This is a genomic window from Bradyrhizobium betae, from assembly GCF_004123905.1.
GTDB classification, from domain to species: Bacteria; Pseudomonadota; Alphaproteobacteria; order Rhizobiales; family Xanthobacteraceae; genus Bradyrhizobium; species Bradyrhizobium betae_A.
Window position 1 is genome coordinate 55,374 of sequence record NZ_MZXW01000005.1, and the last position, 110,032, is coordinate 165,405.

114 protein-coding genes and 1 tRNA gene (2 of these 115 only partly in view) are annotated in these 110,032 nt (G+C 63.6%); 66 read left to right on the plus strand and 49 right to left on the minus strand.

Going from position 1 to position 110,032, the window contains the following annotated elements; all coding sequences use genetic code 11:
* The 4 genes in view from pgeF to B5V03_RS02705 are tightly spaced (at most 21 nt apart) and all read right to left on the minus strand, a layout consistent with a single transcriptional unit that may run on beyond the window.
* A protein-coding gene (pgeF, locus tag B5V03_RS02690) for a peptidoglycan editing factor PgeF (RefSeq protein WP_129267740.1) crosses the window boundary here: on the minus strand, positions 1–638 show its 5' portion. The gene continues 130 nt to the left of window position 1, outside the view; the window shows 638 of its 768 coding nt (coding positions 1–638); it begins with the start codon at positions 636–638; its stop codon lies beyond the left edge, outside the window.
* On the minus strand, positions 635–1,753 hold the full coding sequence (locus B5V03_RS02695) for a class I SAM-dependent methyltransferase (RefSeq protein ID WP_129267741.1): 1,119 nt from the start codon (positions 1,751–1,753) through the stop codon (positions 635–637). The genes pgeF and B5V03_RS02695 overlap by 4 nt, the downstream gene beginning before the upstream one ends.
* Before the next feature lie 21 nt (positions 1,754–1,774).
* Positions 1,775–2,620, minus strand: coding sequence for a prolipoprotein diacylglyceryl transferase (gene lgt / locus B5V03_RS02700; protein WP_164987743.1), 846 nt, complete (start codon positions 2,618–2,620; stop codon positions 1,775–1,777).
* 14 nt (positions 2,621–2,634) lie between these two features.
* Entirely contained in the window at positions 2,635–3,366 is a 732-nt protein-coding gene (locus B5V03_RS02705; RefSeq protein WP_129267742.1) for a dienelactone hydrolase family protein, read from the minus strand.
* Positions 3,367–3,557: 191 nt separating this feature from the next.
* Here B5V03_RS02705 and B5V03_RS02710 point away from each other — a divergent pair, with 191 nt between their 5' ends.
* The 4 genes from B5V03_RS02710 (at position 3,558) to ychF (ending at position 6,481) form a co-directional block, all read left to right on the plus strand.
* Positions 3,558–3,809: an accessory factor UbiK family protein gene (locus tag B5V03_RS02710; protein WP_129267743.1), complete on the plus strand. Its 252-nt coding sequence runs from the start codon at positions 3,558–3,560 to the stop codon at positions 3,807–3,809.
* 173 nt (positions 3,810–3,982) lie between these two features.
* Entirely contained in the window at positions 3,983–4,714 is a 732-nt protein-coding gene (locus tag B5V03_RS02715) for a 50S ribosomal protein L25/general stress protein Ctc (protein ID WP_129267744.1), read from the plus strand.
* Positions 4,715–4,772: 58 nt separating this feature from the next.
* Positions 4,773–5,378 (plus strand): aminoacyl-tRNA hydrolase, encoded by a 606-nt coding sequence (gene pth, locus B5V03_RS02720; RefSeq protein WP_129267745.1) that lies wholly within the window; start codon positions 4,773–4,775, stop codon positions 5,376–5,378.
* A gap of 5 nt (positions 5,379–5,383) precedes the next feature.
* On the plus strand, positions 5,384–6,481 hold the full coding sequence (gene ychF, locus B5V03_RS02725; RefSeq protein WP_129267746.1) for a redox-regulated ATPase YchF: 1,098 nt from the start codon (positions 5,384–5,386) through the stop codon (positions 6,479–6,481).
* Between the two features lie 145 nt (positions 6,482–6,626).
* Here ychF and B5V03_RS02730 read toward each other — a convergent pair whose 3' ends face one another.
* Positions 6,627–6,923, minus strand: coding sequence for a DUF4282 domain-containing protein (locus tag B5V03_RS02730; protein ID WP_018648333.1), 297 nt, complete (start codon positions 6,921–6,923; stop codon positions 6,627–6,629).
* A 154-nt stretch (positions 6,924–7,077) separates the two neighbouring features.
* Between B5V03_RS02730 and B5V03_RS02735 the strand changes: the two genes are divergently transcribed.
* From B5V03_RS02735 to B5V03_RS41280, 3 genes are all read left to right on the plus strand, one after another.
* Complete coding sequence (locus B5V03_RS02735) at positions 7,078–7,530, plus strand: MaoC family dehydratase (protein ID WP_129267747.1); 453 nt, start codon at positions 7,078–7,080, stop codon at positions 7,528–7,530.
* On the plus strand, positions 7,530–8,009 hold the full coding sequence (locus tag B5V03_RS02740; protein WP_129267748.1) for a MaoC family dehydratase: 480 nt from the start codon (positions 7,530–7,532) through the stop codon (positions 8,007–8,009). The genes B5V03_RS02735 and B5V03_RS02740 overlap by 1 nt, the downstream gene beginning before the upstream one ends.
* A gap of 198 nt (positions 8,010–8,207) precedes the next feature.
* Positions 8,208–8,354, plus strand: a complete 147-nt coding sequence (locus tag B5V03_RS41280; protein WP_007596790.1) for a hypothetical protein — start codon at positions 8,208–8,210, stop codon at positions 8,352–8,354.
* 38 nt (positions 8,355–8,392) lie between these two features.
* Here the strand turns inward: B5V03_RS41280 and B5V03_RS41285 are convergent, their stop codons facing one another.
* The 5 genes from B5V03_RS41285 to B5V03_RS02765 form a co-directional block, all read right to left on the minus strand.
* Positions 8,393–8,530, minus strand: coding sequence for a hypothetical protein (locus B5V03_RS41285; protein WP_164987744.1), 138 nt, complete (start codon positions 8,528–8,530; stop codon positions 8,393–8,395).
* Between the two features lie 291 nt (positions 8,531–8,821).
* Positions 8,822–9,241, minus strand: a complete 420-nt coding sequence (locus B5V03_RS02750) for a hypothetical protein (protein WP_129267749.1) — start codon at positions 9,239–9,241, stop codon at positions 8,822–8,824.
* 229 nt (positions 9,242–9,470) lie between these two features.
* Positions 9,471–10,394, minus strand: a complete 924-nt coding sequence (locus tag B5V03_RS02755) for a hypothetical protein (protein ID WP_129267750.1) — start codon at positions 10,392–10,394, stop codon at positions 9,471–9,473.
* A gap of 211 nt (positions 10,395–10,605) precedes the next feature.
* Positions 10,606–11,046: a nuclear transport factor 2 family protein gene (locus tag B5V03_RS02760; RefSeq protein WP_129267751.1), complete on the minus strand. Its 441-nt coding sequence runs from the start codon at positions 11,044–11,046 to the stop codon at positions 10,606–10,608.
* Between the two features lie 215 nt (positions 11,047–11,261).
* Positions 11,262–11,717, minus strand: coding sequence for a nuclear transport factor 2 family protein (locus B5V03_RS02765; protein WP_164987745.1), 456 nt, complete (start codon positions 11,715–11,717; stop codon positions 11,262–11,264).
* Between the two features lie 300 nt (positions 11,718–12,017).
* Between B5V03_RS02765 and B5V03_RS02770 the strand changes: the two genes are divergently transcribed.
* The 3 genes from B5V03_RS02770 (at position 12,018) to B5V03_RS02780 (ending at position 13,156) form a co-directional block, all read left to right on the plus strand.
* Positions 12,018–12,251 carry a hypothetical protein gene (locus B5V03_RS02770; protein WP_129267753.1) on the plus strand — a complete coding sequence of 78 codons (234 nt, stop codon included), beginning with the start codon at positions 12,018–12,020 and terminating at the stop codon, positions 12,249–12,251.
* A gap of 147 nt (positions 12,252–12,398) precedes the next feature.
* Positions 12,399–12,785 carry a hypothetical protein gene (locus tag B5V03_RS02775; protein WP_129267754.1) on the plus strand — a complete coding sequence of 129 codons (387 nt, stop codon included), beginning with the start codon at positions 12,399–12,401 and terminating at the stop codon, positions 12,783–12,785.
* 5 nt (positions 12,786–12,790) lie between these two features.
* Positions 12,791–13,156, plus strand: a complete 366-nt coding sequence (locus B5V03_RS02780; protein WP_129267755.1) for a hypothetical protein — start codon at positions 12,791–12,793, stop codon at positions 13,154–13,156.
* A 91-nt stretch (positions 13,157–13,247) separates the two neighbouring features.
* Here B5V03_RS02780 and uvrB read toward each other — a convergent pair whose 3' ends face one another.
* The 4 genes from uvrB to B5V03_RS02805 form a co-directional block, all read right to left on the minus strand.
* Positions 13,248–16,205, minus strand: coding sequence for an excinuclease ABC subunit UvrB (uvrB, locus tag B5V03_RS02785; RefSeq protein WP_129267756.1), 2,958 nt, complete (start codon positions 16,203–16,205; stop codon positions 13,248–13,250).
* Between the two features lie 91 nt (positions 16,206–16,296).
* Positions 16,297–16,530, minus strand: a complete 234-nt coding sequence (locus B5V03_RS02790; protein ID WP_129267757.1) for a hypothetical protein — start codon at positions 16,528–16,530, stop codon at positions 16,297–16,299.
* A gap of 31 nt (positions 16,531–16,561) precedes the next feature.
* Positions 16,562–16,789, minus strand: coding sequence for a hypothetical protein (locus B5V03_RS02795; protein WP_129267758.1), 228 nt, complete (start codon positions 16,787–16,789; stop codon positions 16,562–16,564).
* 343 nt (positions 16,790–17,132) lie between these two features.
* Positions 17,133–18,050, minus strand: a complete 918-nt coding sequence (locus B5V03_RS02805; RefSeq protein ID WP_129267875.1) for a LysR substrate-binding domain-containing protein — start codon at positions 18,048–18,050, stop codon at positions 17,133–17,135.
* A gap of 263 nt (positions 18,051–18,313) precedes the next feature.
* On the opposite strand from B5V03_RS02805, the gene B5V03_RS02810 reads away from it, so the two are divergent.
* Positions 18,314–19,093, plus strand: a complete 780-nt coding sequence (locus B5V03_RS02810; RefSeq protein ID WP_129267760.1) for a sulfite exporter TauE/SafE family protein — start codon at positions 18,314–18,316, stop codon at positions 19,091–19,093.
* Positions 19,090–19,320: a hypothetical protein gene (locus B5V03_RS02815; RefSeq protein ID WP_129267761.1), complete on the plus strand. Its 231-nt coding sequence runs from the start codon at positions 19,090–19,092 to the stop codon at positions 19,318–19,320. Before B5V03_RS02810 ends, B5V03_RS02815 begins: the two co-directional genes overlap by 4 nt.
* 25 nt (positions 19,321–19,345) lie before the next feature.
* Here the strand turns inward: B5V03_RS02815 and B5V03_RS02820 are convergent, their stop codons facing one another.
* Both B5V03_RS02820 and B5V03_RS02825 read right to left on the minus strand, forming a co-directional pair.
* The gene (locus B5V03_RS02820) at positions 19,346–19,954 is read right to left on the minus strand and encodes an SCO family protein (RefSeq protein WP_129267762.1); all 609 of its coding nucleotides are present in this window, start codon (positions 19,952–19,954) and stop codon (positions 19,346–19,348) included.
* On the minus strand, positions 19,954–21,069 hold the full coding sequence (locus tag B5V03_RS02825) for an MBL fold metallo-hydrolase (protein WP_129267763.1): 1,116 nt from the start codon (positions 21,067–21,069) through the stop codon (positions 19,954–19,956). Before B5V03_RS02825 ends, B5V03_RS02820 begins: the two co-directional genes overlap by 1 nt.
* A gap of 240 nt (positions 21,070–21,309) precedes the next feature.
* Here B5V03_RS02825 and B5V03_RS02830 point away from each other — a divergent pair, with 240 nt between their 5' ends.
* Complete coding sequence (locus B5V03_RS02830; protein ID WP_129267764.1) at positions 21,310–22,008, plus strand: glutathione S-transferase family protein; 699 nt, start codon at positions 21,310–21,312, stop codon at positions 22,006–22,008.
* Positions 22,009–22,171: 163 nt separating this feature from the next.
* Here the strand turns inward: B5V03_RS02830 and B5V03_RS02835 are convergent, their stop codons facing one another.
* On the minus strand, positions 22,172–22,369 hold the full coding sequence (locus B5V03_RS02835) for a cysteine-rich CWC family protein (RefSeq protein WP_129267765.1): 198 nt from the start codon (positions 22,367–22,369) through the stop codon (positions 22,172–22,174).
* Between the two features lie 114 nt (positions 22,370–22,483).
* Between B5V03_RS02835 and B5V03_RS02840 the strand changes: the two genes are divergently transcribed.
* The 4 genes from B5V03_RS02840 to B5V03_RS02855 all read left to right on the plus strand — a co-directional run bounded on the left by B5V03_RS02840 (position 22,484) and on the right by B5V03_RS02855 (position 26,433).
* Entirely contained in the window at positions 22,484–24,046 is a 1,563-nt protein-coding gene (locus B5V03_RS02840; protein WP_164987746.1) for a DUF1800 domain-containing protein, read from the plus strand.
* A gap of 2 nt (positions 24,047–24,048) precedes the next feature.
* Complete coding sequence (locus tag B5V03_RS02845) at positions 24,049–25,266, plus strand: DUF1501 domain-containing protein (RefSeq protein WP_164987747.1); 1,218 nt, start codon at positions 24,049–24,051, stop codon at positions 25,264–25,266.
* Positions 25,267–25,511: 245 nt separating this feature from the next.
* The gene (locus tag B5V03_RS02850) at positions 25,512–25,868 is read left to right on the plus strand and encodes an endonuclease domain-containing protein (protein WP_129267768.1); all 357 of its coding nucleotides are present in this window, start codon (positions 25,512–25,514) and stop codon (positions 25,866–25,868) included.
* Positions 25,869–26,109: 241 nt separating this feature from the next.
* Positions 26,110–26,433, plus strand: coding sequence for an antibiotic biosynthesis monooxygenase family protein (locus tag B5V03_RS02855; protein ID WP_129267769.1), 324 nt, complete (start codon positions 26,110–26,112; stop codon positions 26,431–26,433).
* Positions 26,434–26,449: 16 nt separating this feature from the next.
* Here B5V03_RS02855 and B5V03_RS02860 read toward each other — a convergent pair whose 3' ends face one another.
* From B5V03_RS02860 to B5V03_RS02880, 6 genes are all read right to left on the minus strand, one after another.
* Entirely contained in the window at positions 26,450–27,391 is a 942-nt protein-coding gene (locus B5V03_RS02860; RefSeq protein ID WP_129267770.1) for an aldo/keto reductase, read from the minus strand.
* 260 nt (positions 27,392–27,651) lie between these two features.
* Positions 27,652–28,107: a GNAT family N-acetyltransferase gene (locus B5V03_RS02865; protein WP_129267771.1), complete on the minus strand. Its 456-nt coding sequence runs from the start codon at positions 28,105–28,107 to the stop codon at positions 27,652–27,654.
* A gap of 65 nt (positions 28,108–28,172) precedes the next feature.
* Positions 28,173–28,982, minus strand: coding sequence for a PAS-domain containing protein (locus B5V03_RS02870; RefSeq protein ID WP_129267772.1), 810 nt, complete (start codon positions 28,980–28,982; stop codon positions 28,173–28,175).
* 129 nt (positions 28,983–29,111) lie between these two features.
* A complete protein-coding gene (locus B5V03_RS02875; RefSeq protein ID WP_164987748.1) occupies positions 29,112–29,270 on the minus strand; it encodes a hypothetical protein in 159 nt (52 codons plus the stop codon).
* Positions 29,271–29,343: 73 nt separating this feature from the next.
* Positions 29,344–29,520, minus strand: a complete 177-nt coding sequence (locus B5V03_RS41290) for a hypothetical protein (RefSeq protein ID WP_008135782.1) — start codon at positions 29,518–29,520, stop codon at positions 29,344–29,346.
* Between the two features lie 154 nt (positions 29,521–29,674).
* On the minus strand, positions 29,675–30,325 hold the full coding sequence (locus B5V03_RS02880) for a glutathione S-transferase family protein (protein ID WP_129267774.1): 651 nt from the start codon (positions 30,323–30,325) through the stop codon (positions 29,675–29,677).
* 643 nt (positions 30,326–30,968) lie between these two features.
* Between B5V03_RS02880 and B5V03_RS02885 the strand changes: the two genes are divergently transcribed.
* The 8 genes from B5V03_RS02885 (at position 30,969) to B5V03_RS02920 (ending at position 40,024) form a co-directional block, all read left to right on the plus strand.
* The gene (locus B5V03_RS02885; RefSeq protein WP_129267775.1) at positions 30,969–32,171 is read left to right on the plus strand and encodes a pyridoxal phosphate-dependent aminotransferase; all 1,203 of its coding nucleotides are present in this window, start codon (positions 30,969–30,971) and stop codon (positions 32,169–32,171) included.
* A 166-nt stretch (positions 32,172–32,337) separates the two neighbouring features.
* Complete coding sequence (locus B5V03_RS02890; protein ID WP_129267776.1) at positions 32,338–32,820, plus strand: DUF992 domain-containing protein; 483 nt, start codon at positions 32,338–32,340, stop codon at positions 32,818–32,820.
* Positions 32,821–32,990: 170 nt separating this feature from the next.
* Positions 32,991–35,039 carry an elongation factor G gene (locus B5V03_RS02895; RefSeq protein WP_129267777.1) on the plus strand — a complete coding sequence of 683 codons (2,049 nt, stop codon included), beginning with the start codon at positions 32,991–32,993 and terminating at the stop codon, positions 35,037–35,039.
* 501 nt (positions 35,040–35,540) lie between these two features.
* On the plus strand, positions 35,541–35,813 hold the full coding sequence (locus B5V03_RS02900) for a helix-turn-helix domain-containing protein (protein ID WP_015688482.1): 273 nt from the start codon (positions 35,541–35,543) through the stop codon (positions 35,811–35,813).
* Between the two features lie 108 nt (positions 35,814–35,921).
* On the plus strand, positions 35,922–37,679 hold the full coding sequence (locus tag B5V03_RS02905) for a SulP family inorganic anion transporter (protein WP_129267778.1): 1,758 nt from the start codon (positions 35,922–35,924) through the stop codon (positions 37,677–37,679).
* A 112-nt stretch (positions 37,680–37,791) separates the two neighbouring features.
* Positions 37,792–38,631 carry a shikimate dehydrogenase gene (locus B5V03_RS02910; RefSeq protein ID WP_129267779.1) on the plus strand — a complete coding sequence of 280 codons (840 nt, stop codon included), beginning with the start codon at positions 37,792–37,794 and terminating at the stop codon, positions 38,629–38,631.
* Between the two features lie 66 nt (positions 38,632–38,697).
* Positions 38,698–39,324, plus strand: a complete 627-nt coding sequence (locus B5V03_RS02915) for a hypothetical protein (protein WP_129267780.1) — start codon at positions 38,698–38,700, stop codon at positions 39,322–39,324.
* A 76-nt stretch (positions 39,325–39,400) separates the two neighbouring features.
* The gene (locus B5V03_RS02920) at positions 39,401–40,024 is read left to right on the plus strand and encodes a hypothetical protein (protein ID WP_164987749.1); all 624 of its coding nucleotides are present in this window, start codon (positions 39,401–39,403) and stop codon (positions 40,022–40,024) included.
* A gap of 257 nt (positions 40,025–40,281) precedes the next feature.
* On the opposite strand, the gene B5V03_RS02925 is transcribed toward B5V03_RS02920, so the two are convergent.
* Positions 40,282–41,418: an alpha-hydroxy acid oxidase gene (locus tag B5V03_RS02925; RefSeq protein WP_129267781.1), complete on the minus strand. Its 1,137-nt coding sequence runs from the start codon at positions 41,416–41,418 to the stop codon at positions 40,282–40,284.
* A 93-nt stretch (positions 41,419–41,511) separates the two neighbouring features.
* Here B5V03_RS02925 and B5V03_RS41295 point away from each other — a divergent pair, with 93 nt between their 5' ends.
* From B5V03_RS41295 to B5V03_RS02985, 13 genes are all read left to right on the plus strand, one after another.
* On the plus strand, positions 41,512–41,679 hold the full coding sequence (locus tag B5V03_RS41295; protein ID WP_164987750.1) for a hypothetical protein: 168 nt from the start codon (positions 41,512–41,514) through the stop codon (positions 41,677–41,679).
* 218 nt (positions 41,680–41,897) lie between these two features.
* On the plus strand, positions 41,898–43,241 hold the full coding sequence (gene glmM, locus B5V03_RS02930; protein ID WP_129267782.1) for a phosphoglucosamine mutase: 1,344 nt from the start codon (positions 41,898–41,900) through the stop codon (positions 43,239–43,241).
* A gap of 140 nt (positions 43,242–43,381) precedes the next feature.
* Positions 43,382–44,644, plus strand: coding sequence for an MFS transporter (locus B5V03_RS02935; RefSeq protein ID WP_129267783.1), 1,263 nt, complete (start codon positions 43,382–43,384; stop codon positions 44,642–44,644).
* Between the two features lie 227 nt (positions 44,645–44,871).
* Complete coding sequence (locus B5V03_RS02940) at positions 44,872–45,717, plus strand: outer membrane protein (protein WP_164987751.1); 846 nt, start codon at positions 44,872–44,874, stop codon at positions 45,715–45,717.
* A gap of 168 nt (positions 45,718–45,885) precedes the next feature.
* Entirely contained in the window at positions 45,886–46,803 is a 918-nt protein-coding gene (locus tag B5V03_RS02945; protein WP_129267784.1) for an outer membrane protein, read from the plus strand.
* Positions 46,804–46,878: 75 nt separating this feature from the next.
* The gene (locus tag B5V03_RS02950) at positions 46,879–47,469 is read left to right on the plus strand and encodes a glutathione S-transferase family protein (RefSeq protein ID WP_129267785.1); all 591 of its coding nucleotides are present in this window, start codon (positions 46,879–46,881) and stop codon (positions 47,467–47,469) included.
* 15 nt (positions 47,470–47,484) lie between these two features.
* Positions 47,485–47,949, plus strand: coding sequence for a GNAT family N-acetyltransferase (locus tag B5V03_RS02955; protein ID WP_129267786.1), 465 nt, complete (start codon positions 47,485–47,487; stop codon positions 47,947–47,949).
* Between the two features lie 173 nt (positions 47,950–48,122).
* A complete protein-coding gene (locus tag B5V03_RS02960; protein WP_244547669.1) occupies positions 48,123–48,314 on the plus strand; it encodes a hypothetical protein in 192 nt (63 codons plus the stop codon).
* Between the two features lie 79 nt (positions 48,315–48,393).
* Positions 48,394–49,566: a phosphoserine transaminase gene (locus B5V03_RS02965; RefSeq protein ID WP_129267787.1), complete on the plus strand. Its 1,173-nt coding sequence runs from the start codon at positions 48,394–48,396 to the stop codon at positions 49,564–49,566.
* 273 nt (positions 49,567–49,839) lie between these two features.
* A complete protein-coding gene (serA, locus tag B5V03_RS02970) occupies positions 49,840–51,429 on the plus strand; it encodes a phosphoglycerate dehydrogenase (RefSeq protein ID WP_129267788.1) in 1,590 nt (529 codons plus the stop codon).
* A gap of 209 nt (positions 51,430–51,638) precedes the next feature.
* Positions 51,639–52,811 carry a thiolase family protein gene (locus B5V03_RS02975; protein ID WP_129267789.1) on the plus strand — a complete coding sequence of 391 codons (1,173 nt, stop codon included), beginning with the start codon at positions 51,639–51,641 and terminating at the stop codon, positions 52,809–52,811.
* 320 nt (positions 52,812–53,131) lie between these two features.
* On the plus strand, positions 53,132–53,353 hold the full coding sequence (locus B5V03_RS42185) for a hypothetical protein (protein ID WP_433995326.1): 222 nt from the start codon (positions 53,132–53,134) through the stop codon (positions 53,351–53,353).
* A gap of 307 nt (positions 53,354–53,660) precedes the next feature.
* Positions 53,661–55,205: an FAD-dependent monooxygenase gene (locus B5V03_RS02985; RefSeq protein ID WP_129267791.1), complete on the plus strand. Its 1,545-nt coding sequence runs from the start codon at positions 53,661–53,663 to the stop codon at positions 55,203–55,205.
* 13 nt (positions 55,206–55,218) lie between these two features.
* Here B5V03_RS02985 and B5V03_RS02990 read toward each other — a convergent pair whose 3' ends face one another.
* Positions 55,219–58,602, minus strand: coding sequence for a PAS domain S-box protein (locus B5V03_RS02990; RefSeq protein ID WP_129267792.1), 3,384 nt, complete (start codon positions 58,600–58,602; stop codon positions 55,219–55,221).
* Between the two features lie 650 nt (positions 58,603–59,252).
* Between B5V03_RS02990 and B5V03_RS02995 the strand changes: the two genes are divergently transcribed.
* From B5V03_RS02995 to tenA, 4 genes are all read left to right on the plus strand, one after another.
* Positions 59,253–59,687, plus strand: a complete 435-nt coding sequence (locus B5V03_RS02995) for a phasin (protein WP_129267793.1) — start codon at positions 59,253–59,255, stop codon at positions 59,685–59,687.
* A gap of 312 nt (positions 59,688–59,999) precedes the next feature.
* Positions 60,000–60,076 (plus strand) — tRNA-His (locus B5V03_RS03000).
* 212 nt (positions 60,077–60,288) lie between these two features.
* The gene (locus B5V03_RS03005; RefSeq protein ID WP_129267794.1) at positions 60,289–63,294 is read left to right on the plus strand and encodes an NACHT domain-containing protein; all 3,006 of its coding nucleotides are present in this window, start codon (positions 60,289–60,291) and stop codon (positions 63,292–63,294) included.
* A gap of 283 nt (positions 63,295–63,577) precedes the next feature.
* Complete coding sequence (gene tenA, locus B5V03_RS03010) at positions 63,578–64,252, plus strand: thiaminase II (RefSeq protein WP_129267795.1); 675 nt, start codon at positions 63,578–63,580, stop codon at positions 64,250–64,252.
* Between the two features lie 473 nt (positions 64,253–64,725).
* On the opposite strand, the gene B5V03_RS03015 is transcribed toward tenA, so the two are convergent.
* A complete protein-coding gene (locus B5V03_RS03015) occupies positions 64,726–65,664 on the minus strand; it encodes an SHOCT domain-containing protein (RefSeq protein WP_129267796.1) in 939 nt (312 codons plus the stop codon).
* A gap of 131 nt (positions 65,665–65,795) precedes the next feature.
* A complete protein-coding gene (locus B5V03_RS03020; protein ID WP_129267797.1) occupies positions 65,796–66,740 on the minus strand; it encodes an AEC family transporter in 945 nt (314 codons plus the stop codon).
* A 475-nt stretch (positions 66,741–67,215) separates the two neighbouring features.
* Between B5V03_RS03020 and B5V03_RS03025 the strand changes: the two genes are divergently transcribed.
* Both B5V03_RS03025 and B5V03_RS03030 read left to right on the plus strand, forming a co-directional pair.
* On the plus strand, positions 67,216–67,566 hold the full coding sequence (locus B5V03_RS03025; protein WP_129267798.1) for a hypothetical protein: 351 nt from the start codon (positions 67,216–67,218) through the stop codon (positions 67,564–67,566).
* Positions 67,567–67,986: 420 nt separating this feature from the next.
* Positions 67,987–68,664 carry a ParA family protein gene (locus B5V03_RS03030; protein WP_027551806.1) on the plus strand — a complete coding sequence of 226 codons (678 nt, stop codon included), beginning with the start codon at positions 67,987–67,989 and terminating at the stop codon, positions 68,662–68,664.
* 72 nt (positions 68,665–68,736) lie between these two features.
* Here B5V03_RS03030 and B5V03_RS03035 read toward each other — a convergent pair whose 3' ends face one another.
* From B5V03_RS03035 to trxB, 5 genes are all read right to left on the minus strand, one after another.
* Entirely contained in the window at positions 68,737–68,931 is a 195-nt protein-coding gene (locus B5V03_RS03035; RefSeq protein WP_129267799.1) for a hypothetical protein, read from the minus strand.
* Positions 68,932–69,030: 99 nt separating this feature from the next.
* Entirely contained in the window at positions 69,031–69,177 is a 147-nt protein-coding gene (locus tag B5V03_RS41300) for a hypothetical protein (RefSeq protein WP_164987752.1), read from the minus strand.
* A gap of 169 nt (positions 69,178–69,346) precedes the next feature.
* Positions 69,347–70,255 (minus strand): 4-hydroxy-tetrahydrodipicolinate synthase, encoded by a 909-nt coding sequence (dapA, locus tag B5V03_RS03040; protein ID WP_129267800.1) that lies wholly within the window; start codon positions 70,253–70,255, stop codon positions 69,347–69,349.
* A gap of 451 nt (positions 70,256–70,706) precedes the next feature.
* On the minus strand, positions 70,707–71,630 hold the full coding sequence (locus B5V03_RS03045; RefSeq protein ID WP_074117119.1) for a LysR family transcriptional regulator: 924 nt from the start codon (positions 71,628–71,630) through the stop codon (positions 70,707–70,709).
* A gap of 5 nt (positions 71,631–71,635) precedes the next feature.
* The gene (gene trxB / locus B5V03_RS03050) at positions 71,636–72,601 is read right to left on the minus strand and encodes a thioredoxin-disulfide reductase (RefSeq protein WP_129267801.1); all 966 of its coding nucleotides are present in this window, start codon (positions 72,599–72,601) and stop codon (positions 71,636–71,638) included.
* Positions 72,602–72,868: 267 nt separating this feature from the next.
* On the opposite strand from trxB, the gene B5V03_RS03055 reads away from it, so the two are divergent.
* Positions 72,869–73,348: an Lrp/AsnC family transcriptional regulator gene (locus tag B5V03_RS03055; protein WP_027547667.1), complete on the plus strand. Its 480-nt coding sequence runs from the start codon at positions 72,869–72,871 to the stop codon at positions 73,346–73,348.
* Positions 73,349–73,630: 282 nt separating this feature from the next.
* Here B5V03_RS03055 and greA read toward each other — a convergent pair whose 3' ends face one another.
* The 3 genes from greA to B5V03_RS03070 form a co-directional block, all read right to left on the minus strand.
* Positions 73,631–74,104 (minus strand): transcription elongation factor GreA, encoded by a 474-nt coding sequence (greA, locus tag B5V03_RS03060; protein WP_007596674.1) that lies wholly within the window; start codon positions 74,102–74,104, stop codon positions 73,631–73,633.
* A gap of 209 nt (positions 74,105–74,313) precedes the next feature.
* Complete coding sequence (gene carB, locus B5V03_RS03065) at positions 74,314–77,778, minus strand: carbamoyl-phosphate synthase large subunit (RefSeq protein ID WP_129267803.1); 3,465 nt, start codon at positions 77,776–77,778, stop codon at positions 74,314–74,316.
* A 144-nt stretch (positions 77,779–77,922) separates the two neighbouring features.
* The gene (locus tag B5V03_RS03070; protein WP_129267804.1) at positions 77,923–79,092 is read right to left on the minus strand and encodes an MFS transporter; all 1,170 of its coding nucleotides are present in this window, start codon (positions 79,090–79,092) and stop codon (positions 77,923–77,925) included.
* A gap of 113 nt (positions 79,093–79,205) precedes the next feature.
* On the opposite strand from B5V03_RS03070, the gene B5V03_RS03075 reads away from it, so the two are divergent.
* Complete coding sequence (locus B5V03_RS03075) at positions 79,206–79,577, plus strand: ArsR/SmtB family transcription factor (RefSeq protein ID WP_129267805.1); 372 nt, start codon at positions 79,206–79,208, stop codon at positions 79,575–79,577.
* Positions 79,578–79,839: 262 nt separating this feature from the next.
* Here B5V03_RS03075 and B5V03_RS03080 read toward each other — a convergent pair whose 3' ends face one another.
* Positions 79,840–80,541, minus strand: a complete 702-nt coding sequence (locus B5V03_RS03080; RefSeq protein WP_129267806.1) for a class I SAM-dependent methyltransferase — start codon at positions 80,539–80,541, stop codon at positions 79,840–79,842.
* Between the two features lie 104 nt (positions 80,542–80,645).
* Here B5V03_RS03080 and B5V03_RS03085 point away from each other — a divergent pair, with 104 nt between their 5' ends.
* The gene (locus B5V03_RS03085; protein WP_129267807.1) at positions 80,646–81,170 is read left to right on the plus strand and encodes a Dps family protein; all 525 of its coding nucleotides are present in this window, start codon (positions 80,646–80,648) and stop codon (positions 81,168–81,170) included.
* A gap of 124 nt (positions 81,171–81,294) precedes the next feature.
* On the opposite strand, the gene B5V03_RS03090 is transcribed toward B5V03_RS03085, so the two are convergent.
* Both B5V03_RS03090 and carA read right to left on the minus strand, forming a co-directional pair.
* Positions 81,295–81,816 (minus strand): hypothetical protein, encoded by a 522-nt coding sequence (locus B5V03_RS03090; protein WP_129267808.1) that lies wholly within the window; start codon positions 81,814–81,816, stop codon positions 81,295–81,297.
* A gap of 207 nt (positions 81,817–82,023) precedes the next feature.
* Entirely contained in the window at positions 82,024–83,214 is a 1,191-nt protein-coding gene (carA, locus tag B5V03_RS03095) for a glutamine-hydrolyzing carbamoyl-phosphate synthase small subunit (protein WP_129267809.1), read from the minus strand.
* Positions 83,215–83,360: 146 nt separating this feature from the next.
* Here carA and B5V03_RS03100 point away from each other — a divergent pair, with 146 nt between their 5' ends.
* Positions 83,361–84,062, plus strand: a complete 702-nt coding sequence (locus tag B5V03_RS03100) for an alpha/beta fold hydrolase (protein WP_129267810.1) — start codon at positions 83,361–83,363, stop codon at positions 84,060–84,062.
* A 9-nt stretch (positions 84,063–84,071) separates the two neighbouring features.
* Here B5V03_RS03100 and B5V03_RS03105 read toward each other — a convergent pair whose 3' ends face one another.
* Positions 84,072–84,437, minus strand: coding sequence for a hypothetical protein (locus tag B5V03_RS03105; RefSeq protein WP_129267811.1), 366 nt, complete (start codon positions 84,435–84,437; stop codon positions 84,072–84,074).
* A gap of 86 nt (positions 84,438–84,523) precedes the next feature.
* Between B5V03_RS03105 and B5V03_RS03110 the strand changes: the two genes are divergently transcribed.
* From B5V03_RS03110 to B5V03_RS03135, 6 genes are all read left to right on the plus strand, one after another.
* Positions 84,524–84,979: a GatB/YqeY domain-containing protein gene (locus B5V03_RS03110; RefSeq protein ID WP_129267812.1), complete on the plus strand. Its 456-nt coding sequence runs from the start codon at positions 84,524–84,526 to the stop codon at positions 84,977–84,979.
* A 195-nt stretch (positions 84,980–85,174) separates the two neighbouring features.
* Positions 85,175–86,311 carry an epoxide hydrolase family protein gene (locus tag B5V03_RS03115; RefSeq protein WP_129267813.1) on the plus strand — a complete coding sequence of 379 codons (1,137 nt, stop codon included), beginning with the start codon at positions 85,175–85,177 and terminating at the stop codon, positions 86,309–86,311.
* Positions 86,312–86,444: 133 nt separating this feature from the next.
* Entirely contained in the window at positions 86,445–88,055 is a 1,611-nt protein-coding gene (locus B5V03_RS03120; protein WP_129267814.1) for an acyl-CoA synthetase, read from the plus strand.
* A 9-nt stretch (positions 88,056–88,064) separates the two neighbouring features.
* Positions 88,065–88,532: a MarR family winged helix-turn-helix transcriptional regulator gene (locus B5V03_RS03125; protein WP_129267815.1), complete on the plus strand. Its 468-nt coding sequence runs from the start codon at positions 88,065–88,067 to the stop codon at positions 88,530–88,532.
* Between the two features lie 97 nt (positions 88,533–88,629).
* Complete coding sequence (locus B5V03_RS03130) at positions 88,630–88,998, plus strand: hypothetical protein (protein WP_245502150.1); 369 nt, start codon at positions 88,630–88,632, stop codon at positions 88,996–88,998.
* Positions 88,999–89,000: 2 nt separating this feature from the next.
* Positions 89,001–89,444, plus strand: a complete 444-nt coding sequence (locus tag B5V03_RS03135) for a hypothetical protein (RefSeq protein WP_129267816.1) — start codon at positions 89,001–89,003, stop codon at positions 89,442–89,444.
* A 2-nt stretch (positions 89,445–89,446) separates the two neighbouring features.
* Here the strand turns inward: B5V03_RS03135 and B5V03_RS03140 are convergent, their stop codons facing one another.
* The 3 genes from B5V03_RS03140 to B5V03_RS03150 all read right to left on the minus strand — a co-directional run bounded on the left by B5V03_RS03140 (position 89,447) and on the right by B5V03_RS03150 (position 92,834).
* Complete coding sequence (locus tag B5V03_RS03140) at positions 89,447–91,678, minus strand: ATP-binding protein (RefSeq protein WP_129267817.1); 2,232 nt, start codon at positions 91,676–91,678, stop codon at positions 89,447–89,449.
* A 158-nt stretch (positions 91,679–91,836) separates the two neighbouring features.
* Positions 91,837–92,028: a hypothetical protein gene (locus tag B5V03_RS03145; protein ID WP_129267818.1), complete on the minus strand. Its 192-nt coding sequence runs from the start codon at positions 92,026–92,028 to the stop codon at positions 91,837–91,839.
* Positions 92,028–92,834, minus strand: coding sequence for a transglutaminase-like domain-containing protein (locus B5V03_RS03150; RefSeq protein ID WP_129267819.1), 807 nt, complete (start codon positions 92,832–92,834; stop codon positions 92,028–92,030). The genes B5V03_RS03145 and B5V03_RS03150 overlap by 1 nt, the downstream gene beginning before the upstream one ends.
* A gap of 398 nt (positions 92,835–93,232) precedes the next feature.
* Here B5V03_RS03150 and B5V03_RS03155 point away from each other — a divergent pair, with 398 nt between their 5' ends.
* A complete protein-coding gene (locus B5V03_RS03155; RefSeq protein ID WP_129267880.1) occupies positions 93,233–93,412 on the plus strand; it encodes a hypothetical protein in 180 nt (59 codons plus the stop codon).
* 18 nt (positions 93,413–93,430) lie between these two features.
* Here B5V03_RS03155 and B5V03_RS03160 read toward each other — a convergent pair whose 3' ends face one another.
* From B5V03_RS03160 to B5V03_RS03170, 3 genes are read right to left on the minus strand one after another with little or no spacing between them, the layout of a single operon-like run.
* The gene (locus tag B5V03_RS03160) at positions 93,431–93,943 is read right to left on the minus strand and encodes an SRPBCC family protein (RefSeq protein WP_129267820.1); all 513 of its coding nucleotides are present in this window, start codon (positions 93,941–93,943) and stop codon (positions 93,431–93,433) included.
* Positions 93,940–94,410, minus strand: a complete 471-nt coding sequence (locus tag B5V03_RS03165) for an SRPBCC family protein (RefSeq protein WP_129267821.1) — start codon at positions 94,408–94,410, stop codon at positions 93,940–93,942. The genes B5V03_RS03160 and B5V03_RS03165 overlap by 4 nt, the downstream gene beginning before the upstream one ends.
* Positions 94,403–94,717, minus strand: coding sequence for an ArsR/SmtB family transcription factor (locus tag B5V03_RS03170; protein ID WP_129267822.1), 315 nt, complete (start codon positions 94,715–94,717; stop codon positions 94,403–94,405). The genes B5V03_RS03165 and B5V03_RS03170 overlap by 8 nt, the downstream gene beginning before the upstream one ends.
* 115 nt (positions 94,718–94,832) lie before the next feature.
* On the opposite strand from B5V03_RS03170, the gene B5V03_RS03175 reads away from it, so the two are divergent.
* From B5V03_RS03175 to B5V03_RS03190, 4 genes are all read left to right on the plus strand, one after another.
* Positions 94,833–96,278, plus strand: a complete 1,446-nt coding sequence (locus B5V03_RS03175) for an LVIVD repeat-containing protein (RefSeq protein ID WP_129267823.1) — start codon at positions 94,833–94,835, stop codon at positions 96,276–96,278.
* 2 nt (positions 96,279–96,280) lie between these two features.
* A complete protein-coding gene (locus B5V03_RS03180; protein ID WP_129267824.1) occupies positions 96,281–96,823 on the plus strand; it encodes a hypothetical protein in 543 nt (180 codons plus the stop codon).
* 49 nt (positions 96,824–96,872) lie between these two features.
* Complete coding sequence (locus tag B5V03_RS03185) at positions 96,873–97,490, plus strand: LysE family translocator (protein ID WP_129267881.1); 618 nt, start codon at positions 96,873–96,875, stop codon at positions 97,488–97,490.
* Between the two features lie 89 nt (positions 97,491–97,579).
* Positions 97,580–98,560 carry a DUF3592 domain-containing protein gene (locus B5V03_RS03190; RefSeq protein ID WP_129267825.1) on the plus strand — a complete coding sequence of 327 codons (981 nt, stop codon included), beginning with the start codon at positions 97,580–97,582 and terminating at the stop codon, positions 98,558–98,560.
* Here the strand turns inward: B5V03_RS03190 and B5V03_RS03195 are convergent.
* Positions 98,557–99,363 carry an N-formylglutamate amidohydrolase gene (locus tag B5V03_RS03195; protein WP_129267826.1) on the minus strand — a complete coding sequence of 269 codons (807 nt, stop codon included), beginning with the start codon at positions 99,361–99,363 and terminating at the stop codon, positions 98,557–98,559. The two genes, B5V03_RS03190 and B5V03_RS03195, sit on opposite strands and share 4 nt — an antisense overlap.
* A gap of 90 nt (positions 99,364–99,453) precedes the next feature.
* Between B5V03_RS03195 and B5V03_RS03200 the strand changes: the two genes are divergently transcribed.
* The 3 genes from B5V03_RS03200 to B5V03_RS03210 all read left to right on the plus strand — a co-directional run bounded on the left by B5V03_RS03200 (position 99,454) and on the right by B5V03_RS03210 (position 101,704).
* Positions 99,454–100,365, plus strand: coding sequence for a transglutaminase family protein (locus B5V03_RS03200; RefSeq protein ID WP_129267827.1), 912 nt, complete (start codon positions 99,454–99,456; stop codon positions 100,363–100,365).
* Positions 100,366–101,181 (plus strand): transglutaminase-like domain-containing protein, encoded by an 816-nt coding sequence (locus B5V03_RS03205; protein ID WP_129267828.1) that lies wholly within the window; start codon positions 100,366–100,368, stop codon positions 101,179–101,181.
* Positions 101,182–101,305: 124 nt separating this feature from the next.
* Positions 101,306–101,704, plus strand: a complete 399-nt coding sequence (locus B5V03_RS03210) for a gamma-glutamylcyclotransferase family protein (RefSeq protein ID WP_129267829.1) — start codon at positions 101,306–101,308, stop codon at positions 101,702–101,704.
* A 57-nt stretch (positions 101,705–101,761) separates the two neighbouring features.
* Here the strand turns inward: B5V03_RS03210 and B5V03_RS03215 are convergent, their stop codons facing one another.
* Positions 101,762–102,325 (minus strand): chlorite dismutase family protein, encoded by a 564-nt coding sequence (locus B5V03_RS03215; RefSeq protein WP_129267830.1) that lies wholly within the window; start codon positions 102,323–102,325, stop codon positions 101,762–101,764.
* A 328-nt stretch (positions 102,326–102,653) separates the two neighbouring features.
* On the opposite strand from B5V03_RS03215, the gene dnaG reads away from it, so the two are divergent.
* From dnaG to B5V03_RS03230, 3 genes are all read left to right on the plus strand, one after another.
* Positions 102,654–104,669, plus strand: a complete 2,016-nt coding sequence (dnaG, locus tag B5V03_RS03220; protein ID WP_129267831.1) for a DNA primase — start codon at positions 102,654–102,656, stop codon at positions 104,667–104,669.
* Between the two features lie 375 nt (positions 104,670–105,044).
* Positions 105,045–107,204, plus strand: coding sequence for an RNA polymerase sigma factor RpoD (gene rpoD / locus B5V03_RS03225; protein ID WP_129267832.1), 2,160 nt, complete (start codon positions 105,045–105,047; stop codon positions 107,202–107,204).
* Positions 107,205–107,347: 143 nt separating this feature from the next.
* A complete protein-coding gene (locus B5V03_RS03230; protein ID WP_245502151.1) occupies positions 107,348–107,614 on the plus strand; it encodes a hypothetical protein in 267 nt (88 codons plus the stop codon).
* 17 nt (positions 107,615–107,631) lie between these two features.
* Here B5V03_RS03230 and tcmP read toward each other — a convergent pair whose 3' ends face one another.
* Positions 107,632–108,780, minus strand: a complete 1,149-nt coding sequence (gene tcmP / locus B5V03_RS03235) for a three-Cys-motif partner protein TcmP (RefSeq protein WP_129267834.1) — start codon at positions 108,778–108,780, stop codon at positions 107,632–107,634.
* Between the two features lie 12 nt (positions 108,781–108,792).
* Entirely contained in the window at positions 108,793–109,548 is a 756-nt protein-coding gene (locus B5V03_RS03240) for a DUF5131 family protein (RefSeq protein WP_129267835.1), read from the minus strand.
* A gap of 155 nt (positions 109,549–109,703) precedes the next feature.
* Between B5V03_RS03240 and B5V03_RS03245 the strand changes: the two genes are divergently transcribed.
* Positions 109,704–110,032, plus strand: partial view of a thiol-disulfide oxidoreductase DCC family protein gene (locus B5V03_RS03245; RefSeq protein WP_129267836.1) — the 5' portion only. The gene runs 52 nt beyond the window's last position; the window shows 329 of its 381 coding nt (coding positions 1–329); the start codon lies at positions 109,704–109,706; its stop codon lies beyond the right edge, outside the window.

The window sequence follows — 110,032 nt, forward strand, 5'->3', positions numbered from 1 at the left end:
CCGGCGGCTTCCAGCCGCTTGCGGATGAAGCCTGCGAGATCGAACATCGCGTGGCCCTCGCGCACCGACGGGATGAAGAACATGGCGTTCTCCGCATCTGCCTCCATGAAGCGGGCCACGAACTCGTTGCCGACCTCGTAGCTGTCCTGCCGGATCAGGGGGCCGATCGCTGCGATGATGCCGCTGCGCGTGGCGCCGAGCTTTTCCATCGCCAGAATCGTGGACTCCAGCACGCCCGTGAGTGCGCCTTTCCAGCCGGCATGCGCACCGCCAATCACGCCCGCATTGGGATCGACGAACAGCACCGGCCCGCAATCGGCGGCGGAGACCCCGAGCGCAATGCCGGGCGTCTTCGTGACCAGCGCATCGCCCTTCGGCCGCGGTCCGCTCGGCCATGCGCGATCTGCAACGAGCACGTCGGGCGAATGGATCTGGTGCAGGCTGAGAAAGCGCTCTGGTGCCACGCCGACATGCTCGGCCATGCGGCGGCGGTTTTCCGCGACGAGGGCCTGATCGTCATTCGAGCCGAGCCCGCCGTTCAGCGCGGAATAGATGCCGCCGGAGACGCCGCCCTCACGGGTGAAGAAAGAATGGCGCAGGCCGGGTACCGCCGACAGTAGCGACGAAACAAGCGTCATGAGGCATCTCCGGACCGTTCGAGATCGCTCAAGCCTGCAAGGCCCGTCAGCCGCGGTTCGGAGATGCCGAGCACCTTGAACATCGAGCCCATGCCGCTGCGTCCGGTATCGGTCAGGCGCTTGAGCGCGATCGAAATGTCGGTGGCGACCTCAGGCGTCGCCTTCTGCATCAAGGCATTGGCACGGGTGTCGATGCCGACGCGCTTGAGGAAATCGCCCTGCGTCACCGGTCCGTGCACGCGGGCGCCGACATCCTCCGCCGCACGCGCGAGTGCCTGGAAGTCGACATGAGCGGTGACGTCGGCCTGGCCCGGTGCCTTCAGGGGATCGGTGAAGGTGTGGCGCGCGATCGCCTGAAAGGTGTCGCCGGCATCGCTTCGCAGATGGCCGTAATCGATGATGAGCGCGGCGCCGTCCTGGTCGCGCACGCGCGTCGCGAGCTTCATGATCTCGCCGTCCGGCCGCCATTCGAACACGGCCCCGACGGGCGCGGCGCGCACCAAGGGCGGCAGCAGTACGTCGAAGCGCGGCGTCGGCTCGGCGGCCGCGCCGAATTGAAGCTTGCCGTTGGGGTCGATCTCGATCACGCGCTCGTGCCAGCCGTTCTCACGCTTCACCATCTGGTGGATCGGCAGGACGTCGAAATATTCGTTGGCGAGGATGATGCTGGGACCATCAGGCACGTCGTCGATGCTGTCGTGCCAGGCGATGTTGCGCACGCCCGACAGCGTCGCATTCTGCCGCTCGCGCAGGATCGGATTGACCTCGACCAAATGGATCTGAAGCGCCTGGTAGAGCGGCGGCAGCACGCGCAACGCGCGCAGCGCATCGGCCATCATGGTGCCGCGGCCGGGGCCGAGCTCGATCAGCCGCAGGAATTGCGGCGAGCCCATCTGCTTCCACACCGAGGCGGTCCACAGTCCCAGCAGCTCGCCGAACATCTGGCTGACCTCGGGCGAGGTGGTGAAGTCGCCTTCACGCCCCAAGGGATCGCGCGAGATGTAATAGCCATAGCGCGGATGCATCAGGCACAGTTCCATATACCGCCAGACCGGCATGGGGCCTGAGGATTTGATCAGCGCCTTGATCTCGTTGAGTAGCGGCTGTTCGGTCACGGTCCAGTTTCTCGAAAGGAATTAACGAATAGCCCCTGCTGGCTTCGGCGCACCGCGCCTCACTGCCAATACAATAAGTATGAGGCCGACAATAAGCATCGGGATCGACAACAGCATGCCCATGGTTAATCCGCCCCAGAGGAAGCCGAGCTGCGCGTCCGGCTCGCGGAAATGCTCGCCGGCGATCCGGCTCAAACCATAGATCAGAATGAACGCTCCGAGGATCATGCCGGGGCGCTTCAGTGCACCGAAGCGGACCATGATCGCGAGCACGATGAACAGCAGGATGCCCTCCATGCCGGCCTCGTAGAGCTGGCTGGGATGGCGCGGCAACTGCGTGGGGTCCTTGGGGAAGATGATCGCCCAGGGCAATTCCGGATCGGTGGCGCGGCCCCACAATTCGCCATTGACGAAATTGGCAATCCTCCCGAGCAGCAGCCCGACCGGCGCGACTGCGGTGGTGATGTCGCCAAGCGACAGGATCGAGATGCCGTTGCGATAGGCGAACCACATCACCGCGACGACGCAGCCGAGGAAGCCGCCATGGAAGGACATGCCGCCTTCCCACAATTTGAAGATCGCGGCGGGGTACTCGATGAAGAACGGCAGATTGTAGAACAGCACGTAGCCGGTGCGGCCGCCCAGGATAATGCCGAGCGTGACCCACAGGATGAAGTCGTCGATCTGCACCAGCGAGATCGGTGCCGGCCCGCCCCACAGGCGCTCGTTCTTCAGCAGCGAGCGCGCATAGAGCCAGCCGAACACGATGCCGCTGATATAGGCCAGCGCATACCAGCGGATCGCGAACGGACCGATCTCGAGTGCGATCGGCTTGAAGGCGGGAAAGTCGATCAGAAGAAGCTGCATCAGGCTTTCTATGTCTAAACGAGATTGCGGCGATAGAGCGCCAGCAGACGCTCCCAATGCCGCTCGGCGGCGTCGCGGTCATAGACCGGGCGCTTGGGGAAGGCGAAGCCGTGATGCGTGCCGGGATAGATCTCGACCTCGGCTTTCGCGCCGCTCATGCCCTTCTTGACCTTTTCGACGATCTCGGTCGGCGCATAGATGTCGGTCTCGGCGCAGGCGAAATAGAGCTCGGCCTTGGTCTTGGCGGCCGCAAGATGCGGGCTGTCGTCCTGATCGGTTGCGAGCTGCGTGCCGTAGACCGAGGCGGCGGCCTTGACGCGATCAGGGAAATGCGTGGCGGCGTTGACGGCGTAACGGCCGCTCATGCAATAGCCGACGGTGCCGACGATTTTGGTGTTCGCGGCCGACTGGCCTTCGGCATAGGTCAGCAGCGCTCTTGTGTCGTCCATGATCATGGGAATCGTGAGCGAGCCCATCAGCGCGAACATGCGCTTGCGCTCGGGCGCATTCGGATCGGCCGGCAGCGCGCCCAGCTCCATCACGCCGGAGCGGTAATACAGGTTCGGCAGCATCACGTAATAGCCAGAGGTTGCGAGCCGGCGCGCCATGTCGCGCAGCTCTTCGCGGATCGCCGGCGCATCCATGTAGAACAGGACGACCGGAAACGGCCCGCCGCGTTCGGGGTGGGTGATGAACGTTGCGGTGTGGCCGTCCTTGGTCGGGATCGCGATCTGCTGGTCGATCATCTGTTCGATCCTTTCTTGCGCCTTCTGATTCTTGTTATGCAGGGACGGTGAATACGATTGCAAGGAAACCGGGGCATGACAAGGATACCGCCGATCAGCACTTGAACCGTTCGGCGTGGATTGCCATTGTCTTTCCAAGTGTTCGCGCAAAGTTTATCGGAAGCCGCCAAGAGACCGATCAGGAGACCGACATGACCCAGACCAACAACCGGTTTTTCGACGAGATCGGCCGCCTGATGAACGACGCCGCCGGTGCTGCCCAGGGCGTCAAGCGCGAGGTCGATACGGTATTGCGCACCCAGGCCGAAAAATTCCTGCGCGACATGGATCTGGTCAAGCGTGAGGAGTTCGAGGCGGTCAAGGACATGGCGCGCCTCGCCCGCGAGGAGAACGAGGCCCTGAAGGCGCGCATCGCGGCGCTGGAGGCGAAGCTCGGCGGGTAAAGACGGGGAGGGCAGGAACCCTCCTCCGGCAGCCCATTCTCCTTGTCATTTCCGCATCTTCCGGGTAAAAGCCCGCCACGTCCGCGGCCCCCGCACCCCTGGAGGCTTGCTGTGGACGATGCCATGGGCCGCGCTGCGGCCCATTAACTTTTGCAAAAACAAGGACTTAGACTATGGCGACGACCGTCAAGGAATTGAAGGCGACCGCACGTCCGAAGAGCGGCAAGGGGGCCGCCCGGGCTGAGCGTCGCGCCGGGAGAGTGCCCGGAGTGATCTATGGTAACAACCAGCCCCCGCTCCCGATCTCGGTCGACGATCGCGAACTGCGTGCGCGCATTCTCGCCGGCCGGTTCCTGACCACGCTGGTCGACGTCGAGCTCGACGGCAAGAAGCATCGCGTGATTCCGCGCGACTACCATCTCGATCCGGTCAAGGACTTCCCGATCCACGTCGACTTCATGCGGCTCGGCGAAGGCGCCACCATCCGCATCAGCGTTCCCTTGCATGTCGTGAAGGCGGAAGGCTCGCCCGGCGTGAAGCGCGGCGGCGCCGTCAACATCGTCGCGCATTCGATCGAGCTGGAGTGCGGTGTCGAGAACATCCCGCAATATATCGAGGCTGATGTTGGTTCGCTCGAAATCGGTCACTCGCTGCATCTCGCCGACATCAAGCTGCCGGCTGGCGTCAAGGCGCTGACCGCCGAGGACGCGACCCTCGTCACCATCGTGCCGCCCTCCGGCTACGCCGAAGAGCAGAAGGCAGCGGCTGCTGCTGCAGCTCCGGGTGCTGCTGCGGCTCCGGCGGCTGGTGCGGCTCCGGCGGCTGGCGCTGCGGCTCCGGCGGCTGGCGCGAAGGCTCCGGCAGCGGCTGCCAAGGCCCCCGCCGGCGGCGACAAGAAGAAGTAATCTCTCAAAGCTGGCGCGCGGTCTTTGATCGCGCGCCGAGCGAGGGGCGCGCCGCGTCATGCGACTGTTTGTTGGGCTCGGCAATCCCGGCGCGAAATACGCACGTAACCGGCACAATATCGGCTTCTTGGCCGTCGACGAGATCGCGCGGCGTCATGGTTTCGCACCGTGGCGCCGTCGTTTTCAGGGCGAGACCTCGGAAGGCGCGCTCGGCACTGAGCGCGTGATCCTGCTCAAGCCCACGACCTACATGAACGAGTCCGGCCGCAGCGTTCAGGAAGCCGCAGGCTTCTTCAAGATCGCAACGGGCGACGTCACCGTGTTCCATGACGAGCTCGAACTGCCGCCGGGCAAGGTGCGGGTGAAGATCGGCGGTGGCATCGCCGGCCACAACGGCCTGCGCTCGATCTCCGCGCATATCGGCAACGAGTATCGCCGGGTGCGGCTCGGTATCGGTCATCCCGGCGTCAAGGAGCTGGTGCATGGCCACGTGCTGTCGGACTTCGCCAAGGCCGACAACGACTGGGTGGCGACGCTCTGCGACGCCGTTGCCGAGCACGCGGCATTGGTTGCCAAGGGCACGGACGCGACCTTCGCCAACAGGGTGCACCTCGCCATGCAGGCGAAGGGATTTTTGACCAAAGACGACAACGGCAAGGAATAACGCTCGTGGGATTCAAATGCGGGATCGTCGGATTGCCCAATGTCGGCAAGTCGACCTTGTTCAATGCGCTGACCGAGACGGCCGCGGCGCAGGCTGCGAACTATCCGTTCTGCACCATCGAGCCGAATGTCGGCGAGGTCGCGGTGCCCGATCCCAGGCTCGACAAGCTGTCGGCAATTGCGAAGTCGGCGCAGATCATTCCGACCCGGCTGACCTTCGTCGATATCGCCGGCCTCGTGCGCGGCGCCTCCAAGGGTGAAGGCCTCGGCAACCAGTTCCTGGCCAACATCCGCGAGACCGACGCCATCGCGCATGTCGTGCGCTGCTTTGAAGATTCCGACATCACCCATGTCGAGGGCAAGATCGCCCCGCTCGCCGACATCGAGACCATCGAGACCGAGCTGATGCTCGCCGATCTCGACAGCCTCGAGAAGCGCGTCGACAACCTCACCAAAAAGGCCAAGGGCAACGACAAGGACGCCAAGGAGCAGCTCGACCTCGTCAACCGCACGCTGGTGCTGCTGCGCGAGGGCAAGCCCGCGCGCCTGGTCGAGCGCAAGGCTGAGGAGGAGCGCGCGTTCGGCATGCTCGGCCTGTTGTCGTCGAAGCCGGTGCTTTATGTCTGCAACGTCGAGGAAAGCTCGGCCGCCACGGGTAATTCGTTCTCGAAGGCCGTGCAGGACCAGGCCGCCAAGGAAGGCGCCATCGCAGTCGTCATCTCCGCCAAGATCGAATCCGAGATCGCGACGATCTCGCGCGATGAACGCGCTGACTTCCTGGAGACGCTGGGTCTCGAAGAGGCCGGCCTCGATCGCCTGATCCGCGCCGGCTACACGCTGCTCGACCTCATCACCTACTTTACAGTGGGCCCGAAGGAAGCGCGCGCCTGGACCATCTATCGCGGCACCAAGGCGCCGGGCGCGGCCGGTGTGATCCACACCGATTTCGAGAAGGGTTTTATCCGCGCCGAGACGATTGCGTATGAGGACTACGTCGCGCTGGGCGGCGAAGCCGGCGCTCGCGATGCCGGCAAGCTGCGCCTCGAAGGCAAGGAATACGTCGTCGCCGACGGCGACGTGATGCATTTCCGGTTTAATAATTAAGCTGGATCTCGTGCCCCGGACGCGGCGCAGCGCTTCTTTAGCGGTGCGCTGCAGAGCCGGGGCCCAGAATCTTGGTTGCGGACGCATGGGTCCCGGCTCTGCGTCGCGTCATTTCATGCCGCGCCGCGTCCGGGACACGAGCGCCTCACCGCATCCCGCCGCCCTGATCCCTGATCGCACCGAGATGCTCGTTGATACGGAACACGATCAGGATCAGTTCCGCGACGATGCGCGAGAACACGATGCCGACCACGACGCTCGCGATCGACGACAGCAACACCAGGAAACCGCCGAACGGGCTGATCGCCATCGCGGCGAGGCCAGAGAAGATACCGGAGAGGCCGAACAGGCAGATCAGCGCGATCACCAGCCAGTAGAAGGTCTTGATGATCGTCGGCGTGATGAAGCGGTCCCACTGAAACAGGTCGCTGAATGAAAACATTGCTCTCCCCCGGGCAAATCGCGCCGCCGGCTGCGTTAATTTGACGATGAGGCTGGGCCGACTCGCCAAATGTAGCACGAGCCATGCGGGCCGGCGGGTTGAGATTGCCGCAAACTGCGGCCACAATCTGTCATTCCCTCCAAGCTTTCCCAAGATGACCCTGACCTTCGAAGATTTCCCGCCCGGCCGGTTCGGAACATTCGGCCCGCGCCATGTCACCCGCGACGAGATTCTGGCCTTTGCCGTCGAGTTCGATCCGCAGCCGATGCACCTGGACGAGGACGCCGCCAGCAAAAGCATGCTGCGGGGCCTGTCCGGCTCGGGCTGGCACCTTTGCTCGCTGATGATGCGGATGATGGCCGACGGTTTTATCACCCGCGCCGCGTCGCTGGGATCTCCCGGGGTCGACGAGGTGCGTTGGCTGTCGCCGCTCAGGCCGGGTGACGATTTGACACTCGATGTCGACGTGCTGGAAGCCCGTACCTCGAAGAGCCGCCCCGAGCTCGGCATCGTCAAGTTCAAATGCACCGTGCGCAACGCGGCGGGGCAGGCGCTTTGCGAGATGACCTCGCCGATCCTGATCAAGCGGCGCGAAGGAGCGGCCTGATGCGGTTCTTCGACGACATCGAGATCGGCCAGCGCCGCGAGATCGGCACCTACAATTTCACGGCGGAAGCGATCAAGACATTTGCCGCAAAGTTCGATCCGCAGCGCTTTCACCTCGACGAGGAGGAAGGCAAGAATTCGCTGTTCGGCGGGTTAGCTGCTTCGGGCTGGCATGTCGGCTCGGCCTGCATGAGCCTGCTTGTCGCGGATGGCCAACGTCTGGCGCGTGAGGCCGCAGCGCGCGGCGAGGAGGTCGCGATATGGGGCCCGTCGCCGGGCTTTCGCGATCTGCGCTGGATCAGGCCGGTGCTCGCCGGCGACACCGTTGCTTACGTCAATGTCGTCATCGACAAGCGCACCTCGGCCTCGCGTCCCGGCTGGGGCATTCTGACGGCCCGCACCACCGGCACCAACCAGCGCGGCGAAGAGGTCTACTCCATCACCGCATCAGCCTTCGTGCCGACACGCGCGAAGGGTTAAATTCGTTCCAGGATGAACGGTCCAAATGAGTGCGCGAGTGTTGCCCGCGCGCTATGGACGCGATTCCGGGCGGCTGCCATAAGCCTGCGCAACATGGTGACCCGCGAAGCAGTTGGCGGAACCATCGAGTTGCTAACCAATTATGAACCTGTCGCTGTCTATTTGAACGAACTGGGCAGAGGACAGGGGACGAGGACCATGGCAGATCGCGGCGCACTCAAGCTGGTCGGATTTATCTTTGCTACCGCGACGCTGGCCGTGATGCTGGTCGCCGGCATGGTGGTGAAGGGCTATGCCGACGGCGCCTACACCCTGGAAGCCTCGACCGTGGAAGCAGCTCGGTAAGATTTCGTTAACTCTTCGGGGCCGGTATCCGGTCCCGCTTAGCGGCTATAGACGAACGCCAGCACCGCGATCGCAACCGCCAGCAATCCCACAAAGCGCAGCATGATCGTGCCGAACTGGTTCGGCGCGGGCCGCATCGGTATCGGGTCCGTGGTGTCGGGCCGAATGCTTTCCATGAAAAATGTCCCCAGGCCCGGCCGTCGGTGGCACGGGCGCTTGGCATTGGTCGCCGGGGAGGGGCGGGGGGTTCAAAGAACACTCTCGTGTCCCGGACGCGCTGCAGCGCTCTTGCGCTGCTGCGCAGAGCCGGGACCCATCGTGAGGCGACCTCAACTGAGAGATAGGCCCCGGCTCTGCGGCGCGTCACTGCGTGCCGCACCGCGTCCGGGGCACGAGACCTTCTCCACGAATCAAAACCGCCGCGCCCCTTGCGGAACGCGGCGGCCGGTGATGCTTGGCGTCGGTGCTTAGCTATTCCGCAGGCCGTCGGCGGCGCGCTTCCACTGCGAGACGTTGTCGGCGATCATGCGGGTCGACTTCATCGCGGCCTGGCTGAGCTGGGCGTAGCCGGAGATCTCGCGCTGGACGCGCTGGCCTTCGGCATGAAGCAGGTCGCGCAGGCTCTCGAGCTCGGAGATCAAATTCTCGATCTCGGCGAGCGAGGTGCCGGCGACGCGCTGGATCAGCGAGTTGACGTTGTTGACGGTGGCCTCCGCGCTCGGATCGAGCGGCGGCGCGTCGGCGGTCGCGGCCGGGCGGCGCAGATAGGCGATATCGTTGCGGACGAAGTCGCGGATACCGGCTTCGACTTCCGTCACGGCGGCGAGGTTGGTGTCGACCGTCTCGGTCTCGGTGGTTTCGGTCTTTTCCGGACGCATGGCGTTCATCGTTATTCCCCTGTTCGCGTTGAGCGCAGCGCGAGTGTCCCCCGCACGACGAATTCGGCCATCCGACTAGGGCGTCGGATTTTGACCGCAACTTGGCCGAGATACGGCAAGGGCGGACGATTCGGGGGCTTTGCCGTGGCGTATGGTTAGGAGAGTCTAAACGTCTGCCGTGGCAAGGCGAGCGCGGCTGCGCCGCTCCCTCGCCCCGCTTGCGGGGAGAGAGAAGGAACTACCAGCTCTTCTTGAAGCCCGCCGTCACGCTCTTGTTGATCGCGCCCTGCGAGGTCTCACCGACCGAGCCGGAGACGGTGACGTTGTCGAACAGCTTCTGCTCGGCGCCGACCTTGCGCAGCCATTTGTCGTCGGTGGTCGAGAGCGACTGGCCGGCGCTGATGCTGGTGCCGGTGTCGGTGATGGTGACCTTGGCGGTCTGGTCGGTCTCGTAATTGCGCGTGATGTGGCCACCGACGCCGGGGACGGCGGTGGTGCCCTGCTGGTTGACGCTATAGCCGTTCTGGAGCGTCAGCGACGTGTCGCCCGTCAGCGGCATCGACTTGGTCAGCGACGCCCCGAGCTTGCTCTGTTCAGAGCCGGGATCGACGCGGGCTTCGACCGCGGTCTTGTCCCAGATCACGCCTGCGCCCGGCGCGGTCGCCGCCGCCCAGGCGCTGCCGGAGGATTGCGGCAGGTTGCCGCCATTGGCGGCTTTCTGCGCCAGCAGCTCGGACATCGTCCGCGGCTCGCTCGTCACCGTCATGTCGGCGCCGATCCGCGTATCCCAGAACTCGAAGACCGACTGTTTCACGGTCACGGCCGAGGAGCCGTTAGTGTTGGTATTCGACGACCAGTTCATCCCGTTATTGGCCGCGGCCTGGGCGCGCTTCTTGGCGGCGATGATGTCGTTGAGCGTGCCGGCGTCGATGGCAAGCTGGCCCCAGTCGAGCTTGTCGACGTCGATGCCCTTCATGATGTCGGGATCGTTGACGCTGGGGGCCTCTGCCGTCTCGGCCTCGTCGTCGTCGGGCGCTGCCGCCGTGGAGGGGGCGGGGGAGAAGGGCGGAATGATCTGCGCCGGGGCCGTCAGAACCGAACCCAAAATGAACGCGGCCGCCAGCGGCAGCCTGGTCCAGCCAAAACCTGTCGTGAATTCCATTGCCTTGCCCGCGAGCCCAGTTCGCGCAGAGGATGCGGAACTATCGTTGCGAAATTGTGGCGCCCAGAATGACGAACCAACGGGCCGCGCGCAAGGCGCGCGCCCGATGACGAGCATCTCCACGACGGCATCCGGCGGGGCTGGAGGCCAGAACGCGTCATGGGAGCATCAATCGATCGGTCCCGCATTGCGGAGCCCGTTGGTGTCCCCCTCAGCCGACGCCGGTCATCTTTGGCAGATGAATGGCGCGGCCGAGTGCCTGCTCGACCAGGTCGAACGTGTCGATCAGAACCCGCATGCTGGTGAGCTTACCCGCCCGGAACTGGGCGAACTGCGCGACCCGCAAGGAAATCGGCTTGTTGGAATCCAGCGCCGTGAGCGAATAGCGCAGCATCGAGGCGGCGGAATCGACGCCCAGCATGATGCTCTCGCGGTCGAAACGGCGGACCTGGAAATTGTCGGCGAGCTGGCGGATGACGTCGAGCACGGCGTCCTTGCCCTGGCGCGCGCCGAGGAACGGAAACATGTCGATCGGGCCGTAGAGCGCCCACTCGACGTCCTCGTCGATCAGGGCCTCGATATCCTCGAAATGCCGGTCGTTGATCGCGCGGTGCAATGCGCGCGAGAAACGCCAGAGGCTGTGCTCTGTCATTTGGGGCAGTCCTGACGCTGGCTTGCGGAAAAAAACGGAAAACAACCCCATGCACGACAATGTGCCCGGGGCGGCTCAACTCATTTGTATACAAACAAAATAGGGGATTTCGGCCAAAACGCAATTCACGTTTTCGCAATGCACAATTGATGGTGCTTTGTGAGATTTACAATAGAACCCCGTAATCTCCCGGATTCGGCGGCCGGTTCCCGTTTTCAAAGGCCCGCATCCGCCGACGCCCCCGTGATCAGCGGCCCGATCTCCCGCTCCAGCACCTGCTGCACCAGATCGTAGGAATCGATGATCTCGCGGATCTCGGCCACCAGCCCGCCGCGGAAGCTGTAGAACACCGCCATATCGAACTGCACGACGCGGTCGTTGCTGCGCTTCTTGAAATAGGCGTGCATGTAGGCCGCGACCGCGTCGCCGTCGGCGAGGATGTGCGGCGCCTTGTAGCGGATCTCCGAATAGCGCGACCAGATCGTCTGCCATAGCTCGCGCAGCTCCGCCTTGCCGTGGCGCGGCACCATGTGCGGCAGCACGTCGATCGGTGCGTGGGTGAGGAAGTCGACGTCGTCGGTGCAGCACGACAGCGCCGCTTCGACATCGCCGCGCGCAAAGGCGTCGAGCAGATGCAGCACGCGTTGGCGATTGAGCTTCTCGACCGTCATTCCGCCCGTCCTCATTGGCCGTGTGGAGACACGCAACGCTAACGCGCCGCCTCGCGCACCGGCAATCCGCAAAATCACAGGGATGTTGCAGACGGTGTGACGCGCGAGCGCAATGCCAGGTTCATGGCTGCAATTGCGGGTTGAACGGCCGCGCGCCTGCACGAATTCGTGGCGCGTCAGTGCGTCATGGCGCGCGAAGCCATGGACGAGCGTGCAACGCCATGAAGGCCCGCTTCAATGGAACCGCGGCGCGCCTGAGGCCGTTGAGATTCCGACACCGCATCCTGGAGACATCGGTCCATGAAATCCCTCGCCGCCATCGCCGCCGTACTTCTCATCTGTGGCGCGACCTCCGCCGCCAACGCCAAGGGCTGCATCAAGGGCGCCGTCGTCGGCGGCGTCGCCGGCCATTATGCCGGACATCACGGTGTCCTCGGCGCCGCCGCCGGCTGCCTCTACGGCCGGCACCACGCCAAGGAACAGGAAAAGCAGCAGCAACAGCAGAGCCAAGCGAACGGGCAGGGGAAGTTGTAGTCTTCGTCATTCCGGGGCGCGCCACTTGGCGCGAGCCCGGAATCCATTCCACCCCTTGTTCCGGCTACGGAAAAGGGCGTGACCCGCCTCACATCGCGCCCCGCTCGGCGCGGCTATCGTCATCCCATGTCATCAGGGAGACGTGCCGTGACCGCCATCGCCACCGCAAGAAAGTCCCGCCTGCACAACGCGATCGAAGGCCTCGCGTTGAGCACGACGCTGCAGAGCTTCCCGACCTTCGCCGCCGCCGCCTTCCTGCTCAAGCTGGTCGGCAACCACGACCTCGTCGGCGACCCCGGCGTCGCCATCTTCGTCGCCATCGCCTCGCTCGCCCACGCGATGCTCGCTGTGACCCTGGGCCCGAGCTTCCCGGCTTCATTCAAGACCGTCTACGAACCAAAATTCTTCGAAGCGCATCTGTCGCTGTCCGACAAGATCACAGCATGGCGCACCCAGCCGGTCGCCTCGCTCCAGCTCATGACCATCGTGCTGCTGCTGTCGGTGATGGCGGTGGTGACGGCGAGCGTGGGGTGATCGCCATGCCCTTCATCGCCGCCTCGAAATCCGGTTTGCTCAACTGGCTCGAGGGCTTTGCGCTCACCACGATCCTCCAGGGCTTTCCGATATTCGCCGCCGCGTCTCTGATGGTGAAGCTCCTGGGAGATGACCGCGGCAGCAGTCCCGTCCTCACCATCGCGCTGGCGTCGGTCTTCTACAGCATCTTCGCCATCTCGGTCGGGTCCGCTTTCCCGAGGCTGTTCAAGAACGGCTACGAAACGCAGTTCTTCGACGCGAGCCTGTCCTTCTCCGAAAAGATCGCCCGCTGGCGCGCGAAGCCCACGACTTCGCTGCAGCTCATGGCATCAGTGCTGCTGCTGTCGCTGCTGGCGACGATTGCGGGATGAGGAGCTGAAATCTCTCTCCGTGCGTCATTCAGGGGCGCCGCAAAGCGGCGATCCCGGAATTGATAACCACGACTGGCGCGGATGTGCGGCTCTACCTCTTCTTCCACCCACCCCGCCGCCCCGGCTGCCCGCCCGTCGACTTCGGCGCCGGGCCGAACTCCGGCCCCGACTGCCTTGAGTCCGTCGGCTGGATGATCCGGCTTTCGCCGCCGAACGGTTTTGACGGCAGCGCGCGGTTTTCGCGATAGGGCAGGGATTCCGGGCCGTGCATCTCGTCGAGATGCGGCTTGTGCACGCGTGAGCCCTTGCCGCCGCCGGCTTTGAGCGCGGTTGCGGCGCTTTTGTTCTTCAAGGCGCTGACCGGCAAATTCGCGGCGTCGCCGTATTTCTTCGCTCCCGCATAGGCGCCCGCCTTGCCCGCAACAGTGCGCTGCTTGACGGTGGGGTCGTCGACCACCGCCAGCTCCGTCGCGCGCAGGCGCTTGACTTCGTCGCGGAGGCGGGCGGCTTCCTCGAAGTTCAGATCGGCGGCGGCTTCGCGCATCCTTGTTTCGAGATCGGCGAGCACGGCTTCAAAATTGTGGCCGATCGAGATGACGTCGTCAGTCATGTCGTGTCCGCCGACCTCGACCAGCACGTGGTCGCGCTCGTAGACCGAGTTGAGGATGTCGCCGATCGACTTCTTCACGCTCTCCGGCGTGATGCCGTTGGCCGTGTTGTACTCGACCTGTTTCTCGCGGCGGCGGTTGGTTTCCGCGATGGCGCGCTCCATCGAGCCGGTCATCTGATCGGCATAGAGGATCACCTTGCCGTCGACGTTGCGCGCGGCGCGGCCGATGGTCTGAATCAAGGACGTTTCACTGCGCAAAAAGCCTTCCTTGTCGGCGTCGAGAATGGCGACCAGCGCGCATTCGGGAATGTCGAGACCCTCGCGCAACAGGTTGATGCCGACCAGCGCGTCGAAGGCGCCCAAGCGAAGATCGCGGATGATCTCGATGCGCTCGATGGTGTCGATATCGCTGTGCATGTAGCGGACGCGAATGCCCTGCTCATGCAGATATTCGGTGAGATCCTCCGCCATGCGCTTGGTCAGCACCGTGATCAGCGAGCGATAGCCGGCTTGAGCTGTGGCACGCACCTCGCCGACGAGATCGTCGACCTGGGTGCGGGCGGGGCGGATATTCACCGGAGGATCAATCAGTCCGGTCGGACGGATGACCTGCTCGACGAACACGCCGCCGCTCTCGTTCAACTCCCAGGCGCTCGGCGTCGCCGACACCGCGACCGTCTGCGGCCGCATCATGTCCCATTCCTCGAACCGGAGCGGACGGTTGTCCATGCACGACGGCAGACGGAAACCGTATTCGGCCAGCGTCGCCTTGCGGCGGAAGTCGCCGCGGAACATGCCGCCGATCTGCGGCACGGTGACGTGGCTCTCGTCGGCGAACACCAGCGCGTTGTCGGGGACATATTCGAACAGCGTCGGCGGCGGCTCGCCGGGCAGGCGCCCGGTGAGATAGCGCGAATAGTTCTCGATGCCGGCGCAACTGCCCGTCGCCTCCATCATCTCGAGGTCGAAGGTGGTGCGCTGCTCCAGCCGCTGCGCCTCCAGCAGGCGGCCCTGGTTGTTGAGCTGGTCGAGCCGCATCTTCAATTCGGATTTGATCGACTTGATCGCCTGAACCAGCGTCGGGCGCGGTGTCACATAGTGCGAGTTGGCGTACATCTTGATGAATTCGAGCTCATCCTGCTTGTGGCCGGTGAGCGGATCGAATTCTTCGATATTCTCGATGGTGTCGCCGAACAAGTTCACGCGCCAGGCTCGGTCTTCATAGTGCGCCGGGAAGATGTCGATCACATCGCCGCGCACGCGAAACGTGCCGCGGGTAAAATCGGCCTGGGTGCGCTTGTACTGGAGCGCGACGAGGTCGGCGATGAGCTGGCGCTGGTCGATGCGCTCGCCCTTCTTCAGCGCGAACGTCATCGCGGTGTAGGTCTCGACCGAGCCGATACCGTAGATGCAGGACACCGACGCCACGATGATGACGTCGTCGCGTTCGAGCAGCGCGCGCGTCGCCGAGTGGCGCATGCGGTCGATCTGCTCGTTGATCGAGGAGTCCTTTTCTATGTAGGTGTCCGTGCGGGGGACATACGCTTCCGGCTGGTAGTAGTCGTAATAGCTGACAAAATATTCGACCGCGTTGTCCGGGAAGAAACTCTTGAACTCGCCATAGAGCTGGGCGGCGAGCGTCTTGTTCGGCGCCAGGATGATGGCGGGTCGCTGCGTCGCCTCGATCACCTTGGCCATGGTGTAGGTCTTGCCGGAGCCGGTGACGCCTAGCAGCACCTGCGAGCGGTCGTTGCGCTCGATGCCCTCGACCAGCTCCTTGATCGCGGTCGGCTGATCGCCCCGCGGCTCATAGTGGGACTTGAGCTCGAAGCGCACGCCGCCTTCGGACTTTTCCGGACGCGGCGGCCGGTGCGGCGTCCACACTTTTGTGGAACCGTCGTCCTTGCGGAACTCCGGCCGGCCCTCGCGGATCAGCGATTCCAGCGCGTCGGCGGTGGCCTTGACGCCGAGCGCCTCCATCTTGTTGCGTGGCGGACGTGCGAGGGCTTCCGCGTCGTCCTCTTCGGTGGGAAGCCCGAGCTGCCGCGCCAGTTCCGGATCCAGCGTCGGGATCGTGGCCGCGGTTCCGTAATTCGCCTGCGGTGCCTCGTCGAAACCGCCCTCGGTCGAAGCACGGGCGCCCGGAGGCTGCGGATTGGGCCGCAGTGGCATCGGCCGCGTCGAATCCTGCGGAAACTCCTTCGGCGTCGAGGCCCGCGCGCGATGCGCGGCAGCCTCGCCCCCGGCGCGGCGGTCGCGCGAATTGTCCGGCGGCGGCTGCAGGCCGGTGCCTGAACCCATGCCGGCATCGCCGCGATTGATCGCGGGATTGAGCAACTCGGCCAGCGCCGGCCCGATCGGCTGCACGTCAGGCCGATGTGCCTTGGAATTCGGCGTCTTGATTTTGGGGGATTTTGGGGGAGCAGATTTCTTCGCCATGCCCCGAATATGGGACGAGTCCGCCCCTCAGAAAAGAGCGAATGCCCGTCCGGGTTCAGGCTGCTGACAGCAGGTTGGCAGCAGGGGCGTTCTACGCTGCGGGCAGCGGTCCGTCGTCGCCCTCGGTCGCCCCGCGCGGCTTGAGGATGTCGAGATGGATGCCGCCGCAATCGGTGCAGCGCATGGTCCAGTACTCGCATCCGGCGCGGCCGCCGATCACGCGGAGTACCGTGAGATCGCCATCGCATTCCGGGCATTTCGACAGTACCGACCGTGCGTAGGATCGGGCCAGCGGCTGGGTCTCTTCGATCTCGATATACGACATCACCGGTTCCTCGTGCTGGGATGGGGCTCGCCTATTCGTCGTCGCTGTCGTCCGCCCGCCGGCGGAAGCGATCGATGTGGTGCTTGGCATCGCGGATCGCCGCGTCGCGATCGGGCCAGGCAAAGCCGACCTCCATGGCCGGAAACAGCACGCCGTCGATGGCAACCAGGCTGAAATCGGCGCGCCTGATACGGGCGTGCCACAGCCCCTTGCCAGCTTCGAAGGATTCGATGTCAAAGCCGTCGTAAAGGGTCGTCATTGGTAGTCCCCAAAGTGTCGTGTTTCGTGTCTGGTCGAGTGTCTTGCTCGAGCGCCTTGTTGGAGGGTCAGGGGACCACGTTTGCGGACTTTTGGATGTGAAGCCGTTCACAAGCGGCGGAGTTTTTTGCTGGGTGGCATGGACGAACTGAGTTCCGCAAATGCGGTGCGCTCCCTCTCCCGCTTGCGGGGGAGGGCAGGGTGGGGGTGTCTCCACAGAGAGATTCACAGTGTGGAGAGAGCCCCCACCCGGCGCTTCGCGCCGACCTCCCCCGCAAGCGGGAGAGGTGCACCGTTTTCCGGGCTTGCAGGCCTGCAAGCAAATTGGGGGCAGGCTTAAATGGTCAGTTCCGCGGTGAGGAACGGCTGGTCCGCTTCACCGGCCGGGCGGCGGGCCCGGAGGCCGCGCGCATGATCCAGCGGCGGAACGCGGCAAAGTCGCGCTGCTCGGTCTGAAAGCTGCGATAGAGCAGGTACCAGCGCATGCCCTTGGGTATCGAGAGGTCGAACGGGGCAACCAGCCGGCCGGCAGCGAGATCGTCGTCGATATAGGGCCGGATGCCCATGGCGATGCCGAGCCCGTCGGCGGCGGCCTGGAGCGCCTGGCCGTAGAACTGGAATTCCGGTCCGCGCGCGTTGATCCTTGCGAGGCCTGAGGCCTTCAGCCAGATCGGCCAGTCCTCGGGCGAATGTTCAACGCGGATCAGGCTGGGGCCTTTGAGGTCCGCAGGCCGCTTCAGGCTGGTGGCGAGGCGGGGCACGCAGACCGGCGTGAGGTCGCCGGCGAACAGCGGCTCGGCGACCAGCCCCGGCCAGTCGCCGGTGCCGAGCTTGATGCCGCAGCTCCAGTCCTCACCGAACGGCACCGACGCGCCGCCGGTGGTGAAGCGCACCTCGATGTCGGGCTCCTCGCTACGAAACTCCGACAGCCGCGGGATTAGCCAGCGCATCGCAAACGTATGTCCAACACCGATGGTGAGCACGCGCACGCCGGAGGGGGCCGTCACCTGCGCGGTGAGGCTGGCCAGCGCATCGAAGATCGGCGTCAGCCCGCTCTGATAGGCGCGTCCCGCCTGCGTCAGCACCAGCTTGTTGGCCTTGCGCTCGAACAGCGCGACGCCGAGCCGCTCCTCGAGCAGATGCACCATGCGGCTGACGGCCGCCGCCGACACGCTGAGCTCGAGCCCGGCCGCGGCAAAGCTGCCGGTCCGCGCCGCCGCCTCGAATGCCTTGATGCCGTTGAGAAACAGCAGCCGCCGCAAATGACCCACCCTCAGGAAAGCTGATGCCAGGCCAAGATAACTCAGTTTGCGAAGGCGGGGCAAGCGGGGCACTTTCTCCTTTGCCTCTCCCCGCGTGCGGGGAGAGGCCGACACGCGAAGCGTGGCGGGTGAGGGGGGAGTCTCCGCGAGTCGCACTGCCACCGTGATTGCGGATGCAGCCCCTCACCCCCTCTCCCCGCAAGAGCGGGGCGAGGGGGGAATGAGCAGTCTGCGTCCCTTATTTACCTACAGGAGAATCCCTCGTGACGCCCATCGTGATCGCTGCCCTTGGATTGCTGATGGTCGCCACCGCTTTCCTGTCGGGGTTGTTCGGCATGGCGGGCGGGCTGATCCTGATCGGCGTGCTGCTGGCCTTGATGCCGCTGCCGACCGCGATGGTGCTGCATGCGATCACGCAGATGGCGTCCAATGGCTGGCGCGCGTTGCTGTGGCGGGCGCATATCCGCTGGCGGCCGGTTGCGAACTATATGGTCGGCGCTGCCGTCGCGCTCGCGGCCTGGTCGCTCACCCGCTATGTGCCTGACAAGCCGATGGCGCTGCTGCTGCTCGGCAGCACGCCGTTCATGGCGCGGCTCATGCCCGCGAATATCAAGCCGGATCCCGACCGTCTCTGGCAGGGAACGGTCTATGGCACGATCTGCATGGGCCTGATGCTGATGACCGGCGTCTCCGGCCCGCTGCTCGACACCTTCTTCCTCGGCGGCGATTTCGGCCGGCGCGAGAAGGTGGCGACGAAAGCGATGTGCCAGCTCGTCAGCCATTTTACAAAACTGATCTATTTCGGCGGCATCATCGATCAGGCGGCGAGCCTCGATCCGGTACTGGCCGGCGTCGCGATCCTGGCATCGATGCTCGGCACCACGCTGGCGCGGCGCATCCTCGAAGCCATGACCGACCAGCAATTCGTGGCGTGGTCGAACAAGCTGATCACCACCATCGCCTGCTATTACATCGCCTATGGCGGCTGGCTCTTCGTGCGCGCACCGGTGCTGGCGGCCTTGACCAAGGGAGGTCTGCAATGAGCTGTAACGCCGATCCGCTGGTGCTGGACTTCGTCGAATGGGTCGCGCGCGAACCGCGCGCCTATGCCGAGGTGATTTCGACCTGGAAGACCTCGTGCCCACGCCTCACCATCTGGGAAGACGCCGCCGACCGCGGCTACGTCGCGCGCGAGACCTTGCCCGGTGTGGGGCTGGTGATCGCGGTGACGGAAGGCGGCGAGAAACTGCTGCGCACGAACGGGCGGTGAGTTTCGAGGTGCTCCCGCCAGGGTGCTACCGCGAAGGCGCCACAAGCCGTGGCCGGATGATCTCGACCATGCGCTCGGCAGACGTGCCCGGCGGAAAGAAGCCGAGATATTTTCCGTCGCGGTCCATGAGATAGATGAAGGACGTGTGGTCGACCGTGTAGTCACCGGCCTCCTTTCCGATCGTCACTTTGTCGAAATAGACTTTGTAGGCGACTGCCGCTGTGCGGATTGCTCCAGGACTGCCGGTTAGTCCGATCAGCCGCGGATGAAACAGCGGCACATATTCGGCAAGATGCTCCGCCGTGTCGCGCGCGGGATCGACGGTGATGAAGAGCGGTTGCACGGCGTCGGCGTCGGGCCCGAGCTGCTCGAGCGTCTGTCCGATCGCCATCAGGTCGGTCGGACAAACGTCCGGGCAGTAGGTGAAGCCGAAATAGACCAGCATCAATTGCCCGCGGAAATCCCGGTCGCTGCGCGGTTTGCCGGTGTGATCGGTCAGCTCGAACGGTCCCCCGATCGGCTCCCGATTCCACATCAGGATGTCCATGGTCTCTGCTGCCGTGCGCGCCTGCGCCGCTCCCGCGCAGGCGAGTGCCAGCATCACGCCCAGCCATGCGCCGCTCGCGCCCCGCATCACAGCCCGAAGGTGAGGCGGCTGCCCGTTGTCGTCACCACCACCTTGCCCTCCATCTGGGCGCTGGCCTCCTGCGCGAAGTTGAGCCCGCTGCAATGCATGGGCACCACGACGTCGGGATTGAGCGCCTTGATCTCGCTCACGACCTGCGTGAGGTAGTCCTTCGGCGCCGGGCCGAGATGGAAGCCGCCGACGATGGCGTGCACCTTCTGGACGCCCGACACGTCCTGCGCCTGCTTCACCGAATTGACGATGCCGACATGGCCGCAGGACGAGATCACGACCAGACCGAGATCCCGCACATTGAAGCACGTGGCGTGCTCGTGGATGTGCTCGTCCGGAACGATCTGGCCTTCCATCTCCGCGGGCAGGTAGTGACCGACATTGCAGCCGAGGCCCTCCTTGATGCCGAACTCGACGAGCGTGTTCGGCAGCACGCGTTCACTGCTGCGGCGGGTGATCTTGCCGGTGGTAAAAGCATGGTCAGCGATCACCGTCGGTGTTTCGCACAGCACGGTCGTCACCTTCTGGGCCGCGAGCTGCCGGCGGTCGAGGGTGCCGAAATCGGCAAATTGCCCCTGCGTCGGCGTTGGATTGACGCGATGGCAGAAATTATCCTCTCCGCCCGCGTAGAGCTTGAGGTCGGCAGGCAGCTTGTCGCGGAATTTATCGAGGAAGCCGTTCAGGCCCCCGAAATGATCATAATGGCCGTGGCTGATGATCAGCGCGTCGAGCTTGGCCGGATCGACGCCGATCAACGCCATGTTGTTGAGCAGCACCTCGGGTGTGTAGCCGTAGTCCAGCATCAGCGTGCGCTGATTGCCGCCGCCTTCGGATTCCAGCCAGAGCGACAGCCCCCATTCATTGTGCAGCGATTTGCGGAAATCGCCGCCTCGCGCGGCCGGCGCGATGGAGACGCCGTGGATTTGCTTGGGACGGAAGAACAGGTCGAAGCTCGAATCCACCAGCACGCGGATCGAGAGCTTGTCGACGGTCGGAACAGCGATCGGCGCAGCGCTCGCGATCTCGACGCAAGTGAAGGCATTGGCGGCGGCAGCGCCGGCGAACGCTGCCGAGCCCAACAGGAAATCGCGCCGTGGAATGGTCCTGGTCATTGCAATTCCTCCCGATATGAAATGTTCGAAAAGTCCGAGCTTAGGTCCGATCCGGAGCCGGTTCAACAAGCCGCGGTCATAAGCGTCGTCAGTTTCGCGAGCATGCACGTGCTCGGTGATTGACAGGCCTTTATGCGTCTGCATCCTTGCCTTAAATCCATGGCTTTCTTGAAACCACGGCTTTCTTGCGCTCCTCGCCCTGGGGCTACTCTTTCGTCAATTGCAGCAGCGGGACCAATCATGTCACTCAAACTCTACGAACTCGTCGGCGCCGACGCCGCGCGCCCGTTCAGCCCCTATTGCTGGCGCACGCGGATGGCGCTGGCACATAAGGGACTCGCGGCGGAATCGCTGCCCTGGCGCTTCACGGAGAAGAGCGCGATTGCGCCGCACGGTTCGGAGAAGGTCCCGGTGCTGCTGCATCACGACAAGCCGGTGGTCGATTCCTGGGCGATCGCGACCTATCTCGAAGATAATTTTCCCGATCGCCCCTCGCTGTTCGGCGGCGAGGGCGGCCGCGCCATGGCGCGCATGCTCAACGCGTGGGGCGACATCGCCATCGTCGGCGGCGTCTTTCCGCTGATCATCGCCGACATCCCCAAAAATCTCGCCGAGGTCGATGCCGCCTATTTCCGCCAGTCGCGCGAGGCGCGCTTTGGCGGCAAGAGCCTGGAAGAGGTGATGGCAAGCCGCGACACCGGCGTGGTCGCGTTCCGCAAATCGCTGGAGGTGATGCGGCAGGCGTTGAAGAAGCAGCCCTTCATCGGCGGCAGCGCGCCGAACTATGCCGACTACATCGTGTTCGGCGGCTTTCAATGGGCGCGCGTGACGAGCCCGTTCAAGCTGCTGGAAGCGGATGATCCGGTTTACGCGTGGCGCGAAAAACTGCTCGATGCATTCGACGGCATGGCGCGCAGATCGCCGGGACACGCAGTGTAAGGCACACTGTCGTCCCCGCGAACGCGGGGACCCAGACCGCGTGATCTATGTGTTGTGGATGGTCGAAGTACAGAAACGGCGGGCCTTCGCCAAACCTCTCCCTGTGGTTATGGGTCCCTGCGTTCGCAGGGACGACAGCGGAGGTGTGGCCACGCTCTCCCGCTCAACGCGCAGCCGCGCTCGCCGCCTTGCGCAAACACTCGCGGCACAGGCAGTCCTCGCCCTTGACCGGCATCGGCAGCTTTGCCGTTTCCTCCGCGCACCAGCAATTGCCCGAGAGATCGCAGCCGAACTCGGTGCCGCAGCGCGAGCAGCCGAGGCGGCGCGGTTCCGGCAACGCGGATTCTTTCGAAATTGTCATGATTTGCGCAAAAAACTGGCCGTCATTTTCATGTCGGGTTCATCCGTGGCTGCGGTATATTACGCGCCGCGCAGAGACTCGCAAAGCGGTTCGCAATCCGCGAAGGACAAATCGATGGCCCGCGATTCGCTAGCCGCCCTCATTGCGCTCAACCGTTTTGGCTTCGGCGCCCGTGGCGGTGCCTCCGGTGATCTCATCAACGCAGCGTCCGATCCACGCGGCTTCGTGAAGGCGGAACTTGCTCGCCCCAACGGTGTGCTGCTGGAGGCGCCGGGCCTGCAATCGACGCCGCAACTCGGCCAGGCCGTGTTCGCCTATCAGGACGAGGTCAAGCAGGCGCGCGAAGCGGCCGCCAAGGCCGGGACGCCGCCCGAAGCGCCGCCACCGCAGGCGCCGGCCGACCAGAAGCCCGGGCCGCGCCGCAATCTCTCGCTGAACACGGTGGCAACCGAGATCGCCGGCCAGATGGCCGAAGCCAAGCCTGCCGACACAGCCGCGAAGCCCGAGACCATGCAGCCGAACGCGGCTGTACCGCCTGCCGCAAAGCCCGCGCCGCAGCCGCTCAACGTGATCCAAAAAACCTTTCGCGCGGAGGCGCTGGCGCGGTTGCAACGCGCCACGCTGGTCGAGTGCGGCTTCACCGAGCGCCTCGTCGTGTTCTGGTCGAACCATTTCTGCATCTCCGCCAGCAAGGGCGAGCTGGCGCGGATCTGGGCCGGCGCGTTCGAACGCGAGGCGATCCGTCCGCACGTGCTTGGCCGTTTCGCCGACATGCTGAAGGCTGTCGAGCAGCATCCGGCGATGCTGTTCTTCCTCGACAATCAGCAATCGCTCGGCCCGGATTCACGCGCAGGGCAAAACCGCAAGCGCGGGCTCAACGAAAATCTCGCGCGCGAGATCATGGAGCTGCACACCCTCGGCGTCGGCGGCGGCTACACGCAGGAGGACGTCACCTCGCTCGCGCGCATCATCACCGGCTGGACCTTTGCCGGAAGGCAAGGCGGGCTAGGGGCGCCCGGCTCCTTCGTCTTCAACGCCAACGCGCATCAGCCCGGCCCGCAACAGCTGCTCGGCAAGAGCTACGAGCCGACCGGCCTTGCGCAGGGCGAAGCCGCGCTCGCCGACATCGCGCGCCATCCGTCGACGGCGAATTTCATCGCCACCAAATTCGTCCGCCATTTCGTCGCCGACGATCCGCCGCCGGCTCTGGTCGCACGCTTGCGCGATGTCTTCGTCAAGACCGATGGTGACCTCAAGGCGCTTGCCACGGCGCTCGTCGATTCCGACGAGGCCTGGAAGGGGCCGCTCACCAAGATGCGCTCGCCTTACGACTTCGTGGTCGCGAGCGGCCGGCTGCTCGCGCGCGTGCCGGAGGATCCCGGCGGCTATCTCAACAATCTCAACCTGCTCGGACAGCCGTTGTGGTCGCCGGGCGGTCCCAACGGTTTTCCGGACACCAGCGCCGCATGGGCCGCGCCCGAAGGCATGAAGCTGCGGCTCGACATCGCGGCGCAGATGGGCGCGCGGCTCGGGCCCAACATCGATCCGCTCGACCTCCTGGAGTTCGCGGCCGCCGATGCGGCGTCGGTCGAAACGCGCAAGACCATCGAGCGCGCGGAGTCGCGCCAGCAGGCACTGGCGCTGTTGCTGATGTCGCCGGAAATGCAGAGGAGATGATGATGATCGACTGTGTCGAGAACCGGCTCCTCACCTCGCGCCGCGGCCTGCTGCTCGGCGGTGCGTCGTTCGCGGCCTGGGCCTATTTGCCGAAGTTTGCACGCGCGGCCGACGGGCGCGATCCGCGATTGATCGTGGTGATCCTGCGCGGCGCGCTCGATGGCCTCTCGACCGTCGCGCCGGTCGGTGATCCCGATTATGCGGGCCTGCACGGCACGATCGCGCTGACGTCGGACGGCGCCCATCCTGCGATCATGCTCGATACGTTCTTCGCGCTGCATCCGGCGATGCCGGAGTTTGCGCGGATGTATCGCGACATGCATGCCGCGGTGATCCATGCGGTGGCGACGCCCTATCGCGACCGCTCGCATTTCGACGGCCAGGACGTGCTCGAAAGCGGCTATGCCGGCCCGGGCCGGGTGCAGTCCGGCTGGCTCAACCGCGCGCTCGAAGCGCTGCCGCGCGGCGAGCGCGTGTCAAGCGGTCTTGCGGTGGGGCCGACCACGCCGCTGGTGCTGCGCGGCAATGCGCCGACTGTCGGCTGGGCGCCGGTCGCGCTGCCGCAGGCCGATGACGACACCGCGATGCGGCTGGTCGATCTCTACCGCCATCGCGATCCGGCACTCGCCTCGGCGCTGTCGCAAGGTCTTCAGCTCGATAAGGTCGCGAGCGGTGACGACATGAAGCCGAAGCCGGGCAACCAGGTTGCGCAGATGCGCCAGGTCGCGCGTGGTGCGGCAAAGCTGATGGCGGCCGACGACGGCCCGCGCATCGCCGCGCTCGCCTTCGACGGCTGGGACACCCACGCCAATGAAGGCGGCCCTGTCGGCCGTCTCGCCTTCCTGCTCGGCGGCCTCGACGGCGCGCTCGCTGAATTCGAAAGCGGTCTCGGCGCGCGCTGGCGCGACACCGTCGTCGTCGTCGCCACCGAATTCGGCCGCACCGCGCGCATCAACGGCACCGACGGCACCGATCACGGCACGGGAACGATCGCGCTGCTCGCCGGCGGCGCCGTGAAAGGCGGCCGCGTCATCTCCGACTGGCCCGGCCTCAAGCTCGCCAACCTGTATGAAGGGCGCGACCTCAAGCCGACCACGGATCTGCGCTCGGTGATCAAGGGCGTGCTGCAAGGGCAGTTCGGTCTCTCGGACCGCGTGCTGGCGGAGACGGTGTTCCCGGACAGCGCGGCAGCGCGGCCGATGAAGGGGCTGGTTGCTTAACCTCTCCCCGCCCTTTGCGGGGAGAGGTCGGATCGCATCGCAGATGCGATCCGGGTGAGGGGCAGGGCACACTGTTAGCCCCAGGGGCGCCATCCGACTCGCACAATGACAGTGTGCGGATCGCGACCTTCGCTTACAATTGAGACCGAATTCGCGGAACCAGCCCCTCACCCCACCCTCTCCCCGTAAGAACGGGGCGAGGGAGCGAGAGGGCCGTGCGTCATGACGGGCAGGTAGGGCAATGCGTGGCCACAACGAAAGACCCATCCGACTCGCAAAGACGCTTACGCACCGATCAGACCGACGCTGAGACGGTTCTCTGGAATCGCATTCGCAACCGGAGGATCGACGGGCACAGGTTCGTCAGGCAAGAGCCGATCATCGGATATATCTGTGATTTCGTGTGTCGCGAGAAGCGGATCGTCATCGAGGTCGACGGCGGGCAGCATCATGAATCCGCAGCAGATGCTGTTCGTGATGAACGCCTAAGCGAGAAGGGGTACAAGGTACTTCGCTTTTGGAACAACGAGGTCCTTGGGAATATCGAAGGTGTTCTCACCGTCATTCAGTCCGAACTCGCGGAGACGGAAGACACCCCTTAACCTCTCCCCGCCCTTTGCGGGGAGAGGTCGGATCGCGCAGCGATCCGGGTGAGGGGCAGGGCACACTGTTGCCCAAAGAAGTAGTCCATCCGACGCGCATAACATCAGTGCGCGCGGCACGCGCTTCGCCTACAATTCAAACCGAATTCGCGGAAGCAGCCCCTCACCCCACCCTCTCCCCGTAAGAACGGGGCGAGGGAGCGAGAGGGCGGTGCTTCCCTTACTTGTGGAGACCATACCCATGTACATCGCCATGAACCGCTTCCGCGTCGCCAAGGGCTCTGAGGCCGCCTTCGAGCAGGTCTGGCTTTCGCGGGACACGCATCTGGACAAGGTGCCGGGCTTCGTCGAATTCCATCTGCTGCGCGGGCCGGAAGCCGAGGACCACACGCTTTACGCATCGCATACGATCTGGGCCAATCACGCAGCATTCGAGGCGTGGACCAAATCGGAGGCGTTTCGTGCTGCTCATGCCCGCGCCGGGGACACCAAGCCGACTTATCTCGGCCATCCCCAGTTCGAAGGTTTTGAGGTGATGCAGACGGTCGGACGCGGCGCCAAATAGCGCCGCGCCGTAAAGATCAGCCCAGCGTGATCTTGTCGATCTCAGCCATCTCCTCGGCGCTGAGCTTCCACGCGATCGCTTTGACGTTCTGCTCGATCTGCTCGGCACGGGTGGCCCCCGCAATGACGCTCGAGACCTGCGGGCGCGCGGCGAGCCAGGAGAAGGCGAGCTCGAGCATGCTATGGCCGCGCGCCTTCGCGAAGGCCTGGAGCTTCTCGACGATGTCCTCGTTGCGTGGCGTGACGTAGCGGTCGCGCAGTCGCGCAGTTTGGCCGAAGCGCGTGTCGCCGGGCGCGGCCTCGCCCTTTTTATATTTGCCGGTCAGAAGTCCGCTGGCGAGCGGGAAGAACGGCAACAGGCCGAGCTTGTATTCTGCAGCTGCCGGCAACAGGTCCTTCTCGATGTCGCGCACGACGAGGGAATATTCGTCCTGGCAGGAGACGAAGCGGCTGACATTCATCGCGCGTGCGACGTACTCCGCTTCCGCAATCCGCCACGCCGGAAAGTTCGAATTGCCGATGTAGCGGACCTTGCCCTGGCGGACGAGATCGTCGAGCGCGCGCAGGCTCTCCTCGATCGGCGTCAGCGGGTCATAGTCGTGCTGCTGGTAGAGATCGATGTAATCGGTCTTCAGCCGCTTCAGGCTCGCGTCCACGGCGGCCATGATGTAGCGGCGCGAGGCGCCCTGCTTGGTGCCGTCCTCCGCCATCGGCTTGGAGTATTTCGTCGCCAGCACGATGTCCTTGCGGCGATCGCCGAGCACCGCGCCGAGCACGTTTTCCGAGCCGCCCATGTTCGAATAGATGTCGGCGGTGTCGAACAGCGTGATGCCGAGATCGAGCGCGCGATGGATCACCTTGCGCGAGGCCTCGAGGTCGATGCGCTGGCCGAAATTGTTGCAGCCGAGCCCGACTGCAGACACGCGCAGGCCGGAGGCGCCGAGATTACGAATTTCCATGGGAGGTCCTGTCAGGAGAAAGCAGCGGCCTATTGTGACCGCGGTGCAACGCTGCGGCAATACGCCAGCCGCGTTGCTGCCATGCTGCGATAGACGCCGGACAAAAAAATGCGGCCCCTGTCAGACGCGGCGACTGACGGGGACCGCTTGGGGCGCTTGATCGGTGACGGGGGGCCTGATCAGACGCAACTGCAACTTAATCCCGGTGTGTTACGCGCCGGTGACAGGCAGAGTTATCCACAGGTCCCGAGGCCGCCGGATCAGAAGATCTTGCGATAGACGATGAAGCCGGATCGCTCGGCCACCTTGTCGTAGAGGCTCTGCGCGGTGACGTTGGTCTCGTGCGTCTGCCAGTAGACCCGCGGCGATCCTGCGAGCTTCGCCCGCTCATATACACCATGGATCAGCGCCGAGCCGACACCCTTGCCGCGTGCGGCCTCAGTCGTGAACAGATCCTGCAAATAGCAGGACGGCTCGATCGCGGTGGTGCTGCGATGGAACAGATAGTTCGTCATGCCGAGCAGCTTGCCGTCGCTCTCGGCGACCAGTCCGTGCACCGGCTCATAGGCATCGAAGAAGCGCTGCCACGTCACCTTAGTGATTTCGGGTGCGAGCGCGGTCGGGCCGGAGCGGCCGTAGAAGGCGTTATAGCCGTCCCACAGCGGCAGCCATTGATCGTAATCCTGCCGTGCGACGGAGCGAATGATGAGCGACATGTGAGGATCCCGCGATCGATGCAGCGCCCTTCATACGTGATGATGGGCGTGCTGATCAATCGCGCCTACTCCGCAACGCGCAAATACCGGATCAGCTTGCGGCCCGTGGGATCGCGCAGCGAGCGGTAGTAGTCGGCGCGCGTGGGCGCGTCGGTGTGGCGCACGAGGTCGGTGACCGGCGTATAGCTCAGCATGCGGCCGCCGTCGGGCAGCACGGCGCAGACGAAGCGCAGCACCTCGCCACTGCGCAAGGCGATGTTGATCGGCGTGGCATCGCCGATCCGCACCATCTCCATGCGCTGCGCGATGAAGGTGGCGAGCTCGTCCTCCGGCAGCTCGAACGCGCCGGTGTCACGGCCATGATACATCAGCGCGACGAAGGGCGGCTTGCCGTCGGCGATCTCGTCCGGCAGCGCAAAATAGTCGCGGAAGGCGCGGTTGATGAATTCGGCGCGCGTCTCGGCATCGAGCAGCACGATGCCGATGTCGACCTGGTCGAGCGCAGCCGACAGCCGCGCGGCGGTGGCGTGGCTTTGGCGCTCGGCGGCAAACGTGCCGAGCAGCCGCTCGCGCATCAGGCCGGTGATCGCTGCTGTGCCGGCCGCTGTTGCAGCCAGCAGGCCGAGCCGCACCAGGTCTGCAGGCGCAAAAGCAACACCGCGGTGGTTGAGAAAGAACAGTGCCGCGCAGATCACCGCGAGGCCCGCGCTGATCATGGCGGAGCCCAAACCCGACAGTGCGCCGGCAAGCGCCACGATGCAGACGAACAGTGGTGCAGGCGAGGGGACGGGGACAAAGCGATCAAGCAGGATCGCCAGCAGCGTGATCGCTACCGTTAGCACCGGACCGGAGATCGCACGCCATCCGAACCGCATGGGCCTGTCTCGTTCCTCCCTGAACGAGGAAAGGCCGCAACACTGACTGATCGTTGCTCTGTTGCAGTGCGAATTCGCGCAGGACGCTTAAGGCGCGCTTGGCGCGCCGCGCAAAGCTTTCAGATGATTTTAGACCAAATGCACGTGCCTGAGGCGTTGCTGCGATGCGGGCGCATTCAGCGTCGAGGTCCCCGAGCTCTTCCGCATGCCGGTGAAAATCAGCAGCGATGCCGCGACCAGGATGGCCGCAGTCAGGGTGATTGCCACGATGACCACAGGTGATTTCATCGACGTCCCATCGCGATGCCGGTTGGCGCGGGCCACGCGGCGCCTTGAAGGCTGGTCGAGGATGAGACGGGGATCAGACCGGCAGGCCCATCGCCATGGTCGCCTTGGTCGACAGCACCGTGAGGGTGACGATCAGACACAGCGACAGCGCGGCGACGGCGAGCGAGGCCGCCACCGCGTGGGTCAACCGGGAAGATGCGACGGTATCGGGACGGCTTTGAAAGCCTGCCGTGCCGGACGCCCGAATCATGGTCTAAATCCTTCAACGTGCGAGCGAATCACCCGCGACGCCGAACAACTTCGCTGTTGCAACCGGCAATATTGCGGCGGCTCCAGCAATGAAAATGGCGGGATTACGGCAAAGGTTAACGATATGCCCGTTATTTCTTAACGCCGGCCCGCTTTCAGGCGCCAGCTGCAATGCTGGCGGGGTCGTCGACGTCCGCCGGCCGCCAGTCCATCGCCACGAAGCCGGGGGCCGCTTCCACGCGCTTCAACCAGTCCCGGATCGCCGGGAAGGCCTGGAGGTCGAAGTCGCAGCGGTCGGCGAGATGGGTGTAGCCGTACAGCGCGATGTCGGCGACCGTGAGCTGGCGGGCGGCGAAATAGGAATTGGTCTTGAGGTGGTTCTCCATCACCTGGAGCGCGCCATAGCCGCGTTCCATCCAGTCCTCCAGCGCGTGGGTCTGCAGATCGCGGCCGCCCTTCACCAGCGACAGCCAGAAATAGGCGGCGCCGATGTTCGGCTCGAGCGCGTGCTGCTCGAAGAACATCCATTGCAGCGCCTCGGCGCGGTCGATGCGGTTCTCCGGCGCGAGCGGCGTGCCGACCGCGACGTACCAGAGGATGGCGTTGGACTCGGCAAGATAACGATCGGCGCCGACCTCGAGCAGCGGCACTTGTCCGGACGGGTTCTTGGACAGGAAGTCCGGCGTCTTGCTCTCGCCGCGCAGAATGTCCACCTCGACGGCTTCGTAAGGCAAGTTCAACAGCGCCAGCGCAAGGCGGACCTTGTAGCTGTTGCCCGAGCGTTGCATCGAATAGAGCTTGTACATTCTGGGAGTTCTAAACCGAGCTTGGAATTCTGAACTGAGGACGGGAAGGCGCGGCGCTTGTTGCCCCGCGCCGCGGCTAGACAATGATGCCGATGCGAATCCGCCGCAAGGGCCGGCCAATAGAAAAACTCGAAAACCCTACCGCACTGCAATGCCGCGGAAGATCATTTCCACACCACGATGCAAATCAGATCACGCTTGCGTCAACGCGCGGACGCATCGCGCCGTGCATTGGTGAGCGGGAAGCAATCAGCGTTAGGGCGTTAGTGCTTCCGCATCGTCATGCCCGGGCATAGCCGTCCAAAGGACGGCGTCGCTTCCGCTCGCCTATGTCCCGGCCATCCACGCCTTGCCACGCAGAACCAAGAACGTGGATGCCCGGGACAAGCCCGGGCATGACGACGTTCTGGTTGCGCGGCGCTCTAAACGCCCAAAATTGCTCCGAGGACAAGCCTTGCCGGATATAAGGTGTTCGCGCGGCAAAGTTGCGGAAAATTGCCTTGAAACACTCCAAATCCCGTAAACTTTTGCGAGATCGGGCTGAAGTTTCTTGCGGTGCAGCGGCACACGTTTTAGGGTGTCTGCATTCCCACAATTGGAGTCGTGAGGCCATAGGGTTCACGACGCTTGTCAGGAGATGACGATGTCCTTCCTTGCCGCTGCGCTCGACCGTGTGAAGCCGTCCGCAACCATCGCGGTGACGGATAAAGCACGCGCGCTGAAAGCGGCGGGCCGCAACGTCATCGGCCTCGGCGCCGGCGAGCCCGACTTCGACACGCCCGCCAACATCAAGCTGGCCGCGATCCACGCCATCGAAGCCGGCAAGACCAAGTACACCGCGGTCGACGGCATCCCCGAGCTGAAGGAAGCCATCATCGGCAAGTTTCAGCGCGAGAACGGCGTCGTCTACAAGCCGAACCAGATCATCGTCGGCACCGGCGGCAAGCAGGTGCTCTACAACGCGCTGATGGCGACCATCAATCCGGGCGACGAGGTGATCATCCCCGCGCCGTACTGGGTCAGCTATCCCGAGATGGTGGCGCTCGCCGGCGGCGAGCCGGTGCCGGTGGTCTGCACCGCCGCGACCGGCTTCAAGCTCCAGGCCGAGGCGCTCGAGCGCGCGATCACGCCGAAGACCAAATGGGTGATCCTGTGCTCGCCGTCGAACCCGACCGGCGCGGCCTATACCAGGACCGAGCTGAAGGCGCTCACCGACGTGCTGGTCAGGCATCCGCATGTGTGGGTGATGACCGACGACATGTACGAGCACCTCGTCTATGACGACTTCCAGTTCACCACCGTCGCGCAGGTCGAGCCGAAACTCTACGACCGCACGCTCACCGTGAACGGCGTCTCGAAGGCCTATTGCATGACCGGCTGGCGCATCGGCTATGCCGGTGGTCCGGCGCAGCTGATCAAGGCGATGTCGACGATCCAGTCGCAGTCGACCTCGAACCCGTCCTCGATTGCGCAATGGGCTGCGGTCGAAGCGCTGAACGGTCCGCAGGACTTCATCCCCGCCAACAACAAGGTGTTCAAGGAGCGCCGCGACCTCGTCGTCTCCATGCTCAACCAGGCCAAGGGCATCGAGTGCCCGCGTCCCGAAGGCGCGTTCTACGTCTATCCGTCCTGCGCCGGCACGATCGGCAAGACCGCGCCGTCGGGCAAGGTGATCGACAATGACGAGACCTTCGTCACCGAGCTGCTCGAGACCGAAGGCGTCGCGGTGGTGCAGGGCTCGGCCTTCGGCCTCGGCCCGGCATTCCGTATCTCCTACGCCACCAAGACCTCCGACCTCGAAGACGCCTGCAAGCGCATCCAGCGCTTCTGCGGTAATCTGCGGTAATCTGCGGTAAGTCTGTCGCGACAGTGCAAATTGGAAAGGCCCGCTTCGCGCGGGCCTTTTTATTGCTGGTGCAATCTGGCACGCCCAGGAATGTTGTGGCATAGACCATCGCGCGGCGTGTGCCGCGCCCTCTCTGCTCGCATCACATTCATCGCCGGAGACATTCATGCGCCGTTCGTTCATCCTCGCCGGGCTCACTGCCGCCAGCCTCGTTGCCTCCGTCGCAAATAGCGGCGCTCAGCAGCAGCGGATGGTGCGGGTCGGCGTGCTCGAATGCCGTGGCGGCGCCAGCGTCGGCTTCATCGTGGGCTCCGTGACCAATCTCGGCTGCGTGTTGCGTGCCGACGGTGTGCCGGAAGATCGCTACGTCGCGACGATCCGTAAAGTGGGCCTCGACATCGGCATCACCCAGGAAACCACGCTGGCCTGGGGCGTGTTTGCGCCGGTCGACCGGCTCGGCCCCGGCGATCTCTCCGGCAATTACGCGGGCGCGCAGGGCAGCGCCTCGGTCGGCGTCGGTGTCGGCGGCAACGCGCTGATCGGCGGCTCCAACAATTCGATCGCGCTCCAGCCGCTCAGCGTGCAGGGCCAGGTCGGCCTCAACGTCGCGGCCGGCCTCGAAAGCCTGGAACTTCGGCCCGGTCGCTAAGATCCGGCCGTTAACGATTTGAAATTGCGTGGGACGCGCCGTTTCATCGGCGCGTTTCCGCGACGACGCACCGCAGCGACGTTTGACGCTTGCCAAATCTCGGGGACGGGCAGAGCATCTGTGCTTGCCGACCCAATCATGGGCCGAGCTCCACACCAAGGAGGCGGCGAATGGGACAAGACGTCAGAAGTCCCCGAGGTCCACGGTGCATTGCGCTGGTGGGCCCTTTCCAAAGCGGTAAAACCACACTTCTCGAAGCAATACTGGCGCGAACGGGCGCAATCCCGCGCGCCGGCAGCGTCGACGCCGGAACTTCCGTCGGCGACGCCAGTGCCGAGGCCCGTCATCACAAGATGACCGTTGGGCTGACTGCCGCCACCACGAGTTTCATGGGCGACAGCTACACCTTCCTGGATTGTCCCGGTTCCGTCGAGTTCGCCCACGATATGCGCGCCGTGCTGCCCGCGGTCGACGCCGCGATCGTGGTCTGCGAGGCCGACGAGAAGAAGCTGCCGCAGCTTCAGATCATCCTGCGCGAGCTGGAGGAACTGAAGATCCCGCGTTTCCTTTTCCTCAACAAGATCGACCGCGCCAACAAGCGCATCCGCGAGTCGCTCGCGATGCTCCAGCCCGCCTCGCGCGTGCCGCTGGTGCTGCGCCAGATCCCGATCTGGAAGGGCGAGCTGATCGAGGGCTTTGTCGATCTCGCGCTGGAACGTGCGTTCATCTATCGCGAGCACAAGGCCTCCGAAGTGGTCGCGCTCGAAGGCGGCGATCTTGATCGTGAGAAGGAGGCCCGCTTCTCGATGCTGGAGAAGCTCGCCGATCACGACGACGCGCTGATGGAGCAGCTGCTCGAGGACATCCAGCCGCCGCGCGATGCCGTGTTTGATGATCTCGCGCGCGAATTGCGCGAAGGTCTGATCTGTCCCGTGCTGCTTGGCGCCGCTGCGCGCGAAAATGGCGTGCTGCGTCTGATGAAAGCGCTGCGCCACGAGGCGCCCGGTGTCGCGGAAACCGCCAAACGTCTCGGTGTTCCCGAGACGAAGGATGCACTCGGCTTCGTCTTCAAGACGCTGCATTCGCAGCACGGTGGAAAGCTGTCGCTGACGCGGCTGCTCGCCGGCCATCTCGACGACGGTGCCACGCTGCAATCCTCCTCCGGCGGAGCCAGCCGCATCTCCGGCATCCTCGCCGTCAACGGCGCCTACGAGACCAAGCGTGCCTCGGCCGAAGCCGGCGATACAGTGGCACTCGCCAAGCTCGATCCCGTAAGGACCGGCGACACTGTTACGAACGGCAAGGCCCCGCCGGCTGCGCTCGCAGCCAGCGAGCCGACGCCGCCGGTGCTCGCGATCTCGGTCGCGGCCACCGACCGCAAGGACGACGTCAAGCTCGGCCAGGCACTGATGCGGCTGCACGAGGAAGATCCTTCGCTCGTCATCGTGCAGAACCCCCAGACCCACGACACCGTGCTGTGGGGACAGGGCGAGATGCATCTGCGCGTCGCCAGCGAGCGCTTGCGCGATCGCTTCGGCATCAAGCTCGCCTCGCATCCGCCCGCGATCGGCTATCAGGAAACCATCCGCAAGCCGATCACCCAGCGCGGCCGCCACAAGAAGCAGTCCGGCGGCCACGGCCAGTTCGGTGACGTCGTGCTCGACATCAGGCCGATGCCGCGCGGCGACGGCTTCAAGTTCTCCGAGAAGGTGGTCGGCGGCGCGGTGCCGCGCAACTACATCGGCGCGGTGGAGGAAGGTGTCGTCGACGGATTGACGCGCGGTCCGCTCGGTTTCCCCGTCACCGATGTGCAGGTGACGCTGACCGACGGCTCCTATCACAGCGTCGATTCCTCCGACCTCGCCTTCCGCACGGCGGCGCGGATCGGGCTCAACGAAGGCCTGCCGCAATGTCAGCCGGTGTTGCTGGAGCCGATCCACGTGGTCGAAATCGTCTGCCCGACCGATGCCACCGCCAAGATCAACGCGATCCTGTCGGCGCGGCGCGGCCAGATCCTCGGCTTCGACACCCGCGATGGCTGGAACGGCTGGGACTGCGTCCGCGCCATGATGCCGGAAGCCGAGATCGGCGAGCTGATCGTAGAGCTGCGCTCGGCCACGGCCGGTGCCGGCAGTTTTACGCGCCAGTTCGACCACATGGCCGAAGTCACGGGCCGCGCCGCCGACCAGATCATCGCCGCGCATCAACACGCGGCGTGATCGGATTTCGCGCGGTAAGGAAGGCGCAACTCTCTCACTCCCTCTCCCCGTTCTTACGGGGAGAGAGAGGGGTGAGGGGCTGCGTCAGCGGGCACAGCGCTTCGTTTCGGGCCGCGCCTCTTTCCACGTCATTGCGAGCGCAGCGAAGCAATCCAGAATCTCTCCGCGGAGGCAGCCTGGATTGCTTCGTCGCAAGTGCTCCTCGCAATGACGGAGTGTGGAGCCACGGCGCAACTCCATCACCGTCACCCTGAGGCGGCCGCTTCTTCAGCGGCCCTCGAAGGGCGACGGCCCGGCTGCATCTCGGCCGTACATCCTTCAAGGCTCTGCATGGGACGCGTTGCGTCCCATGCCTCGCACCTCAGGACGACGGAGCTAACAGCGTTGCAGCGGCCTAGGAGATGCTGGCCAAGAGCACTTGCATCTGCCTCCAGATGATGTATTTTACATCATTGTATACGCATCAGATATCACTTATAACCGCTGATACGTGAGGCTAAGGTGATCACGTCATTCCAGATGCGGGCAGCCCGTGCGTTGCTCGGCATCGATCAGAAAACCTTGGCCGAGCTCGCCGGCGTTTCGCTGCCGACCATCCAGCGGATGGAGGCGTCGACCGGCAATGTTCGTGGCGTGGTCGAGACCTTGATGAGAGTGGTCGATGCGTTCGAGCGGGCCGGCGTCGAGCTGATCGGCGAACAGGCGCGCAGCGAAGGCGGCGGACGCGGCGTTCGGCTGAAAGAGCCGGGGCCGCCACGCCGGGTGGGGGCGTGATCCCGCGATGATCATGCTCGAGAGCAGTTTGAACTAACGCACCGTCGCGCCGAAGCACGCGGCCGCACGATGCATCCGAGCATTGTGGGCAGCGGAGCACTTGCCGAAATGAGCATCACGGGCGAACACGCAGGCAAGCTGCACCAGCATCGTCAGCCGACCTTTACCGAACTCTACCTGCCAAAACTCGTCACCGTCTGGCGCGAGGGCTATGGCCTTGCCGATTTCCGCGCCGACGTGTTCGCGGGCCTCACGGTCGCGATCGTGGCGCTGCCGCTGTCGATGGCGATCGCAATCGCCTCGGGCGTGACGCCGGACCGCGGCCTCTATACTGCGGTGGTCGGCGGCTTCATCGTGTCGCTGCTCGGCGGCAGCCGCTTCCAGATCGGCGGGCCTGCGGGCGCCTTCATCGTGCTGGTCGCGTTGACGGCGGAGCGGCACGGCGTCGATGGTGTCATCCTCGCCACCATGATGGCGGGCCTGTTCCTGATCGCCGCAGGCCTGCTCCGCATCGGCACCTACATCAAGTTCATCCCCTATCCCGTCACGGTCGGCTTCACCGCCGGCATCGCCGTGATCATCTTTGCGAGCCAGCTCCGCGATCTCTCAGGGATCACGCTGGTGGGGAAGGAGCCGAGCGAGTTTGTGCCAAAACTCGTAGCGCTCGCCGGCGGCCTGCATACGATCAATCCGTCCGCTATCGCTGTCGCAATCGTCAGCATCGCCATCATTGCGGGCTTGCGACGCTGGCGGCCGTCCTGGCCCGGCATCCTGATCGCGGTCGTGCTGGCGGCGGTCGTGAGTGCCGTGCTGTCGCTGCCGGTCGAGACTATCGGCTCGCGCTTCGGCGGCATCCCGCGCGAATTGCCGTCGCCGGCATTCCCCACCTTCTCGCTGGCGAAGGCGCAAGCGGTGCTGCCGGATGCGATTGCGTTTGCGCTGCTCGCCGCGATTGAATCGCTGCTGTCGGCGGTGGTGGCCGACGGCATGACCGGGCGCCGTCACCGCTCCAATTGCGAGCTGGTCGCGCAAGGCGCGGCCAATATCGGCGCGGCGCTGTTCGGCGGCATCTGCGTGACCGGCCTGATCGCGCGCACCGCGACCAACATCCGCGCCGGCGCGCGTGGGCCGCTGGCGGGTATGTTGCACTCGGTGTTCCTGCTGCTGTTCATGCTGATCGCAGCGCCGCTCGCGAGCTATATCCCGCTCGCAGCACTTGCCGCCGTGCTCGTGGTGGTGGCCTGGACCATGGCGGAGAAGCAGGAATTTGCGACGCTGTTGCGTTCGTCATGGGGCGACGCAATCGTGCTGCTCGCAACCTTCCTGCTCACGATCTTCCGCGATCTGACCGAGGGCATATTGGTCGGCTTCGCGCTCGGCGCGGTGCTATTCATCCATCGCATGGCGGAGATGACGGGCATCGAGGAGCGCTCGCCGCTGGTGGCGGACGACCGTCCCGACGACGGCAATGGCGAGCGCGTGCCTTACGATCCAGCGCTCGCGGTCGACCGCGACGTGCTGGTCTATCGCATCACCGGCGCGTTCTTCTTCGGTGCGGCCTCCGCCATCGGCAACGTGCTCGACGGCATCGCCGACAACCGCAAGGGCTTGGTGGTCGACTTCGCCGCGGTGCCGTTCCTGGATTCGACCGCGGCGAACGTGCTCGGCCGCGTCGCCGTCAAGGCGCACCGCCACGGCATCCGGCTGTTCATCACGGGGGCCTCGCCCACCGTCCGCCGCGCGCTGCTCACCCATGGCGTGACGCCGCCGCGCGCCCGCTACCGCGAGACCATCGCGCGCGCGGTCGCCGACATCAAGGGTGGGCGCGATGCGGCTGCTCCCGTCGCTGGCGAGGCCGTGAGCTAGCCCGAGGAGTTCTCGCAGTCGACCGGTCCGATCGACGCTGCGGCGCCCGCACGCTTGACAGAGCCGGCGGGACGCGAAATGGATCGCCTCGGAAACACGACCCGAGGGAAAGATGACCGCGCCCAGGACGCCCGCTGCCTGTTTGATCGGATGGCCGGCCGCGCATTCGCGCTCGCCGCTGATCCATCATTACTGGCTGCGCACGCTCGGGATCGAGGGCGGCTATGTCGTCGAGGCGGTCCCGCCCGATGATTTGCGCGACTTCGTGCTGCGGCTGTCGCTGCGCGGTTTCGTCGGCGCTAACGTCACCATTCCGCACAAGGAGGGCGTGCTGGCGCTGTCGACGCCCGATGCGCGCGCCAAGGCCGTGGGTGCCGCCAACACGCTGTGGTTCGAAGCCGGCGAGCTGCGCGCGACCAACACCGACGTCGAAGGCTTCATCGGCAATCTCGATGCCAGCGCGCCCGGCTGGGACAGGGCTGAAGAAGCTTTGGTGCTGGGCGCCGGCGGCTCCTCGCGCGCAATCGTGTTCGGCCTGCTCGAACGCGGCATCAAGCGCATTCATCTGGCCAACCGCACCATCGCGCGGGCCGAGACGCTTGCAAAAGAGTTCGGGCCCAACGTGCATCCTGTGACGTGGGACGCGATCGGCGACGTGCTGCCGCGCGCAAGACTTCTCGTGAACACGACTTCGCTCGGCATGCACGGTCAGCCGTCACTCGATGTCGAATTGGCGCGCCTGCCGCAAGCGGCCGTCGTCGCCGATCTCGTCTACGTCCCGCTGGTGACGCCGCTGCTGGCGGCTGCGCAAGCGCGCGGCCTGAAGACCGCCGACGGGCTCGGCATGCTCTTGCACCAGGCGGTGCGCGGCTTCGAGCTGTGGTTCGGCCAGCGGCCGCAGGTCACCGCCGAGCTGCGCGCGGTGGTCGAGGCCGATCTCACAAAGACTTGAGAGATGAATCGCGAATAGCGCACCATCTCCGGAGTTCTACCCCTGTGGGGACAACCGGAGACCGTCATGACCATTCAACGCGCGACTTTCACACGCCCGCTCATCGCCGTCGCGATGGTGGCTGCTTCCACCCTCTGTGCAGTTGCGCAAAAGGCGCCGGTGCCGACGCGCGTGCGCGGCACGATCGAGAGCGTCAATGGCGACACCATGCAGGTCAAGTCGCGCAGCGGTGAGGACGTCAAGCTCCACATCGCCCCTGACGTGAAGGTGTCAGGCATTACCAAAATTTCACTCGCCGACATCAAGGTCGGCTCCTTCGTCGGCGCCACCACCGTGCCGGGACCTGATGGCGACGACAACGCCGTCGAGGTTCATGTGTTTCCGGAAAACATGCGCGGCACCGGTGAGGGCTCGCGGCCCTACGACCTCAAGCCCAATTCCAGCATGACCAACGCCACCGTGTCGGAAAGCGTGGTCGGCAATGACGGCCATACGCTGCTGGTCAAGTACAAGGACGGCGAGAAGAAGGTGTTTGTCCCCGACGACACGCCGGTGGTGACCTTCGTGCCCGGCGAGAAGTCCGATTTGAAGGCCGGCGCCAAGGTGATCGCCTTCATGAAGCAATTGCCGGATGGCTCGTTCGAGACCAACCGCGTCAGCGTCGGCCGCGACGGACTCACACCGCCGATGTGATCAGTTTAACCGGGAATAGCGGCGGTTGCGCGGGGTTGCCGTGATGTACCGCCGCAACGCCCTGGAGGGGACAATCATGTCGAAGCTGAATAACTGGATGCCGCGCGCCGTCGTGGCTGCATTTGCAGTCGTTTCTATCGTCTCCGTCTCGGCGCAGACAGCGCCGACGGTCCGCATCCGCGGAACCATCGAGAGCGTCGACGGCAACACCCTCGCCATCAAGACCCGCGAGGGCGCCGACGTGAAGGTGAACATGACTGACAATGTCGCGGTCTTCGCCGTGGTGAAGACCTCATTGTCGGAGATCAAGGACGGCTCCTATATCGGCGTCACCGGCATGCCCGAGCCCGACGGCACCCAGAAGGCCATCGCCGTGCACATCTTCCCGGAAAACCAGCGCGGTGCCGCCGAAGGCTTTCGCCCGTGGGATGCGCGCGCCAACTCGACCATGACCAATGCCACCGTGGCGCAGACGGTTAAGGGCACCGACGGCCAGAACATCACGGTGAAATACAAGGACGGTGAGAAGAAAGTCGTGGTGCCGCCGGACACCCCCATCGTCACCTTCGTCGCCAGCGACAAATCCGAGATCAAGCCCGGCGCCAAGCTGATCATTTTCGGTGCCGCGAAGAAGGAGGACGGCACGCTGGAGGCCAACCGGGTGAATGTCGGCCGCGACGGGATTACGCCGCCGATGTGAGGGCGTAAGGGACGCGCGGTCCTCTCACTCCCTCGCCCCGTTCTTACGGGGAGAGGGTGGGGTGAGGGGCTGTCTCCGCGAATTCGGTTTGGATTGTGTTGGGCATTCAACTCCGCGACCATCGAAGGAGTCGGAGGGATTTCCATTTTGGCACTAGTGTGCCTTGCCCCCAACCCGGATTGCTTCGGACGATGCTTCGCATCGCCGAGGGCAATCCGACCTCTCCCCGCAGAAGGGCGGGGAGAGGTTAAGACGCCTCACACCGCAATGATATGATCGTCGATCTCGTCGATCTTGTTCACGCCGCACAGGCCCATCGTCGTGAGCAATTCCTTCTGGATGATCTCGATCGCCTTGGCGACGCCGGCCTGGCCGCCGGCCCCCAGGCCATACGCATAGGCGCGGCCGATCATGCAGGATTTTGCGCCGAGCGCGAGCGCGCGCATCACGTCCTGGCCGGAGCGGATGCCGCCGTCGAACATGATCTCCATCTTGTCACCGACCGCGTCGACGATCTCGGGCAATACCTCGATCGAGGACGGGGCGCCGTCGAGCTGCCGGCCGCCATGGTTGGAGACCACGATCGCCTGCGCCCCGGTCTTTGCGGCGAGCTCGGCGTCCTCGACGTCGAGAATGCCCTTCAGGACCAGCTTGCCCGGCCAGATCGAGCGGATCCAGTCGATGTCGCTCCAGTTCAGCGAGGTGTCGAACTGCGAGTTGATCCAGGTCGACAGCGAGGTGATGTCGTCGCTGACCTTCAGGTGACCGGCGAGATTGCCGAAGGTGCGGCGCTTGCCCTGCAGCACGCCCGACACCCACGCCGGCTTGGTGGCGAAATCGATCAGCTTCGACAGCGACCATTCCGGCGGCACCGTCATGCCGTTCTTGATGTCCTGGTGGCGCTGTCCGATCACTTGCAAATCGACGGTCAGCACCAGCGCGGAGCATTTCGCCGCGATCGCGCGCTCGATCAGCGCCTTGATGAAGCCGCGGTCCTTCATGACGTAGAGCTGGAACCAGAACGGCTTCTCGACATTGGCGGCGATGTCCTCGATCGAACAGATCGACATCGTCGATTGCGTGAACGGGATGCCGGCGGCCTGCGCGGCGCGGCAGGCGTGGATCTCGCCATCACCATGCTGCATGCCGAGCAGGCCCACGGGCGCCAGCATCAGCGGCATGGTCGAGGGCTCGCCCAAAATCGTGGTCGAGGTGTCGCGCTTGGAGACGTCGACCAGGATGCGCTGGCGGAACTTGATGTTCTGCATGTCGTCGCGGTTGGCGCGCAGCGTTTCCTCGGCGTAGGAGCCGCGGTCGCAATAATCGAAGAACGCCTTCGGCACGCGGCGCTGATGCAGTGCGCGAAGGTCGTCGATACAGGTGATGTGCTTCATGAACGTTTTCCCCGGCCCCGTCTTGTCTCGGAAGATTGAGGGGTCATCTAGCATGGTTGGATGCACAGCCAAATCGTTTGAGAAGAGGGCGCCATGAGCAAACCGCGGGGACAGCCGACGCCGGAAGAGATCAAGGAGAAGCAGGACCTCGAGGACGCGCTCGAAGAGGGCCTGGAGGAGACCTTCCCGGGCTCCGATCCGGTCAACGTCATCCAGCCGGCGCCGAGCCGCGGCGACGGCCATGTGAAGCGCAGCGAGTAAGCCGGTTCCCTCCCATTCCGGTTCCTCGGCCGGAACTATAGTGTTAACAAGATGTTACCGGCGCCCCCGTGCGGCCGGTTCCGTAATGATTAATCACATTTTTTGAAACCAAATTAGTCGCGATGGCTCTATAACACCTCAGCAAATCAGGGATGCGGGGTCCGTTCGGGCACCCGGAGGTTGTGTTGGGGGTCCCTGGTTGTTGCGTGGGGGACGATATGAGCCGCAAATATTTCGGGACTGACGGGATTCGGGGCCGCGCCAACGGACTGATCACGCCGGAGCTCGCGCTCAAGGTCGGCCAGGCCGCAGGCCTTGCATTTCAGCGCGGTGACCACCGCCACCGGGTCGTGATCGGCAAGGACACCCGCCTGTCCGGCTACATGATCGAATACGCGATGGTCGCGGGCTTCACCTCGGTCGGCATGGACGTGCTGCTGGTCGGCCCGATGCCGACGCCGGCGGTCGCGATGCTGACCAAGTCGATGCGCGCCGATCTCGGCGTGATGATCTCGGCCTCGCATAATCTGTTCGAGGACAACGGCATCAAGCTGTTCGGCCCGCAGGGTTTTAAGCTCTCCGACGACGTCGAGAAGCAGATCGAGCAGCTGCTCGACGAGCCCATTGATAAGCGTCTTGCGCAAAGCGCGAGCCTGGGTCGCGCCCGCCGTATCGACGGCGTGCATGACCGTTACATCGAATTCGCCAAGCGCACGCTGCCGCGCGATCTCTCGCTCGACGGCCTGCGCGTCGTGATCGATTGCGCCAATGGCGCTGCCTACAAGGTGGTGCCGGAAGCGCTGTGGGAATTGGGCGCCGACGTGGTGCCGATCGGCGTCGAGCCTGATGGTTTCAACATCAACAAGGATTGCGGCTCGACCTCGCCGGAAGCGCTGTCGCGGAAGGTGCGCGAGATGCGCGCCGACATCGGCATTGCGCTCGACGGTGACGCCGATCGCGTCATCCTGGTCGACGAGCGCGGCCATGTCGTCGACGGCGATCAGCTGCTCGCGGTGATCGCGCAGAGCTGGAAGGAAGACGGCCGCCTCTCGCGTCCCGGCATCGTCGCCACCGTGATGTCCAATCTCGGCCTCGAGCGCTTCCTGAAAGAGCAGGGGCTCGATCTCGTGCGCACGCCGGTCGGCGACCGCTACGTGCTCGAGCAGATGCTGAGCGGCGGCTACAATCTCGGCGGCGAGCAGTCCGGCCACATCATCCTGTCCGACTATGCCACCACTGGCGACGGCTTCGTTGCGGCGTTGCAGGTGCTGGCCGTGGTGCAGAAGTCGCGCCGGCCGGTGTCGGAAGTCTGCCACCGCTTCGATCCGCTGCCGCAAATCCTCAAGAACGTCCGCCACAAGGGCGGCAAGCCGCTCGACGATACCAGCGTCAAATCGGCGATCTCCGACGGCGAGCAGCGGCTCAACGGCCACGGCCGCCTGCTGATCCGCTCCTCCGGCACCGAGCCCGTGATCCGCGTCATGGGCGAAGGCGAGGACCGCGTCCTGGTCGAGGACGTCGTCGATACCATCGTCTCCGCGCTCGGCCAGGCGGCGGCCTGAGTCCTTTCTTACCCTCCAGGGGAGGGTAAGAGACGGGAGCGCCCGCGCATCCCAGCCATCGACGATTGGCGGTGGTTTGTCCGCGGCTTGCATCGTAGTTAGGCGATGCGGCGGTTCGCCGCGCCTGCCGGGATGCTGCCTTGAACAAGCCTGTCGTCGTCTCAGAGGAAACGCTGACCGAGCCCGTCGTCGTCAGCGACGTCGCGCCTGCCGCCAAGTCTGTTGCCAATACGGCGGCGGGGCCGGCTTACATCGTGCTTGCAGGCATCAGCTTCTCGCACTTCCTCAACGACACCATGCAGTCGCTGATCGCCTCGGTGTATCCGATCCTGAAGGACACCTACGCGCTCGACTTCGCGCAGATCGGCATGATCACGCTGGCCTTCCAGTTCACGGCCTCGCTGCTCCAGCCGGTGGTCGGGCACTACACCGACAAGAAGGCGCAGCCCTACTCGTTGTCGATCGGCATGGCCTCGACCTTCTTCGGCCTGCTGCTGCTCAGCGCTGCGCACCAATATCTGATCATCCTCGTCGCCGCCGCGCTGGTCGGCCTCGGCTCGGCGGTGTTTCACCCGGAGTCCGCGCGCATCGCGCGGCTGGCCTCCGGCGGCCGTTATGGTTTTGCGCAATCGGTGTTTCAGCTCGGCGGCAGCTTTGGCACGTCGATGGGGCCGGTGCTCGCCGCGCTGATCGTGGTGCCGTTCGGGCAGGGCAGCATCGCCTGGTTCTCCTCGATCGCGTTCCTTGCGATCGTCATCCTCTGGCGCATCGGTCGCTGGTATGAACCGCAGATCAAGGCAAAGAAGACGATCGCGGTTCAGGCCCATCCGGATGCGCCGAGCTCGCGCCGCGTCGCGGTCGCGCTCCTCGTGCTCGTCGCGCTCTTGTTCTCGAAGCAGCTCTACGTCTCGAGCCTGTCGAGCTATTACATCTTCTATCTGATCGACCGTTTCGGCGTGTCGACGCAGGCCGCCCAGATGTATCTCTTCATCTTCCTTGCGGCGAATGCGGTCGGCGCATTTCTCGGTGGTCCGCTCGGCGATCGCTTCGGCCGCAAGATCGTGATCTGGATCTCGATTCTCGGCGCGCTGCCGTTCACGCTGGCGCTGCCCTATGCCGGGCTCTACGCGAGCGCGGTGCTGTCTGTGATCATCGGCCTGATCATCTCCTCGACGACGTCGTCGATCATCGTGTTCGCGCAGGAGCTGGTGCCGCACCGCTTCGGCATGATCTCCGGCGTGTTCTTCGGTGTCGCCTTCGGCATCGGCGGTCTGGGCGCCGCCGTGCTCGGCAAGCTCGCCGACCACACCTCGATCGAGTTCGTCTACCAGGTCTGTGCCTGGCTTCCGGCGATCGGCCTGCTTGCGGTGTTCCTGCCGAAACTACCGCGCCACGTGCGTTAACAAAACTTCTTTTCGCTGCGTTGCGGCTTCATAAATCGTTAGGAATTAGGTCGCGCGCTGCCGCATTTTTGCAACGCTTGCGCCGCATCCGCGTGTGCAGTCAGAAAAAATCAACCTTAAAAATTAGGGTTAAGTGGCGCTTAAACATTTGGTGCGATCGTCCGGCCGTGAGTTTCCAGAACGTGAGGCGCCCGTATTTAGCCTCACCGGCCATAAGGACGAAGCCAATGCGTAGCGTTAAGTCTCTCCTTGCCGCGGGTGCGGCATCCCTGATCTCGTCGATGGCGTTCGCCGCCGATATGCCGATCGCGGCGCCCCCTCCGATGTACGCGCCCCCGGCCCCGCCCGCCGATTTCGGCGGCTGGTATCTCCGCGGTGACATCGGCTTCAGCAATCAGAAGACCAAGGATGTCCACTATACTCGCGAGTCCGCTTATTCGCAGCTCACGTCGTTCAACCAGCAATCCTCGTTCGACACGGGCGGCATCTACGGCATCGGTGCCGGCTATCGCTTCAACAGCTGGTTCCGTGCTGACGTGACCGGACAGTATCGCGGCAACGCCAACTTCAAGGCGACCGATCGTTTCACTGGCACGGCGGGCGGACTGCCTTACAGCGGCATCGACAACTACAGCGCCAGCAAGTCCGAATGGCTGTTCTTGACGAACGCCTATGTTGACCTCGGTACCTGGTGGTGCATCACGCCGTTCGTCGGTGCCGGCGTTGGTGCAGCGCGGGTTTCGATCGCGAACTTCTCTGATACGGGCATCAACAATCTCCCGTTCTCGACCGCGAGCTTCGCCACGGCTCCAACGAGTTCGAAGTGGAATTTTGCCTGGGCGGCACATGCGGGTCTCGCCTACAAGGTCAATCCGAACCTGGTTCTCGAGCTCGCCTATAGCTACGTCAATCTTGGCGAAGGCCAGACCGGCGTTCTGTCGGACTACACCGGCGCGACCACTAACAACGTCTTCAAGTTCAAGGACATCACCTCGCACGACGTGAAGCTCGGCGTGCGCTGGAACTTGGACAGCCCGCCGGCCTATATGCCGCCGCTCGTCACCAAGGGCTGATCGTCAGCCTCATCGGTTAAACTGTCTTAACGGCGCGGGGTCCTCCCGCGCCGTTTTGCTTTGCGTATTTTTCATGGCGAGTGGCGATGAAAACGTCGGGCGCAACCATTGGTTAAGGTTAACGGGCCATGATCACCAGCGAAAGTTCGAGTTCGATGGAGCGTTGCGATGCGTAGGCTTTTGTTGGCAGCGGTGATGTTGGGGACGGTGTCTGCCGCGCATGCGGCCGACATGCCGGACCTGCCCATCCTGCGCGGCAGCGTCACCGACGGCCTGTCGAGGGCGAGCCATAATTGGGATGGCTTCTATGTCGGCGGCCAGGTCGGCTACACCTCGAGCCAGGTCGACTTCGGCCACGCGCCGAAGTCGATGACGAACTTCATGCTTCGAAACAGCGTGTTGCAGGATCCGGTCTCGCAATGGTCGCTGCTGCCGAAGAACCACGTTCAGGCCAACGGCTTCGGCGCGTTCGTCGGCCGCAATTGGCAGTGGTACGACGCAGTGCTCGGTATCGAAGCGAACTACAATTACATGAACAAGCTGGCGAGCGCCGCCAGCGATTCGATGTCGCTCGCGATCGTCAATCCGTCCGGCGAAACTCCGCCGGCGGGCCACACCTACACCTACAACACGACTCTCTCGGGCGGCGCGGCCTTGCAGATCAAGGACATCGTGACGTTCCGAGGACGGGTGGGCTGGGACGGCGGGGACTTCATGCCCTACGCGTTCGCCGGTCTCGCCGTGGGCCGCGCCGACGTCTCGCGTTCAGCCACGGTCTCTTGGACCAAGCTCGACGATTACGACAGGACCACTCAGACGCTGGTCGGCTTCACCGGCGCGGGCGTGCCGATCTACACGACCACCACGACCCATCAAACCGACAATCTTGGATCGAACACCCAAACACAGACCGAGCGGCGAACGAACAGCTTCCTCACCGGATGGACCGGCGGTATAGGCCTCGAATATGCCGTCTGGGACTGCTTGTTCCTGCGGGCTGAATGGGAGCACATCGGATTTTCGAACGTCAAGGATATCTCCGTCAGCCTCGACAATTTCCGCGTCGGCGCCGGCTACAAGTTCTGACGCCGCTCCCTTGCGCCGCGGTTGACAGCTTCCTTCCGTCCTGATGCTCTGTCGCCCGAAAACGGGGCGGCAGCGATGCAGATCTACGGCGATACCAATTCCGGCAATTGTCTCAAGGTGAAGTGGGTCTGCGACAAGCTCGCGCTGCCTTACCAGTGGATCGAGATCGACACCCGCAAGGGCGAGACGCGCACGCCGCAATTCCTCGAGATGAACGGCGCCGGCCAGGTGCCGACCGTCGCCTTCGATGACGGCCGCACGCTGGCGCAGTCCAATGCCATCATCCGCTATCTCGCCCGCGACAGCGCGTTGATCCCGCGCGACGCGTTCGCTGCCGCCAAGATGGATGAATGGCTGTTCTGGGAACAGTACAGCCACGAGCCCTATATCGCGGTGTGCCGCTTCCAGCTGGTCTATCTCGGCAAGGACGCCTCCGAGCTTGACCCCGAGAAGGTCAAACGCGGCTATGCGGCGCTCGACCGCATGGAGCAGCACCTGGCGGCAAGCCGTTTCTTCGCGGGCGAAGAGGTCTCGCTCGCCGACGTCTCGCTGCTGGCCTATACGCGCGTGGCACATGAAGGCGGCTTCGATCTCGGCCGCTACGCGGCTATCCGCCGCTGGATCGGCGCGCTGGAGGCCCATCTCGGCCTGCCGCCGGCGCGTTGAGCCCTGGAATCCCCTATGAACGATAAGTCCGTTTCCATCCGTCCCGCGCGCCGCGACGACGTCCCCGCGATGATCGCGATGCTCGCCGACGATCATCTCGGGCGCGCCCGCGAGCGCGTGGAGGACCCGCTGCCTGCCCTCTATTACGAAGCGTTCGAGCGGGTCGAGCGCGATCCCAACCTCACGCTCGTCGTAGCCGAGAGCGAGGGCAGGGTGGTCGGCTGCCTGCAACTCGCGGTGCTGTCAGGCATCAGCTCGCAAGGCGGCAGCCGCGGCCTGCTCGAAGATGTTCGCGTTGCCACCGATTGCCGCAGCCGCGGCATCGGCGAGCAATTGGTGCAATGGGCGGTGAGCGAAGCAAAAGCGCGCGGTTGTAATCTGGTCGAACTACTGACGCATGCGAGCAGAGTGGACGCGCAGCGCTTCTACAAGCGGCTCGGATTCACAGCGAGTCATGTCGGCATGACTGTCCGCTTTTGAGGCAGCGCCGCGCAGGCGTTGCATGATCAGCGAAATCGGATCGTGCATTCGTTCATCTTAAGAGCTGATAAACTACCCGTTCGTCGTTCACGTTGATTGGGGAACGAAGGGTGCTACGCAGCGTCAGGACACCGGGCTCGGTCGGTTCGGGGATTTCAATGACAAGTTATTCCATGATCAAGGTCGGCAACGACTACGTTGTGCAGGCCAATGACAAATGCATTTTGAAGGTCGGCAGCCGCCGCAAAGCCGCGCAATTGATCAGCGATGCCACGGACTTGCTGAACGCGCTCGCCGTGGTCGAATCCCCTGATATCGCGCCGGAGGCGCCATCACTCGCGCGTGAGGCCCCGGAACTTCCTTGACGACTCTTCCTGTTTCCCGTATCAGCCGCGGCGGGACACCTCCCCCCAACGGGAGGCTTACTATCTGGAAGGGTAGACAATGACTGTAGCGAAGCCCGCTTCGCGGCCCAACGTGCCGCATTTCTCCTCCGGCCCCTGCGCCAAGCGCCCCGGCTGGAACGCCCAAAATCTCAAGGACGCAGCGCTCGGCCGTTCGCATCGCGCGAAGGTCGGCAAGACCAAGCTCAAGCTCGCGATCGATCTGACGCGCGAAGTGCTTGAAGTGCCCGCCGATTATCGCATCGGCATCGTCCCGGCGTCCGATACCGGCGCGGTCGAGATGGCGCTGTGGTCGCTGCTCGGTGCGCGGCCTGTCACCACGCTCGCCTGGGAATCCTTCGGCGAGGGCTGGGTCAGCGACATCGTCAAGGAATTGAAGCTCAAGGACGTCACCAAGCTCAACGCGGCTTACGGTGAGATCCCCGACCTTTCGAAGGTCGATCCCAAGAGCGATGTCATCTTCACCTGGAACGGCACCACCTCCGGCGTGCGCGTGCCGAACGCCGACTGGATCAAGGCGGATCGCGAAGGTCTCACGATCTGCGACGCGACGTCTGCCGCCTTCGCGCAGCCGCTCGATTTTGCAAAACTCGACGTCGTCACCTTCTCCTGGCAGAAGGCCCTCGGTGGTGAGGCCGCGCACGGCATGCTGATCCTGTCGCCCCGCGCGGTGGAGCGGCTCGAGACCTACAAGCCGGCCTGGCCGCTGCCGAAAATCTTCCGCATGACCAAGGGCGGCAAGATCAACGAAGGCATCTTCGTCGGCGAGACCATCAACACGCCGTCGATGCTCTGCGTCGAGGATTATCTCGATGCCCTGAACTGGGCCAAGTCGATCGGTGGCCTGAAGGCGCTGATCGCGCGTGCAGACGCCAACACCAAGGTGCTCGCCGACTGGAAGGCGAAGACGCCCTGGATTGACTTCCTGGCCAAGGACGCGGCGATCCGCTCCAACACCTCCGTGTGCCTGAAGTTCACCGATCCCGCGCTCACCTCGCTTTCGGACGACGCGCAGGCGGAGTTCTCGAAGAAGCTGGTCGCGCTGATCGAGAAGGAAGGCGCGGGCTACGACTTCGCCTATTACCGCGATGCGCCGGCCGGCCTGCGCATCTGGTGTGGCGCCACCGTCGAGGCCAAGGACGTCGAGATCCTGACGCAGTGGATCGACTGGGCCTTCGCCGAGACCAAGGCCACGCTCGCCAAGGCGGCGTAAGTTTTCCTTCTTCGCCTCTCCCCGTTCTTACGGGGAGAGGCCGGGTCGCGCAGCGATCCGGGTGAGGGGCTCTCTCCACGAGCACTTCGCCTGTGGCTGCCACTCACCATAGCCGATGCTTCGCATCGGCATTCTTTCTACGAACGGCGGCCAAAGGCCGCCTATGCCCTCTCCCCGTAAGAACGGAGAGAGGGAGTGCAAAGAGCTTCCGAGCAATTCCTCATTCCGGCCCTCGGGCCGATCCTCCCTCAGGGACGGTGAAGGACACATCCCATGACCAAACCCAAAGTTCTCATCTCCGACGCGCTCTCTCCCGCCGCCGTCCAGATATTCAAGGACCGCGGCGTCGAGGTCGACTTCCAGCCCAATCTCGGCAAGGACAAGGACAAGCTTGCCGAGATCATCGGCAATTACGACGGGCTTGCGATCCGCTCCGCGACGAAAGCGACCGCCAAGATCCTGGAGAAGGCGACCAACCTCAAGGTGATCGGCCGCGCCGGTATCGGCGTCGACAATGTCGAGATCCCCGCGGCGACGGCCAAGGGCATCATCGTGATGAACACGCCGTTCGGCAATTCGATCACGACCGCCGAGCACGCGATTACTCTCATGCTGGCGCTGGCCCGCGAGATCCCGCAGGCCGACGCCTCGACCCAGGCCGGCAAGTGGGAGAAGAACCGCTTCATGGGCGTCGAGATCACCGGCAAGGTGCTCGGCGTCGTCGGCTGCGGCAATATCGGTTCCATCGTCGCCGACCGCGCGCTCGGCCTGCGCATGAAGGTGGTCGCGTTCGATCCGTTCCTGTCGCCGGAGCGCGCCAGGGACATCGGCGTCGAGAAGGTCGATCTCGACGACCTCTTGAAGCGTGCCGATTTCATCACTCTGCATACGCCGCTCACCGAGAAGACCAGGAACATCATCGACGCATCCGCGATCGCCAAGATGAAGAAGGGCGTGCGCCTGATCAATTGCGCCCGCGGCGGTCTCGTCGACGAGCAGGCGGTGGTCGATGCACTCAACTCCAAGCACATCGCGGGCGCCGCCTTCGACGTGTTCGTCGAAGAGCCTGCGACTGCGAACGTGCTGTTCGGCCATCCCAACGTGATCTGCACGCCGCATCTCGGCGCCTCCACCACGGAAGCCCAGGAGAACGTCGCACTCCAGGTCGCCGAGCAGATGTCGGATTATCTGCTCACCGGCGCGATCTCGAACGCGGTCAACTTCCCCTCGATCACTGCGGAAGAAGCGCCGAAGCTGAAGCCGTTCATCGCGCTTGCCGAGAAGCTCGGCTCGTTCGCCGGCCAGCTCACTGAATCCGGCATCCTCAAGGTCGAGATCACCTATGAGGGCCACGTCGCCGAGATGAAGATCAAGGCGATCACCTCCGCCGTGCTGTCGGGCCTGCTGCGGCCGATGCTGGGCGAGGTCAACGTCGTGTCAGCCCCCGTCGTCGCCAAGGAGCGCGGCATGGTGGTGGACGAGATCGTGCGCGCCGCCCAGAGCGACTATGAGAGCCTGATCACCGTCACGGTCGCGACCGAACGCCAGGAGCGCTCGGTCTCCGGTACCGTCTATCATGACGGCAAGCCGCGGCTGGTCGACATCAAGGGCATCCGCGTCGATGCCGAGTTCGGCAAGTCGATGATCTATGTCACTAACGAGGACAAGCCCGGCTTCATCGGCAGTTTCGCGGGCCTTCTGGGTGACGCGAAGATCAACATCGCGACCTTCCACCTAGGCCGCGTCGAACAGGGCGGCGACGCCATCGCGCTGGTCGAGGTCGACGGCGCGGTGCCGGCGGACCTGCTCGCCAAGGTGCAGGCCCTGCCGCAGGTCAAGCAGGTCAAGGCGCTGACGTTCTGAGGCGAGGTCGTCCCGCGGCGCGCGCCACGGAATGACGGCCATCATATATTCCGACCTGCGGAACAACGCCGCCCTCTCGCGAGGGCGGCGTTTTTGTTGATGCAGCGCAGTGCTTTATTTCTCCCAAGCCCGCCAAACTTTGTGTACCAATGGCGCCGAGAACGCCTCGTACCAACGCATCCGTACCAATGTTCGAAAGGGAGAAAACAATGCGTGAAGCCGTCATCGTTTCCTATGCACGCACCGGCCTCGCAAAATCCGGCCGCGGTGGGTTCAACATCACGCCACCGATGTCGCTGGCCGCACACGCCATCAAGCACGCGGTCGATCGCGCCGGCGTCGAGAAGGATTATGTCGAGGACTGCTATCTCGGCAATTGCGCGCACGGCGCGCCGAACATCGGCCGCCAGGCCGCGCTGCTCGCCGGCCTGCCGACGACAACAGCCGGCGTCTCGGTCAACCGCTTCTGCTCCTCGGGCCTCCAGACCATCGCGATGGCCGCCAACTCGATCCGCTCCGACGGCGCTGATTGCATCGTCGCAGGCGGCGTCGAGAGCATTTCGATGCCGGGCGGCGGGACGCCGAAGGAGTCGATTGATCCTGAATTGCTCAAGGTCGCGCCCGATATCTTCATGGCGATGATCGACACCGCCGACATCGTCGCCGAGCGCTACAAGCTCAGCCGCGAATATCAGGACGAGTTCTCGCTGGAATCGCAGCGCCGCATGGCCGCGTCGCAGCAGGCGGGCAAGTACAAGGACGAGATCGTCCCGATGAAGACCAAGATGAAGGTCGTCGACAAGGCGACCAAGGCGGAGTCGATCGTCGACTACGTCGTCGATCGCGATGAGTGCAACCGTCCCGAGACCACGCTGGAAGGGCTGGCAAAACTCGAGCCGGTCAAGGGCCCCGGCAAGTTCGTCACCGCCGGCAACGCCAGCCAGCTCTCCGACGGCGCCGCCGCCGTGGTGCTGATGGAAGCCAAGGACGCCGAGAAGCGCGGCCTCAAGCCGCTCGGCCGCTTCGTTGCCTGGGCGACCGCCGGCTGCGAGCCCGACGAGATGGGCATCGGACCCGTGTTCGCGATCCCGAAGCTCCTCAAGCGCACCGGCCTGAAGATCGACGACATCGATCTGTGGGAGCTCAACGAGGCCTTCGCCAGCCAGTGCCTCTATTCGCGCGACAAGCTCGGCATCGATCCCGCCAAGTACAACGTCAACGGCGGCTCGATCGCGATCGGCCATCCCTTCGGCATGACCGGCGCCCGTCTCACCGGCCACCTCCTCCAGGAAGGCGCCCGCCGCAAGGCCAAGTGGGGCGTCGTGACCATGTGCATCGGCGGCGGCCAGGGCGGCGCCGGCCTGTTCGAGATTTATAGCTGAGGCGAAGCTGCAGGAACACGAAAGGGCACGGCGCGAGCCGTGCCCTTTTTGTTTGGTCCGTGTTCCAAGCTTATTCGCGCTGCCGAGGAAATCTTTGTCTCGCCGGGCGTTGAGCGCGATGGGGCAGATGGAGGAGAATGTTCATGCGCACAACAATGGCAGCAATCCTTATGGTGGTCCCGCTCATGGCAGGGCCGGCGCTCGCGCAGACGACGCCGAACCCGAACATGCAGAGTGAGGCCGACAAGGGCATCAAGACACAAAACTCCGGCGCCTCGGGCTACGTCGGAGAGCAGGAGAAGCCGGGCGCGGCCGCGAACGTGCCGGGAGACCGCACCACTACGACAGGTGGGGTTGCCACCTCTCCCAGCGCACAGAACTCAGGGGCAGGGATCGCGGGCGCCCCGGGCAACAAGAATGGCCCGCCGGCGCGCACCGGAACCGTCGGCTCGAGCTCCCAAAATCAATCAGTTCAGGAGCAAGATCCTTCGAACATAAAGGGTTTGCCCGGCAACAAGAGCGGACCGCCTGCCAAGCGATAGGTGAGCCGGCAAAGAACAGCCGCGTCACCGAAGGCGGAGCTTGAATGCGAGAGGGCACGGCGCTTGCGGCGCGCCGTGCCTTTTTCGTTGCGCATCGATCGCCGCGAAACTATACAGCTCCCGTCGGAAAAGGCAGATTTGGTCTGGTAAGCCCAAATCCTTTCGGTAACGAAAGCTCTGGTCTTTGGCCTTGTGCACGAGATCCCCGCGACGAACATCGGACGCCATGCAGGCGCCCAATCGTTCGTCCGTGTGATTCTCGAAGCCAGGGAACGCTCCGGTCGAACATCGACCACAGGAGCGTCTCATGCAAACCCGATCCACGAATCCATACGACGTCGTCATCGCCGGTGCCGGCCCCGTCGGCCTGTTTCTCGCCTGCGAGCTGCGGCTCGCGGGTCTCTCCGTGCTGGTGCTGGAGCAAGCAGAGGACCCGCATTCTCCCTTGAAGCAGCTCCCGTTCGGCTTGCGTGGCTTGTCGATCCCCACGACCGAGGCTTTTCACCGTCGCGGCTTGCTGGACGATATCGTGGCCGCGCAGCACGCGAAGTCAGGCGCGATCAAGAGTGCTGCCCACTGGATGCAGCAGACACGGCGGCCCGCAGGTCATTTCGCCGGTATCCAGTTCTATCAGGACGATGTTGATGCCGCGAAATCGCCGTATCGCCTGCCAACGCCGGCGGATGGCAATTTCGCCGTCGACATGGAAACACTCGAAACCGTTCTGGTCGCGCGCGCATCCGACCTCGGCGTCGAGATCCGGCGCGGCTTCGGCGTCAATGCCATCATTGTTTCAGACGAAGACGTCGTCGTGCAGGCGGCCGGCGAGACTTGTCGCGGACGCTGGCTTGTCGGTTGCGACGGTGGCCGCAGCAGCGTGCGCAAGATCAGCGGATTCGACTTCGTCGGCACCGATCCGGAGTTCACGGGCTATTCCATCGACGTCGAGCTGGCCGATCCGGACAAGCTTATTCCCGGCCGCAACTACACGCCCACGGGCATGTATACCTATGCGCAGCCGGGGACGATCGCGATGGTCGATTTCGACGGCGGTGCTTTTCACCGGACCGCGCCCATCACAATCGAGCATGTGCAGAAGGTCTTGCGCCATGTCTCCTGCACGGACGTTACCATCACGGTGCTTCGGCTCGCCGCCACCTGGACGGACCGCGCCCATCAGGCCACGACCTATCGCAGGGGGCGCGTGTTTCTCGCGGGCGATGCCGGCCACATCCATTCGCCGCTCGGTGGCCAGGGCCTCAATCTCGGCCTCGGCGATGCCTTGAATCTGCGTTGGAAGCTGGCCGCGACGATCCGCAGGCAAGCACCCGCCGACCTGCTCGATAGCTATTCGCGCGAGCGACATCCTGTCGGCGCGCAGATCCTCGACTGGTCGCGGGCGCAGGTCGCGATCATGCGGCCGGAGCCGGGCACACGCGCGCTCCAGGCCATCATCCGCGATCTCATCGAGACCCGCGATGGTGCGACCTATTTCGCGGAGCGCGTCCGCGGCGTGTCGCTCCGCTACGATCTCGGCGGCAGCCATCCGCTCGTCGGCCGGAGTGTTCCCGATTTCGAATGGCCTGATGGAGCGACGGTCGGCGAACGCCTCAGGACGGCGAAAGGGCTGTTGCTGGACTTCGACGCGCGCGCACCGCGTCAGGCGCTTGCAAGCCGTTGTGGCGACTGCATCACATATGTCGCTGCCGCGCCCGAGGATCGTCTGGGCCTCAGCGCCGTGCTGGTTCGCCCCGATGGTTTTGTCGCGTGGGCCAGTGACAGCGCAGTCGACGATGAAGAAGCAGCTCAGGCCGCGTCGCGATGGTTCGGTGAACCCATGGAGGCGCGCTGAGCGCCTCCGCGCCTTACGCCCCCGCCACCACCGGCGCAAACACCACTTCGATCAGCGTTCCGGAATTTGCCCCGCTCTTGATGTTGAACCGGGCGCGGTTGGCTTCGACCAGCGCCTTGGTCAATGACAGGCTGAGCGCCGAATTGTCCGCGGCATCGCCGGGCGGCGGCGTGCGGAACGGCTCCATGGCGGCTGCGACCTCGCGCTCCGACAGGCCGTGGCCGGTGTCGCGGATGCGAAGGGCGATCTCGCCGCGGTCGGACAGCGCGGTCGAGACGATGACCTGGCCGCCGGCGCTGGCAAGCCGAATCGAGTTCGAGATCAAATTCATCGTGATCTGCCGCATCGCGCGCGCATCGGCCGCGACCTGCGGCAGCGCATGCGCCAGCGAGGTACGGATGATGATGCGCTCGCGGTTGGCCTGCGGCTGCATCACCACGACACAGGCCTCGACGAGGTCGTTGAGGTTGAGGTTGGCGAAATTGAGGTCGAGCTTGCCGGTCTCGATCCGCGACAGCTCCAGCAGATCGTCGATGATGGCAATGACGCGCTCGCCGGAGGCGCGGATGTCCTTCATGTATTCGCCGTAGCGCTCGTTGCCGAGCGTGCCGAAGCGTTCGGAGATCATCACCTCGGCAAAGCCGATGATGGCGTTGAGCGGGGTGCGGATCTCGTGGCTGATCCGCGCCAGCATGTCGGCCTTGGCATTGGCTGCGCCGTCGGCGAGACGTCGTGCACTCTTCAGCTCGCTCTCGCCCTTCTTGCTCTGCGAGAGATCGCGGAACACGGCGAAGAAATTCGGGCCGTCGGGCCTGGTGCGGCCCATGATCATGGCGAGCGGAATGACGCCGCCCTTCTTCTCGCGTCCCAGCACCTCGCGGCCATGGTCGAGCAGGCTCGCGATGTTCTGGCTCTTCATGCTTTCGAGATAGTCGATGACGACATGCTGGCTCTCGGGCGCGAACAGCGTCACCAGGTTCTGCTGCATCAGCATTTCGCCGTCGTAACCGAACAGCGCTTCGGCGCTGCGGTTGCAGGCGTGGATGTTGCCTTCGGCATCGAACATCACGATGCCCTCGGCCGTGGTGTCGAGGATCGCGGCGAGATCCTCCGCGTCCGCGTCGCCGGCTTCAAGATCGGGCTCGACAGCGTAGGGGAAGGATTCCGCGACGACAGTCTCGGCGACAACGGACGGCGCGACGACGGCAGGCGCAGCAACGACGGCAGCTTGCGGCAGCGCGCAGATCAGCGCATGCGCGCTGTCGCCGTCCCAGTCGATCGTGTGCAGATGCGCTTCCGTGGTCGGAAGCGGCCGCTCGCCATTGGCAAAAGTCGCGCTGATCGTCACGGGCGTGCCGGCCTGCGACGTGCTGCTGGCCGAGGACACGCCCGGCTCGACATAGAGCGCATCCAACCCGCCGGCATCCTCCAGCGCGGCGAGGCTGGCATAGCCCATGCGCGCGAGGAAGGCGGGGTTGGCGTAGAGCAGGCGGTCGAGCCGATAGATCAGCATGCCCGTCGGCACCAGGTCGAGCAGCGCGCGGTCGCGCACGCTGTGGCCGTGTGCGGGCGGCGCGGGCTCGGTCAGCCATTCGGCCGTGGATTGCGCCGGCGAAAATTCCTGCGCTGGTGGCTCGGGTGCCGGCGGTTCGGGCGTGAACTCCGCCATCGGCGGCTCTGCCGCGCTGGAAGCGATCGTCTCGCGCTCGCGTTCGAGCCGCTCGGACAATTGCCGGGCGAGCTCGTTGAACGCGCTGTTCTCGACCGGCGTCAGCGTCGGCGATCTCTGATCACCGGGTGATCTGGCATCGCCGGCCGGGCGGAACGGTACGACATTGGGAGGCGTTTCCACTGGCGTTTCCGGTTCGGTTGGGTGTGAATTCACATCGGGTGCGGGTGCGGGCAGTTCGGCGACAGGCACAGGCTCAGGCTCAGGCGGCTCGATCGGCGGAGGCGGCGCCTCTGCCACGGGCTCCGGTTCGGGCTCGACCATTTCGGCGGACAAGCCGTGCTGCGCTGCCGGCTCGACGAACAGCTCATAGCGCCTGAGCGCATCGAGCCGGTTGAGGCTATCGAGATCGCGGCAGACGCCAAAACCACGAAAGCCTGCAAAATTGCGCTCGCGGTCGTAGACGGGGAGGCCCGCCAGCTCGACCGGCAGATGCTCGCCGCCGTCGGCCGGCCAGTTCACGGTGATGCCGGCCCAGGTGTCGTGGCTCGCAAGCGCCTGCGCGACGCGGCCGTCAGGATCGAGCGCAAATTCGTCGGCGATCTCGCGCCAGGAGCGGCCGAAGCTTGAGGCCGTATGCGTGCCAATCAGGCGGATGAACTCGCTGGACGCCAGCACAAAGCGGCCCTCCGCATCCATCTGCCAGAGGAAGCGCAGCGGATGCTGGCGCGGTGCGGGCGGCTCTGCTGATTGCGGCTCGACCATGTGTGAGGTGATCGGCGCGGCCTGCGGCGGCACGATGGCTTCCGGCGGGTTATCAACCGGAGTCTTGGGCGCGGCTTCGAGCGGCGCATCGGCCGCTTCTTTCACGGTGTCTTTAACAGCGTCCTGGATCGTGACGATCTCCGTCGCCGGTGTCTCGACCGGCTCGGCGAAGGCATCGAACAGCGTGATTTCGGATGGAGCCTCGCTCGACGGCGCGCCCTGCGCATCGTCCGGCACCGCCGGCGGCGGAGTGTCCGGTGCAGCAGGCTGAGCGACCTCCTCGGCAGCTTGGGGCATTTCAGCCGCCGGCTGCACAGCCGGCTCGATCAGCGCGACCAGGCCGATATCGTCGCCGGTGCCGACCCGTTGCAGCACCATCTGGCCGATGCCGATCGGCATCGCGACGCGGCCGTTGCGAAGCGCATCGTTGCGGGCCTGTTCGAGGCCGACCTCGGTGAGATCGCGAAAGCCGAGCAGGGGGCGGGCGGCGTCGCTGGCGCCGGCGAACAGTCCGTCGGGCGCGAACGCCGCCATCGGCACCGTCGCGCCGTCGACGAGACGATGCAGCCGCTCGACCAGCGGCATGGCGCGGCCGGCCGGATCCATCGCAGTGACGAGCACGCCATGTCCGCCATCGGCGAAGTCGAGCCGCGCACAGGCGCAGGTCATCAGCGCGCCGAGCCGGGCACCGAAGCCGCGCAGCCGCTCCAGCCTGATGGCGCCGTTCGCCGGCAGCCGACGGGCGAGCCTGACAACCTGGCGGCGATGGCCGTCGGCCGGTCCAAACATCCTCGCAGCGAGCGCCGTGGAATTCTTGGCGCCAAACAGCTTTGCGCCGACCGGATTGGCCCAGAGCACGCGCGTGCCGTCGATCGACCAGAGCCAGGTGGCGAGCTGCGAGGTCGCATGCACGGCCAGCCGGGGATCACCCACGCCTCGCAACTGGAAATCCGAACTCGTCATCCAACCGGCTTCAAGTCTCGCTGTCGCATCTCGTAGGGCAGCTGCCGGGAATGGCAGCCTTAAGAAAGGGTTAGTATCGCCCGCGGGGGCGGGCAGGTCCACGGCCGCAGCCTACGGGCGGAAGCCTAAAGCCGCGATAACCTTAATGTGGCGGGACCCGCAAGCGGGACCTCCGCGGCATCCGCAGGATTCGTGAGTGGACCGTCGGCGTTGGCGTTACGGACGCGACCAGGCCGGCCGCGGGCTCGGTTTCACCTCTCCCGCTTGCGGGAGAGGTCGCGCCGAAGGCGCGGGTGAGGGCTCCTTCCTCATCGGGGCTGTCCCATTGCGGACGCACCCTCACCCCAACCCTCTCCCGCAAGCGGGAGAGGGAGCGGACCACTTTCCTGCTTCGCATCCCGCCAACCTCAACCACGGGTTCCCCTGCCGGGGAACCTCACCCTCCCCGAGATTAAATTTCGCCCGCACCCCCGGATCACATTGCGGTGCACAATGTTGACATGTTAGGCACGGATAAAGCTGGGCGCTGGGCGAGCCATCTCGTTTGTTTCGCGTTTCCAGTCTTCGTACCCGCTGAATGACAGGCCTTCGGGGCCCGGCGGGCGCGCCAGAAGGCTCACTCCATTTTTCATTATCGTGAGGGACCAACCATGACAGGTGCGACTGATCCGTTTTCTGCCTCGATCATTCCGTTCGAGGTGCCCGAGCAGATGCGTGCGTTCGCCGAAAAGGGCGTGTCGCAGGCCCGCGAGAGCTACGCCAAGTTCAAGGACGCGGCCGAGACCCACAACGGCACCGTCGAGGCCGTGTTCACCACCGCCCACAAGGGCGCGAGCGAGTACGCCGCCAAGCTGATGGAGTTCGCGAAGGCCAACACCCAGGCCCATCTCGACTTCACCCAGGAGCTGTTCAGCGTGAAGTCGCCGTCGGATGCGTTCGCGCTGTGGACCGGCCATTCCAAGACGCAGCTCGAGACCTTCCAGGCCCAGGCCAAGGAGCTCGCCGAGATCGCCCAGCGGGCCGCCACCGCGACCGCCGAGCCGATCAAGGCCAGCGCCGCCAAGCTCTACCCGCCCGCCGCCTGATAGGCCGCTGGTCGATCAAGTTAGGAAACCCGGGTCGAAAGGCCCGGGTTTTTCTTCATCTCTCCCGCTTGCGGGAGCGGCCGGGAGAGGGCTCTCTCCCCACCGGGCGTGTCGCCGAAAGCGGGCGAGGGCAGCGTAACGCCGCCGTGGTCACCATCAGGCTCGATTTCATCGCGCCGAGGGCGATTTACCCCGGATTTTAGCCCGGCAGCGGCCTTGCCAAACGGAGCCGTTGCACCTAGTTTCCGCCCCGTCCAGCCCCCTTTGGAAACGGCCCGTTCAGGGCGCCCGTAAGGCGCGGCTCGCAAGGATGCAGTTGTAGCTCAGTTGGTTAGAGCGCCTGTCTGTGGAACAGGAGGTCGGTGGTTCGAGCCCACCCAACTGTACCATGGTTGCGGATAACTCCGCTTTCTCAGCATCTTACTGATAGACCTGACCTATTTGCGCCGCCATAAAATGCAATGGCATCGCGGATGATCAAGTTAGATCGAGCGAGGGAGGCGGGTTTATCGTTCGCAAAGGTATCTCCCCCGCGTCCTACGACTTAACATTGAGCAAGCGCTAAAGGGGCGGCGCAACAAGAATATGCGGGGGTAGGAAAATGGCTGCGTTTTCGTTCGGGGTCATGGCGGCGGGCATTGCTGGCCGATTGTTGACATCCGGATTGCAGAGAGTTGGCACGCTTACCTTTCAAAAAGCGATGCGCATCTCTCGCATCGAGCACACCTTAAAAGGCGTTCCGCTAAGGAATCCGCAGGTTAAGGCTGCGTCGGACGACTTCATTACGCTGATCGGAAATCGATACGGCGAATATACCGAACAGTTGAGTAAGTTTCTTGAAGAGCTGGAGCGCAGCGGCCTCATTACAGCGATGGTCGAAAATGCCTTGGTTGACCGAAAATCCGAAGAAGTTCGTAAAGCGTTCGTGTTGCTGCACGCAAGAGTCATCAATCCAAACGAGGATGACGCGATCTCGCTTTACGAGAAGATGATGGTTTCCTTTGCCATCACATTTAGAGAGGTGTCGAAAGACAAGAACACGCACGCCGTTTTGCAACTCATCAGCCGCAACGTCGCATCAAGGTTTGATCAAGTCGATTCGGCTCTCCAAGCCCTTAACAAGCAGCTTCCTCGAGCGCAGCATAGCTCTGTACAAGGAATGCAGCCAGCATTGCTCAAGCTCGTACGAGGGTTGCAAGCCGTCACAAAGCAGGTGCGCATTGAGACAAACAAAGGCGCGAGATCAGTCGATATCTCGAAAATCTATATCCCGCCGAAACTCAAGTATCGCGACACAGCTAAGAACGCGGATTTGATAAGCAATGCAGCTTCGGTCGTCCGTGCAAAAAGGCAACGCTCGGATGCATCGGAATTAGTCGAGTGGCGCGTCGATCCTACGTCGCTGAATACTATCGGTTACGGGGACCTTAAGCTCTCATTCTCGCGAGTCGTGATTTTGGGAGACCCCGGCGGTGGGAAAAGCACGATCTGCCAAAATCTCTGTTTTGACCTTGCCAAGCAGGCGGCGGGCGCCCTCTTGGCGGCAAACAAACCGTCGGCGCAACTACAAAAATTTCCAATCCGAGTTGTCTTGCGCGCATTCGAGAAAGCCCGCACGGTAAATCCTCAGCTAAGCCTCTTCGATTTCATCATTCGTGATTTAATTAATCACGTTTCTCTCGATTTTGAGGAGCTTCGTGAAGCCGTGCTATATCTGCTCACGACAGGCGCCGCTGTGCTTGCTTTCGATGGGCTTGATGAGATTCTTGCGACGGCACAACGCCGCGAATTTGTAGATCTGGTCCTCTCATTTTGCAATCAGTACCCTCTTTGCCCGGTGGTGGTCACATCCCGCCTCGTTGGCTACGATTCGGCTCCCCTAACCGGAGAATTTGAGGAGCTCGTGCTGGAGCGCTTTGATGAGAATGAGATTCTCAACTACCTAACGAAATTTTTTAAAGTGGTGGGCGAACGTACTGAAGCAGAGTCGTCGCAGTACGCTCAAGACTTCCTGCGGCAAACCGCATCGAATGCATCAGATCTTCGCGCAAATCCGCTCATGTTAGGGCTAATGGCTTGGCTATTCAACGCGAGAGGAGACGTGCCTTCTAATAGGCCCGAAATTTATAGAGAGTGCGCCATCCTAATGTTTGAGCGCTGGGATCCGGATCGCGACATCAAAGCAGACGTCCCGTCTGATTTTGATAAGCTGCATCTGTTCAGTAGTATCGCTGCAAATATGTTTGGCGATCCAGAGCTCGCCGACGGAGTGGAGGAGGCTTGGCTGAGCGCAGAGATCAAGCGCTATCTGGAAGCTCTATACGAAAATAAGTCCCAAGCGACCGCGGGTACGAAAGCTGTTGTTAAATTTATCACCGGGCGTGCCTGGGTGATGACCGATGTCGGCGAGAACGTATTTGCCTTCACCCACCAGACCTTTCTTGAGTATTTCTTCGCTCGCCATATCGACGAGAAGGCTGATAGCGTCGAAGAGGTTCTGGGGGAGATAATTCCGCATGTCGTCGTGAAGGAGTGGGATGTTGTAGCGCACCTCAGTTTGCAGATCAAAACACACCGGAGCCTTCGGCGTCAAAATCAAGCGATTGAACAACTGATCGAATTGATCAATGCTACTTCATCAGTAGAGGAGAGAATGAGCCTCAATCTCTTTGCGGCTCGTGCGCTCGAATATCTCAATGCGTCGGAATCCCAAGTCAAATCGTTAGTCGAGCGCATCTTTAATGAAGCCGTCGAAAACGGCGAACCTAATGATGCCTTCCTTGCAATCCGCCATTGTGCATATTGCTGCGCCGAACGCAGAACCTTCGTGCGCAGCCTACTTCTGGAGCTTATTGTTAGTACGTTCAAGAAGGGTGAGACGCGTCAGCTTGAGCGGCTTGCGAGAGCTATGTCGTCGGTTCGAACAGGTGGTGCGGTAAAAACAGCGGTTATTCCCCCTGAAATTCAGTCAGCCGCTCACCAAGCCGTTAAAAGAATGGTCATTGATCGATCCGGCGAAAGCGAGTTTTTCGCGGGTCTGGCGTGGTCATGGTACGGGCACCTGACGGAGGCTCTTTTGCGAAAGTTTGGGATAGCGCACTTTTACAACGGGACCCTTGAGGCAAATCCATTCTTCATCGACGGCCTCACCCATCTTGTGCTTGCCGGATCGGATCAATTTAGTGCTGAGTTCCCATTATTACCCGAAGCGGCCCGAGAGGCCTTGGTTGCGGTCGGACGTGTAGGGTTTTCAACGCCGGTAGAGGGTAAGCAACGTTTCAATAGGCCGCCGATAAGGGGAGGGGCGCCCTTAACCTTTTGGAAGAGCGTCCTTGGCCAGTATAAGAAATTCCCTGAAGCATTGATTGGGGTGTTTTTCATTTTTCTTCTCGTTTCGGAGTTCGACGGGGACGAGGAACAGTCCGATCCGCAGGCCAGCGAGTTCCGCGGCGACGTAATTGAGGCGGTACTAAAATCGCGGGCTCTGAAGAAAGCGCCCGCCTATGAAGACATCGCGCGGATTGCTCGCGCGCCCATCTTCGATCAGCCCAAGGGACCGTCGAGCAGCGGCATCGAAGGGCAATTGCAAAACGAGGAATTGCAGTGACAGCATACATTGGTCACGGCATCTTGGCGTGAGGTCCTGGCGGATGTCCAATTTCGGTGATCTCTGGCGCGAAGGAGCGCATTATACTCATTTCGTGAACTGAGTATAACCACGTGGACTAATTGGGGCTACGGTGTCAGTGCAACAAACTCCCGACGCGGGAAGCGTCCCTAACGCCGCTCAAAGCATCTCTGTCCCCGGTCGCCGTAGCTCCCAGGATCGCAATGCGATATCGGTAGCGAGCCAAAGACGTTCATGGAAAGCAAGCCAGGCGGAAAAGATCGTGAGTTTCTTCCAGCGTCTCAAGACAGCAGCATCCGCTGAGTGGCGGGCCTACACCGAGCATCCCTTCACGAACGGATTGGCGGACGGCTCGCTCCCTGAAGCTGCGTTTCGTCACTACCTCGTTCAGGACTATCTGTTCCTCATCGAGTTTGCCCGCGCCTACGCGCTCGCGGTCTACAAGTCGCCGAGGCTTGCCGACATGCGTGAGGCAGCGGCCGGCCTTTCGGCCATCCTCGATGTCGAGATGAACCTGCATGTCAAACTCTGTGCCGATTGGGGGCTGTCCCCGGCCGATCTCGAACAGGCCCCTCCGGCGGCCGAGATGCTGGCCTATACGCGCTACGTGCTGGACGCGGGAATGCGCGGCGATCTGCTGGCGCTCAAGGTGGCGCTTGCCCCCTGCGTGATCGGGTACGCGGAGATCGCAACGCGGCTCGCCTCGCTCCCCCTCGCGGACGCCGCGTCGAACGCCTACCGCGTCTGGATCGCCGAGTATGCCGGCGCGCCGTACCAGGAGGTCGCGGCCAAGGCGCGGGCGCACCTGGATCATCTCGCCGATCTCTACGCCACGCCGGCCCGCGAGGCCGAGCTGATGGCGATCTTCAGGGAAGCCACCCGGCTCGAGGCAGATTTCTGGGAGATGGCCTGGCGCGCGGGCCAGCGTGTTGAATAGCGGTTTCGGCAATCCATCAGGCTCTTAATCAACGGGTTCGAGGCCTGGTGCGGGATTGCGGTAACCGTGCACAAAACTTCCGATCTTGCAGGGCGCGAGCTGTCGGCAACGACGGTCAATGCACGAAGTTAGTATGCCGAGCTCGTTGAGGCCGCTTCGAGTTTCCCGAGGCGTCAGTCGACATTGACGTCCGCTGGCCGCGCCCGGCTGGACAAATCCGCCGTTTGGCGTAACCTTTTCGCACAGCAACATGTCAGCGGAGGTCCTCCGTGGAACATCGCGGCGTCAGATTCTCAATTGTTGAAATGAGCTATTTATCCGGTTGGCAGTGGACCGTCGGAAAGGGCCGAACCGTGTCGGTCGGTGTTTGTGCGACGAGGGGCGACGCGATCCGCCAGGCTCGGACTTTTATTGACGCGATCATGGACTGGGCCGCCTAGACTGCCCATGCGCCCGCGTCGTCGCAAATGCCGCTACAGGCGGCTGAGCAGTTCGGCCTTCTTCGACTCGAATTCGCTATCCGTCAGGATGGACTTCTTGTGCAGTTCGGCGAGCTTCTCGATCAGCGAAACGATCTCGTCATGCTGGGCCTGCGGCGCGCCGAACTGGTTCGGTGGCGAACTCGCCACGGTCGGTGGCGGTGGCATCGGCGCCGGCGCGCTCGGCGCAGGCTGCACCCAAGGCGCTGCCTGCATCGAGGGATCGGGTTGGCTGGCATAGGGCTGCTGCGGGGCGGCGCCCGTATTCACAGGGTTGATCCGCGGCAGGTCGGCCACGCGCACCAGCCCGAACTGGCTGGTGAAGGTAATCGACTGATCGCCGCTTTGCTGTTGCGAAAAACCGCCGATCTGGTGCTGGCCCGTATCGTAGACCGACACCTGACCATTGATGTCGACGGCCAACCGCCGCGCCGCCGGAAAGTAGGCATAGCGCAGATTGTTCTGACCGCCCGTCGAACCGGGCATGCCGAGATCAGCGGGCCACCAATTGCTCGATGCTGCGGGCACGAAAAGGCTCGAGCCGCTGCCGCCGTAGCCGCTGTTGCCATAGCCGTTGCTCTGCTGCTGGTGGCTGCCTCCGGACTGGCCTTGCCAGCCGCCGCCGCCTTGGGATTGGCTCTGGCTTTGGGCGGGCATCTGGAACAGGGGTTGTCCCTGGATCAGGCTGGACAACTCCTGGCACAGCGAATCGACGCGGCCCTTGAGGTAGTTGTTGAACATGTCGCCGATCATGATCATCCCGCCCATCGACCATTGGCCCATGCCGCCGAATTCCGGATGATTGAATTGGGCCTGGTTGCCGTATCCGGCCGAAACGGCCAGAAGCATGCACAGGACAGCGTCACTCGAAAATCCGTGCCGGCGCGCCACATCATCGACGATCCGCCGACCTTCGTCCGTCAACTGTTGCATGATCTACCCTTACCTGGACGCGCGTTCGTCGCCGAACCGGGAGAGCCGCAGGACCTATCACACCCGCGACACCGACGATAGGAACATAACCACTCGGGATTGCCCGGTTACACAGCACCGTCGTCGCAAGGCTATTTGAGCCCCGCCACGATCATCACCACAACCGGCAACGTCAGCGCCGCCAGCAGCGTCCCCAGCGCCACCGCGCCCGACACCGGGTTCACCAGCCGCTTGTACTGCGCCGCGAAGATGTAGGCGTTCGCGCCGGTCGGCATCGCCGCGAACAGCACGATCACGCCGGCTGCGACCGGCGGCAGGCCCAGCAGCTTTGCCAGCACGAAGGCGGCCGCCGGCATCGCCAAGAGCTTGAGCGCGCTCATCACAACGACGCTCAACATCTCGCCCTTCACCTCGAACCGGAACAAATTGATGCCGAGCGCGATCAATGCGGCCGGCGATCCCGCCTGCGCGAGCAGCTCGATGGTCCGATCGACGACCGGGTTGAGACCGAGGCCGGTAAAACGCCAGATCACGCCGAAAACGATTCCGAGCATCAGCGGGTTGCGCGCGAGATCGGCGAGCACGGGGCGGATCACCGAGACGGCCGAGCCGGCACGCTCGCGGCTGACCAGCTCCATCTGCAAAATGCCGCAGAGCCAGAGCAGGGGCGTGTTCACCGACAGGATCAGCGACATCGGCCCCGCGGCCTCGTTGCCCAGCGCGGAGAGCACGAGCGGAATGCCGAGCATCACGATGTTGCCGTAGACCGAGCCGATCGCGAACACGACGCCGTCCTCGCGATCCTCGCGCCGTTCGCGCAAGCATGCCGAGATCGCCAGCGCCGCGATCCAGGTGATGGCGAGCGCGCCGTAATAGCTGCCCCACATCCGCCACGGGCTGACGTCCGGGAATTCCGAGACGACGATGGTGCGGAACAGCAGCGCGGGAATCGCGATGCTGAAGGCGAATTCGGAGATGCCCTTGTGCGCGGTCTCCGAGACGAAGCGAAACAGCACTGCGGCATAGCCGGCCGCGATCAGGGCGAACACCGGCGCGACGATCAACACGGTGGCCATGCGCCCCTCAACCTCTCGGGGAGCAGCCGACCACCCCACGCAACTCTCGATGATGACAGTATGCTCCTGTTTTGTCCGACGAGTCAAATCGATTTCGTAAAATCCGTAAAAATTGAAAATCCGCAGGGCCGCCAGGGCCGTCGCTACTGTGCATGGGGTTGTTTTCGTAGTTTTGTTGGAGGGGGCGTCGGGGGCCCGGGCCAATCCATCCCCCCACCGCTGTCATCCCCCGCGCAGGCGAGGGATGAAGTACGCCGCGGCCTCTCGGGGAACGTCCGGCGTCTCTGGAATACTGGGTCACCCGGTCCAGTGCGCAATTGCGCACAAGGCCGGGTAACGACAGCGGAGTGCGTGGCAGGCGCTGCCATCCGCCCTGTTGCCGAGACCGCACACGTCCGAGCTTTCGCCTCCGCCCTCGTTGCCAACGAACCGCCGTTCACCCACACTCCGGCCCGACTCGAATTTGGGGGCATCGATGCCGGCGTTTCGCTTTGGGAAGTCCGTTCTTGCTGCCACGGCCGGGGTCGCCCTGGCCGTCCTGATCCAGCCGGGCGTCAGCTTCGCCTATACGCAGGAAGAGCAGCAGGCCTGCACGCCCGATGCGATGCGGCTGTGCGGCGAGTTCGTGCCGAACGTCGATGCCATCACCACCTGCATGATCCAGAAGAAGGCGCAGCTCTCGCCGCAGTGCAAGCCGTTCTTCCGCCAGGGACCCGAGCCCGGCGAGGCCCGCGCCGGCAAGCCGGTCAACATCGCGCCCAAAACCGCGAAGAAGAGCACCAAGCCGGCGAAGGCGAGCAAGAAGAAGAAATCCGACGAGGGCTGAGCGCTTCGCAAGGCGTTCCTTCTCTGAAACTCCGTCATGCCCGGGCTCACCCCCGGGCATTTGCGTTTCCGCTGCGCGAGCCGCATCAGCTTGCCGACAGCCACCGGACTCCTTTTGTTCGCCGCCTCGCGCGCATGCTTGCGGCGATTACGCGCGCACGCGGTCGAAAAGAGACGCGCAACGGTTTGCGCGGCAAGGTTGCATTCCGCTTTCCCCTTCTCATTGCTCGAAAAAAGCGCGATTGCCCGGTTTACGGGATTGGTTGCTGTTCGTTTCTGTCGTCGCACGAAGCAGTGTGACTCAAAAGCCAACACGCTTTGTTATTTCGTGGCGGCGAGGCAACTCCTGGTAAATTTTTCTTTCCCGAATCAGCGCGGTGATTCATTTTCGTAGCCTGGGGTCAATCTGGAGGCCAAGGGTATGAACGTTATTGTTTTCGCATCGCGTAAAGGCGGCTCGGGCAAGAGTACCCTGGCCGCACATCTCGCCGCGCAGATCAAGGCGACCAAGCCTATCCTGCTCGTCGATGCCGATCCGCAAGGATCTCTCACGCTGTGGCACAAGCTGCGCGGCACCAACGAGCCGCCGATCAAGGCTGCGGTGAATTCCGTCAGTGGCATCGTCTCCGCTGCCAAGCGCGACGGTTATGAATGGGTGTTGATCGACACGCCGCCGAACCTGTCGGCCGTCGTCGACGACGCGATCAAGAACGCCACGATGGTGGTCATTCCCGCCCGTCCCGGCGTGTTCGACGTCAACGCGGTGCAGGAAACCATCCAGATGTGCCGCGCGGCGCGCAAGCCCTACGCGGTCGTGCTCAACGGCGCGCCGGCCCGCCGTGACGAATCCGAAAGCCCGATCGTCACCATCGCCCGCGAGGCGCTGGCCAAATTCCGCGCTCCGGTGTGGGGCGGTCAGATCACCAATCGTTCGGATTTGTTGATGGCACTCAGCCACGGCGAAGGCGCGCGTGAGTATCAGGCCGAGAGCCGTGCAGCCCAGGAAATTGCAAGGCTGTGGGCGGCGATCGAGCGTTCAGTGAAGGCCATCCGCGGCACGGCGTCGGCGTCCGGCGCAATGCACAAGCAGGCGGCATAATTCAAAAATCAATCCCCGGACGAAAACGCGCGGCTGTCCGCGCGTTTTGCGTTTCTGGGATGGCTGATGAGGTCAGGCCACCATCAGCATGTAGAACACGATCACCGGCGACAGCGTCAGGATCACCGACCAGATGCCGACGGCCCAGAGAATGTCCCCGGTGGTGAAGTTCTGCTCGGTGGACAAGCTCCGCTGTGCGCCGAAATGCGACGCCATTTCATTCTGACTATTCACAAACGCCCCCGCGATTTCTTCGCTTATGGGCATCGACGCTAAACGGGATGTTTTAAAATTCCGGATCGCAATCCCCTGCGCATTTTGAGCGCATTTGCCACCTCGGTTTAACCATCCCGCGCGGGATCCGCCTCAGACGAGCCAGACCCGAAACACCAGCACCGGCATCAGGCCGAGCATCACCGCCCAGAACCCGAATGACGATACGACGAGAATTCCCTGCAAGAGATCGGCGGGCGCGAATTGGCTCGCGGCCGTAGGCCGGGTGCGATGCCCCATGGATATTCCCCCTTCGGTAGACTTTGAAGGAAAACGATAGGGGCGGATGCGTAAACGAGACGTAGATGCGCCATGCGGCAACTGCGAAGGGAGTTCGCGCGCGGTTAACCACGGTAACGCTGCTTACCCTCCCCTGGAGGAGGCCGTCCAGGGGAGGGTAGGCGAAGCGCTACGCCGCGACTTTCATCCGCCGCTCGATCTCGCGATCGATCGTGGCGGCGAGCTCGCTGCTCACTTCCACCATCGGCAGGCGCACTTCGGGGCTGTCGATCAGGCCGCTGCGCCACAGCCAGTATTTTGCCGGCGCAGGGCTCGGCTCAGTGAACAACAGGCGCGTCAGCTCGGCGACCTCGTGCCAGCGCGCCCGCGCGGCATCATGGTTGCCGCGCTTCGTCTCGGCGTACACGGCTGCGAACGTCGCGGTCTCGACATGTGCCGACAGCACGATGCCGCCGTCGGCACCGTCGGTGAGCGCCTCGAGATAGTTCGCATCCTCGCCGGTCAGCACGCGAAATTCCTTCGGGCGGTCGCGCAGCAGCGCGATCGACTGCTCGCGGCTCGCGCCGCAATCCTTCAGGCCGACGATGTTTTGATGCTCGGCGAGCCGCAGCATGGTCTGGTTGGTGATGTTGACCGAGGTGCGATAGGGGATGTTGTAGAGCGCCAGTGGCCAGGCGGCGTGATCGGCAAGTGCTTCGAAATGAGCCAGCAGCCCGCGCTGTGACGGCCGTACATAATAGGGGCTCGCGATCAGATAACCGTCGATCGGCCAGTCCGCGGTCTCATCGAGACGATCCCTCAGCCGCGAGGTGTCCGCGCCTGACAGGCCGAGGCAGACCGGGACGTTGCGGCGCCCCGCGGCCATCTCGTCGCGCACGATGGCGACGAGGCGTTCGAGCTCGGCATCGCGCAGCGTCATGCCTTCGCCGGAGGTCGCCCCTAGGATGAAGCCGTCGACGGCGTGCGCGCTGTAGTGCCGCGTCAGCCGCCGCAGCGAGGTCTCGTCAAGCTTGCCGTCGCGGAACGGGGTCACCAGCGGCAGCCAGAGTCCGTGCAGATGTGTTCGCAGGTCAGTCATGTTCCATCTCCTTCTCGGGAAAAAAACCTGAGACGGAGGGCACATGAAAAAACCCCGTCCAGGCGGCGGGGTTTTCGGGATTTGGCTCGCGATGACGAAGTCAGTGTTAGCGCGCGCAAAAATCCGAGGTCCCCGGGAGGGGGCCTTTTTTCGAGACGATTGCGCACGACTTCGTGATCATTTGGAAATGATGCGGGGTATGCCCAAAACTGTCAATACACGCGGAAGGTGAAAGCCGAATGGGACAGAAAAAAAGCCGGACCCAGAGGGCCCGGCTTGAGGTATTGGCCACGTGAGGCCGACACAATCACCTTCCAAGAGGGATTACTGAACTCCCGCGCCACTGGAGGAGGGGGACAAATGCGCAACGCGAAGGCTCAGCGTGCAGCCAGTATGGGCTTGACGAGCGCCATGCAGCAAGCGTCGAGGCCGCATGTCAGACATGCGGAAATCAGGACGGCCAGCGCTGCGCCTTGCTCACCACGAAGTCGCGGAACACTTGCACGCGTGCGACCGTCTTCAACTCCTCGGGATAGACGAAATACGTGTCGAGCTGGATCGAATCCGATTCGCCGAACAGCTGCACGAGTTTGCTTTGTTCCTCGACGAGGTAGTCGGGCAGCGCCGCGATGCCGAGGCCCTGCTGACACGCGCGCACGAGGCCGAGGATGTTGTTGACCTTGAAATAGGCTTCGCGCGGACCCGAGCCGTTGCGCCCGGCTTCGATCAACCAGTTGCGGTTCTGCAGATGCGGCGCGAAGGTGCCGTCGGAGAGCGTGATGATGCGGTGGGAGTCGAGCTCTTCCAGCGTGCGCGGCGTGCCGAAGCGCTTGATGTATTCCGGCGAGCAATAGGCGTGGAAGCCCATCGCGAAGAGCTTGCGCTGAATCAGATCCGGCTGCGTCGGCTTGCGGGTGCGGATAGCGACGTCCGCCTCGCGCATGGAAAGATCCAGCTCCTCGTCGGTGACGATCAGCGAGATCCGGATCTCGGGATACAGCGCGGTGAATTCGCCGAGCCGCGGGATGAGCCAGTTGATGCCGACGCCGGGCGTGGTGGTGATCTTGAGATCGCCGCTCGGCCGCTCGCGGCTGTCGGTCAGTTTGGCGCGCGCCGCCTGCAGCTGCATGAACACGTCATGCGCAGTACGGAACAAGAGGTCGCCCTGTTCGGTGAGGATCAGGCCGCGGGCGTGGCGGTGGAACAGCGAGACCGAGAGCTCCTGCTCCAGGGCCGAGACCTGGCGCGACACCGCCGATTGCGACAGGCCGAGCTGCTCGCCCGCATGCGTGAAGCTGCCCGCTTCCGCTGCCGCGTGAAACACCTTCAGCTTGTCCCAGTCCATATCCGTAAATCCGTCGCGTGTTCGAGGCATGATCTTTATTCCGCTGCGGCGCGCTCGCTGGCGCGCAAGGCCAGGAAACGTTCGGCTTCGAGTGCTGCCATGCAGCCGAGGCCGGCGGCCGTGACGGCCTGGCGATAAGTCTCGTCGGCGACGTCGCCGGCGGCGAACAGGCCGGGCACCGAGGTCGCGGTCGAATTCGGTGCGACCTCGACGTAGCCGGACGGTTTGAGCTTGATCTGGTCCTTGACGAGCTCGGTCGCCGGCGCGTGGCCGATGGCGACGAACACGCCGTCGGTCTTCACATCCGTGAGGGCGCCGGTCTTGACGTTCTTCAGCCGCACATGGGTGACCTTGTTCGGGTTCTCGGTGCCGCAGATCTCGTCGATGGCGGAGTTCCAGACCACTTTGATCTTGGGGTGCTTGAACAGGCGCTCCTGCAGGATGCGTTCGGCGCGGAAGTGATCGCGACGATGCACAATGGTGACCTGCGAGGCATGGTTGGTCAGGTACAGCGCTTCCTCGACCGCGGTATTGCCGCCGCCCACCACCACGACGTCCTTGCCACGGTAGAAGAAGCCGTCGCAAGTGGCGCAGGCCGACACGCCGCCGCCCTGGAATTTCGCCTCGGAGGGCAGCCCGAGCCAGCGCGCTTGCGCGCCGGTGGCGAGGATCACGGCTTCGGCGAGATAGACATCACCGCTGTCACAAGTGAGGCGGAACGGCCGCTGTGAGGTGTCGAGCTTGATCACCAGGTCGGAGACGATTTTGGTGCCGACGTGGACCGCCTGCTTCTCCATCTGCTCCATCAGCCAGGGGCCCTGGATCACGTCGGCGAAGCCCGGATAGTTCTCGACGTCGGTGGTGATGGTGAGCTGGCCGCCGGCCTGTATGCCCTGGATCAGGATCGGCTCGAGCATCGCGCGCGCGGCGTAGATCGCCGCCGTGTAGCCGGCGGGGCCGGAGCCAACAATCACGACCTTTGCATGAACAGGAGCGGACATTTCGATGGACGCCTTTCACGGGGGATTTGCAGCGCGGGCGCGGAACGTGCCGGGAGGCCTCGCGGAGGCGCTGAAATATCAGAGCTAATCTAAGCCTTCTGGTGAGCTATGCAAGAATTGCATTCCCTGTCGGCGGATTTTTCCAACAGGGAACAAAAGTCGATTGCGCTGCACGCGCAATAAAATTGCGCTAACGGTGCGGACTGGGTTATGAGGATTGCGACAAACCCACCCAATACCGCCGCAAAGGCCAGGAGTTCCATTCACGTGTCGCGGAACCTAGACGAGATCGACCTGAAGATTCTCACCGAGATCCAGGCCGACGGTCGAATCACCAATGTCGAGCTGGCCAAGCGCGTCGGCATCTCGCCGCCCCCCTGCCTGCGCCGGGTCCGCGCGCTGGAGGAGGAGGGCTATATCCACGGCTATCGCGGGCTGCTGGATGCCCGCAAGCTCGGTTTCGACGTCACGGTGTTCGCCGCCGTGCACCTGTCCAGCCAGGCCGAGGCCGATTTGCGCGCCTTCGAGGAGTTCGTCCGCGCCGAGCCCCTGGTGCGGGAATGCTGGATGCTGTCGGGCGAGGTGGACTTCATCCTCAAATGCGTCGCCCCCGATATGGCGACCTTCCAGGATTTCGTGACGCATCTCACCGCGGCGCCGCATGTGCGCAACGTGCGGACCTCACTGGTGCTGCATAACTCGAAATACGAGGCGGCCGTGCCGCTGGACGTGAAGGGAAGGCGGTAACTCGCTCCGCTCTCGTGCCCCGGCTCTGCGCTGCAACGCTAAGGCGTTGCAGCGCGTTCGGGACACGAGAGTCGGCGTCGCTGCTGCTCCACACGCCGTCATTGCGAGCGCAGCGAAGCAATCCAGAATCCCTCCGCGGCGGCAGAACTGGATCGCTTCGCTGCGCTCGCAATGACGAGGATGAGGCCGCGTGTCTTACTCATGCAAGCAACACGCAGAAACAAAAAGGCCGCGCAGATCGCGCGGCCATTTCAAAACATCATCACACGCAGCGGCAAATCCTTACCGCCACTCCACCTTGGTGATCTCATACGCCTTGGCGCCGCCTGGGGCGTTGACCTCGACGGTTGAGCCTTTCTTTTTGCCGATCAGCGCGCGCGCGAGCGGCGAGGTGATGGAGATGCGGCCCTTCTTGGCGTCGGCCTCGACCTCGCCGACGATCTGCCACACCGTCTTCTTCTCGGTGTCCTCGTCGACCAGCGTGACAGTCGCGCCGAACTTGATGGTGTCGCCGGACAGTTTCGAGATGTCGATAATGTCGGCGCGCGCGAGCTTGTCCTCGAGCTCGGCGATGCGGCCTTCATTGTGGGACTGCTCTTCCTTCGCGGCGTGATATTCCGCGTTCTCCGACAGGTCTCCGTGCGAACGCGCCTCGGCGATATGCTCGATGATCCGCGGACGATCCTCCGACTGGCGCTTCTTCAATTCTTCCCCGAGCGCGGCAAAGCCGCCCGCTGTCATCGGAACCTTTTCCATCTCTTCTCTCGTCCTTCGGTCGCGCGCGCCCCACAAAAACGGAAGGCGCGGCAACCTTGATTCGTCAGTGCTTCCGGCGCGTACACGCGGCCACCGGAACGTTATGTGGGCTTGGCGCCGGAACAGAACAACCACATGGCCGGACAGTTCCTCCGGCCATTGTGGCTTCATCGCCAATCACTTAGCAGCGGCTTCGCCGCCGCTGGCGATCAGGTTTCCGAAAAGTAGCTCTGCAGGGTCCGAACCTCAAGGTCCCCGCCCAGATAGGCGCGGATGCCCTGCGCGGCCGCCACGGCCCCGGAAAGAGTGGTGTAATACGGCACTTTATGCAAGAGGGCCGCGCGACGCAGCGAACGGCTGTCGGCGAGCGCTTGCGGGCCTTCAGTGGTGTTGAGGACGAGCTGGACGTCGCCATTGGTGATGGCGTCGACGATATGCGGCCGTCCCTCCAGCACCTTGTTCACCTTCTCGGCCGGGATACCCTGATCGGTCAGGAAGCGCGCCGTGCCCGAGGTCGCCAGCACCTTGAAGCCAAGAGAGTGCAGTTGGCGCACGGCGTCGGCGATGCGGACCTTGTCGCTCTCGCGCACCGAGACGAACACCGTGCCCTTGCGGGGCACCCGCGTGCCGCCGCCGAGCTGGCTCTTGGCAAAAGCAACGGCAAAAGAGCGATCGATGCCCATGACCTCGCCGGTCGAGCGCATCTCCGGGCCGAGCACCGTGTCGACGCCGGGGAAGCGGGCGAACGGAAACACCGATTCCTTCACGCCGACATGCTTGAAGTCGGCCTTCTTCAATTTGAAGTCGGCGAGCTTCTCGCCGGCCATGATGCGCGCCGCAATCTTGGCGACCGGCGTGCCGACCACCTTGGCGACGAACGGCACCGTGCGCGAGGCGCGCGGATTGACTTCGAGCACGTAGATCTCGCCGTCCTTGATCGCGTATTGCACGTTCATCAGGCCGACGACGTCGAGACCGAGCGCCAGCTCGCGGGTCTGCCGCTCCAGCTCCTCGATCATCTTGGCATCGAGCGAGTGCGGCGGCAGCGAGCAGGCAGAGTCGCCGGAATGGATGCCGGCTTCCTCGATGTGCTCCATGATGCCGACGATGAAGGTGTCCTTGCCGTCGCAAAGGCAGTCGACATCGATCTCGGTGGCGTCGGACAGATAGCGGTCGAACAGCAGCGGGTTCTTGCCGAGCACGGTGTTGATCTGGCCGGTCTTGTCGTTCGGATAGCGCGCCTTGACGTCGGCCGGCACCAGCTCCGGCAGCGTGCCAAGCAGGTAATCGCTGAGCTGGTTCTCCTCGCGGATGATCTGCATTGCGCGGCCGCCAAGCACGTAGGAGGGGCGTACCACCAGCGGCAGGCCGAGATCGGTCGCGACCAGACGCGCCTGCTCGACCGAATAAGCGATGCCGTTCTTCGGCTGCTTCAGACGCAGCTTGTCGAGCACGCGCTTGAAGCGGTCGCGGTCTTCGGCGAGGTCGATGGCATCGGGTGAGGTGCCGAGGATCGGCACTTCGGCAGCCTCGAGTGCGCGCGCGAGCTTGAGCGGGGTCTGGCCGCCGAACTGCACGATCACGCCGTGCAGCGTGCCGTTGGTGCGCTCCTTCGCGATGATCTCCAGCACGTCCTCGGCGGTGAGCGGCTCGAAATAGAGCCGGTCGGCGGTGTCGTAGTCGGTCGACACCGTCTCCGGGTTGCAGTTGACCATGATGGATTCGTAGCCGGCGTCATGCAGCGCGAAGCAGGCGTGACAGCAGCAATAGTCGAACTCGATGCCCTGGCCGATACGGTTCGGCCCGCCGCCGAGAATGATGACCTTCTTCTTGTCGGACGGCGAGCTCTCATCCGCGGGCGCACCCGCGAACGGCGACTCGTAGGTCGAATACATGTAGGCGGTCGGCGAGGCGAATTCGGCCGCGCAGGTGTCGATGCGCTTGTAGACCGGGCGGACGTCGAGCGCGTGGCGCTTCGCCGTCACCTCGGCCTCGGTCGTCTGCGCGATCACGGCAAGCCGCGCGTCGGAGAAGCCCATGGCCTTGAGCGTGCGCATGCCGAAGGCGTTGCCCGGCAGGCCGTTCTTGCGGACCTTGTCCTCCATGTCGACGATGCCGCGCATCTCGGCCAGGAACCAGGGATCGATCTTGCAGGAGTTGAAGATCTCTTCGTTGGACCAGCCGAGCCGCATCGCCTGCGCAACTTGCAGCAGGCGGTTCGGCGTCGGCGTGCCGAGCGCGGCGCGCACGGCATTCTTGTCGTCGTGCTGGCCGAGCCCTTCGATCTCGATCTCGTCGAGGCCGGTGAGACCGGTCTCGAGCCCGCGCAACGCCTTCTGAAGACTTTCCTGGAAGGTGCGGCCGATCGCCATGACTTCACCGACCGACTTCATGGACGTCGTCAGCGTGGTGGAGGCACCAGGGAATTTCTCGAAGGCGAAGCGCGGCACCTTGGTAACGACGTAGTCGATGGTCGGTTCGAACGAGGCCGGCGTGGCGCCGCCGGTGATGTCGTTGGCGATTTCGTCGAGCGTGTAGCCAACCGCGAGCTTGGCCGCGACCTTGGCGATCGGGAAGCCGGTGGCCTTCGACGCCAGCGCGGAGGAGCGCGACACGCGCGGGTTCATCTCGATGACGACCATGCGGCCGTCTTCGGGATTGACGCCGAACTGCACGTTGGAGCCGCCGGTCTCGACGCCGATCTCGCGCAGCACCGCCAGCGAGGCGTCGCGCATGATCTGGTATTCCTTGTCGGTCAGCGTCAGCGCCGGCGCCACCGTGATGGAATCGCCGGTGTGCACGCCCATCGGATCGAGGTTCTCGATCGAGCAGACGATGATGCAATTGTCTTTCTTGTCGCGCACCACCTCCATCTCGTACTCTTTCCAGCCGAGCACGGATTCTTCGATCAGCACTTCGTTGGTCGGAGACGCATCGAGGCCGCGCTCGATGATGTCGAGGAACTCTTCCTTGTTGTAGGCGATGCCGCCGCCGGTGCCGCCCATGGTGAAGGAGGGGCGGATGATCGCGGGCAGGCCGATCTCGGAGAGCGCCATCAGCGCTTGTCCGAGTGCATATTCCTGGTAGCGCTTGCGGCGATCGCCTTCGCCGAGTGTCCACTGCCGCTCGAGTTCTGCGAGCGCTGCGCCCGATGCCTTCGCGCGTTCGGCCTGGTACTTGTCGCGGAAGGACTTCTTCAGGGCGGAGGCATTGGCGAGCCGCGACTTCGGCGTCTCGAGCCCGATCTTGGTCATGGCCTCGCGGAACAGCTGGCGGTCCTCGGCCTTGTCGATGGCATCAGCGGTGGCGCCGATCATCTCGACGTCGAACTTGTCGAGCGTGCCTTGCTGGCGCAGCGACAGCGCGCAGTTCAGCGCGGTCTGGCCGCCCATGGTTGGCAGCAGCGCGAAGCCGCCGGGAATGACGTGACGTTCCTTCTCGATGATCTTGGCAACGATCTCGGGCGTGATCGGCTCGATATAGGTCGCATCGGCCAATTCCGGATCGGTCATGATGGTCGCCGGATTGGAATTGACGAGGACGATGCGATAGCCCTCTTCCTTCAGCGTCTTCACCGCTTGCGTGCCCGAATAGTCGAACTCGCAGGCCTGGCCGATCACGATGGGGCCGGCGCCGATGATCAGGATGGTGGTGATGTCTGTACGTTTGGGCATCAACTCTCGCCGAAGTGGAATTTGGGCACAAAAAAAGGGCGCGCTTGCCGCGCGTCCCCTTGAGCCGAGAGCGCGGGGCCTTCCCTCGCGCGCGGGTGGGTCTTAGACCAGTTTTCGGGGCGGCGAAACCCCGAAAAACGCCCATCAACCGGCAATTTTGACGGGTTTTGGCCGGGCCTGCCAGCCTCGGGCGAGGTGCACCAGAAGCGAGGCCGCAACGCTCGATCCGCCGATCCAGCCGAGGTCGTTCGGCGAGAGGGTGGCCAGCACCGCACCCCCTAAGGCACCGCCGATGGCAAAGCCCAGATACATCGAGGAGGCATTGAGCGAGAGCGCGATCATCGCGGCCTGCGGTTCGATCCGGATGATGCTGGCGATCTGGGCCGGATAGAACGCCCAACCCGAAATGCCCCAGAGGAAGATCGCGCCCAGCACCGCATAATGCGCCTGCCCGGGCATCAATTTGAGGACCAGTGAGTGCAGGATCAGGGCGCTGGCCATGCCGGCGAGGCCCAGGGCGGCGGTCGTCATCGTGCCGAGCCGGTCGGCGAGGACGCCGCCAAGCATGTTCCCGATCGCGGCCGCACCGCCAAAGACCAGCAGTGCCAAGCTGATCTGCGAGGCATCGAAACCGAGGCCGTGCAGCGGGACCGCGAAATAGGTGAATACGGTGAAGCCGCCGAGCGCCCATAAGACCGTGATCACAAGCGCGATCAGCACGTTGCTGTGACGCGCCACCACCAGCCGATCGGCCAGCGAAGCGGTGTTGTGCGGCAGGCCTTTGGGCAGGCCCAGCAAGAGGCCGGCGAGCGCAACAGCGCCGATCACGGCGACCATCGCAAAGGTCGCGCGCCAGCCGAACAGGCTGCCGACGAGATTGCCGAGGGGAACACCGATGACGGTCGCAACTGTGAGTCCCGACGTGACCAGCGCCACCGCGCGGCCGCGCCGTTCAGGCGAGGCGACCGCCACGGACACCGCGAGGGCCGTCGGCATGCAGAGCCCGGAGCCCAGCGCCATCAGCATGCGCGAGGCCAGCAGCAGGGCGTAGTTGGAGGCCACCATGGCCGCGAGGTTGCCGGCGATGAAGGTCGTCAGCGCCAGCGCCAGCACGGTGCGGCGGTCGATGTTGTTCAGCGTCACCGCCAGGATCGGCGAGCCGACCGCATAGGTGAGGGCGTAGGCGGTGACCAGTTGCCCGGCGGCCGGGACGGAAATCGAAAGGTCGGTGGCGATGGAGGGCAAAAGCCCTGCAATGACAAAGCCTTCGGTGCCGATCGCGAAGGCCGCCAAGGCCAGCCAGAACACGCTCATTGGACGATATCCCTATGTTCAACACTTATTGAACTATCGAATGCGCAAGCGGAGGAGTCAATTGGTTCAAGAACTATTGAACATTGCGGCCACTTCGCTATGATTCCCCGATCATGAGCCGCACGCCTCTCCACCCCACCCGCGAGCAGATCGAGCTGCCGATGGTTCTGGATTGTCTGAGCGATCCGATCCGGTTGGCGATCGTCTACCAGCTTGCCCAGCAGGAACGTGTCAGCAGCGAACTCTGCTGCGGCGACTTCTACGCGCTCAGCGGCAAGTCCAACCTCGCCTATCACTTCGCCAAGCTGCGCGAATGCGGCGTTATGCAGACGCGCGTAGCCGGCACCAACCGCTTCATGCGGTTGCGGCGCGAGGATCTGGACACGCGCTTTCCGGGCCTGCTCGACGCGGTGCTCAGCTCAGCGGCCAAGGACGCGGAGAGGCTTCAGCTGCTGTCGGAGTGTGATGTAGTTGAAGCGGATTGAGGTCTCGGGCGGGCAGTCCGTCTTCGCGTGCCCGTCTTCGCCCTTCGGGCTTCGTCGCGGCAGCCTTCGCCACCATAGGCTCGCCGAGCCGAAGCTGGCGGAGCCGGCGAAGGCTGGAGACCCGGCCTGGATTTGAACCAGGATAAAGAGCGATGCACCGCCCTCGCGTAGACGCTTCCGCCACCGGGCCGTTGCAATCATTGCCGATCGGGCTGCGACAAGCCACCTCAGCCAATTGTTATGCTTAACGGACCCAAGAAGCCTAACGGACCAGAGGCGGCCGCGCGATGATGGTCATGCGCCAGCGATTATGGCCGATATTGGTGTGCGCGCGCTGTGCCGCAAAGCCTGCCGCGGTGAGCTTTGCGAGGATCTCGTCCTCGCTGTAGCGCTGCAGCCCGATGCGCGAGCGCAGATGACGGTAGTCCGACAGCGCGGTGCTGATCAATCCGACCAGCGCGTCCTTCAGGAAGCCGTGACGCAGGCCGAAGCTGAGCAGCGCCATCACATCCCTGAACATGCCGACATTGGGCTGCAAGATATCGCCGAGCACCAGCTTTCCGGACGGGGTCAGGATGCGGCGAATGTTGAGCAGCGCGGCATCGAGTTCCGCCGGCGTCATGTATTGCGCGACTGAGTTCATGACGACGAGGTCGATCGACTGATCCTGCATCTTGCGGACGTCGTCGAGCGAGCGGACGCGGATTTTCGTGTTCGGCGCAAACCGCGCGATCAGCCGGCCGCGTACGCCGGGGGCGGGCTCGGCGAGGATCAGCTTGCCGCAGGCCGATGCTACCTGGCTCGCCGACAGCGCCTCGCCGCAGGCATAGTCCAGCACCGTCGCCTCGGGCGAGGAGATGTAGCCGACGATGTCCCGCGCGATGATCTGGAAGTGCAAATCGCGATGCAGCTTGCTGACATAGATCGTATGCGTGGAGTCGTAATAATCGATCCAATCGTCCATGGTATCCCGCCCGGCGGTTCCTATCTAGGAACCGCGCTGCCCGCCTTGCGTTAGGGGTGCGACAGCGCGCCGTCAATGTCCGCGTCCTAACAGGAAGGTCTCCCGTGAGCAAAACCAACAATAAGGTCTCGCCCGATCTCGACACCCCCACAGATCTGCAGCCCGATGGGGTCAAGAAGGTTTCCGAGGCGCTCAACGTGCTTCTGGCCGATGCATTTGCGCTGTATCTGAAGACCAAGAATTTCCACTGGCACATCAGCGGCCGGCATTTTCGCGACTACCACCTGCTGCTCGACGAGCAGTCGGACCAGATCTTCGCCACCACCGACCAACTCGCCGAGCGCGTCCGCAAGATCGGCGGCACGACGCTGAAGTCGATCGGCCAGGTCGCAAAGCTCCAGACCATCAAGGACAACAACGAGGATTACGTTCCGCCGCGCGAGATGCTGCGCGAGCTGATGCAGGACAACAAGCACGTCACGGCCGCGATGCGCAAGGCGCACGAGGTCTGCGACGAGGCCGGCGACGTCGCCAGCGCCAGCATTTTGGAAAACTTCATCGACGAGACCGAGCGCCGGACCTGGTTCCTGTTCGAAGCGACAAGACAGGAAGGCGGCAACGAGGCGTAAGGGCAGTGTGTAGGGTGGGTTAGCTGAAGGCGTAACCCACCACTGTGTATTTTCGCGGAAGCAGAAGAGGGTGGGTTACGCTTCGCTAACCCACCCTACAGCACTACGACACCTGCGCTCTTGGCTATCGCCACAACCGCATCAACGCCCCATCCTTGCCCGTGACGGGATCAGCCGGCGGCAGCGCAACCTTTGGAATCGTCTTCAGCGCTTTCGCGTGGTTCTCCGGCGTAGCGCGGGTGATCTCCATCTTGCTGCCCGGCGGATAAGCGCCGATCACGCAGAAATCGCCGCTCGCCTTGATGCATTGATGCCCCGTGCCTGCGGGGAGAATCGCGACATCGCCGGCTTTGATCTCCAGCTCCTGGCCATGATCGCCGCCGAAGCGGACGAGGGCGCTGCCACGCGCGACGCCGAGCACCTCGTGCACGGTCGCGTGATAGTGCAGATAATCGTAGACGCCATTGCGCCACGTGCCGCCCCAGCCGTTCGCTTCGAACAGGTTTTCGATCGTCTCTTCCGGCTGCTTTGGATCCAGCTTCACCACTGCCTGGTAGACCAGGAAGGGAAGGATGTTGTTCGGCACGAGCCCGTCATCCTCGAAGACGATGGCGAGCGGTTCGGCATTGTCGCGAACAGCGGACATGGCTGGGCTCCGGAAGAAGACCGTGCACTGTTAACCGACGTCGCCCGGATTGCGTTCCTCTCGTGTCCCGGACGCGATGCAGCGCGAAGCGGTGCGTCGCTGAGCCGGGACCCAGAAATGCCGGCATGGGCCCCGGTTCAGCAGCGCATCACGCCGCGAAGAGCGGCGCGCTGCATTGCGCCCGGGGCACGCAGGAGAAAGCGCGGCTTACGCGCTCTTGTTCTGCCGCATCAGATCCGCAAAGCGCTGGAACAGATAGTGCGAGTCGCGCGGGCCTGGCGATGCTTCCGGGTGGTACTGCACCGAGAACACCGGCTTGCCGTCGAGCTGGATGCCGCAATTGGATCCGTCGAATAGCGAGATGTGGGTCTGCGTCGCGCCCTTCGGCAGCGTGTTCTCGTCCACGGCAAAGCCGTGATTCATCGAGGTGATCTCGACCTTGCCGGTGGTCTCGTCCTTCACGGGATGATTGGCGCCGTGATGGCCCTGATGCATCTTCTTGGTCTTGGCGCCGACGGCGAGGCCGAGCATCTGGTGGCCCAGACAAATCCCGAAGGTCGGTGTGCCCGACTTGATGACGTCCCGGATCACAGGCACGGCATATTTGCCGGTCGCGGCCGGATCGCCCGGACCGTTCGACAGGAACACGCCGTCCGGCTTCATCGCCAGAATGTCTTCGGATGAGGTCGTCGCCGGCACAACCGTCACCTTGCAGCCGACGCCGGCGAGCAGGCGCAGGATGTTGCGCTTGATGCCGTAGTCGATGGCGACGACGTTGAACTCGGTCTTGTCCTGGCGGCCAAAGCCCTTGTCCCACAGCCAAGGCGTCTCGTCCCAGGTGAAGCGCTGGCCGGAGGTGACCATCGGCACGAGGTCCATGCCCTCGAGGCCGGGCCATTCGCGCGCTTCTTCCTTCAGCCCATGCAAATCGAACTCGCCGTCCTTGGCGTGCGCGATCACGGCGTTGGGCATGCCCTTGCTGCGGATCAGCGCAGTCAGCGCACGGGTGTCGATGCCGGAGAGGCCGATGATGCCGCGCGCCTTCAGCCACTGGTCGAGGTGCTTGGTCGCGCGGTAGTTCGAGGGATCGGTGATCGCGGTGCGCAGGATCACGCCGCGCGCGCCTGGTGTCGCTGCCATGTTCACCGTCTCGATATCTTCCTCGTTGGTACCGACATTGCCGATATGCGGGAAGGTGAAGGTAATGAGCTGGCCGGCATAGGAAGGATCGGTGAGGATCTCCTCATAGCCGGTCATCGCGGTGTTGAAGCAGACCTCACCGACGGCTTGGCCTTCGGCGCCGAGACCAAAGCCCTCCAGCACCGTGCCGTCGGCAAGCACCAACAGCGCGGTCGGTTTGTGGTCCGGCCAAGCGGGATCATTGTCATGTTGTGTCATGAGCCCGGTTCATAGTCTCCGCAGACGCCGGCGTCAAAGCGGAGATGCGCCGATTCACATGCGTTTTTGCATATTTGACAGCCCGTCTCGGGCACTTAAGCTCGGCGGCACAATTTCCGGCAAATTCCTGGGCTCGCGAGGCAATAATGGACCAGACCACCCCGATTCTGCTGGTTCCGGGGCTGGCCTCCTCGGCCCGGATCTATGCCCCTGTCATCCCGGCGCTGTGGCGGTTCGGCCCGGTGATGGTCGCCAACCATATCCGCGATGACAGCATGGCGGCGATCGCCCGGCGGGTGCTGAGCGAGGCGCCGCCCCGGTTCGCGCTTGCCGGCCATTCCATGGGCGGCTACATCGCGCTCGAGATCATGCGTCAGGCGCCCGAGCGGGTTTTGAAGCTCGCACTGATCAACACCCAGGCCCGGCCCGATACGCCGGAGGCGACCGCGCGCCGCCGCGGCCTGATGGAGCGGGCGAAGCGCGGCGAGTTGCGCGCCGCGCGCGAGGAGATGTTTCCCGAATTGGTGCATCCCTCGCGCCGCGACGACATGTCGATCCGCCGGCTCGTTCATGAGCAGGGCGAGGACGTCGGCATCGAAGGTTATCTCCGCCAGCAGACCGCGATCATCGCGCGGGTGGATTCGCGGCCGACGCTTTCGACGATCAAATGCCCGACGCTGGTGCTGACCGGCGATCAGGACAACACCATTCCGAATGCGTTCTCGAAGGAAATGGTGGAGCGCATTGCCGGCGCAAGGCTCGTGATCCTCGATCGCTGCGGGCACCTGCCGCAGCCGGAGCAGCCGGAAGCCACAGCGCGGGCACTCGCCGAATGGCTCGAGGGCTGAGCCGCGAGCTCACCCGCAATAGGCGGCCTTGGTCCACAGCGGCAGGAGGAGGCCCACCATGACAATATCGATCAGGTAAAGGGCGCGCCTTGCCCTCGGCGAGACTGGCTTCGTTGAGTGCTCGCCTTCATAGACCACGAGCGGATTGAAATTCGTCTCCCAGCCGAGCCTGTAGGTCAGCAAGGAGATAAAGTCGTAGACTGGCAGGTACAGCAAGAGGGTCAGAAACAGGCCATTCACGGCCATGGCGAGCCCGGTGGAGCTGGTCTCGCTCGCAAAGCCCGGCAGCGTGTCGCAGGCGTAGGGGCCGAAGCGGCTTCCCCAGAGCACCCCGACGCAGACCGCCAGCATGGCGAGATGCTTTCCGGTCTTCATGCAAGCACCTATATTGAGCCCGGATCTTGTTGTAGACCACGAGTCTTTCCGGACTGTTTCCAAGACAGGTTTGAAGTGAGGCGATCATGCTGCGCGACGACATCAACAATGCGGTCAAGGAGGCCATGAAGGCCAAGGACGAGCGCAAGCTCTCCACGCTGCGCATGGTCAACTCGACCATCAAGAACGCCGACATCGACGCCCGCGGGCAGGGCAAGCCGCCGCTGAGCGATGCCGATCTGCTCGGTGTGTTTCAGAAGATGATCAAGCAGCGCCAGGAATCGGTCGAGCTCTACGACAAGGGCGGCCGCGCCGAGCTCGCCGCGCAGGAGCGCGAGGAGATCGCGGTGATCTCGGCCTACCTGCCGAAGCAGATGGCGGACGACGAGGTCAAGAAGGCGATTGCGGACGCGATCGCCGAGACGGGCGCCGCCGGCATGAAGGACATGGGCAAGGTGATCGCGGTGCTGCGCGCGAAGTACGCGGGACAGATGGATTTCGGCAAGGCGTCTGGCCTCGTGAAGGCAGCGCTGTCGGGCTAGCTGCTTACCCTCCCCTTGAGGGGTCCGGGACGAGCGTAGCTCGCCCGTGGGTCGATCGCGCGTAGCGCGAGCGGGGTGGGGTGATCTCTCCACTCGGGCACTGCTTCAATGGAGAGACTGTCACCCCACCGGCACCTTTGATGCGGCGCGCATCCGGTCTACTCTCCACCGAGAGAAACAATCGGGAGGCAACCGATGACCGCCGTCAAACCGTTTCGCATCGCCATCAGCGACGACGTCCTCTCCGACCTGAAGTCGCGGCTCGCCCGCACGCGCTGGCCCGAGGCGGAGCTGGTAGATGACTGGAGCCAGGGCGCGCCGCTGAAATGGATCCAGGAGATCTGCGCCTATTGGGCTGATGGTTACGATTGGCGCGCCCGCGAGGCAAAGCTCAACCGCTTCGAGCAGTTCACCACCGAGATCGACGGGCTCGACATCCACTTCATCCATGCCCGCTCGAAAGAGCCAAACGCACTGCCGCTGATCATCACGCATGGCTGGCCCGGCTCGATCGTGGAATTCCAGAAGGTGATCGCCCCGCTGGTCGATCCCGTCGCGCATGGTGGTAATCCCGCTGATGCCTTCCACGTGATCTGCCCCTCACTGCCGGGCTTCGGCTTCTCCGCCAAGCCTAAGACCACCGGTTGGGGTGTCGATCGTATCGCTGCGACCTGGGCGAAGCTGATGGACCGGCTTGGCTACGCGCGTTACGGCGCGCAGGGCGGCGACTGGGGTTCGGCGGTGACGACCTCGCTCGGTGCGCAGGACCCCACGCATTGCGCCGGCATCCACATCACGCTCGCCTTCAATTCGGCGCCAAAGGTCGAGGGCGAGCCGACGGCCGAAGAGAAGCGCGCGCTCGCCGGCCTCAAGCATTATGTCGATCTCGACTCCGGCTACTCAAAACAGCAATCGACGCGGCCGCAGACGCTCGGTTACGGCCTGACGGATTCGCCGAGCGGGCAGGCGGCGTGGATTTTGGAAAAGTTCTGGGCCTGGACCGATTGCAACGGGCACCCTGAGAACATTTTTGATAGGGACGAACTGCTCGACAACGTCATGCTCTATTGGGTGACCGGGACGGCGACCTCGTCCGCGCGGCTCTATTGGGAGAGTTTTGGCAAGCGCCGGACGACGCCGAAGGTCGGCGTGCCCACGGGGGTCGCCGTGTTCCCGAAGGAGATCATCACGCCGGTGCGGCGCTGGATGGAGCCGAACTTCCTGGACATCACCCATTGGAGCGAGATGGAGAAGGGCGGGCATTTCGCCGCATTCGAGCAGCCGGAGCTGTTCGTGCGGGATGTCAGGAAGTTTTTTGCGACGGTGCGGTAACTACGCACTCAGACGTCACGCCCGGGCTTGTCCCGAGCATCCACGCGCTTAAAGTGGCCGCCAAGCAAGAAGAACGTGGATGGCCGGGACGAGCCCGGCCATGACGCCGAGAATACGGAAACGATCCAAGCCCATGCTGACCGAAGCCACAACCTACGACGAGCTTTACCGCAACTTCCGCTGGGACGTTCCGGCGCGCTTCAACATGGCGGAGGCGTGCTGCGATCGCCATGCCGACGGCACCGGCCGCCTCGCGCTGCTCTATGTCGACGAGAACGGCGCGACCGCGCGCACCTCGTTCGACGAGGTCGCGGAGATGTCGCGCCGCTTCGCCAATGTGCTGAAGGCGGATGGGCTCGGCCGCGGCGACCGGCTCGCGGTATTTTTGTCGCAGTCGCTGGAGCTGCCGGTCGCGCATATGGCGGCGTTCCGTTCGGCGATGATCTCGATCCCGCTGTTTGCACTGTTCGGCGAGGACGCGCTGGAATTCCGTCTGTCGAACTCGCAGGCCAAGGCGATCGTCACCGACGAGGGCGGCTGGGAGAAGCTCGCAAAAATCCGCGACCGGCTGCCGGACCTGAAGAGCGTCTATATAGTCGGCGAGCGCGCGCCATCAGGCACGAAATCGTTTTGGGATGCGGTCAAGGCTGCATCACCCGATTTCACGCGCATCGATACGTCATGCGATGATCCCGCCCTGATCATCTACACCTCGGGTACGACAGGCAATCCGAAGGGCGCGCTGCACGCGCACCGCGTGGTGCTTGGTCATCTCCCCAATGTCGAGATGTGCCACAACTTCCTGCCGCGCCCCGGCGATCTCATGTGGACGCCGGCGGACTGGGCCTGGATCGGCGGGCTCGTCAACGGCCTGTTCGCATTCTGGTATCACGGCATTCCCTTGGTCGGGCACCGTGCGCGAAAGTTCGAGCCGCAGGCGGCGATGCAGATGATGGCCGATCTCGGCGTGCGCAACGTCTTTCTGCCGCCGACGGCGCTCAAACTGATGCGGCAGGCCGGCGTGAAGCACTCCGGTGTGAAGCTGCGCAGCATTTTTACCGGCGGTGAATCCCTCGGCGGCGAACTCTTGGGCTGGGTGCGCGAGACTTTTGGAATCGACGCGCATGAAGTGTTCGGCCAGACCGAGTGCAATCTCGTGATCGGCAGCAACTCCAATTTGTTTCCGATCCGACCGGGTTCGATGGGCAAGGCGACGCCGGGTTTTGATGTGCGCATCGTCAACGACAAGGGCGAGGAGCAGCCGAGGGGACAGCGCGGCATCATCGGCGTGCGTCAGCCGTGTCCGTGCACCATGATCGAGTACTGGCGCAATCCGGACGCCACGGCGAAGAAATATGCCGGCGAATTCCTGCTGACCGGCGATCTCGGCGTGCAGGATGAGGACGGCTATTTCTGGTACGTCAGCCGCGAGGACGACGTCATCACCACCGCCGGCTACCGCGTCGGCCCGTCCGAGATCGAGCACACGCTGATGAAGCATCCGTCAGTGGCGATGGCGGCGGTGGTCGGCATTCCCGATCCGATCCGCACCGAATCGATCAAGGCCTGGATCGTGTTGCGCCCGGGCTTTGCACCCGGCGATGCGCTCGCCCGCGAGATCCAGGAGTTTGTGAAAGTGCAGCTCGCCGCGCATGAATATCCGCGCTTCGTCGAGTTCGCGGAGACGCTGCCGATGACCGCCACGGGAAAGGTGCTCCGGCGCGAGCTGCGGGCGAGAGGTTAGCGTCAGACAATGCCAAAGACCTCTCAAGCCGCAGGGCTTCACCGCGCCTCGCTCGACAAGCTGCATGATCTCGATGCAGCATTGGAGCTGATGTATTACGGCTGGCGCGGAATGACGCTGGAGGCGGACGATTATCTTGCCAGGCAAGGCCTGTCGCGTCCGCACCACCGCATCCTCTACGTGGTCGCGCGCCGGCCCGATATCGCGATCGGCGCGCTGATCGAAATCCTCGGCATCTCCAAGCAGGCCCTGAACCGGCCGCTCAATTTGCTCCTGGAGCGTAAGCTCCTGACCTCGAAGCGGTCGCCCGAGCAGCATCGCTCCAAACTGTTGCGCCTGACGGTTGCGGGGCAACGCATCGAGCAAAAGGCGTCTGACCACGAGCGCAAAGTCATGCGCGCGGCATTTGATCGGGCCGGGGTGTCAGGCGCGGCGGCATGGATGGCCGTCATGGAGGCAATCGCCGACAACAACTGACTATGTATCAAGTCAATATAGTTGACATGAGGGGCGAGCTTTGCCACTTTCCGGCCAACCAGCCAGGGGAGGGCCGCGTCATGAGCGGGCAGACGCCGTGAGCGCAGAGAAGATGGATCGCGCAGCCGCCGAGCGCTTTGTCGCGGCCTGGTGCGCAAGCTGGTGCCGGGTCGACATCGACGCGGTCGTCGCGCATTTTGCCGACCATGCGCAGATGCGCAGCCCTCTCGCGTTGACGCTGACCGGCTCTCCCACCGTCACCGGCGCCGAGAACATCCGCGGCTATTGGCGGAAAGCCTATGGCCACATCGAAAGCGCCGACCTGAAGATACTCAGCTGGAGCTGGGACGAGGCGATCGCGCGCCTGACGGTGTGGTGGCAACTCGGCGACACCCGCGCCAGCGAATTCATGGACTTCGACGATACGGGCCGTGTGGTGCGCAGCGAAGTCTTTTACGGAAAATGATCATGCATCTTTCTGATTTCGTCCTGCTCCTCAACGCGCTCTGGTTCGGTGGCGCCTTCATCCAGTTCAGCATTGCCCAAGGCAACACGCTGAAGATCCTCTTGCCGCGCGAAGAGCGCAGTAACCCGATCGCGCCGACGCTTGCGGCGAGCGTGGCGTTCCTGGGCGGGATGAATCTGCCGATCGGGCTGCTGTCGTTCTATCTTCTGGCCGCGCGACCGGCTTTCTTCCAGCCGGTCGAAGCGCAGCTCGCGCTGTTCTTGTTTTTCGCCGCCTGCCATTTCAGCCAGTTTATCTACAACGTTCCGGTCCTGATGCGCGGCGGCCGCGTCGGGGTGGCCTATTGGCCGGTGTTGAAAGGCCCCATGCTCAGGATCTTCGTCATCGACGCGGCCCTGTTCGCGGCCAATCTCGGTGTCGCGCTCCTGCTCGTGTCTTCTTCCTGAGCTCAACGCTTCGGCGCCGACAGGGCGGACCGCAGCATCGCGGCAAGATCCTTTCGCCGGAACGGCTTTGTCAGAATGCGGGCGTCGCCGACCCCGTCGGGCATCTTGACCGGATTCTGGGTGTAGCCCGAAGTGAAGAGCACCTTGAGCCCGGGCCGCAAGCTGGTTGCCTGCCGCGCAAGCTCCGGCCCGAACATGCCGCCGGGCATCACGACGTCGGTGAACAGCAGGTCGATCTGCCCGGGCTGGCGCAGCAATTCCAGCGCCGCGGGTCCATTCGATCGCGCGATGACGTTGTAGCCGAGCGCCTTCAGCTCGTTCTCGACATAGGTGCGCACCATGTCGTCGTCTTCGACGACGAGGATGGTCTCGCTGCCATCGGGCACTGTGATCCGCTCCGCTGGTACCGGATCCTCGATCGGCGGCGTTGCGAGGCGGGGAAAGAACAGCCTGATGACGCTGCCCTGTCCCGGTTCGGACTGCATCTGCACCAGCCCGCCGGACTGCCGCACGAATCCGTAGACCATGCTCAGCCCCAGCCCGGTGCCTTTGCCAACCTCCTTGGTGGTGAAGAACGGCTCGAACGCGCGTCTCGCCACCTCGGCGGTCATGCCGCTGCCGGTGTCGGTCACGGCCACCATGACATAGTCACCCGGCCGCGGCTCGCCGTTGACGTCCAGATCGGATTCACTGAGCGCAGTGTTGCGCGCCTCGACGGTCAGCTTGCCGCCGTCAGGCAAAGCGTCGCGCGCGTTGAGCACGAGGTTGAGCAGAGCCGTCGCCAACTGGCCGGGATCGACGCTGGTCAACCACAGATCCGCATCGAGCGCGAAGGCGGACTCGATGTGCTCGCCCAGGGACCGGCGCAGCAACGGCTCCATGTCGCGAATCTTCTCGGCGATGTCGATGTCGCGCGGCCGCAGCGGTTGCTTGCGCGCGAAGGCGAGCAGGCTCCGCGTCAGGTCGGAGCCGCGCTCGGCGGCGGTCGCGATATCGCCGGCGATCCGGTGCAATTCCTTGTTGCCCGCCAGACTGTCGGCAAGATGCTCGGCATTGCCGAGAATGACGGTGAGGAGATTGTTGAAATCATGCGCCACGCCGCCGGTGAGCTGGCCCATGGCCTCCATCTTCTGGGATTGGCTGAGCTTCTGGTTGAGGTCCGCAATCGCAGCGCGCTGCTGCTGGAGGGATTCCGCGGTGTCGTTGAGCAGTGTCATCAAGCCGCCGAGCTCGCCGCGCGGATGGGGCGTTTGAATTCGCGCGCTGAGGTCGCCGAGCCCGAGCTTCTTCGCCATCGCGGCGAGCCGGCCGACCTGGCGCCCGACGCTCACGGTCGCAAGGATCCAGACGCCCGCCAGCAGCGCCAACAAGGCCACCGCGAGGATCGCCATGTCCTCGTAAAGCCGGCGGTTCGCCGCTGCGACGAGGCTATCCTTGGACCGTCCGACCAGGATGTAGAGGCCGGCCTTGCGGATCGAGGGCGAGCGGGCGACGGCCCAGACCTGCGTGCGGCCCTCGCGGTCGGTTACCTCCCGAAACGGTTCGCGATCGGGCGCTGCCGCGAAGCGAAGCAGATCGGAGCCCGCGATCGACGCACCGATGGGCTCGCGCCAGCTGCCGCCCTTGGGCGCGACCAGCACCGTCCCCTTGCTGTCGACAAGCAGGATGTCCTTCTCGGCGAGCAGACGCTTGTCGTGAAATTCCGCGAATTTGTTCAGGTTGAACGACGCGAGCAGCACGAACTTCAGCGCGCCCGCATCGGATCGCACCGGATAGGCAATCTGGAGCACCGATAGCCCCGTCAGGCGGCCGAACACCGGCTCCACCGCGACGACGCCTTGCAGACCCTTGACCTGCTTGAAATAGCCGCGGTCATTCAGATCGAGCGTGCGGTTGGTCCGTAGCGAATCGCAAAACAGGCTGCCATCGGGATCGATGGTCAGGATACCCGTGAACTGCGGGTATTCCTCGCGCACATCAGACAGGAACGCCGAGCATGCCGCCTTGTCGCGCGTGTCGAGGTCGCGCGCGCGGGCGAGGCCATAGTGAAGCTGGGCGGTGCCCTGAATCTTCTCATCGAGATCGCTCGCGATGTCGTCGGACGCCGCCGCCAGATTGGCCAGCGCTGCGTTGATCTCGCTGCTGCGGTTTTGCATGAAACGCAGGCCGACGAGACTCGCCGGCACCAGCATGGCCGCGATGACGAGGATCAGTAGCCGGGTACGCAAGCTCATCGGTCGAATGGTCCGCTGTGGTCATCGCGGGTGATGGTTCGAGGGCGCAATCTGCGGCACTACCCTCCGCTCAGTCCATAGGGATCGTGCCGAAAAGCGCTCGATGGGGGAAAGATTCTGGATCACGTGCATCACGGATGAGACGCAACGGCAGCGAGCTATTCGCCCGTTGCCAGGCGGCGAGCGCCGGACGAGGATAGTTCGAGTTCGCCGAGCCGCCGGATCGCGTAGTCAAGGTTGACCAGACGTTCGCCGTGCGCTTGCGGAATTTCGCCTTGCGCCTTGCCCTTGCCGACCTCGGCCAGCGACGCGAATTCATCGGCGCTGAGCGCAGTGGTGCTGTCCGTCATCAGGCAACCTCGTCTGTCCATACCTTGAAATTGAGCAGGGTATTCGGACCGAAGGTCTGGGTGATCGGGACGTCTGCGGCATCGCGTCCGTGCGCGATCAGCACCCGGCCGATCCGCGGCGTGTTGTTGCGCGGATCGAACATGTGCCAGCTCCCACCGAGATAAGCTTCGAACCAGCCGGCAAAATCTCCCGCCGCCCACGGCTGCGGCGTGCCGATGTCGCTGAGGTAGCCGGTACAGTAGCGCGCCGGGATGTTCATGCAGCGGCAGAATGTGATGGCGAGATGGGCATAGTCGCGGCACACGCCCTTGCCTTCGTCGTAGGCCTCCCAGGCCGTCTTGGTCGCACGCGCGTGCTCATAGCCGAACGTGATGTGGCGATGAACAAAATCGCAGATGGCCTGGACCCGCGCCCAGCCCGGCGGCGTCTGCTCGAACAACTTCCATGCGATATCCGACAGGCGATCGGTTTCGCAGTAGCGACTGCCGAGCAGATAGGCCAGCGTGTCGGCCGGTAGCGCTTCGACGGCGTGCTGTATCGCGTTCGGAAACACCGGGTCGGGCAGGCCGTTGTCGCGAACGACGCCATCGCCGGCGAGGCGGAAGGCCCCGGCTGGCGCCACGATGCGGCTGCACCAATTGCCGAAGAGGTCGCGAAAGGGATTGATCGCCACCGAGGGGCTGGTGGTCAGCAGGTCGGGCACGATGACATCGGAGGCGCGCGTAAAGTGCGTGCCCAACACCATGATCATCGGCGTCGGTTGCGGAAATTCGTAAAGCATCTCGAACCCGACGCGGAGCTTCATACGAAAAATTCCCTCGGCCAGGCTCCTAACATGGCTACGGAGCAGTCGAACACAAGGCTCTGGCGGCCGTATTCGATCGAGAGCGGCATTTGGCGCTTCAAAAGCGAGGCGCGGGCGAGAAAACGATGGCTAATTGCAGCGATTGCGCGCACGGTGCGCTCATGTCGGAAAGTTCGGTCGTTTCTGCGCACACGCGGCGCCACGATGATGCGCGCGCGACGTGGGAACGGCTCGTTCTTCGCAGCGGCGGAGCCGACTCCTCACGACGTCGTAACGACGATCGTTGCGGATATTGCCTGCTCCTGCGGGTGAGCCGGACGCGGCGGGCTCGTGCCGCGGCTGCCCGAAAGATTTCATCGCGGTTCGACATTGGATCGAACGCCAACCGAAAGCACCTGATGCAAACTCTCTCCGCACGGCACGTCAAGATAGACGAAGCACTCCGCCTCGGCGTGGAGTCGGGCTGGTACGCGATCAAGGTCAGCGGGACCTTTGTCTCGGGCCCGCACGATTCGGAAGTGGAATGCCTTCGCAAGATCGACGAAATTCATCCGCCGCTGGTGAAGAAGAAGCGATGAGGGCGCAGGTTCCGTCCGCTACGGCGTCCTGATCCCCATCGCCTTCAACGCTTCGAGCATCTTCACCGGTGGCGACATCTTGATCTGGGGCGCTTTGCCGGTCTCAAGCAGGCTCTTCAATCCCGACAGGATCGCGGGCCAGCCGGTGCGCCCGCCGGAGAGGATGTCGTCGCTGAGCGCGCGGTCGTGGCGCTCGCTCATGGTGAGGCGGACGGCCTCGCCGGCGGGCTCGATCTCGTAGGTGACGAGCGTGGTGCCGAGCTTTGCGACGAGGTCGGGCCAGTTGACGTTCCACGTCACCGTCAGCTTCTTCGGCGGATCGTATTCGAACACTTCGCCGGAGATGTGCTCCGAACCATCGGGCGCGCGCACGATGAAGCGGCCGCCGAGCTTCGGCTGCATCTCCACCGCAAAGCCCGAGAAGTACTTTCGGCTGAGCTCGGCCGAGGTCAGCGCCTCCCACACCTTCTCTGGCGTCGCGGCGATGTAGATGGTGTAGACCGTCAGCGGCTTGAACTGATCGAGGTTCATTTTGCGTCGAATCCCTTGTTGAGAGCTGCACGCGGTATGTCCAGCAGCTTGCCGGTCTCGAGCAGGCTCTTGAGCTGGGACAGGATCGCCGGCCAGCCATTGGAGACGGCGCCGAGATATTTGCCGCCTTCGACGAACCCGTCATGCAGCACAGTCAAACGCACGAGCGAGCCGAATGGTTCGATGGTGAAGACGACGCGCGAGATCGGCTCGCCGCGCAGCTCTTCGAACTTCTGGTGCTTGAAGCTGTAGGACAGTCGCCGCGGCGGGTCGGCCTCCAGAATCTCTCCGGAATCGGTGACCTCGCCGTCCAGCAGGAGCGCGAAGGGCGAGCCGACCTTCCAATCCGATCTGACCTCGGCGCCGAACCAGTATTGTTTCGTGAACTCGCTCGACGTCAGCGCCTCCCACAGATTTTCCGGCGTGGTCTCGATGTAGGTCACATAGACGAATTGCGGCTTACTCATCGCGCTTCTCCAACTGGCGTTTCAACTCGCTGAGTGCGGCGAGCTTGCCGCGCTCGAACTTTTTGATCCAGCGTTCGCCAATCTGATGGATCGGCACCGGATTGAGGTAATGCAGCTTCTCGCGGCCATGCCTGATCGTCGTGACCAGATTGGCCTCTTCAAGAATGACAAGGTGTTTTGTGACGGCCTGGCGCGTCATCGCGAGGCCGTCGCAAAGCTCGGTCAGTGTTTGGCCGTTGTTGGCGTGAAGCCTGTCCAGGAGCGAGCGTCGTGACGCATCGGCGAGCGCTTTGAAGACCTCATCCATGGCAGGATAATAGGCAACCAAAAGGTTGCATGTCAAGATGGTGTATTTGGTGCGCGCGATCGGCCGTGCTAGCGTTTCATCTCAGCCAACGCAGATTGGTTCCGGGAGGACATTGATGTTCCGTTGCGTCTTGACTGCTGCCGGCCTCGTCCTTTTCGCCGGCAGCACCTTCGTCCACGCACAGAAGCAGACCATCGGTGCGCCGCCTGAGGCTTCCAACATGAAGCTGGTCGGCACCAACGACCTTCAGGCGCGCAGCGCCTATCAGCCGACCATTCATCATCAGGGCGACCGCTGGATCGCCTATATCGGCCATCACGGCGGCACCGACGACGTGCCCGCTCCCGTCAATCCGATGACGGGAAAGGAGGAGCCGAACGGCACCTCGGTCGTCGACGTCACCGATCCCGCGCATCCCAAATATCTGCGGCACTTGCCGGGGCAGGAGGGCAAGTATGAATCCGGCGGCGCGCAGATGGTGCGCGTCTGTGACGGCAAGTCGTTGCCGAAGGGCGACCCCAATGCGGTCTACATGCTGCGCACCTTCGGCAGCGAGGCGCATGAGATCTGGAACGTCGCCGATCCCGCCGACCCCGTGCTCGTCGCGCGCATCGGCGGTTTGAAGGACACCCACAAGAGCTGGTGGGAATGCGACACCGGCATTGCCTTTCTCGTTTCGGGCGCACCGGACTGGCGCACGCGGCGCATGACGCAAATCTATGATTTCAGCGACCCCGCGCATCCGCAAAAAATCCGCGACTTCGGCTTGCCCGGCCAGGAGCCGGGCGCAACCGGCGCGGTGCCGACCGAATTGCACGGACCGATCTCGACCGGGCCGAACGGCAACCGCGTCTTTTTCGGCTACGGCACCAACAAGGGCGGCATCCTGCAGATCGTCGATCGCGACAAGCTCTTGAACGGGCCGAAGGAGCCGACACCGGACAATCTGCGCTATCCCGAGATTTCGCGCATGCCGATGTCCGCCTTCAACGGCGCGCACACCACGTTCCCTATGCTCGACATGCCGGTCGCGGAATTTGCCGAGGACAAGGACGGCAAGACCCGCGACATCGTCATGATCGTGGACGAGGCGATCCTGAACGAATGCGGCGAGGCGCGGCAGATGGTGTGGTTCGCCGACGTCACCACCGAGACGCGGCCGATGATGATCTCCAGCTACACCGTGCCGGAGGCGAGCGGGCAGTTCTGCCAGCGTGGCGGCCGCTTCGGCTCGCATTCGTCGAACGAGAGCATGGCGCCGGTCTATTACAAGAAGATGGCCTTCATTGCCTTCTTCAATGCCGGCGTCCGTGCGCTCGACATCCGCGATCCCTATCATCCCCGGGAGGTCGGTTATTTCATTCCATCGATCACGAGCGCGACCGACAAGCGCTGCATCCCGATCGAGGGCGGCGCGCGCTGTAAGGTCGCGATCCAGACCAACAATGTCGAGACCGACGACCGCGGCTATATCTATATCGTTGACCGCGCCAATACCGGTTTGCACATCCTCGAACTGACCGGCCCCGCGCGCGCTGCCGCCGGCCTGCCGAGGAACTGACGATGCGGCGCGGGGCGACGATAGCGGCGGTGGCGGTTGCGCTCGGTGTGTCCGGCGTCTGGGCCTATCAGCGTGTGCCGTCGCGGATGGAGGAGGTCGCGCGTTGGCGCGAGATCGCCTGGCCGTTCCCGCGCGATGGTTGGCCCGCCGGCCGCGCATTTCGTTGCGATGGTGCCTGTGAAGGCGCCGAGCTTTACGTGCGCGCCAAGCGCGGCTTCTGCAATTGCGACCGCGGCGTCGCCGATGACGACGAGGTCGATCGTGTTGCCGACGTCGATCTGATCAACCCGCGCTTTGCGGCCGGCGCACCGGGTGAGGAGGTGAGCTTTAACGAGATGCGCGGACGGGCGAGGCGGTATGATCTCGATATGTCCGACGGTGTCCGTCACGCCGCGATCGGCGTTGCGGTCTCACGTCGCTGCGATCTATTCGTTGCTGCGGCGCAGGGGCGAGGGGAAGCGAGCGCGATGCAACGAGCAGCGTTGGCATTCCTGCAGACGCAGGAGATGAAGGGCTGGGTGCTCGCCGCGCTGGACGGACAGTGAGTGCCATGCATTAATACCCCAAACCGACCTCAGCCGAGTCCTCCCCATGATGTCTATGCAAGCCTATCTCGCCTTCGTCGCCGCCTGCATCGCGCTCGCGCTGTTGCCGGGACCGATCGTCACCCTCGTCATCGCCAATGGCTTGCGCCATGGCACCCGTGCCGCACTGACCAACATTCTCGGCGTGCAGGTGGGGCTGTTGATCGTGATTGGTATCCTTGCGGTCGGCCTCACCACGCTGATGGCGACGATGGGCTATTGGTTCAACTGGGTGCGCTTTGCGGGTGCGGCCTATCTGGTCTGGCTCGGCATCAAGCTGATCCGCTCCCCGGTTGAGGGCGTCGACGCCGACGCGCCACCACCTCCCCCTCGCGGCGGCTTTCTTTTACAGGGCTTTGTCGTGGCGTTGTCGAACCCGAAGCTGCTGGTGTTCTTCGGCGCGTTCATTCCGCAATTCATGGACATGAGCAGGGATCACCTGTCGCAGGTCCTGGTGCTCGGAATCACCTTCATGGTGCTTGCCGGCTTGACGGACGGAATCTACGCGCTGCTTGCCGGTCAGGTCCGCGGCTTTTTCTCGGCGCGCCGCACCCGCATGGTGTCGCGCGTGTCCGGCGGCTTCATGATCGGCGGCGGCATCTGGCTGGCGTTGATCCGGGCCAAATGAGCAAGACTAAGTAAGCGAGCTTGCCGGTTGAACCTTCGTCCGCGGCGATGCGTCCAAGGAAGCATTGCCGCTGACGAAGGAATTTGGCCGTGCCCGATCTGCCCTGGTTCGTCTATGCGATGCTGCTCGCACCGCTCGGACTCCTCCTGGTCGCCGCAATCGTCAAGACCTGGCAGGTGCGCGAGGCGCGCAACTGGCCGCGGGCGCCGGGCAAGGTCGTCACCTCGGTTGCAGAGGTGCGCGAGGTCAGGGTCTCCGACAGCGATCGCGAGGAGGGCTATCGCCTCGAGAAACGCAATTTCGCGAACGTGACTTACGAATATGCGGTCGGCCGCCGCAAGCTGCGCTGCAACCGCATCTCGATCGGCGAGGACCTCGGCAATTTCGAGGTCGCCGAGAACCTCGCAAAATATCCCGCCGGCAGCATCGTCACCGTCTACTACAATCCGCGCCATCCCGATCAAGCCGTGCTGGAGCGCGACCTGCCGAAGGGCCTGTGGGGCTGCCTCGGCATCGGTACGGTGATCGTCCTCGCCATCATCTTCGGCTCGGCGTTCGGGCTCAACCAGAGCTACGCCTACCTCACGCATCACATCGCCCGGCCTGATCTCGCAGGCCTCGTCGTTGCCTTTGCCGCGTTCGGCCTCGTCATCGCGCTGATGGGGTATGCGGTGCGGCGACAGGCGTCGATGGCGACGCGCTGGCCGGTGGTGCGGGGCACGATCAAGCTGTCGGGAACCGAGCAATATTTCGAGGCCAGCGAGCCGGGCGAGCGCCGTGGCACCGAGATGTTCGGCAAGCGCGTGACCTACACCTATCGCTATCAGAACGTCAGCTACACCAATGAATGCGCGCGCGTCGCGGCGGGGACGCCGTCGGGGTCCGATGCGATGTTGAAGAAGCTCATGTCGCGCTACCGGGACGGCGCGAACGTCGAGGTGCGCGTCAATCCCGACAACCCGGCCGAGGCCACGCTCGATACAAGCGGCCCCGTCCGCATAGCCTATGTGCTGTGGGGCATCGCCGCGATCTTCGGCGCGCTCGCCGTATTTGTCGCGACGCGCGGCTAATCGACCAGCCTCTCCGCCCGCAACTCCACCTCGATCTCCGCAAAAATCCTTGCCAGCCGCTCCGCCCATTGCTGCTGGCCGGACTGGTCCGCGATCAGATCCTGGCGGATCTCGATGCCGGTGTTGACGAGGCCGCGGGCTTCGCCGTGCACGGGGATGGTGTAGTCGGTGAGGTCGTTCACCGCATAGGGCTCGTTGTCGCCGACGACGAGATCGCCTTCCACGCGCAGATGTTTCAAGAGGAGCTGCGGCAGGACGGTGTCGCGATTGTAGAGCGCGCCGATGTGCCAGGGCCGCGCGACGCCGGCATAAACGGGCGTGAAGCTGTGCAGCGACACCAGCACCGTCGGCCGCCGGTCGTGCAGGCGGCGGCTGATTGCGGCGTCGATGCGGTGATGATAGGGCTCGAAAATCTCGCGCCGCCTTGCCGCGCGCTCGCCCTCGGAGATTGCTTCATTGCGGAGGATCGCCGTCGCTTCGGAAATCACGGGGATCGAGCTCACCGCAGCCGGCGGGCGGTTGCAGTCGATCACGAGCCGCGAATAGCGCTGCGCGATCAGATGCGCATCCAGCATCTCCGCCAGCCGTTCGGCGACGCCGGCGATGCCGATGTCCCAGGCGATATGCCTGACAAGCTCGGCCTCAGCGACGCCGAGATCGCCGAGCGCGCGCGGCAAAATCCGTCCGTAATGATCCGAGGTGAGCAGAAAAGGCGATGTCCCTCCCGCATTCGCCTCATGCACTGGCGGTATATCACCCTCGCCGAGGAGTTGATCGGTCGCGCCAGCTGTGTCTAAAGCCATCCTGATTGCCTATGGAAAGAGCAGTCACCCCAAGAATCGGGCAGAATCGCTATGGATTGATCCGCCCAAACTCACCATGATCGCCTCACGATGCCGCTGCTCACGATTCATCACAAGACCGAATATCGCTACAACCGCCCCGTGGCGTTCGGCGAACACAAGATCATGCTGCGTCCGCGCGACGGGCACGATCTGCGCGTGCTCGACTCCAGGCTCGATATCTCGCCCACACCGATGTCGCTGCACTGGATTCACGACGTGTTCGGCAATTCGGTCGCGATCGCCAATTTCGACGAACGTGCGGAGACGCTGACTTTCGACTGGCATGTCACCGTCGAGCACAATCCGGTGGAAGAATTCGCGCTCACGCCGGATGATTCCGCTTACTTCTATCCCTTCGTCTACGACGACGAGGAATTCCCCGATCTCGTGCAATACATCACGCCGCAATATACCGATCCCGATGGCGAGATCGCGGAATGGGCCCGCGGCTTCCTGGATGAGGATGCGCCGTCGCCGACCTTCAAGATACTGAGCGGCATCACGCACGGCATCCGCGAGCAGTTCAAGTACCGCAAGCGGCATGAGCCGGGCACGCAGCATCCGCTCGACACTTTGCAGTCGGGCACTGGAACTTGTCGGGACTATGCGCTGTTTATGATCGAGGCGTTGCGCCATCTCGGTATCGCCGCCCGATTTGTCTCCGGCTACATCTTCGTGCCGCAGGATATCGAGCAGCGACATGTCGGCGGTGGATCGACCCATGCGTGGGTGCAGGCCTATCTGCCGAGCGCGGGCTGGATCGAGTTCGATCCGACCAACGGCATCGTCGGTACCCGCGACCTCATCCGCGTCGCGGTCGCCCGCGATCCGCGCCAGGCGATCCCGCTGCACGGTGTCTATATCGGCTCCGGGGATGCCTTCGAAGCCATGGACGTGAACATCAAGGTGGTCTCGGACGACCAAAACAGCGACGAAGAGATGGAGGCTGAAGTTTCATAGATGCAAATCAAGGTCGGCTTCGAGCTCACCTACGCGGCAGCGCAGCCGACACCGATGGTGATCATGCTCAACATCCACCCCTCCCGACAGGCCGACATCATCGGCAAGGAGACGGTGGTCGCTGAGCCCGACGTTCCGATCCGCTTCTATCACGACAGCTTTGGCAATGTATGCGGCCGCCTCGTCGTCCCTGCCGGCGGCGTGACGCTGGAGGGCCGCGCGCTGGTGCGCGATACCGGGCTGCCGGACGAGGTGATGCCGGCCGCGAAGCAGATCCCGATCGAGCAATTGCCGAACGAGCTGATGCTCTATCTGATGCCGAGCCGCTATTGCGAGACCGACAAGCTCACCGACATCGCCTGGTCGCTGTTCGGCAAGACCAAGCCTGGTTGGAAGCGCGTCGCCGCCATCACCGCGTTCGTGCATGAGCATGTCACCTTCGGCTACGAGCACGCCCATCACATGAAGTCGGCGCACGACGTCTACGAGCAGAAGACCGGCGTCTGCCGTGATTTCGCGCATCTGGCGTTGACCTTCTGCCGCTGCATGGGCATCCCCGCGCGCTACTGCACCGGCTATATGGGCGACATCGGCATCCCGCCGGATCCTGCGCCGATGGATTTTTCCGGCTGGTTTCAGGTCTGGCTCTCAGGCAAATGGTTCACCTTCGACGCGCGCCACAACATCCCCCGCAGGGGCCGCATCCTGATGGCCACCGGCCGCGACGCCGCCGACGTCGCGCTGTCGACGAGCTTTGGCCGGATGGAGCTGAAGAAGTTCGTGGTGGTGAGCGACGAGGTGGCCAAGGCGGCTTAGCGAAGCAATTCAGACTATTTCCGCGGCGGCAGTCTGGATTGCTTCGTCGCACCAGTGCAAAATTGCATCGCAATTTTGTCGCGGGCTCCTCGCAATGACGAGGTTGAGAGTTTATAGAGCGCCGATGACCTCCGATCGCCTCTTCGTCTACGGCACCCTGATGCGCGGCTTCGACCATCCGATGGCGCGGCTGCTTGCTGGCCATGCCGACTTCGTTGCTGAAGCGACCTGCCGCGGCCGGCTCGTTCTTGTGAAGCACTATCCGGGCCTGTTGTTGTCGGATGCGGCCTCCGACATCGTGCACGGCGAGCTGTTTCACCTGCGCGTGCCCGACGAACTCCTGGGCGAGCTCGACATGTACGAGGCGTGCGGCGAAGGCTTTCCGGAGCCGACGGAGTATCTGCGCCAGCTGATCGACGTCACGCTGCCTGATGGCGCCACCGAGAAGGCCTGGACCTACGTCTACAACTGGCCTGTTGCCGATCTGCCGCGCATCGAGTCCGGACGTTTTCTCGAGCTCTAGTTATGTCTTGAGCATGATCTTTTCGGAAAACCGCTGCGCACTTTTCCGGATTATGCTCTAGGCCGACAGCACTTCCTTCACCACGCGCACGTCCACCTCGCGCTCGACGTAAGTCCATTCCTCGGTCCGCCTGAGCATCGCCACCAGCTCCTCGAACAGCGAGGCATGCGCGGGGGCGAATTCGAACCAGGTCAGGAAATCGAAGGGGCCGCCGAGGTCGCGGCAGTGATAGAGCTGCCGTGCGATCGCGGGCAGGAAACGAAGACTGCTCGCGATGTGGTGCGATCTGTCCTCAAAGATCCTGCGCCGCTCTTCCTGCGTCAGATCCCACCAGGCCTGCGACTTGCGGATCGGGATCAGCGCAGCGCTCGTTGCCTCCAGCCGGCCGAGCCCGGCCTGCACGGCCGTGAGCTGCTCCTTCTCTGGCCGCTCGGTATAGCGCAAGCTGCTCGCCACGCCGACCAGCCGCCACGCATTGCGCGAGGGCACCAGCGGCAATGAGATCGCCTCGCTGTCGGTGACCGACAGCGCCGGCATGAAGGCGAGGGGCTCGCCCGTCACGGGCGAAATCGAGGTCACGCGCCAGCCCCCACTCTGGCCGCCCCGAAAGGTCCTGAACATGGCCCATGGAAGCGTGGAACCGGGCGGGGTTCAAGTGGCTCGTCGTCATTCCGAGGCCCCGTCCGTCATCCTGAGGCGCTCACACTGCAAAGCAGTGTGAGCCTCGAAGGATGAACGGCCGAGATGCAGCCGGGCCGTCGCCCTTCGAGGCTCGCCGAAGAGGCGAGCACCTCAGGGCGACGGTGAAAGACACCCCGGAACGACGGAGGAGGCCCTGTGCACAGGTCGAATAACCCGGATAACCCGCCTAAACCTAACTTTCAGCCTGCCCGCACCTATATCCCTGATCCCCAGCCCGACTCACACGGTTTCGCGTTACACAGAGCCCATGCGCTTCACGCCCCAATTCCTCGACGAGCTTCGTGCCCGGCTTTCGGTTTCCGAAGTCGTGGGCAAGCGCGTCAAGCTGAAGAAGGCGGGGCGGGAGTGGAAAGGGCTGTCGCCGTTCCAGCAGGAGAAGACGCCGTCCTTCTACGTCAACGACCAGAAGGGTTTTTACCACGACTTCTCCTCGGGCAAGCACGGCGACATCATCACCTTCGTGATGGAGACCGATGGCCTGCCGTTCGCGGAAGCCGTGGAGCGGCTGGCCAGTATGGCGGGCCTGCCGCTGCCGGCGGTGACGCCGGATGCGGCGCGCCAGGAGCAACGCCGCCGCTCGCTGCATGACGTGATGGATCTCGCCGCGAAGTATTTTGCGGAGACGCTGGCCTCGCGCTTGGGTGCGAAAGCGCGCGGCTATCTCGCGGACCGCGCGATCTCGCCGGCGACGCAATTGCAGTTCGGCCTCGGCTATGCCTCGCCCGATCGCTTCGCGCTGAAGGAGCATCTCGGCAAGCTCGGCGTTTCTGTCGACGACATGGTCGAGACCGGGCTCTTGGTGGCCGGCAACGACATTCCTGTGCCCTACGACCGCTTCCGCGACCGCGTGATGTTTCCGATTACGGACATCCGCGGCCGTGTCGTCGCCTTTGGCGGGCGCGCGCTGGAGAAGGACGTTCCGGCCAAATATCTGAACTCGCCGGAGACGCCGCTCTTCCACAAGGGCGACAATCTCTACAACCACCAGACCGCGCGCAAAGCCACCTATGACGGCGGCGCGCTGATCGTGGTCGAAGGCTATGTCGACGTCATCGCCATGGTGACCGCGGGCTTTCCGGGCGCTGTCGCGCCGCTCGGCACGGCGCTCACCGAAAACCAGCTCGCGCTGCTCTGGAAGATGGCGGACGAGCCGATCCTCTGCTTCGACGGCGACAAGGCCGGGCAGAAGGCGGCTTATCGTGCGGCGGACCTTGCCTTGCCCTTCCTCGCACCGGGCAAGAGTCTTCGTTTTGCGCTGCTGCCCGAAGGGCAGGACCCCGACGACCTCGCGCGCTCCGGTGGGCGCGGCGCGATCGAGGAGGTGATCGCGGCCGCGCGTCCGCTCGCCGACATGATCTGGGCGCGCGAGCTCGAAGGCGGCAATTTTGCCACGCCCGAGCGCCGCGCCGCGCTCGAGGCACGCATCAAGGAATTGTCCAACGGCATCCGTGACGAGGTGGTGCGGCGCTATTATCGGCAGGATCTCGCCGACCGGCTCCAGCGCACCTTCGCACCGGAAGGCGGACGCGGCGGCTTTGCCGGCCGGGGCAATTTCCGCCCCGGTCAGGCCGGCCGCCAGTTCCAGCCGAGGGGCGGGGGCCAGCCGAATCGATTCGGCGGCCAGGGGTTCGGTAACCAAGGGCGCCGCGGCCCGCCCGGTCCGATCCCGCTGCCGTCCGGCCCCTACCAGGCGGCGAGCCCCCAGCTGGCGTCGAGCCCGATCATGAAGGGCCAGCGCAGCGCCATCTCCCGCCGTGAGTCCCTGATCCTGCAAATCCTGATCAACCACCCCTGGCTGCTGCACGACCACCTCGAGGAGGTTGCCGCCCTGGAGCTGGCCCATCCCGAGGCCCATAAGCTCCGGGCCGGCATCATCGCCGCCTTCGCCAACGACCATCACCATTCGCCTGACCCTGGCGAACTGGCCGAGAAGATGCGCGCCGACATCGAGAAGGGCGGATTTTCACAGCTTCTTCAAAGGGTTGAGAGCGGCATCACCACCGCGGCGGTGTGGGGCGCCCGCGAGGGCGCCGCGAGGGACGACGTTCTCTGCACCTGGCACCAGCTCGTTGCCTTGCATCGGCAATACCATTCACTACTTAGGGAGTTGAAGGACGCCGAGCTGGCCTTGGGGGAGGACCCCAGCGAGGCCAATTTGGCGTGGCTGCGTGACGTCAAGGCTCGGATAGGCGAAGTCGACGGCACCGAGGCCCTGATCGAGGGTTTTGGCGAGCTGTCGGGCCGGTTCCAGAAGAGCGTGTGATGAAAGAATCATGCGGACGGCCGGGCTAGGTACCGCTAAAAGACTCGCCAAATCCATGATTTGGCGGCAAAAACAGGGTTAATCGAGGCTTAACGGTCTTGTAGCACTTTGGCCCAGAGGCGGCCGCAGGCAGAACAGACGCGTCAGGAATGAATCCGCGCATTAGCTGTTGGCACTACACCTGCATCCGCTGCGACAAAGAGGCTCACGAAGCGTTAGGCAATTCCGGCGAGAGAAAGATGGGGGTGGCGAGAGATATGCGCGCCGCCCTTTCCGTGTCGAGAGCTGACGAAGCGAGAGCGTCGAGCAACAGGTTCAAGTGATTTCGCGCGGGCGCGGCGAACCGTCCGTGTGAAGCGCGTTTAGGAGCAATGGATGGCCACCAAGGCAAAGACGCTGCAGGCGAAGGACAAGGAAAAAGACGACAAGGCAGCGGATGCTCCGGAGAAGGATTCCCAGGACGCGCCCTCGCCGTTGCTCGATCTGTCCGACGCGGCCGTGAAGAAGATGATCAAGCAGGCCAAGAAGCGCGGCTTCGTGACCTTCGATCAGCTCAACGAAGTTTTGCCGTCCGACCAGACCTCGCCCGAGCAGATCGAGGACATCATGTCCATGCTCTCGGACATGGGCATCAACGTCACCGAAGCTGACGATAGCGAAGGCGAAGAGGAAAAGGACGAGGGCGGCGAGGACGAGACCGACAACGAGCTCGTCGAGGTCACGCAAAAGGCCGTCACCGAGGTCAAGAAGAGCGAGCCGGGCGAACGCACCGACGATCCCGTGCGCATGTATCTGCGCGAGATGGGCACGGTCGAGCTGCTGTCCCGCGAAGGCGAAATCGCGATTGCCAAGCGCATCGAGGCCGGCCGCGAGGCAATGATCGCAGGCCTGTGCGAAAGCCCGCTGACCTTCCAGGCCATCATCATCTGGCGCGACGAGCTCAACGAAGGCAAGATCTTCCTCCGCGACATCATCGATCTCGAAGCGACCTATGCCGGGCCCGACGCCAAGGCCGGCATGAACACCGCGATGATCGCCGGCCCCAACGGCGAGAACGGCGAAGCCCCGGCCGAAGGCGGCCAGCCTGCCGCTGTCGGCGCGCCCGCGCATGTCGCGCCGCCCGCTGCTCCCCCGTCGCCGACCCCGTTCCGCGCTGGTCAGCCCGCCCCCGGCGGCAGCCAGGGTGGCGAGGAAAAGGATCCGGGCGAAGCCGCCGCCGAAGCGGACATGGACGACGACGACGAGTTCGAGAACCAGATGTCGCTCGCGGCCATCGAGGCCGAGCTCAAGCCGAAGGTCGTCGAGATCTTCGACAAGATCGCCGACAGCTACAAGAAGCTGCGCAAGCTTCAGGAGCAGGACATCCAGAACCAGCTCGAGAGCACCTCGCACGGGCCCTCGCTGTCGCCGCACCAGGAGCGCAAGTACCGCAAGCTCAAGGACGAGATCATCGTCGAGGTGAAGTCGCTGCGCCTGAACCAGGCGCGTATCGATTCACTGGTCGAGCAGCTCTACGACATCAACAAGCGCCTCGTCTCGCACGAGGGCCGACTGATGCGTCTTGCCGACAGCCATGGCGTCGCGCGTGAGGATTTCCTGCGCAACTACACCGGCTCGGAGCTCGATCCGCGCTGGCTCAACCGCGTCTCGAAGCTTTCGGCCAAGGGCTGGAAGAATTTCGTCCATATCGAGAAGGACCGCATCAAGGACCTCCGCCACGAGGTGCATCAGCTTGCGGCCCTCACCGGCCTCGAGATCGTCGAGTTCCGCAAGATCGTGCACTCCGTGCAGAAGGGCGAGCGCGAAGCCCGTCAGGCCAAGAAGGAGATGGTGGAAGCCAACCTCCGTCTCGTGATCTCGATCGCGAAAAAATACACCAACCGCGGCCTGCAGTTCCTCGACCTGATCCAGGAAGGCAACATCGGCCTGATGAAGGCGGTCGACAAGTTCGAGTACCGCCGCGGCTACAAGTTCTCGACCTACGCGACGTGGTGGATCCGGCAGGCGATCACCCGCAGCATTGCGGACCAGGCCCGCACCATCCGCATCCCCGTGCACATGATCGAGACGATCAACAAGATCGTGCGCACGAGCCGCCAGATGCTCAACGAGATCGGCCGCGAGCCGACCCCGGAAGAGCTCGCCGAAAAGCTCGGCATGCCGCTCGAAAAGGTTCGCAAGGTCCTCAAGATCGCCAAGGAGCCGCTGTCGCTCGAAACGCCCGTCGGTGACGAAGAGGATTCACACCTCGGCGATTTCATCGAGGACAAGAACGCGATCCTCCCCATCGACGCCGCGATCCAGTCGAACCTGCGCGAAACCACCACCCGCGTGCTCGCCTCGCTCACCCCGCGCGAAGAGCGCGTCCTGCGCATGCGCTTCGGCATCGGCATGAACACCGATCATACGCTGGAAGAAGTCGGCCAGCAGTTCAGCGTGACGCGCGAACGTATCCGCCAGATCGAGGCGAAGGCGCTGCGCAAGCTGAAGCATCCGTCGAGGTCAAGGAAGCTGCGGAGCTTCTTGGATAACTGATTACTTTTTCCATGCCGGCCATCTGGCATGTATGAACGGCGGGCGAAAGTCCGCCGTTTTATTTTGATCTAGGTTGCTTTGCTTGCATATCGCTCCATAATCGCAGCATGAGCAGGCCGCTTGGACCGAAGGAAACCCAAATCATGGAATTTCTCCATGATCGTGTTTTCGACCCGATACTTAACTCTACAAGCGCATCGGCGCCTCTCAAGCAGGGTATTCGGCTAACTATCATTCGGATGAAAGAGCGGGATGCCGTCGGAATGGTCGACTACTTTTGGGCGGCGTTAAAGGGGACGGAGCGAAGTATTGGCTTCGCGGCTAGGATGCGCAATGAGGGCTTTGAGCGGTTTGAAGAAGCACTCGAAGATTTTCGTATCCGGTTTGACGATCGGTTTTTGAGGCCTTAGTTCCGCGTCGAAACTAGCTAATTGAACTTCAGTTTTATGATGTCTAGGTCACGCGGCTTGCGCGCGCTGCCGATCCAAGTCTGTTCAATCTTGCTAATTTTGGCGAGGTCGACACAGATATCCTTCACGTTCGTAACGCGTAACATGTGAGCCTGAAGAAGCGCTTCCCAAACTTGGACAAACGACATTGGTCCAAATTCACTCAAGAGTTCGACCAAGTTCTTAGAAGCAATGGCTTTCTGCTCTTCGACGATCTCATCAATAGCGATTTCCTGAATATCGGCGTCCAAGCCAGAGAATAAATCTGATAAGCCAGATCGGTCTTGCCTCCTGCGCTCCTTGGCATCGGCGCGATCGCGAGCATTTATCTTTAGTGCGTTGTATTCTGCCTCTCGAAACGCCTTTAGGCCGTCGCGCGATTTGGTTCCGTACGCAATGAAGAAGTGTGGGCGATCAGCAGTCGGACGGTCAATCTTGGTTGAAACTACAAAATCGAAATTTCCTGCCACTGCAAGGTTCTCGCGGAACAAGCGTTCAACTGCGCGCCCTCGTGGCAAGGTTGAGTCGAGTCGGGCTTCCCATCCAGCACCGCCAAGAATAGGATCAAGCGATGCGATAGTCTTCGGATCGTTCATCGAAGCTGCGCGGTTAATGAAGTCATACATGAAGTTGATCAACACTTCACATTTTGGACGCTTGAAAAGCGTCCCAACCTCGCTGAGCGAGTAGCCGGTCCATCCAGTCGGATCGATGAATATCAACGGAAAGAAGCGGCCGATAAACGTCTCTATTTCGGGAATCGCGCTTTCAAATTCACCGCAATAGGTCTTAATCTCGAAATCTTCTTCCGGCTTGTTAAAGGGAGCAATAGCCGCAGCCAATTTTGCGTAAGCTCGGCGATTGTTCTCAGAAAAGAAGCAGCGAACCTTTGGGCGACGGCCGATCTGCGATTGCATCTTTGTTTGCGCGTCTCTCAAGACGCTAATCGCGATCATGAAAGATGAATCAATAAAGTCTTCGGTCTTAGTTTCCCAAGGACCAGAAAATCCATCGACATAGGCTATATCAGAGAAGCGAAGAACTTTGAACGCGAGCGCCTGTAGGTACCTTTTTAAGATGAAGTGCTTTGCCTTGGTTTGCTCGCGATCGAAATAGGGGTCGGTCACAGCGACTCCTCTCTACTCGGCGGCCTCTAGTTGAACGCTTTGACGGCCGATATCGGGATACTGATTCCATTCTCGGCCTCGAAGTAATCGCCCGCCGGACTTTGGGCGCACGCCACCCCACTGCTTGAAAAAAAATGCAACTCTGGCAGTTCGGCATTGATCGCGTATTTCGAGCGCCCACTCTTCATTCATTGGACGGGCGCGAGGACCGCTTTCGCCACCTACAATTGCCCAATTGATTCCTGTTAGATCAACTTTGCCCACAGGGCCGAGCAGAGGTTCAAATGAAACGAACTTTATCGAGGCTGGCGCGGCACGAAGATGCTTCAATCGAACAGCATTCTTCGCGTCCTCTATAGATACGCCAAGCCAAATATGGGGAGGAGCCTTAGCTGGGTCGTATCTCCCGCGGAGATACCGCGCCATAAGCGAACTACGCTTGGTCAACACCTGATACGTATGCCAGTTGGCGGCTTCCATCGTATCGAACACCGCATCAATGAACGACCTTGGAATTTCCTTATGAAATAGGTCGCTCATGGAGTTGACGAAGATGCGTCGCGGCTGTCGCCAGTTCAGCGGTTGCTGCAGCCGCTCCGGACGCAACTGTAGGTCAAAACCATTTTGGAATGGATGACCAGGTACGCCACGAAACCGCTCCGAAAAGCGCTCGGCGTAGCAGAGGTCGCAGCCGCGAGTGATCTTCGTGCAACCCGTCACCGGATTCCACGTCGCATCGGTCCACTCGATTTCAGTCGAACTTGCCATCTATGCACCATAGAACAAAAAGAGAACGTAGTCTAGCTAATAGTAATCTACCAACTCTCGACAACACCTTAGGTTAACTGAACCGTATCAAGCGCTATCGAGAAAGCAGGATTTGGGCTCATCCAACTCAACACCAAGATTGCTATCGTTAACTTATGCCGACTCCCCACTTTACGGTCTGGTACAACACCCGCTGCCCCGTCTGCGATGCCGGCATCGACTGGCAGCGCAACAAGCTGCTGGCGCTGGTGCGCGCGGGCACGATCGAGTTCAGGGATATCAACGAGCAGCCCGATGCGCTGGCGCGCTTTGGCGCCTCGCTCGACGACATCAGGCGGCGACTGCATGCGATCGATGAGGCCGGGCGGCTCGTCGTCGGCGCGGATGTCGCGATTGCGCTGTGGCTGATAACGCCGGGGGAGGGGTGGCTTGCGGCGCTGTTCGGCAATCGCGCGGCGCTGCCGTTCACGCGGTTCTTCTATGA

What these genes read in the sequence shown, in the direction of transcription:
- lgt (WP_164987743.1), bottom strand. Translation starts at nt 2,620, where the DNA reads ATGCAGCTTCTTCTGATCGACTTTCCCGCCTTCAAGCCGATCGCACTC.
- B5V03_RS02705 (WP_129267742.1), bottom strand. Translation starts at nt 3,366, where the DNA reads ATGATCGACCAGCAGATCGCGATCCCGACCAAGGACGGCCACACCGCA.
- B5V03_RS02710 (WP_129267743.1), top strand. Translation starts at nt 3,558, where the DNA reads ATGACCCAGACCAACAACCGGTTTTTCGACGAGATCGGCCGCCTGATG.
- B5V03_RS02715 (WP_129267744.1), top strand. Translation starts at nt 3,983, where the DNA reads ATGGCGACGACCGTCAAGGAATTGAAGGCGACCGCACGTCCGAAGAGC.
- pth (WP_129267745.1), top strand. Translation starts at nt 4,773, where the DNA reads ATGCGACTGTTTGTTGGGCTCGGCAATCCCGGCGCGAAATACGCACGT.
- B5V03_RS02730 (WP_018648333.1), bottom strand. Translation starts at nt 6,923, where the DNA reads ATGTTTTCATTCAGCGACCTGTTTCAGTGGGACCGCTTCATCACGCCG.
- B5V03_RS02735 (WP_129267747.1), top strand. Translation starts at nt 7,078, where the DNA reads ATGACCCTGACCTTCGAAGATTTCCCGCCCGGCCGGTTCGGAACATTC.
- B5V03_RS02740 (WP_129267748.1), top strand. Translation starts at nt 7,530, where the DNA reads ATGCGGTTCTTCGACGACATCGAGATCGGCCAGCGCCGCGAGATCGGC.
- B5V03_RS41280 (WP_007596790.1), top strand. Translation starts at nt 8,208, where the DNA reads ATGGCAGATCGCGGCGCACTCAAGCTGGTCGGATTTATCTTTGCTACC.
- B5V03_RS41285 (WP_164987744.1), bottom strand. Translation starts at nt 8,530, where the DNA reads ATGGAAAGCATTCGGCCCGACACCACGGACCCGATACCGATGCGGCCC.
- B5V03_RS02750 (WP_129267749.1), bottom strand. Translation starts at nt 9,241, where the DNA reads ATGAACGCCATGCGTCCGGAAAAGACCGAAACCACCGAGACCGAGACG.
- B5V03_RS02755 (WP_129267750.1), bottom strand. Translation starts at nt 10,394, where the DNA reads ATGGAATTCACGACAGGTTTTGGCTGGACCAGGCTGCCGCTGGCGGCC.
- B5V03_RS02760 (WP_129267751.1), bottom strand. Translation starts at nt 11,046, where the DNA reads ATGACAGAGCACAGCCTCTGGCGTTTCTCGCGCGCATTGCACCGCGCG.
- B5V03_RS02765 (WP_164987745.1), bottom strand. Translation starts at nt 11,717, where the DNA reads ATGACGGTCGAGAAGCTCAATCGCCAACGCGTGCTGCATCTGCTCGAC.
- B5V03_RS02770 (WP_129267753.1), top strand. Translation starts at nt 12,018, where the DNA reads ATGAAATCCCTCGCCGCCATCGCCGCCGTACTTCTCATCTGTGGCGCG.
- B5V03_RS02780 (WP_129267755.1), top strand. Translation starts at nt 12,791, where the DNA reads ATGCCCTTCATCGCCGCCTCGAAATCCGGTTTGCTCAACTGGCTCGAG.
- uvrB (WP_129267756.1), bottom strand. Translation starts at nt 16,205, where the DNA reads ATGGCGAAGAAATCTGCTCCCCCAAAATCCCCCAAAATCAAGACGCCG.
- B5V03_RS02790 (WP_129267757.1), bottom strand. Translation starts at nt 16,530, where the DNA reads ATGTCGTATATCGAGATCGAAGAGACCCAGCCGCTGGCCCGATCCTAC.
- B5V03_RS02795 (WP_129267758.1), bottom strand. Translation starts at nt 16,789, where the DNA reads ATGACGACCCTTTACGACGGCTTTGACATCGAATCCTTCGAAGCTGGC.
- B5V03_RS02815 (WP_129267761.1), top strand. Translation starts at nt 19,090, where the DNA reads ATGAGCTGTAACGCCGATCCGCTGGTGCTGGACTTCGTCGAATGGGTC.
- B5V03_RS02820 (WP_129267762.1), bottom strand. Translation starts at nt 19,954, where the DNA reads ATGCGGGGCGCGAGCGGCGCATGGCTGGGCGTGATGCTGGCACTCGCC.
- B5V03_RS02825 (WP_129267763.1), bottom strand. Translation starts at nt 21,069, where the DNA reads ATGACCAGGACCATTCCACGGCGCGATTTCCTGTTGGGCTCGGCAGCG.
- B5V03_RS02830 (WP_129267764.1), top strand. Translation starts at nt 21,310, where the DNA reads ATGTCACTCAAACTCTACGAACTCGTCGGCGCCGACGCCGCGCGCCCG.
- B5V03_RS02835 (WP_129267765.1), bottom strand. Translation starts at nt 22,369, where the DNA reads ATGACAATTTCGAAAGAATCCGCGTTGCCGGAACCGCGCCGCCTCGGC.
- B5V03_RS02840 (WP_164987746.1), top strand. Translation starts at nt 22,484, where the DNA reads ATGGCCCGCGATTCGCTAGCCGCCCTCATTGCGCTCAACCGTTTTGGC.
- B5V03_RS02845 (WP_164987747.1), top strand. Translation starts at nt 24,049, where the DNA reads ATGATCGACTGTGTCGAGAACCGGCTCCTCACCTCGCGCCGCGGCCTG.
- B5V03_RS02855 (WP_129267769.1), top strand. Translation starts at nt 26,110, where the DNA reads ATGTACATCGCCATGAACCGCTTCCGCGTCGCCAAGGGCTCTGAGGCC.
- B5V03_RS02860 (WP_129267770.1), bottom strand. Translation starts at nt 27,391, where the DNA reads ATGGAAATTCGTAATCTCGGCGCCTCCGGCCTGCGCGTGTCTGCAGTC.
- B5V03_RS02865 (WP_129267771.1), bottom strand. Translation starts at nt 28,107, where the DNA reads ATGTCGCTCATCATTCGCTCCGTCGCACGGCAGGATTACGATCAATGG.
- B5V03_RS02870 (WP_129267772.1), bottom strand. Translation starts at nt 28,982, where the DNA reads ATGCGGTTCGGATGGCGTGCGATCTCCGGTCCGGTGCTAACGGTAGCG.
- B5V03_RS02875 (WP_164987748.1), bottom strand. Translation starts at nt 29,270, where the DNA reads ATGAAATCACCTGTGGTCATCGTGGCAATCACCCTGACTGCGGCCATC.
- B5V03_RS41290 (WP_008135782.1), bottom strand. Translation starts at nt 29,520, where the DNA reads ATGATTCGGGCGTCCGGCACGGCAGGCTTTCAAAGCCGTCCCGATACC.
- B5V03_RS02880 (WP_129267774.1), bottom strand. Translation starts at nt 30,325, where the DNA reads ATGTACAAGCTCTATTCGATGCAACGCTCGGGCAACAGCTACAAGGTC.
- B5V03_RS02885 (WP_129267775.1), top strand. Translation starts at nt 30,969, where the DNA reads ATGTCCTTCCTTGCCGCTGCGCTCGACCGTGTGAAGCCGTCCGCAACC.
- B5V03_RS02890 (WP_129267776.1), top strand. Translation starts at nt 32,338, where the DNA reads ATGCGCCGTTCGTTCATCCTCGCCGGGCTCACTGCCGCCAGCCTCGTT.
- B5V03_RS02895 (WP_129267777.1), top strand. Translation starts at nt 32,991, where the DNA reads ATGGGACAAGACGTCAGAAGTCCCCGAGGTCCACGGTGCATTGCGCTG.
- B5V03_RS02905 (WP_129267778.1), top strand. Translation starts at nt 35,922, where the DNA reads ATGAGCATCACGGGCGAACACGCAGGCAAGCTGCACCAGCATCGTCAG.
- B5V03_RS02910 (WP_129267779.1), top strand. Translation starts at nt 37,792, where the DNA reads ATGACCGCGCCCAGGACGCCCGCTGCCTGTTTGATCGGATGGCCGGCC.
- B5V03_RS02915 (WP_129267780.1), top strand. Translation starts at nt 38,698, where the DNA reads ATGACCATTCAACGCGCGACTTTCACACGCCCGCTCATCGCCGTCGCG.
- B5V03_RS02920 (WP_164987749.1), top strand. Translation starts at nt 39,401, where the DNA reads ATGTCGAAGCTGAATAACTGGATGCCGCGCGCCGTCGTGGCTGCATTT.
- B5V03_RS02925 (WP_129267781.1), bottom strand. Translation starts at nt 41,418, where the DNA reads ATGAAGCACATCACCTGTATCGACGACCTTCGCGCACTGCATCAGCGC.
- B5V03_RS41295 (WP_164987750.1), top strand. Translation starts at nt 41,512, where the DNA reads ATGAGCAAACCGCGGGGACAGCCGACGCCGGAAGAGATCAAGGAGAAG.
- glmM (WP_129267782.1), top strand. Translation starts at nt 41,898, where the DNA reads ATGAGCCGCAAATATTTCGGGACTGACGGGATTCGGGGCCGCGCCAAC.
- B5V03_RS02940 (WP_164987751.1), top strand. Translation starts at nt 44,872, where the DNA reads ATGCGTAGCGTTAAGTCTCTCCTTGCCGCGGGTGCGGCATCCCTGATC.
- B5V03_RS02945 (WP_129267784.1), top strand. Translation starts at nt 45,886, where the DNA reads ATGCGTAGGCTTTTGTTGGCAGCGGTGATGTTGGGGACGGTGTCTGCC.
- B5V03_RS02950 (WP_129267785.1), top strand. Translation starts at nt 46,879, where the DNA reads ATGCAGATCTACGGCGATACCAATTCCGGCAATTGTCTCAAGGTGAAG.
- B5V03_RS02955 (WP_129267786.1), top strand. Translation starts at nt 47,485, where the DNA reads ATGAACGATAAGTCCGTTTCCATCCGTCCCGCGCGCCGCGACGACGTC.
- B5V03_RS02960 (WP_244547669.1), top strand. Translation starts at nt 48,123, where the DNA reads ATGATCAAGGTCGGCAACGACTACGTTGTGCAGGCCAATGACAAATGC.
- B5V03_RS02965 (WP_129267787.1), top strand. Translation starts at nt 48,394, where the DNA reads ATGACTGTAGCGAAGCCCGCTTCGCGGCCCAACGTGCCGCATTTCTCC.
- serA (WP_129267788.1), top strand. Translation starts at nt 49,840, where the DNA reads ATGACCAAACCCAAAGTTCTCATCTCCGACGCGCTCTCTCCCGCCGCC.
- B5V03_RS02975 (WP_129267789.1), top strand. Translation starts at nt 51,639, where the DNA reads ATGCGTGAAGCCGTCATCGTTTCCTATGCACGCACCGGCCTCGCAAAA.
- B5V03_RS02985 (WP_129267791.1), top strand. Translation starts at nt 53,661, where the DNA reads ATGCAAACCCGATCCACGAATCCATACGACGTCGTCATCGCCGGTGCC.
- B5V03_RS02990 (WP_129267792.1), bottom strand. Translation starts at nt 58,602, where the DNA reads ATGACGAGTTCGGATTTCCAGTTGCGAGGCGTGGGTGATCCCCGGCTG.
- B5V03_RS02995 (WP_129267793.1), top strand. Translation starts at nt 59,253, where the DNA reads ATGACAGGTGCGACTGATCCGTTTTCTGCCTCGATCATTCCGTTCGAG.
- B5V03_RS03005 (WP_129267794.1), top strand. Translation starts at nt 60,289, where the DNA reads ATGGCTGCGTTTTCGTTCGGGGTCATGGCGGCGGGCATTGCTGGCCGA.
- B5V03_RS03015 (WP_129267796.1), bottom strand. Translation starts at nt 65,664, where the DNA reads ATGCAACAGTTGACGGACGAAGGTCGGCGGATCGTCGATGATGTGGCG.
- B5V03_RS03020 (WP_129267797.1), bottom strand. Translation starts at nt 66,740, where the DNA reads ATGGCCACCGTGTTGATCGTCGCGCCGGTGTTCGCCCTGATCGCGGCC.
- B5V03_RS03025 (WP_129267798.1), top strand. Translation starts at nt 67,216, where the DNA reads ATGCCGGCGTTTCGCTTTGGGAAGTCCGTTCTTGCTGCCACGGCCGGG.
- B5V03_RS03030 (WP_027551806.1), top strand. Translation starts at nt 67,987, where the DNA reads ATGAACGTTATTGTTTTCGCATCGCGTAAAGGCGGCTCGGGCAAGAGT.
- B5V03_RS03035 (WP_129267799.1), bottom strand. Translation starts at nt 68,931, where the DNA reads ATGCCCATAAGCGAAGAAATCGCGGGGGCGTTTGTGAATAGTCAGAAT.
- B5V03_RS41300 (WP_164987752.1), bottom strand. Translation starts at nt 69,177, where the DNA reads ATGGGGCATCGCACCCGGCCTACGGCCGCGAGCCAATTCGCGCCCGCC.
- dapA (WP_129267800.1), bottom strand. Translation starts at nt 70,255, where the DNA reads ATGACTGACCTGCGAACACATCTGCACGGACTCTGGCTGCCGCTGGTG.
- B5V03_RS03045 (WP_074117119.1), bottom strand. Translation starts at nt 71,630, where the DNA reads ATGCCTCGAACACGCGACGGATTTACGGATATGGACTGGGACAAGCTG.
- trxB (WP_129267801.1), bottom strand. Translation starts at nt 72,601, where the DNA reads ATGTCCGCTCCTGTTCATGCAAAGGTCGTGATTGTTGGCTCCGGCCCC.
- greA (WP_007596674.1), bottom strand. Translation starts at nt 74,104, where the DNA reads ATGGAAAAGGTTCCGATGACAGCGGGCGGCTTTGCCGCGCTCGGGGAA.
- carB (WP_129267803.1), bottom strand. Translation starts at nt 77,778, where the DNA reads ATGCCCAAACGTACAGACATCACCACCATCCTGATCATCGGCGCCGGC.
- B5V03_RS03070 (WP_129267804.1), bottom strand. Translation starts at nt 79,092, where the DNA reads ATGAGCGTGTTCTGGCTGGCCTTGGCGGCCTTCGCGATCGGCACCGAA.
- B5V03_RS03075 (WP_129267805.1), top strand. Translation starts at nt 79,206, where the DNA reads ATGAGCCGCACGCCTCTCCACCCCACCCGCGAGCAGATCGAGCTGCCG.
- B5V03_RS03080 (WP_129267806.1), bottom strand. Translation starts at nt 80,541, where the DNA reads ATGGACGATTGGATCGATTATTACGACTCCACGCATACGATCTATGTC.
- B5V03_RS03090 (WP_129267808.1), bottom strand. Translation starts at nt 81,816, where the DNA reads ATGTCCGCTGTTCGCGACAATGCCGAACCGCTCGCCATCGTCTTCGAG.
- carA (WP_129267809.1), bottom strand. Translation starts at nt 83,214, where the DNA reads ATGACACAACATGACAATGATCCCGCTTGGCCGGACCACAAACCGACC.
- B5V03_RS03100 (WP_129267810.1), top strand. Translation starts at nt 83,361, where the DNA reads ATGGACCAGACCACCCCGATTCTGCTGGTTCCGGGGCTGGCCTCCTCG.
- B5V03_RS03105 (WP_129267811.1), bottom strand. Translation starts at nt 84,437, where the DNA reads ATGAAGACCGGAAAGCATCTCGCCATGCTGGCGGTCTGCGTCGGGGTG.
- B5V03_RS03110 (WP_129267812.1), top strand. Translation starts at nt 84,524, where the DNA reads ATGCTGCGCGACGACATCAACAATGCGGTCAAGGAGGCCATGAAGGCC.
- B5V03_RS03115 (WP_129267813.1), top strand. Translation starts at nt 85,175, where the DNA reads ATGACCGCCGTCAAACCGTTTCGCATCGCCATCAGCGACGACGTCCTC.
- B5V03_RS03120 (WP_129267814.1), top strand. Translation starts at nt 86,445, where the DNA reads ATGCTGACCGAAGCCACAACCTACGACGAGCTTTACCGCAACTTCCGC.
- B5V03_RS03125 (WP_129267815.1), top strand. Translation starts at nt 88,065, where the DNA reads ATGCCAAAGACCTCTCAAGCCGCAGGGCTTCACCGCGCCTCGCTCGAC.
- B5V03_RS03135 (WP_129267816.1), top strand. Translation starts at nt 89,001, where the DNA reads ATGCATCTTTCTGATTTCGTCCTGCTCCTCAACGCGCTCTGGTTCGGT.
- B5V03_RS03140 (WP_129267817.1), bottom strand. Translation starts at nt 91,678, where the DNA reads ATGAGCTTGCGTACCCGGCTACTGATCCTCGTCATCGCGGCCATGCTG.
- B5V03_RS03145 (WP_129267818.1), bottom strand. Translation starts at nt 92,028, where the DNA reads ATGACGGACAGCACCACTGCGCTCAGCGCCGATGAATTCGCGTCGCTG.
- B5V03_RS03150 (WP_129267819.1), bottom strand. Translation starts at nt 92,834, where the DNA reads ATGAAGCTCCGCGTCGGGTTCGAGATGCTTTACGAATTTCCGCAACCG.
- B5V03_RS03155 (WP_129267880.1), top strand. Translation starts at nt 93,233, where the DNA reads ATGCAAACTCTCTCCGCACGGCACGTCAAGATAGACGAAGCACTCCGC.
- B5V03_RS03160 (WP_129267820.1), bottom strand. Translation starts at nt 93,943, where the DNA reads ATGAACCTCGATCAGTTCAAGCCGCTGACGGTCTACACCATCTACATC.
- B5V03_RS03165 (WP_129267821.1), bottom strand. Translation starts at nt 94,410, where the DNA reads ATGAGTAAGCCGCAATTCGTCTATGTGACCTACATCGAGACCACGCCG.
- B5V03_RS03170 (WP_129267822.1), bottom strand. Translation starts at nt 94,717, where the DNA reads ATGGATGAGGTCTTCAAAGCGCTCGCCGATGCGTCACGACGCTCGCTC.
- B5V03_RS03175 (WP_129267823.1), top strand. Translation starts at nt 94,833, where the DNA reads ATGTTCCGTTGCGTCTTGACTGCTGCCGGCCTCGTCCTTTTCGCCGGC.
- B5V03_RS03180 (WP_129267824.1), top strand. Translation starts at nt 96,281, where the DNA reads ATGCGGCGCGGGGCGACGATAGCGGCGGTGGCGGTTGCGCTCGGTGTG.
- B5V03_RS03185 (WP_129267881.1), top strand. Translation starts at nt 96,873, where the DNA reads ATGTCTATGCAAGCCTATCTCGCCTTCGTCGCCGCCTGCATCGCGCTC.
- B5V03_RS03195 (WP_129267826.1), bottom strand. Translation starts at nt 99,363, where the DNA reads ATGGCTTTAGACACAGCTGGCGCGACCGATCAACTCCTCGGCGAGGGT.
- B5V03_RS03200 (WP_129267827.1), top strand. Translation starts at nt 99,454, where the DNA reads ATGCCGCTGCTCACGATTCATCACAAGACCGAATATCGCTACAACCGC.
- B5V03_RS03205 (WP_129267828.1), top strand. Translation starts at nt 100,366, where the DNA reads ATGCAAATCAAGGTCGGCTTCGAGCTCACCTACGCGGCAGCGCAGCCG.
- B5V03_RS03210 (WP_129267829.1), top strand. Translation starts at nt 101,306, where the DNA reads ATGACCTCCGATCGCCTCTTCGTCTACGGCACCCTGATGCGCGGCTTC.
- B5V03_RS03215 (WP_129267830.1), bottom strand. Translation starts at nt 102,325, where the DNA reads ATGTTCAGGACCTTTCGGGGCGGCCAGAGTGGGGGCTGGCGCGTGACC.
- dnaG (WP_129267831.1), top strand. Translation starts at nt 102,654, where the DNA reads ATGCGCTTCACGCCCCAATTCCTCGACGAGCTTCGTGCCCGGCTTTCG.
- rpoD (WP_129267832.1), top strand. Translation starts at nt 105,045, where the DNA reads ATGGCCACCAAGGCAAAGACGCTGCAGGCGAAGGACAAGGAAAAAGAC.
- B5V03_RS03230 (WP_245502151.1), top strand. Translation starts at nt 107,348, where the DNA reads ATGGAATTTCTCCATGATCGTGTTTTCGACCCGATACTTAACTCTACA.
- B5V03_RS03240 (WP_129267835.1), bottom strand. Translation starts at nt 109,548, where the DNA reads ATGGCAAGTTCGACTGAAATCGAGTGGACCGATGCGACGTGGAATCCG.